At 58.6% G+C, this 115343-nt stretch carries 104 protein-coding genes, 1 tRNA gene and 2 pseudogenes (1 of these 107 cut by a window edge); 59 read left to right on the top strand and 48 right to left on the bottom strand.

Annotation, left to right across the window (positions count from 1 at the left end):
• Positions 1-107: 107 nt before the first annotated feature.
• Both pdxH and norR read right to left on the bottom strand, forming a co-directional pair.
• Positions 108-755, bottom strand: a complete 648-nt coding sequence (gene pdxH / locus LOY36_RS11915) for a pyridoxamine 5'-phosphate oxidase (RefSeq protein WP_258673697.1) — start codon at positions 753-755, stop codon at positions 108-110.
• A 99-nt stretch (positions 756-854) separates the two neighbouring features.
• A complete protein-coding gene (gene norR / locus LOY36_RS11910) occupies positions 855-2384 on the bottom strand; it encodes a nitric oxide reductase transcriptional regulator NorR (RefSeq protein WP_258674173.1) in 1530 nt (509 codons plus the stop codon).
• Between the two features lie 154 nt (positions 2385-2538).
• On the opposite strand from norR, the gene ytfE reads away from it, so the two are divergent.
• Complete coding sequence (gene ytfE / locus LOY36_RS11905; protein ID WP_258673694.1) at positions 2539-3213, top strand: iron-sulfur cluster repair protein YtfE; 675 nt, start codon at positions 2539-2541, stop codon at positions 3211-3213.
• Positions 3214-3288: 75 nt separating this feature from the next.
• On the opposite strand, the gene LOY36_RS11900 is transcribed toward ytfE, so the two are convergent.
• Positions 3289-3726, bottom strand: a complete 438-nt coding sequence (locus LOY36_RS11900) for a membrane protein (RefSeq protein WP_019649076.1) — start codon at positions 3724-3726, stop codon at positions 3289-3291.
• Between the two features lie 28 nt (positions 3727-3754).
• Positions 3755-4945 (bottom strand): NnrS family protein, encoded by a 1191-nt coding sequence (locus tag LOY36_RS11895; RefSeq protein WP_258673692.1) that lies wholly within the window; start codon positions 4943-4945, stop codon positions 3755-3757.
• A 584-nt stretch (positions 4946-5529) separates the two neighbouring features.
• On the opposite strand from LOY36_RS11895, the gene LOY36_RS11890 reads away from it, so the two are divergent.
• A complete protein-coding gene (locus tag LOY36_RS11890) occupies positions 5530-6213 on the top strand; it encodes a Crp/Fnr family transcriptional regulator (protein WP_258673691.1) in 684 nt (227 codons plus the stop codon).
• A gap of 5 nt (positions 6214-6218) precedes the next feature.
• Positions 6219-6410: a protein DnrP gene (locus LOY36_RS11885; RefSeq protein WP_408981122.1), complete on the top strand. Its 192-nt coding sequence runs from the start codon at positions 6219-6221 to the stop codon at positions 6408-6410.
• A gap of 193 nt (positions 6411-6603) precedes the next feature.
• Here the strand turns inward: LOY36_RS11885 and LOY36_RS11880 are convergent, their stop codons facing one another.
• The 6 genes from LOY36_RS11880 to LOY36_RS11855 all read right to left on the bottom strand — a co-directional run bounded on the left by LOY36_RS11880 (position 6604) and on the right by LOY36_RS11855 (position 12295).
• The gene (locus LOY36_RS11880) at positions 6604-8445 is read right to left on the bottom strand and encodes a nitric oxide reductase activation protein NorD (protein WP_258673687.1); all 1842 of its coding nucleotides are present in this window, start codon (positions 8443-8445) and stop codon (positions 6604-6606) included.
• 79 nt (positions 8446-8524) lie between these two features.
• Complete coding sequence (locus tag LOY36_RS11875; protein ID WP_258673686.1) at positions 8525-9952, bottom strand: cbb3-type cytochrome c oxidase subunit I; 1428 nt, start codon at positions 9950-9952, stop codon at positions 8525-8527.
• 3 nt (positions 9953-9955) lie between these two features.
• Complete coding sequence (locus tag LOY36_RS11870) at positions 9956-10396, bottom strand: cytochrome c (RefSeq protein WP_258674172.1); 441 nt, start codon at positions 10394-10396, stop codon at positions 9956-9958.
• 276 nt (positions 10397-10672) lie between these two features.
• Positions 10673-10930 carry a cytochrome C oxidase subunit IV family protein gene (locus LOY36_RS11865; RefSeq protein WP_258673685.1) on the bottom strand — a complete coding sequence of 86 codons (258 nt, stop codon included), beginning with the start codon at positions 10928-10930 and terminating at the stop codon, positions 10673-10675.
• 11 nt (positions 10931-10941) lie between these two features.
• Positions 10942-11529: a cytochrome c oxidase subunit 3 gene (locus LOY36_RS11860; RefSeq protein ID WP_258673683.1), complete on the bottom strand. Its 588-nt coding sequence runs from the start codon at positions 11527-11529 to the stop codon at positions 10942-10944.
• Positions 11513-12295, bottom strand: a complete 783-nt coding sequence (locus LOY36_RS11855) for a CbbQ/NirQ/NorQ/GpvN family protein (RefSeq protein WP_408981121.1) — start codon at positions 12293-12295, stop codon at positions 11513-11515. Before LOY36_RS11855 ends, LOY36_RS11860 begins: the two co-directional genes overlap by 17 nt.
• A 208-nt stretch (positions 12296-12503) precedes the next feature.
• Here LOY36_RS11855 and LOY36_RS11850 point away from each other — a divergent pair, with 208 nt between their 5' ends.
• The 11 genes from LOY36_RS11850 to LOY36_RS11800 all read left to right on the top strand — a co-directional run bounded on the left by LOY36_RS11850 (position 12504) and on the right by LOY36_RS11800 (position 21539).
• Positions 12504-14195, top strand: coding sequence for a cytochrome D1 domain-containing protein (locus LOY36_RS11850; protein WP_408981110.1), 1692 nt, complete (start codon positions 12504-12506; stop codon positions 14193-14195).
• A 24-nt stretch (positions 14196-14219) separates the two neighbouring features.
• A complete protein-coding gene (locus LOY36_RS11845) occupies positions 14220-14534 on the top strand; it encodes a c-type cytochrome (protein ID WP_258673679.1) in 315 nt (104 codons plus the stop codon).
• Positions 14535-14549: 15 nt separating this feature from the next.
• A complete protein-coding gene (locus LOY36_RS11840) occupies positions 14550-14876 on the top strand; it encodes a cytochrome c (RefSeq protein ID WP_258673675.1) in 327 nt (108 codons plus the stop codon).
• Entirely contained in the window at positions 14873-16051 is a 1179-nt protein-coding gene (locus LOY36_RS11835; protein WP_258673673.1) for a cytochrome D1 domain-containing protein, read from the top strand. The genes LOY36_RS11840 and LOY36_RS11835 overlap by 4 nt, the downstream gene beginning before the upstream one ends.
• Before the next feature lies 1 nt (position 16052).
• Positions 16053-16511: an Lrp/AsnC family transcriptional regulator gene (locus tag LOY36_RS11830; protein WP_111454567.1), complete on the top strand. Its 459-nt coding sequence runs from the start codon at positions 16053-16055 to the stop codon at positions 16509-16511.
• A complete protein-coding gene (locus tag LOY36_RS11825; RefSeq protein ID WP_258673671.1) occupies positions 16508-17023 on the top strand; it encodes an AsnC family protein in 516 nt (171 codons plus the stop codon). The genes LOY36_RS11830 and LOY36_RS11825 overlap by 4 nt, the downstream gene beginning before the upstream one ends.
• Complete coding sequence (locus LOY36_RS11820) at positions 17016-17459, top strand: Lrp/AsnC family transcriptional regulator (protein WP_258673670.1); 444 nt, start codon at positions 17016-17018, stop codon at positions 17457-17459. Before LOY36_RS11825 ends, LOY36_RS11820 begins: the two co-directional genes overlap by 8 nt.
• Entirely contained in the window at positions 17434-17937 is a 504-nt protein-coding gene (locus tag LOY36_RS11815; protein WP_204125110.1) for a nitrite reductase, read from the top strand. The genes LOY36_RS11820 and LOY36_RS11815 overlap by 26 nt, the downstream gene beginning before the upstream one ends.
• Before the next feature lie 26 nt (positions 17938-17963).
• Positions 17964-19142: a heme d1 biosynthesis radical SAM protein NirJ gene (gene nirJ / locus LOY36_RS11810; protein ID WP_258673668.1), complete on the top strand. Its 1179-nt coding sequence runs from the start codon at positions 17964-17966 to the stop codon at positions 19140-19142.
• A 70-nt stretch (positions 19143-19212) separates the two neighbouring features.
• Complete coding sequence (cobA, locus tag LOY36_RS11805; RefSeq protein WP_258673665.1) at positions 19213-20049, top strand: uroporphyrinogen-III C-methyltransferase; 837 nt, start codon at positions 19213-19215, stop codon at positions 20047-20049.
• Positions 20046-21539 (top strand): nitrite reductase, encoded by a 1494-nt coding sequence (locus tag LOY36_RS11800; protein WP_258673662.1) that lies wholly within the window; start codon positions 20046-20048, stop codon positions 21537-21539. Before cobA ends, LOY36_RS11800 begins: the two co-directional genes overlap by 4 nt.
• 208 nt (positions 21540-21747) lie before the next feature.
• Here LOY36_RS11800 and LOY36_RS11795 read toward each other — a convergent pair whose 3' ends face one another.
• From LOY36_RS11795 to LOY36_RS11755, 9 genes are all read right to left on the bottom strand, one after another.
• A complete protein-coding gene (locus tag LOY36_RS11795; protein ID WP_258673660.1) occupies positions 21748-22491 on the bottom strand; it encodes an SDR family NAD(P)-dependent oxidoreductase in 744 nt (247 codons plus the stop codon).
• Between the two features lie 39 nt (positions 22492-22530).
• Positions 22531-23919, bottom strand: a complete 1389-nt coding sequence (gene hemN / locus LOY36_RS11790) for an oxygen-independent coproporphyrinogen III oxidase (protein ID WP_258673658.1) — start codon at positions 23917-23919, stop codon at positions 22531-22533.
• Positions 23903-25288, bottom strand: a complete 1386-nt coding sequence (locus LOY36_RS11785; protein WP_258673657.1) for a coproporphyrinogen III oxidase — start codon at positions 25286-25288, stop codon at positions 23903-23905. Before LOY36_RS11785 ends, hemN begins: the two co-directional genes overlap by 17 nt.
• A gap of 119 nt (positions 25289-25407) precedes the next feature.
• The gene (locus tag LOY36_RS11780; RefSeq protein ID WP_258673656.1) at positions 25408-25851 is read right to left on the bottom strand and encodes a CopD family copper resistance protein; all 444 of its coding nucleotides are present in this window, start codon (positions 25849-25851) and stop codon (positions 25408-25410) included.
• 54 nt (positions 25852-25905) lie between these two features.
• On the bottom strand, positions 25906-26352 hold the full coding sequence (moaE, locus tag LOY36_RS11775; RefSeq protein ID WP_019649099.1) for a molybdopterin synthase catalytic subunit MoaE: 447 nt from the start codon (positions 26350-26352) through the stop codon (positions 25906-25908).
• 4 nt (positions 26353-26356) lie between these two features.
• Positions 26357-26602 carry a MoaD/ThiS family protein gene (locus LOY36_RS11770; RefSeq protein WP_258673653.1) on the bottom strand — a complete coding sequence of 82 codons (246 nt, stop codon included), beginning with the start codon at positions 26600-26602 and terminating at the stop codon, positions 26357-26359.
• Positions 26599-27072: a cyclic pyranopterin monophosphate synthase MoaC gene (moaC, locus tag LOY36_RS11765; RefSeq protein WP_258674170.1), complete on the bottom strand. Its 474-nt coding sequence runs from the start codon at positions 27070-27072 to the stop codon at positions 26599-26601. The genes LOY36_RS11770 and moaC overlap by 4 nt, the downstream gene beginning before the upstream one ends.
• 273 nt (positions 27073-27345) lie before the next feature.
• A complete protein-coding gene (locus tag LOY36_RS11760; protein ID WP_258673649.1) occupies positions 27346-30366 on the bottom strand; it encodes an EAL domain-containing protein in 3021 nt (1006 codons plus the stop codon).
• Positions 30354-31373: a substrate-binding domain-containing protein gene (locus LOY36_RS11755; protein WP_192351311.1), complete on the bottom strand. Its 1020-nt coding sequence runs from the start codon at positions 31371-31373 to the stop codon at positions 30354-30356. The genes LOY36_RS11760 and LOY36_RS11755 overlap by 13 nt, the downstream gene beginning before the upstream one ends.
• Before the next feature lie 645 nt (positions 31374-32018).
• Between LOY36_RS11755 and LOY36_RS11750 the strand changes: the two genes are divergently transcribed.
• Genes LOY36_RS11750 through LOY36_RS11720 form a run of 7 tightly spaced genes read left to right on the top strand, consistent with a single transcriptional unit; the run spans position 32019 to position 40113 of the window.
• Positions 32019-34220: a type VI secretion system Vgr family protein gene (locus tag LOY36_RS11750; protein WP_258673648.1), complete on the top strand. Its 2202-nt coding sequence runs from the start codon at positions 32019-32021 to the stop codon at positions 34218-34220.
• An 11-nt stretch (positions 34221-34231) separates the two neighbouring features.
• The gene (locus LOY36_RS11745; RefSeq protein WP_258673647.1) at positions 34232-34678 is read left to right on the top strand and encodes a DUF6484 domain-containing protein; all 447 of its coding nucleotides are present in this window, start codon (positions 34232-34234) and stop codon (positions 34676-34678) included.
• A 15-nt stretch (positions 34679-34693) separates the two neighbouring features.
• On the top strand, positions 34694-35806 hold the full coding sequence (locus tag LOY36_RS11740; protein WP_086945742.1) for a DUF2169 domain-containing protein: 1113 nt from the start codon (positions 34694-34696) through the stop codon (positions 35804-35806).
• The gene (locus LOY36_RS11735) at positions 35803-36843 is read left to right on the top strand and encodes a hypothetical protein (RefSeq protein WP_258674169.1); all 1041 of its coding nucleotides are present in this window, start codon (positions 35803-35805) and stop codon (positions 36841-36843) included. Before LOY36_RS11740 ends, LOY36_RS11735 begins: the two co-directional genes overlap by 4 nt.
• The gene (locus LOY36_RS11730; protein WP_258673646.1) at positions 36843-37928 is read left to right on the top strand and encodes a PAAR-like domain-containing protein; all 1086 of its coding nucleotides are present in this window, start codon (positions 36843-36845) and stop codon (positions 37926-37928) included. Before LOY36_RS11735 ends, LOY36_RS11730 begins: the two co-directional genes overlap by 1 nt.
• Before the next feature lie 21 nt (positions 37929-37949).
• The gene (locus tag LOY36_RS11725; protein WP_019649129.1) at positions 37950-38828 is read left to right on the top strand and encodes a hypothetical protein; all 879 of its coding nucleotides are present in this window, start codon (positions 37950-37952) and stop codon (positions 38826-38828) included.
• Positions 38829-38847: 19 nt separating this feature from the next.
• A complete protein-coding gene (locus LOY36_RS11720; protein ID WP_258673643.1) occupies positions 38848-40113 on the top strand; it encodes a TIGR02270 family protein in 1266 nt (421 codons plus the stop codon).
• A 139-nt stretch (positions 40114-40252) separates the two neighbouring features.
• Here LOY36_RS11720 and LOY36_RS11715 read toward each other — a convergent pair whose 3' ends face one another.
• Positions 40253-41185, bottom strand: a complete 933-nt coding sequence (locus tag LOY36_RS11715) for an AraC family transcriptional regulator (protein WP_204125122.1) — start codon at positions 41183-41185, stop codon at positions 40253-40255.
• A 584-nt stretch (positions 41186-41769) separates the two neighbouring features.
• Here LOY36_RS11715 and LOY36_RS11710 point away from each other — a divergent pair.
• The 4 genes from LOY36_RS11710 (at position 41770) to LOY36_RS11695 (ending at position 45703) form a co-directional block, all read left to right on the top strand.
• Complete coding sequence (locus LOY36_RS11710; protein ID WP_258673641.1) at positions 41770-43119, top strand: MFS transporter; 1350 nt, start codon at positions 41770-41772, stop codon at positions 43117-43119.
• Between the two features lie 98 nt (positions 43120-43217).
• Positions 43218-43910 carry a fumarylacetoacetate hydrolase family protein gene (locus LOY36_RS11705; protein ID WP_258673640.1) on the top strand — a complete coding sequence of 231 codons (693 nt, stop codon included), beginning with the start codon at positions 43218-43220 and terminating at the stop codon, positions 43908-43910.
• A gap of 43 nt (positions 43911-43953) precedes the next feature.
• Positions 43954-44712, top strand: coding sequence for an SDR family oxidoreductase (locus tag LOY36_RS11700; protein WP_019578530.1), 759 nt, complete (start codon positions 43954-43956; stop codon positions 44710-44712).
• A gap of 34 nt (positions 44713-44746) precedes the next feature.
• Entirely contained in the window at positions 44747-45703 is a 957-nt protein-coding gene (locus LOY36_RS11695) for a 2-hydroxyacid dehydrogenase (RefSeq protein WP_086945748.1), read from the top strand.
• A 98-nt stretch (positions 45704-45801) separates the two neighbouring features.
• On the opposite strand, the gene LOY36_RS11690 is transcribed toward LOY36_RS11695, so the two are convergent.
• Together LOY36_RS11690 and LOY36_RS11685 are read right to left on the bottom strand one after the other, a co-directional pair.
• Positions 45802-48951: an efflux RND transporter permease subunit gene (locus tag LOY36_RS11690; RefSeq protein ID WP_258673639.1), complete on the bottom strand. Its 3150-nt coding sequence runs from the start codon at positions 48949-48951 to the stop codon at positions 45802-45804.
• Positions 48948-50057, bottom strand: coding sequence for an efflux RND transporter periplasmic adaptor subunit (locus tag LOY36_RS11685; RefSeq protein ID WP_258673638.1), 1110 nt, complete (start codon positions 50055-50057; stop codon positions 48948-48950). The genes LOY36_RS11690 and LOY36_RS11685 overlap by 4 nt, the downstream gene beginning before the upstream one ends.
• A gap of 220 nt (positions 50058-50277) precedes the next feature.
• On the opposite strand from LOY36_RS11685, the gene LOY36_RS11680 reads away from it, so the two are divergent.
• Together LOY36_RS11680 and LOY36_RS11675 are read left to right on the top strand one after the other, a co-directional pair.
• Positions 50278-51738: an efflux transporter outer membrane subunit gene (locus LOY36_RS11680; RefSeq protein ID WP_258673636.1), complete on the top strand. Its 1461-nt coding sequence runs from the start codon at positions 50278-50280 to the stop codon at positions 51736-51738.
• A 138-nt stretch (positions 51739-51876) separates the two neighbouring features.
• Complete coding sequence (locus LOY36_RS11675) at positions 51877-52662, top strand: SDR family oxidoreductase (RefSeq protein WP_138867303.1); 786 nt, start codon at positions 51877-51879, stop codon at positions 52660-52662.
• Positions 52663-52773: 111 nt separating this feature from the next.
• Here the strand turns inward: LOY36_RS11675 and LOY36_RS11670 are convergent, their stop codons facing one another.
• Both LOY36_RS11670 and LOY36_RS11665 read right to left on the bottom strand, forming a co-directional pair.
• Positions 52774-54045: an OmpP1/FadL family transporter gene (locus LOY36_RS11670; RefSeq protein WP_258673629.1), complete on the bottom strand. Its 1272-nt coding sequence runs from the start codon at positions 54043-54045 to the stop codon at positions 52774-52776.
• Between the two features lie 198 nt (positions 54046-54243).
• Positions 54244-54870, bottom strand: a complete 627-nt coding sequence (locus LOY36_RS11665) for a TetR/AcrR family transcriptional regulator (RefSeq protein WP_258673628.1) — start codon at positions 54868-54870, stop codon at positions 54244-54246.
• A 274-nt stretch (positions 54871-55144) separates the two neighbouring features.
• Here LOY36_RS11665 and LOY36_RS11660 point away from each other — a divergent pair, with 274 nt between their 5' ends.
• A complete protein-coding gene (locus LOY36_RS11660; RefSeq protein ID WP_258673627.1) occupies positions 55145-56320 on the top strand; it encodes a PAS domain-containing sensor histidine kinase in 1176 nt (391 codons plus the stop codon).
• A 481-nt stretch (positions 56321-56801) separates the two neighbouring features.
• On the opposite strand, the gene LOY36_RS11655 is transcribed toward LOY36_RS11660, so the two are convergent.
• The gene (locus tag LOY36_RS11655; protein ID WP_258673626.1) at positions 56802-57728 is read right to left on the bottom strand and encodes an AraC family transcriptional regulator; all 927 of its coding nucleotides are present in this window, start codon (positions 57726-57728) and stop codon (positions 56802-56804) included.
• A gap of 165 nt (positions 57729-57893) precedes the next feature.
• On the opposite strand from LOY36_RS11655, the gene LOY36_RS11650 reads away from it, so the two are divergent.
• The 3 genes from LOY36_RS11650 (at position 57894) to LOY36_RS11640 (ending at position 61308) form a co-directional block, all read left to right on the top strand.
• Complete coding sequence (locus tag LOY36_RS11650) at positions 57894-58943, top strand: NAD(P)-dependent alcohol dehydrogenase (RefSeq protein ID WP_258673623.1); 1050 nt, start codon at positions 57894-57896, stop codon at positions 58941-58943.
• 44 nt (positions 58944-58987) lie between these two features.
• Positions 58988-60010: an alpha/beta hydrolase gene (locus LOY36_RS11645; RefSeq protein WP_018927734.1), complete on the top strand. Its 1023-nt coding sequence runs from the start codon at positions 58988-58990 to the stop codon at positions 60008-60010.
• 89 nt (positions 60011-60099) lie between these two features.
• Positions 60100-61308, top strand: coding sequence for an MFS transporter (locus tag LOY36_RS11640; protein WP_258673621.1), 1209 nt, complete (start codon positions 60100-60102; stop codon positions 61306-61308).
• Positions 61309-61563: 255 nt separating this feature from the next.
• Here the strand turns inward: LOY36_RS11640 and LOY36_RS11635 are convergent, their stop codons facing one another.
• Positions 61564-61995, bottom strand: coding sequence for an Lrp/AsnC family transcriptional regulator (locus LOY36_RS11635; RefSeq protein ID WP_019578517.1), 432 nt, complete (start codon positions 61993-61995; stop codon positions 61564-61566).
• A 200-nt stretch (positions 61996-62195) separates the two neighbouring features.
• On the opposite strand from LOY36_RS11635, the gene LOY36_RS11630 reads away from it, so the two are divergent.
• The 4 genes from LOY36_RS11630 (at position 62196) to LOY36_RS11615 (ending at position 66960) form a co-directional block, all read left to right on the top strand.
• Positions 62196-62915 (top strand): YitT family protein, encoded by a 720-nt coding sequence (locus LOY36_RS11630; RefSeq protein ID WP_258673618.1) that lies wholly within the window; start codon positions 62196-62198, stop codon positions 62913-62915.
• A 100-nt stretch (positions 62916-63015) separates the two neighbouring features.
• Entirely contained in the window at positions 63016-64500 is a 1485-nt protein-coding gene (gene amrS / locus LOY36_RS11625; RefSeq protein ID WP_258673617.1) for an AmmeMemoRadiSam system radical SAM enzyme, read from the top strand.
• Entirely contained in the window at positions 64497-65642 is a 1146-nt protein-coding gene (locus LOY36_RS11620) for a PLP-dependent aspartate aminotransferase family protein (RefSeq protein ID WP_018927728.1), read from the top strand. The genes amrS and LOY36_RS11620 overlap by 4 nt, the downstream gene beginning before the upstream one ends.
• 61 nt (positions 65643-65703) lie before the next feature.
• Complete coding sequence (locus tag LOY36_RS11615; protein WP_258673616.1) at positions 65704-66960, top strand: PLP-dependent aminotransferase family protein; 1257 nt, start codon at positions 65704-65706, stop codon at positions 66958-66960.
• A gap of 84 nt (positions 66961-67044) precedes the next feature.
• Here the strand turns inward: LOY36_RS11615 and LOY36_RS11610 are convergent.
• Positions 67045-67676, bottom strand: a pseudogene (locus tag LOY36_RS11610) (LysE family translocator).
• A gap of 336 nt (positions 67677-68012) precedes the next feature.
• On the opposite strand from LOY36_RS11610, the gene LOY36_RS11605 reads away from it, so the two are divergent.
• From LOY36_RS11605 to LOY36_RS11575, 9 genes and pseudogenes are all read left to right on the top strand, one after another.
• Entirely contained in the window at positions 68013-68234 is a 222-nt protein-coding gene (locus LOY36_RS11605) for a hypothetical protein (protein WP_258673615.1), read from the top strand.
• Positions 68218-69618, top strand: coding sequence for an MATE family efflux transporter (locus tag LOY36_RS11600; protein ID WP_258673614.1), 1401 nt, complete (start codon positions 68218-68220; stop codon positions 69616-69618). The genes LOY36_RS11605 and LOY36_RS11600 overlap by 17 nt, the downstream gene beginning before the upstream one ends.
• Positions 69615-69836, top strand: coding sequence for a hypothetical protein (locus LOY36_RS11595; RefSeq protein ID WP_258673613.1), 222 nt, complete (start codon positions 69615-69617; stop codon positions 69834-69836). The genes LOY36_RS11600 and LOY36_RS11595 overlap by 4 nt, the downstream gene beginning before the upstream one ends.
• Before the next feature lie 695 nt (positions 69837-70531).
• Positions 70532-71047 (top strand): hypothetical protein, encoded by a 516-nt coding sequence (locus LOY36_RS11590; RefSeq protein ID WP_258673612.1) that lies wholly within the window; start codon positions 70532-70534, stop codon positions 71045-71047.
• A 198-nt stretch (positions 71048-71245) separates the two neighbouring features.
• Entirely contained in the window at positions 71246-71818 is a 573-nt protein-coding gene (locus LOY36_RS11585) for a hypothetical protein (RefSeq protein WP_258673611.1), read from the top strand.
• A 201-nt stretch (positions 71819-72019) separates the two neighbouring features.
• Positions 72020-72169 (top strand): annotated as a pseudogene (locus LOY36_RS29125) (RHS repeat-associated core domain-containing protein); the annotation flags it as partial.
• Positions 72170-72193: 24 nt separating this feature from the next.
• Positions 72194-72379, top strand: a complete 186-nt coding sequence (locus tag LOY36_RS29120) for an NlpC/P60 family protein (protein ID WP_408981109.1) — start codon at positions 72194-72196, stop codon at positions 72377-72379.
• Positions 72380-72482: 103 nt separating this feature from the next.
• Entirely contained in the window at positions 72483-72899 is a 417-nt protein-coding gene (locus tag LOY36_RS11580) for a hypothetical protein (protein ID WP_258673609.1), read from the top strand.
• 392 nt (positions 72900-73291) lie between these two features.
• On the top strand, positions 73292-73897 hold the full coding sequence (locus LOY36_RS11575; protein WP_258673607.1) for a hypothetical protein: 606 nt from the start codon (positions 73292-73294) through the stop codon (positions 73895-73897).
• A 443-nt stretch (positions 73898-74340) separates the two neighbouring features.
• On the opposite strand, the gene LOY36_RS11570 is transcribed toward LOY36_RS11575, so the two are convergent.
• The 6 genes from LOY36_RS11570 to LOY36_RS11545 all read right to left on the bottom strand — a co-directional run bounded on the left by LOY36_RS11570 (position 74341) and on the right by LOY36_RS11545 (position 78871).
• Positions 74341-74416, bottom strand: a tRNA-Gly gene (locus tag LOY36_RS11570).
• A 63-nt stretch (positions 74417-74479) separates the two neighbouring features.
• Complete coding sequence (gene pgsA / locus LOY36_RS11565; RefSeq protein WP_007933765.1) at positions 74480-75040, bottom strand: CDP-diacylglycerol--glycerol-3-phosphate 3-phosphatidyltransferase; 561 nt, start codon at positions 75038-75040, stop codon at positions 74480-74482.
• A gap of 33 nt (positions 75041-75073) precedes the next feature.
• A complete protein-coding gene (uvrC, locus tag LOY36_RS11560) occupies positions 75074-76897 on the bottom strand; it encodes an excinuclease ABC subunit UvrC (RefSeq protein WP_258673605.1) in 1824 nt (607 codons plus the stop codon).
• Between the two features lie 2 nt (positions 76898-76899).
• Positions 76900-77541 (bottom strand): UvrY/SirA/GacA family response regulator transcription factor, encoded by a 642-nt coding sequence (gene uvrY / locus LOY36_RS11555; RefSeq protein WP_008015884.1) that lies wholly within the window; start codon positions 77539-77541, stop codon positions 76900-76902.
• A gap of 127 nt (positions 77542-77668) precedes the next feature.
• Positions 77669-78112 carry a GNAT family N-acetyltransferase gene (locus LOY36_RS11550; protein WP_258673603.1) on the bottom strand — a complete coding sequence of 148 codons (444 nt, stop codon included), beginning with the start codon at positions 78110-78112 and terminating at the stop codon, positions 77669-77671.
• Positions 78113-78871, bottom strand: a complete 759-nt coding sequence (locus LOY36_RS11545; RefSeq protein ID WP_258673602.1) for a carbon-nitrogen hydrolase family protein — start codon at positions 78869-78871, stop codon at positions 78113-78115.
• Positions 78872-79516: 645 nt separating this feature from the next.
• Here LOY36_RS11545 and LOY36_RS11540 point away from each other — a divergent pair.
• From LOY36_RS11540 to LOY36_RS11490, 11 genes are all read left to right on the top strand, one after another.
• A complete protein-coding gene (locus LOY36_RS11540) occupies positions 79517-80605 on the top strand; it encodes a 3-deoxy-7-phosphoheptulonate synthase (protein WP_258673601.1) in 1089 nt (362 codons plus the stop codon).
• A 273-nt stretch (positions 80606-80878) separates the two neighbouring features.
• Complete coding sequence (locus LOY36_RS11535) at positions 80879-81760, top strand: triacylglycerol lipase (RefSeq protein ID WP_258673600.1); 882 nt, start codon at positions 80879-80881, stop codon at positions 81758-81760.
• 95 nt (positions 81761-81855) lie between these two features.
• Complete coding sequence (locus LOY36_RS11530) at positions 81856-82137, top strand: peptidylprolyl isomerase (RefSeq protein WP_007933754.1); 282 nt, start codon at positions 81856-81858, stop codon at positions 82135-82137.
• Between the two features lie 135 nt (positions 82138-82272).
• Positions 82273-84141, top strand: a complete 1869-nt coding sequence (locus tag LOY36_RS11525) for an extracellular solute-binding protein (protein WP_258673599.1) — start codon at positions 82273-82275, stop codon at positions 84139-84141.
• Complete coding sequence (locus tag LOY36_RS11520) at positions 84141-85202, top strand: microcin C ABC transporter permease YejB (RefSeq protein WP_019649162.1); 1062 nt, start codon at positions 84141-84143, stop codon at positions 85200-85202. Before LOY36_RS11525 ends, LOY36_RS11520 begins: the two co-directional genes overlap by 1 nt.
• Entirely contained in the window at positions 85202-86224 is a 1023-nt protein-coding gene (locus tag LOY36_RS11515) for an ABC transporter permease (RefSeq protein ID WP_258673598.1), read from the top strand. The genes LOY36_RS11520 and LOY36_RS11515 overlap by 1 nt, the downstream gene beginning before the upstream one ends.
• Before the next feature lie 14 nt (positions 86225-86238).
• The gene (locus tag LOY36_RS11510; protein ID WP_258673597.1) at positions 86239-87819 is read left to right on the top strand and encodes an ABC transporter ATP-binding protein; all 1581 of its coding nucleotides are present in this window, start codon (positions 86239-86241) and stop codon (positions 87817-87819) included.
• Positions 87820-87863: 44 nt separating this feature from the next.
• Positions 87864-89279, top strand: a complete 1416-nt coding sequence (locus tag LOY36_RS11505; RefSeq protein ID WP_258673595.1) for a sigma-54-dependent Fis family transcriptional regulator — start codon at positions 87864-87866, stop codon at positions 89277-89279.
• 282 nt (positions 89280-89561) lie between these two features.
• The gene (locus LOY36_RS11500; RefSeq protein WP_258673589.1) at positions 89562-90953 is read left to right on the top strand and encodes a GntP family permease; all 1392 of its coding nucleotides are present in this window, start codon (positions 89562-89564) and stop codon (positions 90951-90953) included.
• A 7-nt stretch (positions 90954-90960) separates the two neighbouring features.
• Positions 90961-91734 (top strand): 3-hydroxybutyrate dehydrogenase, encoded by a 774-nt coding sequence (hbdH, locus tag LOY36_RS11495; RefSeq protein WP_258673587.1) that lies wholly within the window; start codon positions 90961-90963, stop codon positions 91732-91734.
• Between the two features lie 209 nt (positions 91735-91943).
• Positions 91944-93899 carry an acetoacetate--CoA ligase gene (locus LOY36_RS11490; protein ID WP_258673586.1) on the top strand — a complete coding sequence of 652 codons (1956 nt, stop codon included), beginning with the start codon at positions 91944-91946 and terminating at the stop codon, positions 93897-93899.
• 126 nt (positions 93900-94025) lie between these two features.
• Here the strand turns inward: LOY36_RS11490 and LOY36_RS11485 are convergent, their stop codons facing one another.
• Positions 94026-95135, bottom strand: coding sequence for a PilT/PilU family type 4a pilus ATPase (locus LOY36_RS11485; protein ID WP_258673583.1), 1110 nt, complete (start codon positions 95133-95135; stop codon positions 94026-94028).
• 118 nt (positions 95136-95253) lie between these two features.
• On the opposite strand from LOY36_RS11485, the gene LOY36_RS11480 reads away from it, so the two are divergent.
• Positions 95254-97791, top strand: a complete 2538-nt coding sequence (locus LOY36_RS11480; protein ID WP_258673582.1) for a PAS domain S-box protein — start codon at positions 95254-95256, stop codon at positions 97789-97791.
• Positions 97792-97857: 66 nt separating this feature from the next.
• Complete coding sequence (locus LOY36_RS11475) at positions 97858-98133, top strand: peptidylprolyl isomerase (RefSeq protein ID WP_007933743.1); 276 nt, start codon at positions 97858-97860, stop codon at positions 98131-98133.
• A gap of 195 nt (positions 98134-98328) precedes the next feature.
• Here the strand turns inward: LOY36_RS11475 and LOY36_RS11470 are convergent, their stop codons facing one another.
• From LOY36_RS11470 to LOY36_RS11435, 8 genes are all read right to left on the bottom strand, one after another.
• A complete protein-coding gene (locus LOY36_RS11470; RefSeq protein ID WP_258673581.1) occupies positions 98329-99264 on the bottom strand; it encodes a sugar kinase in 936 nt (311 codons plus the stop codon).
• 13 nt (positions 99265-99277) lie between these two features.
• Entirely contained in the window at positions 99278-100495 is a 1218-nt protein-coding gene (locus LOY36_RS11465; RefSeq protein ID WP_018927660.1) for an amino acid deaminase, read from the bottom strand.
• A 37-nt stretch (positions 100496-100532) separates the two neighbouring features.
• Positions 100533-101297 (bottom strand): IclR family transcriptional regulator, encoded by a 765-nt coding sequence (locus LOY36_RS11460; RefSeq protein ID WP_192351064.1) that lies wholly within the window; start codon positions 101295-101297, stop codon positions 100533-100535.
• Positions 101298-101440: 143 nt separating this feature from the next.
• Positions 101441-101830 (bottom strand): RidA family protein, encoded by a 390-nt coding sequence (locus LOY36_RS11455; RefSeq protein WP_019649173.1) that lies wholly within the window; start codon positions 101828-101830, stop codon positions 101441-101443.
• A gap of 30 nt (positions 101831-101860) precedes the next feature.
• Positions 101861-102652: an amino acid ABC transporter ATP-binding protein gene (locus tag LOY36_RS11450; protein ID WP_019578494.1), complete on the bottom strand. Its 792-nt coding sequence runs from the start codon at positions 102650-102652 to the stop codon at positions 101861-101863.
• Complete coding sequence (locus LOY36_RS11445; RefSeq protein WP_018927656.1) at positions 102649-103311, bottom strand: amino acid ABC transporter permease; 663 nt, start codon at positions 103309-103311, stop codon at positions 102649-102651. The genes LOY36_RS11450 and LOY36_RS11445 overlap by 4 nt, the downstream gene beginning before the upstream one ends.
• A gap of 8 nt (positions 103312-103319) precedes the next feature.
• Positions 103320-103982, bottom strand: a complete 663-nt coding sequence (locus tag LOY36_RS11440; RefSeq protein ID WP_019649174.1) for an amino acid ABC transporter permease — start codon at positions 103980-103982, stop codon at positions 103320-103322.
• A 52-nt stretch (positions 103983-104034) separates the two neighbouring features.
• On the bottom strand, positions 104035-104883 hold the full coding sequence (locus tag LOY36_RS11435) for a transporter substrate-binding domain-containing protein (protein WP_258673576.1): 849 nt from the start codon (positions 104881-104883) through the stop codon (positions 104035-104037).
• 340 nt (positions 104884-105223) lie between these two features.
• Between LOY36_RS11435 and LOY36_RS11430 the strand changes: the two genes are divergently transcribed.
• Complete coding sequence (locus tag LOY36_RS11430; RefSeq protein ID WP_258673572.1) at positions 105224-105670, top strand: thioredoxin family protein; 447 nt, start codon at positions 105224-105226, stop codon at positions 105668-105670.
• Between the two features lie 132 nt (positions 105671-105802).
• Here LOY36_RS11430 and LOY36_RS11425 read toward each other — a convergent pair whose 3' ends face one another.
• A complete protein-coding gene (locus tag LOY36_RS11425; RefSeq protein ID WP_019649176.1) occupies positions 105803-106207 on the bottom strand; it encodes a MerR family transcriptional regulator in 405 nt (134 codons plus the stop codon).
• Between the two features lie 77 nt (positions 106208-106284).
• On the opposite strand from LOY36_RS11425, the gene LOY36_RS11420 reads away from it, so the two are divergent.
• The gene (locus tag LOY36_RS11420; RefSeq protein WP_258673568.1) at positions 106285-107508 is read left to right on the top strand and encodes an NADH:flavin oxidoreductase/NADH oxidase family protein; all 1224 of its coding nucleotides are present in this window, start codon (positions 106285-106287) and stop codon (positions 107506-107508) included.
• Between the two features lie 186 nt (positions 107509-107694).
• On the opposite strand, the gene LOY36_RS11415 is transcribed toward LOY36_RS11420, so the two are convergent.
• From LOY36_RS11415 to cobW, 5 genes are all read right to left on the bottom strand, one after another.
• On the bottom strand, positions 107695-109341 hold the full coding sequence (locus LOY36_RS11415) for a phospholipase D-like domain-containing protein (RefSeq protein WP_258673566.1): 1647 nt from the start codon (positions 109339-109341) through the stop codon (positions 107695-107697).
• 76 nt (positions 109342-109417) lie between these two features.
• Entirely contained in the window at positions 109418-109963 is a 546-nt protein-coding gene (locus LOY36_RS11410; protein ID WP_258673562.1) for a VWA domain-containing protein, read from the bottom strand.
• Between the two features lie 119 nt (positions 109964-110082).
• Positions 110083-111090: an ATP-binding protein gene (locus tag LOY36_RS11405; protein ID WP_258673559.1), complete on the bottom strand. Its 1008-nt coding sequence runs from the start codon at positions 111088-111090 to the stop codon at positions 110083-110085.
• A 203-nt stretch (positions 111091-111293) separates the two neighbouring features.
• Positions 111294-115202 (bottom strand): cobaltochelatase subunit CobN, encoded by a 3909-nt coding sequence (gene cobN / locus LOY36_RS11400; protein WP_258673557.1) that lies wholly within the window; start codon positions 115200-115202, stop codon positions 111294-111296.
• Positions 115203-115205: 3 nt separating this feature from the next.
• Positions 115206-115343, bottom strand: the 3' portion of a protein-coding gene (gene cobW / locus LOY36_RS11395; RefSeq protein WP_309475238.1) for a cobalamin biosynthesis protein CobW. 930 nt of this gene lie beyond the right edge of the window; only the last 138 of its 1068 coding nucleotides appear in the window; its start codon lies off the right edge, out of view; its stop codon occupies positions 115206-115208.

Here is a 115343-nt window from a genome sequence, read left to right as displayed (position 1 = left end):
ATCAGGCAGATCGCATTCACCGGTTTTACGACTGCTTCGCAGCCGAACGGGGCGATGCGGCGTTCCGACAAGCCCCCTCGCCACAGGTTCTGCGTTCGGCTCACTACTTAAGGCGCCAAGCGGCGCCGTTGCCATGCACCATCTCGCAACCGGTAATCGAGGCGGTCATGCAAGCGGTCGGCACGGCCCTGCCAGAACTCCAGACGTTCAGGGTGCAGGCAATAACCGCCCCAGTACTCAGGACGCGAAACGGTCTGGCCGACGAAGCCTTTAATGGTTTGCGCCAGCATCGACTCCAGCGCTGCGCGGCTGGCCAAGGGACGGCTTTGCGGTGAAGCCCAGGCGCCCAGGCGACTGGCCATCGAGCGGGAATCGAAGTATGCATCCGAGAGTTGCGGGTCGAGCCTGGACACCCGGCCTTCGATGCGCACTTGACGCTCCAGCCCCGGCCAGAAAAACGTCATGGCCGCATAAGGATTGGCGGCCAGTTGCCGACCCTTGTCGCTCTGATAATTACCGAAAAAAGTAAAACCTTCATCGCTCAAGCCTTTGAGCAACAGCACCCGGCAGTGCGGCCGCCCTTCATCATCGACCGTCGCCAGCACCATGCTATTGGCCTCGACAGGTGCGCACTCGGTGTCGCGGGCCTGTTGCAGCCATTGCCGGAACATCGCCAGTGGATCGTCCAGCGCAGCCTCATCTTGCAGGCCATTAAGGGTGTAGTTACGGCGCATTTGGGCCAGGGACAGGGGCATGACGGTGATCTCCGGAAGGTTTTGCGCAGTGTGCGAGGCACTGCGCGATACCACCTTGACCGCCATCAACACCGAGGGTCGAAGCGGCAGCGCCCTTACCTACTTCAGACGCAGGCGTCGCGCCAGTTTGTGCAAATTGCTGGGGTCGACTTCCAGCATCCGCGCGGCGCTGGCCCAGTTGTCCCCGGACAGGCTCAGGGCCTCGAGGATCTTCTTGCGCTGGTAATCGTCGACGGCTTCGCCCAAGGGCTGGAACGGCAGATCAGCCGTAATGTCCCGGGATGGCTCGACCTCTGCCCCCGGTGCTGCCATCGGGCTGTCGAGATCGAGAACCTCTGGTTCCAGCGTCATGATCGATGTGCGACTCGTCCCGCGACTGAGTTGCTTCAACGCGGCCCGACTGATGACGTGCTCCAGTTCGCGCACATTGCCCGGCCAAGTGTATGCCAGCAAGGCTCGCTCCGCCGCCGGCGACAAACGCAAACCTCGCAGGCCGAGCCGCGCCCGATTGAGCTCCAGAAAATGCCCGGCCAGCATCAACACATCGTGACCACGCTCGCGCAGGGCCGGAATCGGCACCGGGTACACCGAGAGCCGGTGATACAGATCGGCCCGAAACAAGCCGTCGCGGATGCTGTCCGGCAGGTGCCGGTTGGTGGCGGCGATGATGCGTACATCGACGTGCAACGGCTTGTCGGCGCCCAGGCGCTGGATCTCGCCGTTCTGCAGGGTGCGCAACAACTTCGCTTGCACACTTAACGGCAATTCACCCACTTCATCGAGAAACAGCGTGCCACCGTTGGCGGCATCGAACCGTCCGGCGCGGTCACTGGTGGCGCCGGAAAAGGCGCCTTTGACATGCCCGAACAACTCACTCTCTGCCAGCGACTCCGGCAGGGCTGCGCAGTTAACCTGTATCAGCGGTTTGTGGTGGCGCCTTGAAAGACGATGCAAGCGCCGTGCGAACAGCTCTTTGCCGACGCCGGTCTCGCCCAGCAGCAATACCGGCAGATCGGAATCGGCCAGTACATCCAGCTCATTGAGCAACTGATGCAACACCTCACTCTGCCCAAGGATCTCGCCCTCCCCGACGGGCATGCGCAAGTCCTGGGGATCGCTGCGGGACAGGCGCAAGCTGCGGTTTTCCTGCTCCAGGCGAGTGACCCGCACGGCGGCTTCGATCTGCAAAGTGCAACGCTTGAGTTCTTCCCGCGCCCGGTTGTCAAAGGTCCCGGCGTGCAGCGCATCGAGGGTGATCGCGCCCCAGATCCGCCCCTCGACATACAGACTCACGCCCATGCAGTCATGCACCGGCAGCGGTTCGCCGACATGGTTGTCGAGCAAGCCGTCGTAGGGGTCCGGCAGGCGGCTATCGGGCTCGAACCAGGTCGGCTCGCGCGACGCCATGATCGCCGCCAGCCGAGGATGCTGGGCGATGACGAACCGGCGCCCCAACGCTTCATGAACCAGCCCCACCGTCGCAACGGGCCTGAGGCTGTCGTCATCCAGACGCAGCAAGCCCACGGCGCCACTGTTGAAGTATTCGCGCAAGGTCTGGACCAGTCGTTGCAACCGTACGGCATTGGGCAACTCGACGATCAGGTCGGCCGCCAGGCTTTCTCGCAGCATGGTAGTCATCACCCTCTATGGTTGTATTTACCCTGAAGCATCAGGGTGAATATCACCACAACTAAAAATTAATCCATGTTTTTCAATACGTTAAAAATGGCATGCCGGGTGCAATGAGCCTGGGGAACCGTTGAAACCCAAACAAGGAACCCTGATGAGCCAGCCCCTATTGGAACAAAGCCTCGGCCAACTGGCCTGCGACATTCCCGGTGCCACCCGGATCTTTCACACCTTCAAACTGGACTTCTGTTGCGGCGGGCATAAAAGCCTGCGTGAAGCGGCCCTTGGCAAAAACCTCGATCCGGTCCTCATTGCCGACGCCCTGCAGATTCTGCAAGACGCCGGCGAAACCCAGCACGACTGGCGCAACGAACCGTCGGAACTGCTGATCGCCCACCTTCTGACCCGCTACCACGCCCGCCACCGAGAGCAACTGCCGGAGCTGATCCGTCTGGCCCGCCGCGTCGAGCAGGTCCATGGCGCGCGCAGCAGCTGCCCCAACGGCTTGGCCGATCTGCTGACAGACATGCAGCAGGAACTCGAAGGCCACATGCTCAAGGAAGAACAAGTGCTCTTCCCGATGCTGCAACAAGGCGTTGGTCCTCAGGCCGCACCGCCGATCCAGGTGCTGCGTTTCGAACATGATCAACACGGCGAAGCGCTGGAGAAGATGCTCGCCCTGACCCATCACATCACCCCGCCTGCCGATGCCTGCAACACTTGGCGCGCACTCTACCGCGGGTTGCTGGAGTTTAAAGATGACCTGATGCAACACATCCACCTGGAAAACAACGTGTTGTTCATGAATGCCCTGAACCCCCGCCATTGATCGATTGCCGGCCACACCCAACCCGCGCCATCCAACCGGATGACGCGGGTTTTGTTTATGAGGGGCGTATTGCAATCAGCCGTGCCAATAGAACATGGCCTTGGCCAGGATCACGATCAACACCATGTGCCCGAGGATGCTGCGACGAATCCAGCTTGCGCGGGTCGCGGTCAGGCGCGCGTGGGTCAGCCAATAGGCCAGCAGCAAGTAATGACCAATGATGCTCAGGGCCAACAGGATTTTCAGGCTCAGCAACGTACCAAAACTGCTGGCCAGCGGCTGACTCAATGCGCCCCGGTACTGCCACGCCAAACCGATGCCGGCGCCATACAACAGCAACACCACACCATGCAGAACCTTGCGCGAACGCAGGGCAATCGCCTGATCCGCCGTCACTTGCGCAATCTCCGTCAACGGCTGGCGGGCGCGATGCCAGATGACCACCTCGAAAAACAGCGTGCCAATGAAGGCGATTGCCGCCAGCAGGTGTGTGACCAGAAAAAACGGATACATCAGCGCCAGCCTCTGTCAGTGTGCGTGCTCATCCCGGATGACCGTCAACCCGGGCCCGCAGCAGCATCGGCCCGTAGCGCCAGGCATACAGCGCAAACGCCAGCGCCCAGCACAGACCGGCCAGCCACAATGCGGCCAACGGCAAGAACAGGATCAACACCACCCGGCTCAGACACGCCAGGTTGAGCAAAATGAACGCCAGGGTCATGCCCGATGGCGGTTCCAGGGGTCGACCGGTGTGGCCGAGGCTGACCCGCGCGATCATCGCCAGCACCAGGCCAGCCATGGCCCCTATGGTCAGGCAATGCACCGCCAGACTCGGGTTGATCGGCACACCGAAATGCCACAACGCCATCCCGAGACACGCCACCGCCAACCAGCCATAGGCCAGATGCAGCGACCACAGCAACGGCACGCGCCAGAGTGCCCGGTCATGCCAGCGCACCAGACGCACCAGATGCCCTGCCGCCAGTACCGCGAACAGCAGGCCCACCCAGACATTGGGGGCGAGTGCAGGTCCGGCGGCATACAACAACGCCACCAGCGGCGAGCCGACCAACAGCAGTCGATCCAGCCAGGGCCAGGCGGCAACGCCTTCAACCCGACCAAGGCCGCGCTGGGTGAAAAACGGAATTACCCGCCCGCCGATCAACCCCATCATCGCCGCTACCAGCCAGAGGCCGCTCAGCACGCCCTGGCGTTGCCAGCCTTCATGCCCCTCGACCAAGCCATACAGGGACAACCCGTCGGCCCCGGCCAACAACAGCAGAACCACCACAATCGGGTAGTTACGCTTCTGCCGCACCTTCCACAAAGTGAAACCCATGAGTACCGCCACCGCCAACGGGAACGCCAGTTCCAGCACTGCGAGCAACGGCCACGGCGCATTGGCCAGCCAGGCCACCCGCGCCAACAACCACAGCAACGCCAGCGCGGCCAACGGTTTGCTGCTGAGGCCGGGGCGACCGGTCCAGGTCTGCACCGCCGTCAACAGAAAGCCCGCGATAATCGCCAACCCGAACCCGAACAGCAATTCATGCCGATGCCAGCCGAGCCAACCACCCGCCGGCTGCCAGTTGGAAATCGAACCACTGAAGGCCGCCAGCCAGAGCGGAATGACCAGCACTGCCAAAAGGCAACCGGCGAGGAAAAATGGCCGAAAGGCCAGCCGAAACAGCGGCGTGATTGCCATCGCTTTACGGCGGTCAAGCACTTGCATAAAACCACTCCTCTACCTTGTTGCTGACCTGACACCAACCCGCAGGCGCCGAGGTAAATCCAGGGGCAATCATCGGGTATTGCCGATCCATTGCCGTTGTCGCAGATCAAGTGTGCAAGGGGCGTGCCCTGATGCTTTCTCGTATTCCTGTGGCGAGGGAGCTTGCTCCCGCTCGGGTGCGCAGCAGCCGTAAAACCGGCGAATGCGTTCTATCAGACATACCGCGTAGATCGATGTTGGGAGTGCTTCGCACTCCAGCGGGAGCAAGCTCCCTCGCCACAGGGCATTCCGGATCAGGGTACAAATGACCATTAAAGGGTTATTTTAACCCTAATCCTCAGGGTCTTTTTTACCCTCACGCCTGAGAACCCCGCTAAATAAAGGCCTCCAAGCCTGGCCCATGTCTTGCTCAAGCTTGTGGAAATCAAACAAACCGATCCCAGGAGTCGTCATGAAAAAAGTCATCCAGCCACTGGCCTGGTTCGTGGTGTTGACCTCAATCCTGGCCGTGGCCAGTGGCGTTTCCCTGGGCCTCGTCTGACTTGATCACCAGCCCCCCTTCTCAATCTTCAGGATGAATTCTCATGGTGCTTCACCGCGTCCATCACCAGATTCTGCGCAGTCATCACTTGTTCGAGCCGTTGAACGAAGAACAGCTGGACGAATTGATGAGTACCAGCCAATTGCTGAGCATCGACAAAGGCGAGCCGTTGTTTCGTCAGGGTGAGCCGGCCGATGCGTTCTATTTCATAATTTCCGGAGCGGTGAAGATCTATCGACTGACACCGGATGGGCAGGAGAAAGTGTTCGAGGTCATCAGCGATCGGCAAACCTTCGCCGAGGCAATGATGCTGATGGACACCCCAAACTATGTGGCCTCGGCCGAAGCGATCTGCCCCACCCAGCTCTATCGTTTATCCAACAGCACCTACATGCGCCTGCTGCAGAGCAATAGTCGGCTGACCTTCGCACTGCTGGGCAAGCTCTGCGTTCGCTTACATCAACGGGTCAACGAAATCGAAACCCTGTCGCTGAAAAACGCCACCCACCGGGTCGTGCGTTATCTGCTGACGCAACTGGTGCGCCAGCAAACCGTTGACTGCCAATTCGAACTGCCGATGGCCAAGCAACTGATTGCGGGGCATCTGTCGATCCAGCCAGAAACCTTTTCGCGAATCATCCGCCGCTTGATCGATGAAAACATCATCACCCAGGACGGCCGTCAGATCGCCATTCTTGATCGTCTGCGCCTGGAACAGTTCGAGTGAGTGCCATGCCCGCCTGCCTGTATTGCCAACATGCCAACCTTTCACAAGAAACCGAGTGCCACCAATGCGGCATGCCCCTGCCGGCACTGGCCGAACACGCCGGGGAACGTCGACAGCGCCGATTCATGTGGTTCTGCGTTGGCCTGACGGTCTTTTGCGTGGTGATGTTTTTTTGGCTGCCGCGCAGCATTTCCTGAAGACCACACCCACCTCTTGTAGCAGCTGGCGCAGCCTGCGTTCGGCTGCGCAGCAGTCGTAAATACTGAGCCCACGGTATTCCTGAATCACCGCGGTGAATGGTTTTACGACTGCTGCGTCCGAACGCGGCCCGAGCCGAACGCAGCCTCGCACGCTCGGCAGCTGCTACAGGGACGCAGGTGGTCAAGGACATCACGGTTGAGTCAGCTGGCGGTACAACTGCGGCAAGCGCAGGGGCAGTTGTTCGGGCTGGCGGATCAAGGTGTAGCCATTGGCGCCGAACATGTACGGCAGGTAATCCCCGGCCTCGCGATCAATTGTGATGCAGAACGGCGTCAACCCCTGGCGCCGTGCCTCCAGCACCGCTTCGCGGGTGTCCTCGACACCGTAGCGCCCCTCATACAGATCCAGATCATTCGGTTTGCCATCCGTCAGCAGCAACAACAGTTTGCTGCGCCGCTTGCTCGTGCCCAACAGTTGCGTGGCCTGGCGAATGGCGGCGCCCATGCGTGTGTAATACCCCGGTTTGAGACCTTGAATACGACCTCGGCTGGTGTCGTCATAACGCTGGATGAACGACTTGAGTTCCTGCATGCGCACTTGCTGACGACGCAATGAGGAAAACCCGTACAGGGCGAAATCATCACCCAGCACCGACAAGGTTTCGCCGAACAGCAGCAGGCTGTCGCGGATGACGTCGATAACACGATGCTCATCGTTCAGATGGGCGTCGGTGGACATCGATACGTCGGCCAGCAACAGGCACGCCAGGTCGCGGCGAGTCTGCCGCTGCTCCATGAACAAACCGCGTTCGGCGCACTGGCCATGCTCGCGATCAACGTGAAAATCCAGCCAGGCCTGCATGTCCAGCTCTGATCCCTGAGGTTGTTGGCGTAACCATTGACGATCATTGCGCAGGTGCTCGAACTGACGCCGCAAGCGGTGCGCCGAGGCCTTCAAGCGTAGCGGCAGCGGCTGCGCCTCACAGTTGCGGGGCACCAGCATTTGCAGGTTGACGAAGCTGTCCTGCATCTGTTGCTTGCGATAGTCCCACTCCGGCAACTTGATGCCCTCGCCGAGGGGAATATCGTCGACATCGGCCGGTGGTAAATCCAGATGCAGCTTGAGACCGCCACCCTTGCGCAGGCGTGTGCGCGACAGCGTCAACTCGTCCAGGTCGTCGGCGACTCGGGCAGCGTCCGGGTCTTCGCTGTCATCCGACCAACGATCCAGGTCCACGTGCTCGGTCCAACTGAACAGGTTCTCCAGACGCACCACCAGCAGCCCGCCTTCACGGGAGCTTTCATCGATCCGCGTCGCGCGTTTACGCCCGCCTTTCTGCTCGCCGGGTGGCGTGGTCAAAGACTCTTCGGACTCATCGCCCAGATCGGCAGCCTGCGGGCTGGCAAGGTTTTGCGGCGGGTACAACCACAGCGGCAGCGGCCACGCGGCCCGTTCGCTACGGGGAAAGTGCTCGACACTGCCGGGCTCGCGCAACGCCTGGCATAACGCCCGTTCCAGTGCCGCTTCGCTGGCGTTCAACGAGGCCGGATCGGGGCGCAATTGCAGATGGGCATCGACCAGTCGTTGGTACCGAACACGCAGCGCCGGATAGCGTCGCAGCAGCTGTTGCGTCCAGCGTTGATTGTCCCGACCCCAATGGCACATCTGCCCGGCCTGCGCCGCCAGCAACGCGAGCCACCGATAGAGTTCCTCATTCAGTGCCACGTCAGGAAACACCGCCAGGCTCGATGGCAGCCGTAAATTACGCTCGTCACACCACGCCAACGGTACTTGTTTGCAGGTGCCGGCGATTTGCTGCAACACATTGCGTCGCAGCAGCAGATCGCGGTCGCTGGCCGCTTCCACACCGACGCCATTGGCACCGCCCATGGCGCGGAACAACAGCGCCAGCGGGCGTTGCTGGCTGGCCAGTTCAACCCGTGCTTCGGGGAAATCAGGGCTGGCGCGCCGGGTGATGAAACGATGCCAGACACTGCCTACCCACTCTTCCAGTTCGACGGTAAACGCCATGATGCTTGCCCTTGCTGGAAACCAAAAAAACGGCCCGCTGTATCAGCCGGGCCGACCTTTTCCTAGCCATTGCACCCGATCATGAAGGTACAACCGCCGCCGGGGCGCGCAAGGCTGCGCGGCCACGTTGCTTGAAGCTGAGCAGATAACAGAGCAACCCGGCGAAGAAACCGAGACCGGCGCCCAGACGCGCCCAGAACAGCACTTGCAGATGTTCGACCGTGGCCATGAATGGCAATGCGATCCCATCGGCCTGCCAGCGTTGCAGGTAAACCTGTACGACACCGGCCGCGGTGAGGAACAGCGTGATCATCACCATCGACAGGGTCATCAACCAGAAGCCCCAGATTTCGAGGGTCTGTGAACGCTCGTCACCTGCTTCACCCAGCCCGCGCAGGCGTGGCATGGCGTAGCTGATCAAGGTCATCACGATCATCGCGTAAGCACCGTAGAAGGCCAGGTGACCGTGTGCTGCCGTCAATTGCGAACCATGGGTGTAGAAGTTGACCGGCGCCAAGGTATGCAGAAAGCCCCAGACACCCGCACCGAAGAACGCCGTGACCGTGGTGCCCTTGGCCCACAGCGTGGCGGCGCGGTTCGGGTGTTGCCGACGACGGTTCCTCACCATGCTGAAGGCAAAGATCACCATGGCCAGGAACGGCAGCGGCTCAAGTGCCGAGAAGATCGAGCCGACCCACAACCAGACCTCGGGCGCACCGATCCAGAAGAAGTGGTGACCGGTGCCGATGATCCCGGTAATCAGCGCCATGGCGATGATCACGTACAGCCATTTCTCCACGACTTCCCGGTCGACACCGGTGATCTTGATCAGCACGAAGGCGAGCATCGACCCCATGATCAGTTCCCACACGCCTTCCACCCAAAGATGCACCACCCACCACCAGTAGAACTTGTCGCGGGCCAGGTTGCCGGGGTTGTAGAAGGAGAACAGGAAGAACACCGCGAGCCCGATCAACCCGGTCATCATCACCATGCTGACCGTGGTCTTGCGACCTTTGAGCAGGGTCATGCCGATGTTGTAGAGAAAGCCCAGGCACACCACCACAATGCCCATCTTGGTGATGGTCGGCTGTTCCAGGAACTCCCGGCCCATGGTCGGCAGCAGCTCGTTATGCGTCAGTTTGGCCAGGCCCGCATAAGGCACCAGCAGATAGCCAAGAATCGTCAGCACACCAGCAGCGGCGAATACCCAAAACAGAATGATCGCCAGCTTCGGACTGTGCAGTTCGCGGTCGGCCTCTTCCGGAATCAGGTAATAGGCAGCGCCCATGAAGCCGAACAGCAGCCAGACGATCAGCAGATTGGTGTGCACCATCCGCGCCACGTTGAAGGGAATGATCGGGAACAGAAAGTCTCCGATCACGTATTGCACACCCATGATCAAACCGAACAGCACCTGACCGAGAAACAGCATCAGGGCAAACACGAAGTACGGTTTGGCCACGGCTTGCGAGGCGAATTTCAGATGCGGATTAGCGATGCTCATCTCTTAGCCCTCCTTGTTTGGCGGCCAGCCATTGGTGTTGATGTTCGAGCTCCATTTGAGGAACTCGGCGATGTCATCCACCTCTTGCTCGCTCAACTTGAACTGCGGCATCGCTCGTCGGCCCGGTACACCCAGCGGCTGCATTTTCATCCAGGCATGCATAAAAGGTTTAAAACCCTCCTCCCCGCCGCGCCGCTGGAATACGTTGCCCAGCTCAGGGGCGAAATAGGCCCCCTCGCCCAGCAGCGTGTGGCAGCCGACGCAGTTGTTTTGCTCCCAGACCGTCTTGCCGCGAATCACTGATTCGGTTAACTGCGCTTCGTTGCTGCGCACTGGAAAGGTCTGTTCCGTGTGATAGGTCAAGGCCAGGAAAATCAGGAAGAAGAAAATGCTTCCCCCGAAGTAGATATTCCTGGCCATGCCTTTGGTGAAGGTCTCTGACATGGTCGCTTCCTCTTTGCTTGGCGTGCCCATGATAGAAAGCGAGGGGGTAAAACCTGCTTGATGGCGATCAAGAAAGGCAGATGGTTTTGGTCGGGTATCGGCGCCATGAAGCCAGGCACCACCTGTGGCGAGGGAGCTTGTCGGATCGCCGCACCGTCCCGCTCGGTTGCGAAGCAGCCGTAAAACCTGTGCCTGCTTTCTATCTGAATATTCGCGGTGACTGGTTTTAGGGCCGCTGCGCGCCCCAACGGGAGCAAGCTCCCTCGCCACAAGTGGCTAGCGGACCGACACCAGCGTCAGCCCCACAACGGCCGCCAACACCAGCGCCCAGCTCACCATCAACCGGCGCCACAATCGCGGCGCGTGGCGCATCTCCATGAAGCCATCGGTGATCAGCCAGGCCTTGCCGACCGCCACCAGCAAAATGGCAATGGACAACAGCCACGTCGCGCCGACTTGTGACAACACAACGGTGCACACGCTTAATGTGGCCAACGCTGCCCAGCAGACGAGCAACAACCTGGAAGCCGACATCAGAACCTCCGTCAATTCAGCACGTACACCAGCGGAAACAGCACGACCCAGATCAGATCGACCATGTGCCAATACAGCACGCCCGATTCAAGCCCGCTACGGTTGGCCGCGTTGTACAGGCCTCGACGGCAGCGCTCGGCCAGCCAGCCGAGAATGACCATGCCGAGCAATACATGGAGAAAATGAAAACCGGTGAGGATCCAGTAGAGGGTGAAAAACGTGTTGTGCTCCATGCCCAGCCCCGAGGCCAGCAAGTGCCGGTATTCGGTAAGTTTCAACACCACGTAGACGCTGCCGGCAAGCAACGCGGCCAGCAGAAGCACGGCGCCGTGGCGGGACCGGGAACGCCTGACTTGCTCCTGAGCCAGCGCGGCGAACAGCCCAGCGGTGAGCAGGCTCAGGGTCATCGCCAGGCCGGTAGAGGTGTTGAGCAATTGACGGTTTTCACCGAACAACTGCGGCTTGAGTGCCTGGGTCACGGCGAACGCCAGAATCAGGATGGCGAACACCGACAACTCGGCCAAAATGAAAAACCACATCGCCAGATCGCCCGGCAGGTGGCCACGCGCAACGCCCCTGGACTCAGCCGAAGTGGACATCAACCACGCCCATCAGCGCCGCAACCGTCAGCGGATCATCGCTCAGCGGCTCGGCCAGGCAGGCCATGCACGCTTCACGCGGGCTCATGCCGGAGCGGATCATTCGCGCCGTAAAAATCAGCAGCCGCGTCGAGGCGACTTCCTCAAGATCATGTTGATCCAGCCTTCGCAGGGCCTGCCCCAGCCTGACCACTTGCGCCGCCAGCGCGGTGTCTACCTGCGCTTCCCGGCTGACAATACGCTCTTCATCGGCCACCGGTGGATAGCCGAAACGCATCGCCACGAAACGTTGTCGGGTGCTGGGCTTCATGCCTTTGAGCAGGTTCTGGTAGCCGGGGTTGTACGACACGACCAGCATGAATGAGGACGGCGCCTGCAGCACTTCACCGGTGCGTTCCAGGAACAACTCGCGACGATCATCGGCCAGTGGGTGCAGTACGACCACAGTGTCCTGCCGCGCCTCGACCACTTCGTCCAGATAACAAATGCCGCCTTCACGCACCGCGCGAGTCAGTGGCCCGTCCTGCCACCAGGTGCCTTGGGCACCGATCAAATGACGACCGATCAGGTCGGCGGCACTCAGGTCGTCATGGCAAGCCACGGTGTACAGCGGCAGCTTCAGCCGATGGGCCATGTGCTGGACGAAACGAGTCTTGCCGCACCCCGTCGGGCCTTTGATCAGTACGGGCATGCCGTGTCGCCAGGCTTGCTCGAACAGCGCCTCCTCATTATTGAGCGGTTGATAGAAGGGTTCGCAAGACTGGATTCGGTCCATGGGCTGTCTGTTCCAAAAGCGGATTCAAGCAACACGCTACGGACCCCTGCGACAACCTGGCAAGCGGCATGGCCGGCAAACTTGATCGCGGTCAAGCGAGCATTGGCCTGCTCGGGCATAGCCTTGCACGGCACTAAGAACCTGCGTTCTGCGCTGCCGTTTCAGCACATCGCAAAGGTCTTGCCTGAGGAGAAATGGAATGCTGATCAGCAATAGAAAAACGTTTGCTCTGACTGTCGCCACCCTGTGTTCGACGCTGGCCCTCGCGGTGACTCACGCAGCCAGAGCCGAGGAACCCGCCACTGCTGCGGCCAGCCCGCTGATGGTCAAAACCGCCGGAGCGCCCGACATGAGTCAGGCCGAGTTCGACGCGTCCAAGGAAATCTACTTCCAGCGCTGCGCCGGTTGCCACGGCGTGCTGCGCAAAGGCGCAACGGGTAAACCACTGACGCCGGACATCACCCAGTCTCGCGGCCAACCGTATCTGGAGGCGTTGATTACCTTCGGTTCACCGGCGGGCATGCCGAACTGGGGAACATCAAATGCGCTGACCAAGGATCAGATCACGGCCATGGCCAAGTTCATTCAGCACACTCCGCCCACGCCACCGGAATGGGGCATGGCCGAGACGCTGAAAACCTGGAAAGTGCTGGTCAAGCCCGAGGACCGTCCGAAGAAGCAACTGAGCAAACTCAATCTGCCGAACCTGTTTTCGGTTACGTTGCGCGATGACGGCAAGATTGCCCTGATCGACGGTGACAGCAAGAAAATCGTCAAGCTGATCGAGACCGGTTACGCGGTGCACATCTCGCGCATTTCTGCCTCCGGTCGCTACCTGCTGGTGATTGGTCGAGACGCCCGGATCGACATGATCGACCTGTGGCCGGTGGAGCCGACCAAGGTCGCCGAAGTCAAAGTGGGCATCGAGGCGCGCTCGGTGGAGACCTCCAAGTTCAAGGGCTACGAGGACAAATACACCGTCGCCGGCTCCTATTGGCCACCGCAATTCACCATCATGGATGGCGAAACCCTGGAGCCCAAACAGATCGTCTCGACCCGCGGCATGACTGTCGATAAGCAGGAATATCACCCGGAACCCCGGGTCGCGGCGATCATCGCCTCCCACGAATGGCCGGAGTTCATCGTCAACGTCAAGGAAACCGGCAAGGTCATGCTGGTCAATTACCAGGACATCAAAAACCTCACCATCACCTACATCGATGCCGCGCCGTTCCTGCATGACGGCGGTTGGGACAGCACGCACCGCTACTTCATGACCGCCGCCAACAACTCCAACAAAGTCGCAGTGATCGACTCCAAGGATCGCAAGTTGGCGGCCCTGGTGGACGTCGGCAAAACCCCTCACCCGGGTCGTGGCGCCAACTTTGATCATCCTGTCTACGGGCCGGTCTGGGCCACCAGCCACCTGGGAGACGACGGTATCTCGCTGATCGGTACCGACCCGGTCAAACACCCGCAATACGCCTGGAAACAGGTCGCCTCGCTCAAGGGTCAGGGCGGTGGATCGCTGTTCATCAAAACCCACCCCAACTCGCGCCACCTGTATGTCGACACCACCCTCAACCCGGACGCCAAGTTGAGCCAGTCAGTGGCGGTGTTCAACCTCGACAAACTCGACGCCGGCTACACCGTGCTGCCCATCGCCGAGTACGCCGGCATCAAGCAAGGCGCCATGCGGGTCGTGCAGCCGGAATACAACAAGGCCGGCGATGAGGTCTGGTTCTCCGTGTGGAGCGGTCAATCAGAGGAGTCGGCACTGGTGGTGATCGACGACAAAACGCTGAAGCTCAAATCGGTGATCAAGGACAAGCGACTGATCACCCCCACCGGGAAATTCAATGTCTACAACACCCAACATGACATTTATTGAGCTCCATCAATGCAAGGAACGACCATGAAAAATACTCTGCTTTCACTGTTCGCCCTGACCGCTGCGCTGAGCGTGCAGCCGGTTATGGCCCAAGATGCGCAGGAACTGTTCAAGAGCAAACCCTGCGCCGCCTGCCATTCCATCGACACCAAGCTTGTTGGCCCGGCGCTCAAGGATGTCGCGGCCAAGAACGCTGGCGTACCCGAGGCCGTCGACACTCTGGCCAACCACATCAAGAACGGTACGCAAGGCAACTGGGGCCCGATACCAATGCCGGCCAACCCGGTGACGGATGATGAAGCGAAGACACTTGCAACTTGGGTTCTGAGTCTCAAATAGCCAACGGAGGGCGCCATGATGGTTCATCGACACACAGTGGTTCTGGCGGCCCTCCTCCTTTTTTGCGCGACCTCGGTTGCGGCGCCGGACGCCAAGCGTCAGGCCCAACTCGAGCACCTGCTGGCCCAGGATTGCGGCGCCTGCCATGGACTGCACATGACCGGCGGGCTGGGTCCGGACCTGACGCGCGCAACGCTGGCAGGCAAGTCCCGCGACAGCCTGATTGCCACCGTCACCCAAGGTCGCCCCGGCACCGCGATGCCCGGTTGGGCCCCGTTGCTCAGCCCGGACGACATCCGTTGGCTGGTCGATCTTCTTCTCCAGGGATATCCCGCACCATGATCCGTTCAATCCTGCTGTCAGTGGCGACCGGACTGTTGTTATCCGCCTGCGCTCAGTCACCCTTGCGTGGTACCGGCGATCTGGGCGTGGTGGTGGAGCGCGCCACCGGCAGCGTGCAAATCATCGAAAGCGACACCCGCACGGCACTGGCCCGACTCGAAGGCTTCGGCGATCTGTCCCATGCCTCGGTAGTGTTTTCCCGCGACCAGCGTTATGCCTATGTGTTCGGCCGCGACGGCGGGTTGAGCAAAATCGACCTGCTGACCCAACGCATCGACCATCGCGTCATCCAGGGCGGCAACAGCATCGGCGGCGCCATCAGTCAGGACGGCAAGTTGATCGCGGTCTCCAACTACGTGCCTGGCGGCGTGAAGGTGTTCGATGCCATCACTCTGCAACAGGTGGCCGATATTCCCGCGACACCGCTCGCCGATGGCAGCAAACGTTCGCGGGTGGTCGGCCTGGTCGACGCGCCCGGTCAGCGCTTTGTGTTCAGCCTGTTCGATACCGGCGAGATCTGGACCGCCGATTTCAGTCAGGGCAACACGCCGCAGATCAGCCGCTTCACCGGCATCGGCCAGCAACCTTACGACGCGCTGATTACCCCCGATGGTCGCTATTACATGGCTGGGCTGTTCGGCGAAGACGGCATGGCGCAACTCGACCTCTGGCACCCCGAGCGCGGGGTGCAGCGAGTGCTCGGTGATTACGGACGCGGCCAGGCGAAATTGCCCGTCTACAAGATGCCGCACCTGGAGGGTTGGGCCGTTGCCGACAACCAGGCCTTCGTGCCCGCCGTCGGCCGTCATCAGGTGCTGGTGATGGATTCGCGCTCGTGGCAACAGACCGCTGCCATCCCGGTGGCCGGCCAACCGGTGTTCGTCACCTCACGGCCGGACGGTCGGCAACTGTGGGTCAATTTCGCCTACCCGGACAACGATCGGGTCCAGGTCATCGACACCGAGACCCACGCCGTGGTCGCCGATCTACGGCCGGGGCCGGCGGTGCTGCACATGGAATTCACCGCGCGCGGCGACCAGTTGTGGCTGTCATTACGCGATGGCGATCAGGTTCAGGTCTGGGATCCGTACAGCCTGAAGCAGCTGAGCACCCTTCCCGCCACCGCGCCGAGCGGCATCTTCTTCAGCAGTCGCGCGCAGAAAATGGGCTATTGAAATGAACCTCGACCTGCTCAGCCGCCAACTGATCGACCGCTTCCAGCACGGCATGCCGTTGTGCCCGGAACCTTACAAGGAGATGGCCCGGATTCTCGGTTGCCGCGAGGCCCAGGTGATGGATTGTCTGGAAAAAATGGCTCAGGCCGGCCCCCTCTCACGGATCGGCCCGGTGTTCGAACACAGCCGCGCCGGGGCCAGCACCCTCGCCGCCTTCGCCGTGCCCGCCGAACGTCTGCAACAGGTCGCCGAGCGCGTCAGCCAGTATCCCGAGGTCAATCACAACTACGCACGGGAGCATTTCTACAACCTGTGGTTTGTGCTGACCGGGCCTGATCGCCCACACATCGAACGTGTTCTCGAACAACTTGAGAACGAAACCGGCCTCGTTCCGCTGGATCTGCCGATGTTGACCGCTTACCGCATCGACCTCGGTTTTGCCCTGGGAGAAGGCCCATGAAGCCGGGATTGAGCCCCAAACAGGCACTGGCGCTGCGTCAGCATCTGGAAGGCGGACTGCCGCGGGTATCACGCCCTTATCAGGCCCTCGCGGAACGGATAGACGCCGACGAAAACCAGGTGCTCGCGCAGATGCACCAGTGGCACGAACAAGGGCTGTTTCGGCGGGTCGGCCTGGTGCTCAACCATCGCGCGCTGGGTTTTACCGCCAACGCCATGCTGGTGCTGGATGTTCCAGACGCGCTGATCGACGAAGTCGGCCAGCGCCTGGGGCGAGCGTCCGGTATCACCCTCTGCTATCAACGGCCACGGCGCCTGCCGCAGTGGCGCTACAACCTGTTCTGCATGGTTCACGGACGCCAACGCGCGCAGGTCGAGGCGCAGATCCAGGCGTTGCTGGAAGAACACTTGCTGAGTGACCTGCCCCATCAACTGCTGTTCAGCACCCATGCCTTCAAACAATGCGGCGGACGCTTTGCCGCCTCCTCAACGGGAACCAAGCCCCATGGATGATCTTGACCGTCGGTTGATCAACCGCTTGCAATTGGGCCTGCCACTGGTGCGTAACCCCTGGCAGGCGCTGGCCAGCGAACTGGACAGCAGCAGCCCTGAATTGCTCCACCGCCTCCACGAACTGCTCTGTGAAGGAATACTCACGCGCTTCGGTCCGATGTTCGACATCGAACGCCTCGGTGGCGCCTTCACCCTCGCGGCGCTGGCAGTGCCGGAAGAACGGTTCGAAGAGGTCGCCGAGCAACTGCACGCCCTGCCTGAAGTGGCGCACAACTATCGACGCGAACACGCCTGGAACATGTGGTTCGTGCTCGCCTGCGCGACCGAACAAGACGTCACCGAAACCTTGCAATACATCGAAACCCTGACCGGTTTGCCGCTGCTCAACGTGCCTAAAGAGGAGACTTACCATGTCGGTCTGTACTTCCCGGTCTGAAGACACCCTGGCACACCGCCTGATTGAACTGACCCAGGCCGGCCTGCCGCTGCTGGATGACCCGTGGGCCTGGCTCGCCGAACAGCTGGACCTGAGCATCGAATCCACCCTGGATCTGCTCAAGCGCTTGCAGGCCGAGGGCGCGATCCGGCGCATCGCCGCCGTCCCCAACCACTATCGCCTGGGCTATCGCTACAACGGCATGACCGTTTGGGATGTGCGCGACACCGACATGCCGCGCCTCGGCGCGCTGATCGGCGCACAGCCTTTTGTCAGCCACTGTTATCGACGCCCGCGACGAACCGCGTGGCGCTACAACCTGTTCGCCATGGTGCACGGTCGCAGCCGCGAGGAAATCGACAGCTACCGCGAACACCTGCGCTACTTGCTGGGCGACGCCTGTGTCGCCGACGAGATGCTGGTGAGCAGTCGCATCCTGAAAAAAACCGGATTACGGCTACCGCCAGTGCCACGCTGAACACGCGCTGGTTCAAGGAGAGTTGCATGTTGAGGATCAGCCAATACCTGCGTGCCCTGACCGGCCAGGTGCCCGCCCCCAGAACCAGCCCACCGGGCAGCAACCGGCCGCCGGTGGTGATCTGGAACCTGCTCAGGCGCTGCAACCTGACCTGCAAACACTGCTACGCCACGTCCGCCGACAGCGTCTTTCGCGACGAACTGGATACGCCCGCCGCGCTGACGGTGATCGACGATCTGCACGATGCCGGCGTGAAGGTATTGATTCTTTCCGGCGGTGAACCCCTGCTGCGTGACGATCTGTTTGTGCTCAGCGCCTATGCCCGCACAAAGGGTTTCTTTGTGGCGTTGTCCACCAACGGCACGTTGATCGATGAGCAGAACATCGCGCAGATCGGCGCAGCGAATTTCGACTATGTAGGGATCAGCATCGATGGCCTGGAAGCCACCCATGACGCCTTCCGCCAATTGAAGGGCAGCTTCGCCAGTTCCATGCGGGCGATCCGGCTCTGTCGCGAACAGGGCATTCGGGTCGGCCTGCGCACCACCCTGACCCAGGAAAATCATGCGCAGCTGCCGCAATTACTGGCGCTGATGCGCGAATACGACGTGCAGAAATTTTATCTGTCGCACCTCAACTACAGCGGCCGCGGCAAACGCAGCCGCCAGCTCGACGCCCGGCAGCAGATGAGCCGCGAGGCGATGACGCTGATCTTCGAACGGGCCTGGGAAGACATCCAGCACGGTCGCGACAGCGATTTTGTCAGCGGCAACAACGATGCCGACGCGGTTCTCTTGCTGCAATGGGTGGGCCTGCATCTACCCGAACATTACCGGCGCCTGGAACATATGCTCCGCGCCTGGGGCGGCAACGCCTCGGGCAGCGGCATCGCCAACATCGACAACACTGGCGAAGTGCACCCCGACACCTATTGGTGGCAGCACTCGGTGGGCAATGTCCGGCGCACGCCGTTTCGCACGCTGTGGCTGGACCGCCCGGACGCCTTGTTGCAGCAGCTGCGCGAGCATCCTCGGGCCGTCGGTGGCCGCTGTGCTCAATGCCGCTGGCTAAGCATCTGCAACGGCAATACCCGCACCCGCGCCTGGGCCGAAGGTGATCTCTGGGGCCAGGACCCCGGTTGCCACCTCAGCGATGAAGAAATCGGCATACCGCCATTAACGACCATCCCTTGCGTCATGCACTGAAGCACCCGCCTGGCGAGCCATCTGACAAAGGATGGGGCCGGCCCACCTGATGAAGTACCAAGGACGTCCCATGCATCCATCGATTATTTTACCGGCTGCACTTGAGTCCCCGTTCAGACCGGGCGAAGTCGCCCTGGTCGGCGCTGGCCCCGGCGATCCACGCTTGCTGACCCTGCGCGCCTGGAGCCTGTTGATGCAAGCCGACGCCGTGGTTTACGACCGCCTGATCAGCCCCGAGCTGCTGGCATTGATCCCCCTCACCTGCGCCCGGCATTACGTCGGCAAGGCCAGCGGCTGCCACAGCCTGCCGCAGGATCAGATCAACGAACTACTCGCCGACCTCGCCGATCAGGGGCAGCGCGTGGTCCGGCTCAAGGGTGGCGACCCGTTCATTTTCGGCCGTGGCGCCGAGGAGCTGGAGTATCTGCTGCAACGCAATATTGACTGCCAGGTCGTCCCCGGTATTACTGCCGCCTCCGGGTGTAGCGCTTACGCAGGCATTCCGCTGACCCATCGGGATCTGGTCAACTCTTGTCGATTCATCACCGGGCACCTGCAACACGATGGTGAGTTGCAATTACCCTGGAGCAGCCTCGTCGACAGCAGCCAGACCCTGGTGTTTTACATGGGGTTATCAAATCTCGGGATTATCGCCCAGCGCTTGATCGAAGCCGGAATGCCCGCCGAGACACCGGCGGCGTTGATCAGTAATGGCACGCGTCCCGACCAGCATGTCGCACGAGGCAGGCTGCATCAATTGCCGACCCTGGCGCGGGAATGCCCACCTGGCATTCCGACGCTTGCGGTGATCGGCAAAGTGGTCGATCTGTTCGCTGCCCAACAACAGGAATTCCCGGCGCGCTTTTACCCCGCAGCGCTGCAACGCCAGCGCAAGGTGGCGATATGAGGCGCATGGAGCTTGGCCCATTGTTATGGATCGGTGCGGCTCACGCAGGTGCAGCGATTCCGCCCTCCGACGCGGCCGCCAACCTCTACCAACAGCATTGCCAGATATGCCATGGCGCCAACCGCTTCGGCGGTGCGGGGCCGGCCTTGCTGCCGGAAAGCCTGAGCCGGATCAAACCCGACGAAATCCGCAGCGTGATCCAGGACGGTCGCCCCGCGAGTCAGATGAGCGGGTATGCCAACGTGTTCAACGCCACGCAGATCGACGCGCTGGTGGACTACCTCCAGCAACCGCCCGCCACCCCACCCACCTGGAGTAACGATGACATTCGCGGCAGTCATTCGATTCTCGCCGATATCAACAAACTGCCCGACACGCCCCAGCATCGCGCCGATCCACTGAACCTGTTTGTGGTGGTGGAAGCCGGTGATCATCACATCGACATCCTCGACGGCGACCGCTTTGAAGTGCTGGCTCGGTTCTCTTCGCACTTTGCAGTGCATGGCGGGCCGAAGTTTTCGCCGGACGGACGCTTCGTCTACGTGGCCTCTCGCGATGGCTGGATCAGCCTGTATGACTTGCATAACCTGAAACTGATCGCCGAGGTCCGCGCCGGGCTCAACACCCGCAACCTCGCGGTGAGCAAGGACGGCCGATGGGTGCTGGTGGGCAACTACCTGCCTGGCAACCTGGTGGTGCTCGATGCCCGTGATCTGTCATTGGTCAAAACCATTCCGGCGATCGGCCAGGACGGCACCGCGTCACGGGTCAGCGCGGTCTACACCGCGCCGCCACGGGACAGCTTCATCGTGGCACTCAAGGACGTGAAGGAAGTCTGGGAGCTGCCCTGCGCCGGCACACCGGATTTCGAACCGCGACGGATCCACGCCGAGGATGTGCTGGACGACTTTTCCTTTTCACCGGACTACAAGCAACTGCTGGCCACATCGCGCAAGGCCAAGGGCGGTCAGGTGATCGACCTCGACAGTGGCAAGGTGGTCACCGACATTCCACTGCCGGGCATGCCGCACCTGGGATCCGGAACCTACTGGAAACGCAACGGTGAGTGGGTGTTTGCCACGCCGAACATCAGCAAGGGTCTGATCTCGGTCATCGACTTCAAGACCTGGAAACTGCTCAAGGAGATACCGACCCTGGGGCCGGGTTTCTTCATGCGCAGCCACGTCAACTCGCGGTATGCCTGGACCGACGTGTTCTTCGGTCCCGACAACGATGCGATCCACCTGATCGACAAACAGACCCTGGAAATCGCCCACACCCTGCGCCCGATGCCCGGCAAGACCGCCGCCCACGTCGAATTCACCCGCGACGGTCGCTACCTGCTGCTGAGTATCTGGGCCACCGACGGTGCGCTGATCGTCTACGACAGCAACACCCTCAAAGAGATCAAGCGCCTGCCGATGAACAAGCCGTCGGGCAAGTACAACGTGGGCAACAAGATCGAGTTTGTGGAGGGCACTTCGCATTAGGCTTTGTGCCCCTAATGCGGGGACAACTCAACCCTGTGGCGAGGGGGCTTGCCCCCGTTCGACTGCGAAGCAGTCGCAAAACAGCAGACGGCGGTGTAACTGAAACATTGTGGTGGAGAGTTAAAAGAGGGGCTGCTTCGCAGCCCAACGGGGGCAAGCCCCCTCGCCGCAGGTAAGCTCCCTCGCCACAGGGTTTGTGTTCACCTCTTCAGCTCAGGGTATAACCGTTATCGACTTTCCAGTCCTGACCATAAACACCCCGCGCGCCTTGAGACAGCTGAAAGACAATCACGTTGGCCACCGCTGACGCATCGAGGAAATGACCGGGCAGCAGACGTTTGCCGAGGGTGTCGGCAACGTCGTCGAGTTCCCCGTCGCTCAACCCCAGGTTGTCCCACATCGAGGTCGCGGTCGGCCCCGGGGAGACCAGATTGATGCGCACGTCATAACGCGCGAATTCCACCGCCAATGTGCGCGCCTGCGCCGCCAGCGCGGCCTTGCTGGCAATGCAGGCGGCCAGACCGGGAAAGCTCGAGCCGGTCAGGAAGCTGCCGACAAACACCACCGAAGCAGGATTCGCCAGTTCCCCGCGCAACGCCGCCAGGGTATTCAACGCCCCGGCGCCGTTGACCGCCCACTGACGCTGGAAGGCCGGCATGTCGAGGCTATCGGCCATTTCGGCGATACCCGCGTTGGGCACCAGATAATCAACCGGGCCCAGTGCCGACGCACGTTGGGCCAACGCCTGCAGGTCATCCTGACAAGTCACGTCACCGGCACACCACTGCAGGCGCTCGCCATAGATCTGCTGCAAGGCCGGCAACTCACCGATTTTCCGTGACATCGCCAGCACCTTGACCCCGCGCGGCAACAGCGCCGCACACAGGGCCAGGCCTATCCCGGAACTGGCGCCCGTGACCACCGCCAAACGATCCTGAAACTCGGTTCTCATCATTTCCTCCTGGCATCGCGGACGCCAGCACTGGGGACTTCAAACGGTACGTGAAAACCGGCCTTTTTGATCAGTGCCCAAATAGGCATCAAACGCCATCGCCGCGCTGCGCATCATCAAATGCCCGTGGGGCAACAACACCAACGCGTCTTTGTGAATCTGCAGCAAGCCATCGCGAACATGCTCCTCCAGTTGCATCAGCGCATCGGCAAAGTAATCGGTAAAGCAGATGTCATGACGCGCTTCAAACTTGCCGAAGTCGATCCGGCCGTGGCACATCAGATCGCTGATCACTTCACGGCGCAGCCGATCATCGGCGCTCAACCGGTAACCCCGATGCACAGGCAACAAGCCTTGATCAATGCGGGCGTAGTACTGCGATAGCTCCTTGACGCTCTGGCTGTAGCTGTCGCCGACCTTGCCGATGGAAGACACCCCGAGGCCGATCAAATCGCAGTCGGCATGGGTGGAATAACCCTGGAAATTGCGTTGCAACGTGCCATTGGCCCGGGCCAGCGCCAACTCATCGTCCGGCAAGGCAAAATGGTCCATGCCGATATAGATATAACCGGCCTCAGTCAGACGACGGACAGTCAGTTCAAGCAATTCCAGTTTGCGCTCCGGTGGCGGCATGTCAGCCAAACGAATCAGCCGTTGTGCGCGCACCAGTTCCGGCAGATGGGCGTAGCTGTAGGCGGCAATCCGGTCCGGACGCAGCGCGATGATTTTGCCGAGAGTGACATCGAAGCTCTGCACGGTTTGCAATGGCAGGCCGTAAATCAGATCGACACTGATCGATTTGAATCGCGCCTGGCGTGCCGCAGCGACCAGCGCATAAATTTGCTCTTCACTTTGCTGCCGATTGACCGCAGCCTGCACATCGGGATCGAAGTCCTGCACGCCAAAGCTCAAACGATTGAACCCCAACTGACGCAACAACTGGATCTGTTGCGTACTGATGGTGCGAGGGTCGACCTCGATGGAAAACTCATGGTCATCGCTGTCGTCCATGTCGAATGCCTGGTGCAGGCAGTCCATAAGGTCAGCCAGTTGTTCGCCGGTCAAATAGGTCGGCGTGCCACCTCCCAGGTGCAGTTGCGTGAGTTTGCGGGTGCGGTCGAACAAGGCAGCTTGCATCATGATCTCGCGCTTGAGGTACGTCAGGTACTCGACGGCGCGGTGGGTTTTCTGGGTAATGATTTTGTTGCAGGCGCAGTAGTAACAAAGGCTCTTGCAGAACGGGATGTGGATGTACACCGACAGCGATTTTGGCGTTGTCGCCTGGTTGCTGTCCGAGGCCGCACGCTGATAGTCATCGACGGCGAACGCCTGATGAAACTGCGGCGCGGTCGGGTAAGAGGTATAGCGCGGCCCCGGGAGGTCATACTTTTCGACCAGGGCGCGATTGAAATCAAATGAAGTTGTCATGATCAATCCATTCGTAATGGGGTTCATGCCCCGCACCGTCCGAATCCTTTTCAAACAGGTTGCAGATGGCATCCACGTGCGGCCGACCGGCCGGAAAAATACTAATGAAACGGTCAGACAGCTCAATCAACCCGTCACGGCTCAATTGCTCCAGCAAAGGCCAGGCGGTGAAAAAGTACTGGCGAAAAATGACTCCATGACGCGTCTCGATTGCCTGGATATCCAGCTCCAGATCACACGCCAGGCGCTCCATGACCATGTGCCTGACCTGATTCCCTTCCTCACAGCGCCAGCCACGACTCGTCGGCAATTGGTCCATGTCCAGTTGCTGCCGGTAGCGTTCGAGTTCGTCGGTGTTTTGCGCATACAAACCGTCGATCTGACTGATAGCGCCCAAACCGAACCCGATATGGTCGCAATGCCCGTGACGGGTAAACCCCTCACAATTGCGACGTAATCGACCGCGCTCCTGAGCAATCGCCAAATCGTCATCGGGCCGGACAAACTGCCCCAGGCCAATGTAGTGATAACCGGCGCCGATCAACTGTTCAAAACAGATCCGGCGCATGGCGCCTTTATCTTCCTCGCTGCAAAACGCCCCGACTGTGTCTGCAGTCTTGGGCCGATAGCGTTGGGGTGGCCGGGCATAGTCAAACACCAGCAGCCGGTCCGGCTCCAGTTCGATGATGGTTGTCAGTTTCAGCGCAAAACTTTCTGGCGTCTGCCAGGTATGGCCATAACCCAGATCGACATTGATGGATCGATAGCCGAAGGTACGAGCGGCATCGATAAGCGAATGGATCGGTGCCGGATTCTGGTAGCAGGCCACCGACATCGCACGGTCGGCACCGATGTCCGGAACGCCGATGCTGACATGGTTGAACCCCAGGTCACGCAGCATGCCCATGGTCGACCAATCCGTATGGTGAAGGTCCACTTCTATGCTGTAGTCACCGCACTCATGTCCAAGAAAGTTGAATCGGCCACGCAGGTGATTCATCAGCCGTCTCAGGTGGGCGATGGCGGGTGTTCCGCCCCCCAGATGGAACTGCTCGACCCTCTGCCCGGCTCCCAGATGACAACCGACGAGGTCGATCTCATGTTGCAGACGCTGAAGATAGTGTTCGACACCACTGTGCTCGCATGAAATTTCGCGAGGAGAGCACAAGGCAGGCTTAAGGTTAGAAGGCAGTTGCACGTTCAGCGACAGCGGACGGCACTTCTGACGGCTGCCGCGCAATGCACGAAGCAAATCCAGTGAGCCAATGCCGCCATGAAATTTTTCTGTGTCGACATGGCAGTTGGGGTCGAGTACGCCTTGATCGCGCCGGACGTTCAGCTCACCGGGGCTGTGAAATGAATTGAGCATAACGGGTCTCCGAGACTGGCTGCGGACCGCCAGTGTCGGAGTCTGGCGACCCATGCTCCTTGATTTGCATCAAGCGCGAGCAAAGTGCTTGTCGCGCAACGGACACCAGGCAAGCCCAGTCACCACGTCAGGTAAAACATCCACTTGGCCAACAGCACGATGACAACCATGTGGCAGAACAGGCTGCCATGGATGAAATGCAGGTATCGAGCACTCATCCGGCCACTTTTGAACAAAAACATGGCGACCAGGAAATGCAGCAGTACGCTGACGGCCGCCACGATTTTTAACATCAGCAACGTGCCAAACGATGAGGCCATTGGTGTGGCAAGGACCGGTAAATAGCGCAGCCAGACCATCCCCAACCCGGCACCGAACAACACCAGCAAGACCCATGGAATCAAGGTGCGTGCACGTCGACCGATACCCTGCTCAAGCAGCAACATGACCTTGACGGGCAGCTGTTTGCGGATACTTTCAAGGAACAGGACTTCGAAGAACACCGTGCCGATAAAAATCAGCGCGGCGAACAGATGCAACGTCAGAAACAGCGGATAGAGCATGGGATTCTCGCTCTCAATACAGCTGAACACGCTCCACTCACCGCGAGGGAAACGTCACTCCCATCGTTGCGCCGCCTCGCGATCACTGTTGCGAGCCTCGACCCAATGGGAACTCTCGGCCACCTGTTCTTTCTTCCAGAATGGCGCGCGGGTTTTCAGGTAATCCATTACAAACGCACAGGCATCAAAAGCCGCTTGACGATGACTGCTGCTGATGCCGACAAAGACAATGGGGTCTCCCGGTTGCAGCGCGCCGATTCGATGGATCAGCACCAGTCCGAGCAACGGCCAGCGCTGTCGGGCTTCGTCGGCGATCTTGCCCAGGACCTTTTCGGTCATACCGGGGTAATGCTCAAGAAACATCCCGGCGACTTCTTGTCCGACGTTGGTGTCACGTACATACCCGACAAAACTCACCACGGCACCGACATTCAGGCTCAAAGCCTGCAGGGCATTGATTTCGGTGCCGGGGTCGAAGCGCTCTGTCTGCACTCGAATCATCGAATCACCCTCCCGTTACGGTGGGGAAAAAACCCACTTCATCACCGTCTATCAACGGCTCATCGAGCCCGCACATGTCCTGATTGCGGGCACACATGAGGTTCTGTTCGGCCAGCATCTGCCAGACGCCAGAACGACGTATCAGGTGCTGACGCAACTGATCGACAGAAGTGAAATCACCTTCAATCGTTTCATCGTCGAGACCAAGCGTTTCGCGGTACCGCGAGAAATACAAAACATTCAGCTTCATTGTTGCTGCGCCTGATACCAACCACTTTTACCACCCTGCTTCTCCAACAGCCGCACCGACTCGATGCTCATGCCCCGGTCCACGGCCTTGCACATGTCATACAGGGTCAAGGCCGCCACACTGGCGGCGGTCAGTGCCTCCATCTCGACGCCGGTCTGTCCGGACAACTTGCACCGAGAAACAATGCGTACGCGTTGGTCACCTTCAAAACTCAACTCAACGTTAACACTGCTCAGAAGCAGCGGATGACAGAGCGGAATCAACTCACTCGTGCGTTTGGCCGCCTGAATGCCGGCGATCCGCGCTACCGCAAATACATCACCTTTAGGGTGAGCACCACTGGCAATCAGTTGTCGGGTCTCGGCAAGCATATGAACCCATGCCTCAGCCACGGCTTCTCGGGACGTCACGCTTTTATCCGTAACATCGACCATTCGCACGCGTCCCAGCGAGTCGAGGTGAGTCAGCATCAATTCAGTCATGAGCAATAAGCCTTGCGCTACCAACAGTCGGTTTCAGCGCAGAATACAGCGCAGGCCGACACAGGCGGTTGACGTCAATCAAGTAATGCAGACAAGGCCATTGCTCAACCGATTTCCATGGTTCGAAAGCGCAACTCCGAAGCTGCAATCACCCCGTCTACTTGTGCCGGAGGGCGAGCTCCGATAATGACGCCCGTCACTGCCAGTTTGCGAAGTACCCAGGCGATCGGCTTCTGACACAACAGCGTTTTCACTAAGTCATTAATGCCCGGACATTGGACTGCGTGGACGTTTTACATCGCGTTTTCGCCTTACCGTGTCAGGGCTGGTAATGCGGCTAGGTTGAGGCAATCGGGACGTACGCAGTAACAGACTGATTTCCTCTGCGCTGACCGCTCTGCTGAAAAAGTGGCCCTGAATTTCATCGCAGCCGTTTTCACGCAGGAAGGTTTGCTGCTCTTCGGTCTCGACACCTTCGGCTATGACCTTGAGGTTCAGTTGGTGCCCCAACGAAATCACTGCGGTAGCGATGGCTTTGTCGTTCTCGTTGTCGGGCAGATCGTGCACGAAAGACTGGTCGATCTTGAGCCTTGCGATGGGGAAGCTTTTCAATGCCGCGAGGCTGGAGTAGCCGGTGCCGAAGTCGTCGATCGACAGACTGATCCCCATTGATTGCAGTTCCTTCATTTTGCTGATGGCTTGCTGAAGGTCTTGCATGATCAGACTTTCGGTCAGCTCCAGCTCAAGGTACATCGGGTCCAGTCCGGTCTCTTGCAAGGCATGCCTCACCCGGTCGATCAGGTCCCTTTCGATGAACTGGCGTGCTGAAATATTCACCGACATGGTGATCGGCGGCCAACCCGCATCCTGCCAGTCCTTGTTCTGTCTGCACGCGGTATGAATCACCCAATCGCCTATGGGCACGATCAACCCGGTCTCTTCGGCCTGCGGAATGAATTTGATTGGAGACACCATGCCGAGTTCGGGATGCTGCCAGCGGATCAGTGCTTCTACGCCGATAATCTGACCTGACTGCAAATCCACCTGTGGCTGGTACAGCAGCAGGAACTCGTCATGGTTGAGTGCGTTTCGTAGCCCGTCTTGCATGGCGAGCTTGCCCTGATCCTTGTTATTCATCTCGCTCGTATAGAACTGGTAACTGTTGCGACCCAGTTCCTTGGCCCGGTACATGGCGGCGTCCGCATTGCTGAGCAACGTGTCGGTATCGCTGCCGTCAGCTGGGTAGGTGGCCAACCCCATGCTGCAGGTGACGTGGAGTGTATGCCCGCTGAGCTGAATCGGCCGCAGGATGGCTTCCTGGATCTTGTGCAGGGCTGGAGTAACGCCGTCGAGGTCTGAGGGCTGGTCGAACAGGATGATCACAAACTCGTCGCCACCCAGTCGCACGACGGTGTCGGTGCGGCGCACACACTCCTGCATGCGCTGGGCGACGGTTTTCAGCAGTACGTCTCCAGCGCTGTGCCCAAGGCTGTCATTCACCAGTTTGAATTTGTCCAGATCGAGAAACACCACCGTCACCAGCCGGCTGTAGCGCTGGGCATAAAGTATTGCCTGCTTGAGACGGTCCTCGAGCAGGGTGCGATTCGGCAGCCCGGTCAGTGCGTCATGGTCGCCCATATAGCGAATGCGCTTTTCGGTCAGTTGGCGTTCTATCGCAATACCGGCAAGAGGTGTCGCCATGTCGATCAGTCGCGTCTCGGTCGAGCTAGGGCTGCGTACGGTGTTGGAATACAAGGCAAACGTACCCAATACCTTTCGTTCATGGGACAGAATCGGCGTCGACCAGCAGGCACGAAATCCATAGGGCGCAGCGGATGATCGGTACTCCTCCCACAGCGGGTCCAGCTCGATATCCGTGACGATGACCGGTTCTCGTCGATACACCGCGGTGCCGCAAGAGCCGACGTTTGGACCAATCGCAATCCCGTCGATGAGCTGGTTATAGGCTTTCGGCAAACTGGGGGCAGCCCCGTGCAGCAGGTGTTTGCCATCCTCATCCAGCACCAGGATGGACACCATCATCCCCTCCAGTTGGGACTCGACCAGGTGAGCCAGACTATCTAGGACTTCTGCAAGCTCGGTGCTCCTGGCGATCAGCTCCAGGACATGACCTTGTCCGGCACGGATGATGGCTTCTTGCTCCAATCGGTTGTTTTGCAGGGCGAGCCGCTCTGTGGCGATACTCAATTGGACCGTTTTTTTTTCAAGCTGAAGACGGTCTTTGAGGAATTGATTCACCGCGCGAGCCATGTTGCCGATCTCGTCTTTCCCATGTTCCACCATCATCAAATGCGTTTTGTCAGTGCGTTCCTGACGCAATTGCCGGCTTATTTCATTCAGGCGCACGAGCACATGACGGCCCATGAAGACCCGGGTCACGAACCAGGCGAATATCAGGCTGGCGCCCAACATGATCAGCACCCATCGCTGGCTACGATTTGAGGCCTCGACCAGACGTTGCACGGCTTCGCGATAGTCTTCGGTGTAAGCACTGGATTGCGCACGGGCCACCGCGACCAGAACCCCGGCCTCATTCTTCAACTCCTCATTGAAGCGCTGGATGACGTTGTGCTGATTGATGAGCCTCAGGCGCTGGGAGAAGAGATCGGGCGTTTCCACATCAGCGTCGGGTAACTTGCCAGCGGCGCGTGACAGGCGCTCATATCGGATCCGCAGCCGTTGCACGGCATCGCTGTCATTAGCCTGCGGCAGACCGAAAAGTAACACCGCCAGTTCCAGGCTGGCCCGGGTCTTGGTCGCGGTTAACCGGGCAGCGTGATCCTCCAGGGCTTGCTCGAAGCTGACCTCGGTTTGCAGCAGGCTTTCTCGCAGCTGCGCAACGATGTTGGCGGTATTGCGGAACATCTGACTCGACTGATGCATGTCGAGTATCGCCTCGCCACTGTTCGCGGCAGTCAGCTCCTGCACCAGTTGATCAAGGGCTTCAAGCTGTTCGACGGTTGCCGCATAGCTTGAACGCAGGGCGTCGGGGGAACGGGTTGTCAGAAGCTGATCGGTCTGGCGTTCGATCAGCAAGGTCCGCTGCACCATGTCTTGCCCATTTTGCATGCGCACCAGTCGTTCATCCGTCAGCTGGCGGGTGGCGCTGTTTGACGTGCGCAACGCGTAGACCGCTGTGGCACCACCCGCCAGGATCAGCAGCGCCAGCGTCAGGAACGCCAGTGTGAACTGTGCGCGCAACGACTGCGGCAATAGCCGGCGTCCTAGCCGGGAAATAACGTCCAATTTCATGGATTCCATAGGTGGCGATAGATGTCTCGATAGCCATTGTCAGGGTCGTACTGGAATTTCTTCCCGCCGTCGAAGGCGATATTGTCGGCATTGACCAGGTGAATCGGCGCTACGAAGCCGCTCACCGGCTGACCTGCAAACAGCCGGTTCAATTCGTCCATCACTTGCCAGCCATGCAGGTTGAGCGGCTCGGCCACGGTAACGGTCTGGTAGGTTTTTGCCTGTATGCGCAAGAAAGCCGAAGCGCTGCCATCACCGGCAGACAACAGACTGATGCCGTCACTGGGCATTGCGGCGTTGGTCAATGAGGCAATCGAGTAGTCGAAATAGATATCGTTGATGGCCAGCGTGTGGGTCCAGCGCTTGCCATAGCGCTGAAGCAGCTCCTTGGTGAGCGCCGGCATCTTCTCACCACTTTCGGAGATCGCCACATCGCGCACTTCCAGCAAGGTACATTCCCGACAGGCCCGAATGACGTTTTCCATGGCCTTGGCTTTCGCCATGGCGATGCTGTACTTGGAGTCGGTCAGGATGACCACGCCGGCGTGTCCGTTTGACTGTGCCACTGCCGCCATGGCCGTGAGGCGAGCCACTTCGAGCGGGTCGGTCGTGACGTTCATGGCCACCGGTGTGCCATCAATCGGCCCCGGGCGTGCCCCGGCGTGCCAGCCAACCACCGGCACATCCCTGTTGGCGAAGAGGATCAGCGCCGCATTGTTCTCAAGGGCATCGGAACCGCACAGAATGAGGCCGTCGGGTTTCTCTGCCAGCGCATCGGAGAAGGCCTTTGCGCGCCCGGCCGATGATCCAGCGCCATCGAATATCTTCAGCGTCCAGCCCATCGCCTTGGCTGCCTCGCGAGCGCCCTGCGCGACACCGACGATGCCTCCGTTACGCAAATCCTCTGCGACAAGGGCGATGCTCTTGCCCCGCTGGGCTTTCGGGCCGGACTCAGGGCCGCTCCAGCGAACGGCTTCAAGGGTGGCCCTGGAAACGATTTCCTGCGCTTGAATCACCGTTACCGTGGCGTTTTCGACACCTGCCGCGGTTGGCAGGTTCTGGCCGTATCCGGGCGTTGCCGTGAAAAGACAGAAAACCGTAATTGAAGCCATCCGGAGTAGCCAGGGCCTGAGTAACCAGGGCCCGATCAGACAGGTTCGATCACCGCATGGAATGCCGGGTGTGGAGCCGATGGCGCGATCATAGTCTGGCATGGCGTCCCTTTTTGCCAAGAGTGCAGCGTTAACTATCCGAAAGGATAGTCGGTTCTGTTGTCATCAGGTCTTCGGTGGTTAAAAGTGCGCGAACTTTAGTTTTACAGTACTCATCCTTTACGCAACTTTGAAAGATGCTCTTCATAAGCACGACTGAATTCGCGCCTGAATAAATTGCGCGGGTACTCACTTTTTAGAATAAAGCCTATAACCAAAGAAACTAAATAATGACCTCCGATCACCGATCTTGAAACGCCTCAGTGTTCACCCCACTGGTCGGAGAGTTTCTTGACAAGAATTGAACAGCGCTAACACTTCCTTGAATTGTAAGGGTTAGAGATGACGCCAAAGAGGCGCTGGGCAGAAGGTTAATCCGCAAGTCGTACGTTGCGTTATGTATTCGAGACGGCCGACTGACGCCCAAACACGAGGCAGAGGAAGCCGTGTATGGCAATCACGCAAAACAACCGTTTGGTGCAGGTCAACTGCCCCCTCGGCGGCGATGTCCTGCTGCTGCGGAGCATGGAAGGCAACGAAGAATTGGGGCGGTTGTTCCACTATGAATTGAACCTCACCTCCGAAGACCGGGCGATCACGTTCGACCATTTGCTGGGCAAGCCGATGGGCCTGACCCTGGAGCTGCACGACGGCGGCAAACGCTACTTCCACGGCATTGCCTGCAGCTGTCGACAACTGACCGGCCATGGCCAGTTCGCCGGCTACCACGTCAGCCTGCGGCCCTGGCTCTGGCTGCTCACGCGCACCTCGGATTGCCGGATTTTCCAGAACAATACGGTGCCGGACATCATCAAGCAGGTGTTCCGCGACCTCGGTTTTTCCGATTTCGAAGACAGCCTGAGCGGCAGCTACCGCCAGTGGGAATATTGCGTGCAGTACCGCGAAACCAGCTTCGATTTCGTCAGCCGCTTGATGGAACAGGAAGGGATCTATTACTACTTCCGCCATGAGCAAGCACGTCATGTATTGGTGTTGGCCGACGCCTATGGCGCCCACTCCACGGTGGCAGATTACGACTCAGTGCCGTTCTACCCGCCCGATCGGCAAATGCGCGAGCGCGATCATTTCTACGATTGGCAACTGGCGCGGGAAGTCCAACCCGGTTCGCTGGAGCTCAACGATTACGACTTCCAGCGCCCCCGTGCCAACCTTGGGGTGCGCTCCAGTGTGTCGCGCAGCCACAGCAACGGCGACTACCCGCTCTACGACTACCCCGGTGAATACGTACAGAGCAACGACGGCGAGCACTATGCGCGTACCCGCATCGAAGCCATCCACAGCCAGTTCGAGCGCGTACAACTGCGCGGCCGTGCCCGCGGGCTGGGCTCCGGCCACCTGTTCACGCTGACCGGCTACGAGCGCGACGACCAGAACCGCGAATACCTGGTGGTCAGCGCGCGCTACCACATCCACCAGGAGCCCTATGAAAGTGGCACCCAGGATCTCTCCGAGCAGTTTGTGGGCGAACTCGCTTGCATGGATGCCAGCCAGGTTTTCCACCCCCTCCCCCTGACCCCCATGCCGATTGTCCGAGGGCCGCAGACCGCGGTGGTGGTCGGCCCCGAGGGCGAGGAGATTTGGACCGACCAGTATGGCCGGGTCAAAGTGCACTTCTATTGGGATCGCCACGACCAATCCAACGAGAACAGCTCCTGCTGGATGCGCGTATCCCAGGCCTGGGCCGGCAAGAACTGGGGGGCGATGCAGATCCCGCGAATCGGTCAGGAAGTGATTGTCAGTTTTCTCGAAGGCGACCCGGATCGGCCGATCATCACCGGTCGCGTCTACAACGCCGAACAGACCGTGCCCTACACGCTGCCGGCCAATGCCACCCAGAGCGGCGTGAAGAGCCGTTCAAGCAAGGGCGGCTCACCGGCCAACTTCAATGAAATCCGCATGGAAGACAAGAAAGGCGCGGAGCAACTGTTTATCCACGCCGAGAAGAACCAGGACATCGAGGTCGAGAACGACGAGACCCACTGGGTCGGCCACGACCGCAGCAAGAGCATCGACAACGACGAAACCGTGCACGTCAAACACGACCGCACCGAAACCGTCGATAACAACGAGACCATCAACATTGGCGTCAACCGTACGGAACGCGTCGGCAGCAACGAGACCATCAACATTGGCAGCAACCGCACGATCAGCGTCGGCGCCAACGAAACCGCGACCGTGACCCTGCAGCGCACCCATACGGTAGGTATCAACGAGACGATCGCCATCGGCGCAGCGCAGGAAGTTGTCATCGGTGCCTTTCAAACGGTGAATGTCGGGGCCTACCAAAACGTCAATGTGGGCCTCTACCAGTCGACCAATGTGGGCGCCAACCGCTCGGTGGACGTGGGTGCCAATCTTTCAACCACGGTAAAGGCAAACGAATCGCGCAAGGTCGGTGCAGGACGCACGACCGATATCGACAACGACGATGCGCTGACGGTGGGCAAGGACCTTGTCATCGATGCCGGTGACTCGGTGACCATCACCACCGGCAAAGCCAGCATCGTCATGAAGAAGGACGGCACCATCAGCATCCGCGGCAAGGACATCACCATAGACGGCTCTGGCGCGATCAACATCAAGGCCAACAAGAACGTGGTGATCAAGGGACGCAAGATCCTGCAAAACTAGGAGTCACGCGTATGACGGTTCAATACCCACTACCCACCCAGGCCCGCATCGATGGCGTGGTCATCGGCGTCCTGCTCGACCTGCCGCAGGCCAGTGCGCCCCTGGTGACCTACCCCGGTTGCCCCGAGGAACAGAGCATCGCCGCCCGCAGCACCACCCTGCTCGCCCCTGAGGACATCGGCACCCAGGTGGCGCTGATGTTCGAAGATGGCGACCCTTTCCGCCCGCTAGTGATCGGCCGCCTGCTTGGCCAGGCCGAGGCGCCCGCACCGGTTGCCTGCGTGCAACTGGACGACCAGCGCCTGGAATTGAGTGCCGAACGCGAGATCGTGCTGCGTTGCGGCAAGGCCAGTATCACCCTGACCCGCGCGGGCAAAGTGATTATCCAGGGCGCCTACCTGTCCAGCCGCTCCAGCGGGGTCAACCGCATCAAGGGTGGTTCGGTGCAGATCAACTAGACAGGTATTCGGCCCATGGAACTGCTCAACGCCAGCAAACTGCTTGCTGCCTATACCCAGGGCATGGAGCCCGATGGCCGAGAATCCCTGGTGGTGGTGGCCAAAGGCACTTTCAATCTGCCGCTGGACGGCCGCGCGGCGACCCTCGCCGACAGCCAGCAACCGCTGCTGATGGCCGATACCTTCCTCGGCGAGCCTGGTCTCAGCGCCCCGCTGCAGGAAATGGACTTCGCCCCGATCAAGCCATTCTGCGATGTGCTGGTGCGCGGCAAGGCCTATGCCCCAGGCGGGCGGCCCGTGAGGCAACTGGCTGCGGGCATTCGCGTCGGTCAGATGAGCAAAGCCTTTTCCGTCCTCGGCCCCCGGCAGTGGCAACCGGGGCTATTGGGCGTTTCTCCCGGCTTGCCGCAGCCCTTCACCGAGCAGCACATCTCTTATGCCCAGGCCTTTGGCGGCAGTCATCCGATGGCCAAGGACTCCGAAATGCGTCACTGCTACCTGGACAATCCGACCGGTTGTGGCTGGTTCCCACGCCATATGGGTAGTGCTGATATCGGTGGCATGCCGATGCCGAACACCGAGGAATTGGGCAAGGCGATCGACAGTCCCTCTGGCGACTACCGCCCGATGGCCCTCGGCCCCATCGGCCGCAGCTGGCCACAACGCGCCCGCTTCGCCGGTACTTACGACGAGGCCTGGTTGGCCGACTGCTTTCCGTTTCTGCCGGGTGATTTCGACCGCCGCTACTTTCAGGCGGCCCCTGACGATCAGCAGATCCAGTATCTGCGAGGCGGCGAGGACGTGCTATTGCTCAACCTCACGCCCCAGGAGCGCGCGGGCTTTCGCATACCCGAAATCGACGTGCCGGTGACTTTCTTCCTGAAAAAAGGCGGTCATGAGACTGTGCAGGCGGTAATCGATACCCTGCTGATCGACACCGATGCGCTCCAGGTGCAACTGACCTGGCGTGTCGCCCGTCCGCTACGGCGCAACATGTTCGAGATCGCTCAGGTGCTGGTCGGCACGATGTCCACGGGCTGGTGGCGCGCCCGTGAACTGGGCAAGGATTACTACCCGTCGCTCTCCTCCCTGGTAAAAGACAAGCACGCCCCCGAGGAGACGGACTGATGACCGCGCTTTGCATCATCGGCTCCGGCATGGTCAGTGCTGTCGGCCTCAGCGCACCCGCGAGCTGCGCGGCGATCCGCTGCGCCATCGATAATTTCCAGGAAACCCGCTTTATCGACCAAGGCGGCGAATGGCTGATTGCCGCCAGCGTGCCTTTGGAACAGCCCTGGCGCGGCCGCACCAAGCTGATCAAGATGGCCGCCCGCGCCATCGCCGAGGCGCTGCAAAGCACCCCCAACGTCGACCCGGAAAAGACCCCGCTGCTGCTGGGGGTGGCGGAAGTCGAGCGCCCCGGCCGCCTCGATGGTCTCGATAAGGGGCTGCTGCACGCCATCGAAGCCGAACTGGGCCTGCGCTTTCATCCCGGTTCCAACGTCATTGCCCGTGGTCGGGTCAGCGCTGCCGTGGCCCTGCTGAATGCACGCACGCTGATCTACCAGGGCGGCCATCGCCATGTGCTGATTGTCGGCGTCGACTCCTTCCTCAGCGGGCCGACCCTGGCCGCTTTCGAAGCACGCGAACGCCTGCTCACCAGCCAGAACTCCAACGGATTTATCCCCGGCGAAGGCGCCGCCGCCGTGGTGCTGGCCGCCCCCGTTGCCAGCAAAGAGCCGCAATTGGCCTGCATCGGCCTGGGGTTCGGTATGGAGAAGGCCACGGTGGAGGCCGAAGACATTCCCTTGCGCGCCGATGGCCTGACTCAAGCCGTACGCGCCGCCCTGAGCGAAGTCGGCTGTGGGTTGGAGCAAATGGATTATCGGCTCACCGACATCTCCGGCGAGCAGTACTACTTCAAGGAAGCGTCCCTGGCCCTGAGCCGCACCCTGCGCGTGCGCAAGGAGTTCTTCCACCTATGGCACCCCGCCGACTGCATCGGCGAAGTCGGCGCCGCCATCGGCCCGGCGATGCTCGCCGTGGCCCTGGCCGCCAGCCGCAAGGGCTATGGCGAAGGCCCGAATATCTTCTGCCACTTGGGCAACGACGCTGGCGAACGCGCCGCCGCGATGCTCAGTTACCAGACTGTGAGGGCTGCGTGATGGCGAATGAGGTCTACGCCAACGATATGGAGGTTTCTTGCAAGGCGGCGGCTGGCAAGTCGATCGCCTGCTTTCCGGATGTCTGCTTCACCCCGCCTCAGGCGCCGCCCACGCCAACGGGAGTGCCCATCCCCTATCCGAATACCGGCATGGCCAAGGACACGACCAGGGGTACACGAACTGTCAGGATCACCGGCAAAGAGGTGATGCTCAAGGACAAGAGTCATTTCAAGACTAGTACGGGAGATGAAGCCGGAAACGCGCCGAAGAAAGGAGTGATTACGAGCAAGATCAAGGGGAAGGTGTACTTCATTGCGTGGTCGATGGATGTGAAGTTCGAAGGGGAAAATGTGGTCAGGCATTTAGACATGATGACTCATAACCACGCGTCAAAACCCGGAAATACGCCTCCTTGGGCTTATACCGACGCGATAGCGACGGCGCCCATTGAGCGTTGCAAGAAAGAAATTGCCGGGAAAAACAAGGCTTGTGAGGGACTGAATACCAAAGCGGCACAGTGTGACGACAAGGGCTGTACGTCCGCCAAAAAGTGTTTGCTGGTGTCTAAGAAGCAGGCGGATTCCAAGGCGCAGAACAGTCAAGTGGCCTGTTGTCCTGGCGAAACCGGCCACCACCTCGTTGAAGCCCATAGTTTTACAGTGCCGGGAACTGATCGCCAAACGCCTCTTCCTCAATTCCCCAATTACGACGAAAAAGATGCACCGTGCATTTGCGTGCAATGCCCTCAAGGCGGAAACGGACGCTATGAAGGTGATCATGGCTTCATGCATGCAGCCCAGGGCAAACTGGAACAGGCAGCCATAGAGAGAGCGTCGCCCAGTCAAAAGGATTACGCCTGGAACTACGGCCAGTCCCGTTCAGCGGGCGTGCGGGCGCTTCAGCAGACCTTTCCAAAGTCGAAATGCTCAAAGAAATGTCTGGAAGCGCAGTTAGACGCCTATCACAAGGATACGTTAGGTGTCAGTGACAAAACCCCAGTGCGGACCCACACACCCAACCTTCAAGACAATCAGAAAGCGCTGGCTCACGAAATGATCCCAGAGGTCACTATCAGTGCCTGGTAGATCAATTGGAGCAGAAACGACATGACTCAAACATTGGATTGGACGCTGAGCCGAGTAGCTGTTTTCGATAAGAACCGCGTTTACGTGCTCGCCTACTCCAAACGCGAGCCCGGTACTCGAGTTTTTCGCTGGACCGGAGAATGGGACAACTATTACGTTCAAGCGATTTGCGCCGGTATATGCGCAGTTCGCGGCGCGCCTCCCGAAATTCTGACGCTATGCGCCAATGGTAGCGTCCATCGCGCTGCGCCTGACGGGCAAGCCTACGAGGATATAGTCGAAGAAAAACCCAGTAAGCACGGCCTGCTGCGCGACATACGCCCTATCGGTGGGAGTGTCTATGCCACAGGCTTCGGCCGCCAAGTCTATATTCGAAAGGACAGAGTCTGGCAGCGCTGCGATCAAGGCGTGGTCGAAGATCCTACCGCTGATAGCCTCAGTGGCTTCGAATCCATCGACGGCTTTGGTGAAGATGAAATCTATGCCACCGGCAATCGGGGCGAGATCTGGTACCGCCGGCATGGCGTCTGGCAGCAAAGCGAAAGTCCGACCAACATCATTCTGGAAAACGTTCTCTGCGCACCCGATGGAGTGGTTTACATCTCAGGCCAGTTGGGCATCGTCATACGAGGTCGTCTCGACCGCTGGGAGCTCATTGAGCATGAGCTCACCGAAGACACATTCTGGGACATGGCCTGGTTCAATGATCAACTCTGGCTTTCAACCACCACAGCACTCTACACGCTACAAGGTGACAAGCTGGAGAGGGTCGAGACAGGACTTCCCGGCGATCAGACCTTCAGATACTTAGACGCTAATGAGCAGTGTCTATGGTCATCCGGTGAACGACACCTTGCAGCTTTTGACGGAACGAATTGGACACGCATACCCAGTCCTTAAGACGAACGTAGAGAAGTACATGGAAAGTTTGTCACCGATTCTGGACCAACACACCGAAGAGGCCAGTTTTCTCGCTGCCCTGCGCGACTATGCCATGCGTGCACCACATTACGATCTGGAGCACATAGACACACTCGACAGCCGCATCGACGCCCACCTCGACGGCCTTCGAATCGCCGGCACCACTGGCCTGGAAACCCTCCTGACCCAACTCGGCCCGCACGCCATCGGCGAGATGTTCGCCAGTGCGGTACTGGCCTTCGAGGCGGGTAACGTGCAGGTATTGTCACGGCTCAGCGAGCACTTGCGCAGTGCCGTGGAAACGGAGCGCGGTTATCTGATGGCCTTGGGTTGGCTCGACTGGGAGTGGATATCGCCCTGGATCGACCGCATGCTCGCCGCCCCTGAACCCCTGTTCCACCGCCTCGGCCTGGCTGCCTGCGGCATGCACCGCCACGACCCTGGCCCTGCCCTGCTTACCGGACTTTCCCACGCCGACCCAAGCGTGCTGGCACGTGCCGCCCGCACTGCCGGCGAGCTGCGTCGTCGTGACCTGATGCCGGCAATTCGTGCCCACCGTCTACACGCGGATCCAGCCACGCGCTTCTGGGCCAACTGGACCACCGCACAGATGGGCGATGAGCACGCCCTGGAACCGCTGCGCCAGTTCGCCGAGCAACCAGGCGAGTTCCAGTACCGAGCGCTCTGCGTATTGCTGGCCTGGCAAAAGCGTGAAAACAGCATCGCCTGGATACGCCAATTGATAGAGCACCCTGAGCAGCAGCGCATCGGCATCCAGGCCACCGGGCTGCTGGGCGACCCGTTCAGCGTGCCCTGGTTGATCCAGCAGATGAGCGACCTGTCTCATGCCCGCGTCGCCGGCGAAGCCTTCAGTCTGATCACTGGCGCTGACCTGGCGCTGCTCGACCTGGAATTGCAGGACCTGCCGGATTTCGATGCCGGCCCGAACGACGATCCTGAGGACGCTAATGTCGCCATGGACCCCGATGAAAACCTGCCCTGGCCCGACCCGCAGTTGATCGCAGCCTGGTGGCAGGCCCATGGAGGCGATTTCCAGGCGGGCATGGGCTATGTGCTGGGGCTACAGCAGAGCGAGAACAGTTACCGGCGCGCCCTTGTCCAGGGCCAGCAACGCCAGCGTATTGCGGCCGCCTTCGGCGTTGCTCGCTGGCGACCGAACGAAGTGCTGTTCCCCACCAGCGCGCCCGCCTGGCGGCAAAAGATGTTGTTGGGGGAGCCAGCGTCGCTCGTTCGGCGCCTCTGAGGTTTTGCCAAAACAGAATGCAGCCCCTAAGCCAGGCAGTATGGCTTGATCAGCACGGAGCCAGCGTTTGGCATGCAGGGTTCTTCATGACTACGGAGACTGGCTGCGCCCCCTGCGCTGCAATGTGAACGATGAACAATCACGTGTTGGACGGTGATTGCGGCGTATCAGGATTGAGTTGCTGACGCCTGAATTGCCCTGGAGGCTGGCCGTGGATCTGGCGGAAGCGTCGCGAAAAATAAGCCTCGTCAGCGAAACCGCACAACCTTGCCACCTCCCCCACCGGTCGTGTCCCATTGAGCAAATAATTGCGTGCCGCGTGCATCCTGCGCTCGAGCACCAGCTCAGTGAAGGTCTTGCCGATTTCCTTGCGCAACCAGTGCGTCAGGTACGTCGGTGACAGGTAAGTCGCAGCAGCCACCTTGATCAGGTTGAGGTCGGGGTCGGCAATGTTCTTGCGCAAGTATTCGGACATCCTGCTCAGCGCATCGCGTCGGCTGACTTCGGCGGCATTCTCTTCGGCCAACCGTTTGAGCGGCTCGGCATACAAGGCACAAACGCTCCCCACCAGTTGCAGCAACAACCCCTTGAGCATCTCGCGAGTGCCGAACTGACGGTTTTCATCGAGCACGCGCATCTGTTCGATCAGGGCACAGACTTTGCTGAAATCTTCATCGGCCAGAATGAAATCCAGATGCTCCTGAAAGCGGAACGGCGACAACTCGGGTGCCAGCAGAATCGAGACTTCCTCCAGGTCCATCGGGTCGCACTGCAAATGCGGCAACAGGAAGGTCTGGGAAAAGTTGATCACCATGAAATTGCTGTCGGCCGGATGCGGAATCACGTGCACGCGATGCGGCAGGATGAAGGCCAGCGTGTTGCGCGGAAACGGCCGCTCGACGTTGCCGATGTGCTGCACGGTATCGCCACCGAGGTTGACCTGGATCTGGAAATACTCATGGCGATGCGGGCTGGTTTCGGCGCGCCGGCCCTTTTTGTCGCGGATGTAAAAGTCCGTCAATTCGCTGCGTTGCTGCATGACGTAAGTGGGTACTCGACTCGGTGACGACATCGCCTGAGGATCCTCGACAGGTACATGGACAGGTTGTCGTCGCGCCGCGACGCAGGCGGCGACCGCAGTGATTGTGAAGGCAGACACCGCTGGCTTCAACATGTCATAGGATGACAACGAAACACAGAGAATTAATTGTATCCGTGTGTGATGTGTCGCCTGTCCAAAAAACTACGAGCACACAAAAATATTTAATCTTTTAAAAACATATATTTACGAAGCGAATAACGCATAACGAAGGAAATGAGCCGATTTGATTTCTCTTGGACACCTGCATTAATCGCCTTTTACAGGAGAAAAAACGATCTAACGCCTCCGTTGATTTTGAGAGGTTGTACGACCACTGTAACAACCAATGCAGCCCGACCCTTCCAAAAACAATCAAAAGGTGCGCTCGTGATGAACCTGCTTTTTTCCCTCGCCAACCCTCCCCCGACCGAGCCAGTCCGAAGGCGTATCTGAGCGCCTGACAGTAGCTGTCCGCGCCCTCATTCAAGTAGCGATTGCCCTGCCCCGGCACTGGGGGCATCGGCTTCGGCTGCGCGCGAACATCTCGATTCTCCTAACAATAAAAAGGTCTACTCATGTCGAATTCGCAAACCTCCCCGTCCACCGCGCCGTCGGTGAGCGCCGGCGCCCGGGACGCCCTGTTGCCTCAGCGACTACCGACGCGGCGGCGCTGGTTCATGCTGTCATTGCTGCTGATTGCGACCATCATCAACTACATCGACCGCGTAAATATCTCGATTGCCGCACCGTTCATGGCCAAGGACCTGGGCCTGGACAAGATCGAAATGGGCCTGATTTTTTCCGCGTTTGCCTGGACCTACGCACTCGCTCTGGTCCCCGCCGGGTTCATCGCCGATCGCTTCGGTTCCCGGTTCACCTACGGGGTGTCGCTGATCAGTTGGTCGACGGTCACCGTGTGCCAAGGCTTTGCCACTGGGTTCGCTTCGCTGTTCGGGCTGCGCCTGGCTGTCGGCGCCATGGAAGCTCCAGCGTTTCCGGCCAACAGCCGAGCGGTCACGGTGTGGTTCCCGGCCCGCGAACGGGGCCTGGCCAGCAGCATTTACGTGTGCGGCCAGTATCTGGGCACGGCATTGTTTACCGGCATGCTGTTATGGCTGGCCACGACCTATGACTGGCGCCATGTTTTCTACAGCACCGGGATACTCGGCATTGTGTTTGGTGTGATCTGGCTCTACGTGTACCGCGATCCGCTGAGCTGCAAGAACGTCAGCCAGGAAGAACTGAAGTACATCGAAGCCGGCGGTGGACTGGTCAAGAGCAGTCAGGAGCGCACCCGGTTCAACTGGCGGCAGATCGCCGAGCTGTTCAGCTATCGGCAGATCTGGGCGATTTGCATCGGCAAGTTCGCCAGCACCTCGGCGTTGTACTTCTTCCTGACCTGGTTCCCGACGTATCTGATCGAAGAACGCAAGCTGACCATGATCAAGGCCGGGGTCTTCGCCGTGCTGCCGTTCGTAGGTGCAACGGTCGGCATTCTGCTGGCCGGCATCGTCTCCGACTTGCTGATCCGTCGTGGTTACTCAATGTCCTTCGCTCGCAAGTTGCCATTGGTGGTCGGCTCGATGCTGGGTATGTCGATCGTGCTGGTGAATTTCACCGACTCGAACGTGATCTGCATTGCCGTGCTGACCATTGCTTTCTTCGCCCAGGGTATCGCCTCCTCGTCGTGGGCGGCGGTGTCGGAAGTCGCGCCGAAGGAGTTGATCGGATTGACCGGCGGGGTCACCAGCCTGGCTGCCAACATCGGCGGGATCGTCACCCCGATTGTGATTGGCGGAATCGTCCACGCAACAGGCTCGTTTGCCTACGCCTTCTGGTTCATTGGCGGCGTGGCGCTGATGGGGACCTTGTCCTATTCGTTGCTGCTCGGTCGCTTGTATCGCATCGAACTCAAGGCGCGCTGAGCCAAGAAACCGTTTTTCTCCAACACGAGGCGGCTTTCGTCCAACTTTGCAAAAGATTGCCGCCGTACGCTGACGCTTCAAACAGGACGACTACAAAAATGACGATGACCGAGTACGTGTTTACCCCGGACCTGCCCGTGACCTTGCCAGTCGTGGGCAGCCAGCAACGCTTTCCCGTTGGCCGGGTATTTTGCGTCGGCCGCAACTACCCTTGGCCAGACACCCAAGGCCAGTCCCGCCAGCCGCCGGTGTTCTTCATGAAACCGGCGAGCAACGTGGTGGATGCGGCGGGTGAAGTGACTTTCCCGCCGTTGACCGAAGAGTTTGTCCACGAAATCGAATTGGTCGTGGCCATCGGCGAAGGCGGCGCCAATATTCCGGAGAGTCAGGCGCTGGCCTATGTCTGGGGCTATGCCGTCGGCCTTGACCTGACCCGCCGTGATGTCCAGCGTGCGGCCAAAAGCGATGGTTTGCCGTGGGAAGGCGCCAAGGTGTTCGACGGCGCCGCGCCGATGACCGCCATCGTGCCGGTGACTCGCGCCGGACACCCGGACGGTGATTTGTGGCTGAACGTCAACGGCGAAGAGCGCCAACGCGACAGCCTCGACAGCCAGATCTGGTCGGTCAGTGAAGTCATCAGCCGCATCTCGCAATCGGTAGCGCTCCGGGCCGGTGACTTGATCATGACCGGCAGCCCGGCGGGCGTAGATGTGCTGCAACCGGGCGACATCATCAATGCCGGGATCGACGGCATCGGCCAACTGGAAATGCGCGTCGGTCAGCGACCTTGAACCCGACGTACGCTCTCGTGAATTGAAAAAAGGAGATAACAATATGTCCAGTCCTTTGAAAGTGGCCCTGGTCACCGGCGCCGGCAGCGGAATCGGCCGCGCCGTGGCGCTGGCTCTGATGGCAGACGGATTCACCCTGGTGTTGGCCGGTCGCCGAGCGGAGCCTTTGCAGGCCTTGGTCGAATTGGCGCTCAGCGAAGGACACGAAGCGTTGGCGGTGCCCACTGATGTGCGCGACCCGATCAGTGTCGATGCGCTGTTTGCCACCATCACCGAGGTATACGGACGCCTCGACGTGGTGTTCAACAACGCCGGGGTCAACGCCCCTGCAGTGCCGCTCGATGAGCTGACGTTCGAGCAGTGGCGAAACGTGATCGACACCAACCTCAACGGCGTTTTCCTCTGCGCCCGTGGTGCCTTCGCACTGATGCGCCGGCAACAGCCACAGGGCGGACGCATCATCAATAACGGCTCGATCTCGGCGCATACCCCACGCCCCTTCAGCAGCGCCTACACCGCCAGCAAACATGCGGTGCTGGGGCTGACCAAATCCCTGGCCCTGGACGGGCGCGAATTCAACATCGCCTGCAGCCAGATCGACATCGGCAACGCCTTGACCGAAATGTCGGTGCGCATGACCAAAGGCGTGCGCCAGGCCAACGGCACCATCGCCGTGGAGCCGATGGTGGACGTCAAACATGTGGCCGATGCCGTGCGTTACATCGCCGGTCTGCCGCTGGAAGCGAACGTCCTGAACATGACCGTCATGGCCAGTGCCATGCCGTTTGCCGGTCGCGGTTAAACCGGCCTTCTTAATTCCGCTACACGAGGTTTACATGAAGTCAGAAGTCTTGCAGCTCAGCCCGATCCTGATCCCTGAAATCAACGCGCGGCTTGATGAGCTGTTTACCGTCAGACGTTACTTCCAGCAGGCCGACAAGCAGGCTTATTTGCAGGAACACGGTGCGAACATTCGCGGGGTGATCACCGGCGGGCATACCGGGATCAGCCAGGCGCTGATGGCGCAACTACCGAAACTGGAAGTGGTGGCGGTCAACGGCGTGGGTACCGATGCGGTGGATCTGGCTTACGCCCGGGATCGCGGAATCCGCGTAACGGCAACCATCGGAGCGCTGACCGAAGACGTCGCCGACCTGGCCATCGGATTGTTGATTGCCGTGTGCCGGGGTCTGTGCACCAGTGATCGTTATGTGCGTTCGGGCCAATGGCCCCATAGCCCGACGCCGTTGGCTCCGTTGCCGTTGGCACGTCAGGTGTCGGGCATGCGCATCGGCATCGTCGGCATGGGCCGGGTCGGCCGTGCCGTGGCGACCCGGGCCGCGGCGTTCGGCTGCCCGATCAGTTACACCGATCTGCAGCCGATGAGCGATGTGAACCACACGTTCATCGCCGATCTGAAGCAGCTGGCCAGCAACAGTGATGCACTGATTCTCGCGGCCGCTGCCGACAAGGCTGAAGCCATCATCAATGCCGAGGTGCTGCACGCACTGGGCAAGGACGGGTATCTGATCAACGTGGCGCGCGGCAAGCTGGTCAACGAGGTCGATCTGGTGACGGCACTGGCCGCTGGAGAGATCGCAGGTGCGGCACTGGATGTGTTTGTCGATGAACCGAACGTCCCCGAGACACTGTTTGCCAACGAGAACGTGGTGCTGCAGCCCCATCGCGCGAGTGCGACGCTGCAGACTCGCACGCGAATGGGAGAGATGGTGGTGGCAAGCCTGGTGGACAGTTTCGCCGGGAGAATACCGCAAGGGTCTGTGACTGACTGAACGTTGGCCGCCGAGGAGACGTTGCGTCCCCTCGGCGGTTCGGTGTCAGGTAAACAGCCACGTCGACGCCCACTAAAGCAGCACGCTATGGCCTACGGCTAAAGCTCTGTGGTTTGGTGAACGTCGAGAGGACGAGGTGGCGTCCTATCCACCAGGCTTGCTTGCTTATCGGCTGGTTCAGTTTTCCCCGTATGGTCAGGACGGATCTTGAACCAGATGGAGTACATCGCTGGCAGGAACACCAGCGTCATGATGGTTCCGACGAACGTGCCTCCGATCAGCGTGTAGGCCAGCGTCCCCCAGAAGACGGAGTGTGTCAGGGGAATGAATGCCAGGATCGCCGCCAGCGCTGTCAGCAGTACCGGGCGGGCACGTTGGACCGTGGCTTCGACCACCGCGTGAAACGGATCCAGCCCTTCTTGGGCGTTGTGATGGATTTGCCCAATCAGAATCAGCGTATTGCGCATCAAAATGCCTGAAAGGGCGATTAGACCTACCAGAGCGTTGATACCAAACGGCTGCTGGAAGATAAGCAGTGTCGGCACCACACCAATCAACCCCAGTGGCGAGGTGAGGAACACCATGACCATCGCCGAGATCGAACGTACCTGCAGAATAATGATCAGCAGCGTCATGGCAATCATGATCGGGAACAGCGGCAACATCGCTTTACCGGCTTTACCCGACTCCTCGATTGCACCCGCCTGCTCGATCCGGTACCCGTCAGGCAGCTGGTCGATGACCGGCTGCAGCTCTTTCATGATCACGCTCGAGACGTCCGGTGGCTGCAAGCCTTCGGCAATGTCACCGCGCACGGTAATGGTCGGCGTGCGGTCACGACGTCGGAGGATCGGATCCTCCATACGAACATCGACCTCTCCCACCTGAGACAGCGGAATCCGCTGACCCGCCGTGCCCACCAGCGTAAAACCTTCTATCTTGGCGGGATCGAGCCGGATATCACCCGCTGCGCGACCGACCACCTGCACCGAGCGAATGTCCTCACGAACTGCGGTGATCGGTACTCCGGTCAACAGGAATTGCAGTTGCTGCGCGACTGAGTTTGACGTCAACCCCACCGCCTCCAAGCGATCCTGATCCAGGGCGAAATGCAGCGTCGGCGTCAGTGGCCCCCAGTCAGTGTTGACGGTTCTCATCATCGGGCTCGACTGCATCACGTCCAGCACCTGGCCCGCGATCTCGCGCAATTTTGACGGATCAGGCCCCATCACCCGATAGGCAACAGGGAACGGCGAATATGGACCAAACACAAGCTGAGTCACCCTGACACGCGCTTCTGGGGCAAGTCCCTCAGCAGCGGCTTCGCGGAGACGGAACTTGAGGGCCTCGCGCTCCTCCTGGCTGTCCGTCAGCACCACAATCTTCGCAAACGATGGATCAGGGAGTTCCGGCGCCATCGCCAGATAGAAACGCGGCGCGCCTTGCCCGATATAGGCCGTGACGATTTTTGCCTCACCCTGCTTTTGCAGCCAGGCCTCTATCTTGGCGGTGGTGGCGCTGGTCTGCTCAATGGAGGTTCCATAAGGCATTTGCACTTCAATCAATACCTCTGGACGGTCCGAGGTAGGGAAGAACTGTTTCTTGACCAGGCTCATGCCGAGAATCGCCACGCCAAACATTGCGATAACAGTACCGGCTACCAGCCATTTGCGAGCGATGACACGCGTCAACACCTGGCGGAAGCGGTTGTAATTTCGGGTGTTGTAGATGGCCGCATGACCACCCTCCACCTTCTTGATGTTCGGCAACATCTTCACACCCAGGTACGGGGTAAAAGCTACCGCAACCACCCAGGAGGCAATCAGGGCAATGCCCACGATCCAGAACATGTTGCTGGTGTACTCGCCGGCTGTCGACTGCGCGAAACCGTTGGGCATAAAGCCGATAGCCGTCACCAGCGTACCGGAAAGCATCGGTGCGGCCGTATGACTCCAGGCATACGCGGAAGCTTTGATGCGGTCGTAGCCCTCCTCCATTTTCACCACCATCATTTCGATAGCAATGATGGCGTCGTCCACCAACAGTCCGAGCGCCAGAATCAACGAGCCAAGGGTGATACGGTCAAAGTTCTTTCCAGTGGCCGCCATCACCACAAACACCACCGCCAACGTCAACGGCACAGCCGCAGCGACCACAACGCCTACACGCCAGCCCATGCTGAGAAAGCAGACAAGCATCACCACAAGCAGCGCGACGAAAAACTTGACCATGAACTCGCCGACGGCCGAACTGATATTTACAGATTGATCGGTGACCTTGGAGAGCGTCATGCCCAACGGCATGCCTTCATTGATCTTGACCGTCTCCGCGTCCAACGCCTTGCCCAGGTCAAGACCGTTCCAACCCTCACGCATCACGATCCCCAGCAACAAGGCCTCTTCACCGTTATTACGCACGAGAAAGGTTGCCGGATCTTCATAACCACGTTCGATCGTCGCCACGTCCGAGAGCTTCAGCGTCCGCCCCTGAACCGCAATGGGTGTGTCACGAATCTTCTGCACCTTGTCGAAGGCGCCATCCAGCCGAAGAAAAACCTGCGGCCCGTCGCTTTCGATCGAGCCGGCAGGCGTGAGCACGTTCTGATTATTCAGCGCGGCAAAGATGTCCTGAGGCGATACGCCCAAGGTGGCCAGCCGATCATGGGAAAAGGAAACAAAGATGCGCTCGGGTTGCTCCCCAATAATGTTGACCTTCTTCACGCCCGGAACATGCAACAGTTGTTGACGCAACGACTCTGCATCACGCACCAACAGTCGCTGCGGTTCGCCTTTGGCTTTCAGGGCGAACAGTGCAAATGTCACGTCCGAAAACTCGTCGTTGACCATTGGCCCGATGACACCCGCCGGCAGCTTCCTGGCCTCATCGTCGAGCTTTTTACGCGCCTGATAGAACTCCTCCTGCACTTGCGAGGGCGGCGTGCTATCGCGCAGTGACACCATGGTGAAGGCGAGGCCAGGACGGGTGTAGGTTTCCGTGCGGTCGTACCATTTCAGTTCTTGCAGGCGTTTTTCAAGTGGCTCTGCTACCTGATCCTGCATCTCCTGCGCCGTGGCGCCCGGCCACGCGGTAATGACCGTCAACTGCTTGACCGTAAACGGAGGATCTTCCGCACGCCCCAGCTGGAAGAACGACAGGATGCCCGCAACGGCGATCAGGAAGATCAGAAACACCGTGATGGAGCGCTCGCGAACAGCGATCGCGGAGAGATTGAAGCGCCCCTCGCTCATGGATGACTCCCTGCGACCTTGACGCCATCCGGTTGAGCCAGCCTCACCTCCTCACCATCGCGCAGCAGATGCGCGCCTAACGCTACAATCTGCTCGCCGACCTTGAGATCGCCTGCGACTCGCGCTGCGTCGTCGCTCAAGCCCAGGACTTGAACAGGTCGCCAGGCCACCTTCGCCGGTGTACCGGCGATGACCCACACACCAGTGCCTTGGCCCGGGTCATAAACGGCAGCGATCGGTACTTGCAGCCCCTGCCCTTGCGTGGTGCCTTCAGCGATCCGAAGCGTGACGGTCGAACCTAGCGGTGCATTGGCCAGCGCCCCCTCAAGCACATACCGCGCCTCGAAGGTGCGTGTCATTCGGTCGGCCGAGTCAGAAAGCAGCCTCAGCTTCGCTGTAACAGCACCCGTGGTATTGCCATAAAGCGTCGCCTGCGCGGTGGATCCTGCTGCGGGGCGTAGCGTCTCGGGCAGATGCACGATGGCTTCACGTTGCCCTGCCCGCGCCAGTCGAACCACGGGCTGTCCCGGGCTGACGACTTGTCCGGGCTCGGCGAGCGTCTCCACCACTACGCCGTCGGAATCCGCAAACAGCACCGCATAACCAGAAGCATTGCGGGCTACATCAGCCTGCGCTTCAGCGGCGCTGAGCTGCGCCTTTGCGGTATCCGCTGCGGCTTTGATCTGGTCGTAAGCCGATGCGGAAATAGCGCCTGCGGCGACCAGGTCGCGATATCGCGCCTCGTCATCTGCAGTCTGCTTGGCTCGGGCCCGAGCGGCGATGACCGACTCTTGCTGTGCTCGCGCCTGCAACCCCAGGTCGATTGGGTCGAGACGCATGAGTGGCTGACCGCGCTTAACGGTCTGACCGGTGTCAACCAGACGCTCAAGCACCTTGCCTGATACCCGGAAGCCCAGGTCGCCCTGGACGCGGGCAGCCACGACGCCCGTGAAAGAACGTGAGACGTCGGACGAACCCTGAACCGCAGAGGACCTCACCAGAGGGGCATGCGTACGTGGATCTTCAACGGTGGATGAGTCGCCACACGCCGTCAGGACGAGAGGCAACAAGCAAGCGGCAATGGGGACAGGTCGAAGCCGGCGCATAGGTTCCCTTACTTAAACAAATAGGACTGGCGCTTCATTCTCAGTCTAGTGACCATACCTGTCAATGGTCACGAATCATGAAGTACCGAACCCCATGATCTCAGCACTAGTATTGCCGAATACTGCTGGCCAACCTCGAGCTCAGCCCAAAGAGCGTCGATTGACAGATAGTGACCATAACGTAATATAGTCACAAACATCCTCGATTGAAGGTACCTCAATGCCTCCCCTCCGCCCCATTGCTCTCTTGGTGAGTGCCAGCTTGATGACAGGTTGCGCGGTCGGTCCGGACTATCACCGTCCGGACGCCCCGCTGTCGGACCATTACTTGGGGCAGTCTTCTGTCGAACAGAGGCCTGGGGCGACGCCGGCCAGTCTTGTCGCCTGGTGGGAAGGCTTTGGTGATCCGCTGTTAGCCGACTTCGTCTCCAAGGCACTTGAGCAGAACCTGGATCTGGCGCAGGCGTCGGCGCGAGTCACGCAGGCGCGGGCCGGACTGGGCGCCGCAAATGCCGCTTTACTGCCCTCGGGGAACATCAGCGGACAGGCCGCGCGCTCCTACCAGTCAATCGAGACGCCGCTCGGCCAGGTGTTGAACTCAACGCCTGGCTATGACCGGTACGGAAGTTCCTACGAGGCCAACCTCGATGCCAGCTGGGAGGTAGATGTCTTTGGCGGATTGCGCCGCGGACGCGAGGCTGCTCTGGCCGAGTACCAGGCTTCCCAGGCGGGCGTCGCTGCCACACGATTGGCCGTCGCTGCACAGACCGCCGATATCTACATCACTATCCGCGGACTGCAGACCCGGCTGGACATTGCGAACCGACAAGTCAAAACACAGCAGGAGCTACTAGAGAAAGTCCAATTGCTCTACAGCAAGGGGCTCGCCGCCAACTATCAGGTTCGCCAGGCCGAAGGGGCGCTATCGCAGGTCCAGGCGACAGTGCCGGTCCTGCAGACCGGTCTGGATGCTGCCATGAATGCGCTGGATGTCATGCTCGGCGCGCCGCCAGGCACTCACCGCACACAACTGGCAAGTGCGGGGAGCATTCCTGTAGCGCCGCAATTAAAGGCGATGGGAACGCCGGCCGATTTGCTGCGCCGCAGGCCAGACCTCATTGTGGCTGAGCGCCGTCTTGCGGCCTCAAACGCACGCATCGGGGAGGCGATTGCTGAGTACTACCCGAAATTCTCCCTCAGCGCATTGCTGGGTAGTGCTACGGCTGTATCCGCAGGCAATCTTTTCACCAGCGGCGCCAGCCAGTCAGCGGGCGTACTGGGCCTGCACTGGAGACTCTTCGACTTCGGTCGCATAAACGCCCAAATCGACCAAGCCAAGGGACAGGAAGCCGAAACCCTGGCCGCTTACCGTCAGTCCGTGCTGCGCGCCACCGAGGATGTGGAGAACGCGCTCTCCTCACTGGTGAATCGGGAAGCTCAAGCAACCACCCTCACCGGGGGAGAGGCGTCTCTGACACAGGCTCGCCAATCGTCGTTCATTGCCTATGAGAAAGGCACGGCCAGCCTGATCGACGTCCTGCACGCCGACGAGACGATGCTGCAGGCTTCCGATGCCCGGGCACAAGCACGAACGGAATCAGCACGGGCGGCGGTCGCGGCATTCAAGGCGCTCGGTGGTGGCTGGCAGCCTCCTGAAGCCCAGCCTGTTGCGACACGATGATTTAACCAGGTGATGTAGCACTTGATGCACGCACCTCCCCCCTCTTTCAGCTACTACCCAATCCGAGAGTGGGTTCGCTCACCGACTGACGCGGTCAGCAGCCAATTGCTCAATAGAAACCAACCGGAGTAAAGCGAAATGAAGTCGAACGAAAATTCCTGGGTGCTCATCACCGGCGCATCAAGCGGATTTGGCGAGGAGTTTGCCCGGCAATATGCAGCGCAGGGAAAATCGCTCGTTCTGGTAGCAAGAAGGCTGAGTAAGCTCGAAGCGCTATCGGCGCAGTTGCGCGAACGCTTCGGCGTTGATGTGATCGTCGAACAAGTAGACCTGTCCTCGATCCCGGCGATCATCGGACTGCATGAGCGACTCAGCGAACGCAATATAGTGATCGATGTGCTCATCAACAATGCGGGTCATGGATTGCAGGGGCCTTTCCTGGATCAACCTCTGGATGAGTCCCTGACCATGATTGATTTGGATATCGCCAGCCTGACAGCCCTGACACGCCTTTTCGCGGCCGACATGCGAGCCCGCAAACGTGGGCACATCCTGATGGTCGCCAGCTTGCTGTCCTTCCAGGGCGTGAAGAATTTCGCCGTTTACTCTGCCGCGAAAGCCTATGTTCTTCGCTTCTCTGATGCGCTTCATCGCGAACTGAAAAATGACGGCGTCGTCGTTACCGCACTGTGCCCAGGAATGTCGGATACCGGATTTGCAGAAAGCGCCAAGCAAAAGATCACGCCGGTCTTGAAAAGGGTGATGATGCAGCCCCAACCCGTCGTGCGTGCAGGAATCCGTGCACTGCAAGCCGGACGCATGAGTGTGGTGCCGGGTTTTGGCAACAAGGCCATTACTGTCTTGACTTGGGCCACGCCTCGTCGGTTTCATCAGGGCCTTATGGCGCAGGTGATGGGAGTCTGAGGGGGCGACAAAGAGGCCTTTTACCTCAGGGGAAAGGCCCGAGATGTGTTCCTAAAGGTCGGGAGGCAACGCGTGCTCCCGACAGGACATTCATCGTGTAACAGCACTCAATTAGAAGCGGTAACTCACAGACGTACCGAGCCCGTTTGCACTGTTCTTAAATTTGGCACTGTATGCACCTCTATTCGCAGAGGCGTCGTTGATCCGCACGCTCTCCTCCCATAGGTAGGAATAAGCAACATCGATCGTGACATTGTCCGCCGGAGTCCAGCCAGCACCGAAGCTGATAACCTTCCGGTCACCCGTAGGAATACGTGGTCCACGGTTGGTGTTGTTGGTGGGAGACTGGTCGACCGAGAAGCCTGCGCGAAGTACCCATTGGCTGTTCAATTTGTACGCCGTGCCGATAGCGTGAGCCCACGTATCATGCCAGTTCTGTTCTTCGGTAATCGTGCCCAGCGAGCCGCTCAACAAAGGGGGTAAACCCGTGTTCTCGATGGTTAATTCTTTAAAGCGACTCCAACGTGTCCAGGTACTCCCCAAATATAGAGTCCAGTCATTATTGAGCTGATGAGTCACCGAGAAATCCACTGACTCTGGGGTATCCACATCCAGTGAAGCGTCATAACTCCGACCGCTGACCCCCAACACGCTAAAGATGCCGTCGGTGACCTTGGTCTTGGCGTCCAAGTGGTAACTGACCTTGGAATGGTAAGTCATGCCCAAGCGAGTTTGGTCTGTAGCCTGCACCAGGATACCGGCGTTGAAACCGAGGGCCGTGTCATCGCCCGTGCTTTTGAGTTTTCCGTCATTGCGACCTGGGCTAAGTGGATTGGGCACCATCCCGGACAGCTCACCGGTGATGCGGTTGATAGTCGGACCGAACCCGATCGAAACTTTGTCGTTAAAGGCATAGCTGATGGTGGGCTGGAACGTAAGGGTCGTGACCTCACTTTTGTTGGCGTAGTAACGCCCGGCAAAATCGCTGCCGTAGTCAGTCATCAGACCGAAAGGTACATAAAAACCTACACCGAACACCCAATGCTCATCGATGGGTTTGACGTAGTAACCCATAGGCACTGTGGTGGTTGGCACCATGTCGCCGTCTTCCTGGCCTCCGAATGTACTGCGGGTTTGGCTTATGTCGGTCTTCGCGAATAGAGTCGCCGCGCCCACGCTGACCTGCTCTCTTTTCAATCGAGACATACCCGCCGGATTACCGAAGACCGTGCTCGCATCTTCAGCGGATGAGGAGCGCCCGGCAAACCCGGACCCCATCCCACTGACGCTTTGTTCATTGAGAGCGAAACCGCTTGCAAACACATTTGAAGATGCGAGCACGACAGCGAGGCCAAATGGGCTCTTGAGCAACATTTTTTTCATTGTTTGAACTCTATGGGATCACTGAGATGAAGCAGTAGAAGTAACGGCTCACCATATTTATTCATGTGACCAATTCAGTCAACAGTCACAATGCGAATAAATGAAATGCCCTTCGACGACTGGAAGAAGGGCAAAGTGAAAAGCCGTTTTGGTGATGTGTCGCTTACACAGGCATGACGTAAAACCGTTAGCCGAAGGTCAAGGCATGAGGCTACGCAAAATGAGGTTGGCGGTGAGCGTGGGCGCCTCCTCGACATAATCGAGGTTGTACTGCAGGAGTAAAGGATTGACGAAAGGCCGCAAAGCCAGATGTATCGCTTCTACTGTTTCGTCCAGGGGAGTCTTGCGTTCAAATTCGCTGATCTCTCGCCCTTCCCGCACGATTTGCAACACGAAGCGTTTGATCTGTGCGTCATAAGCCTGCGTACTGGGCCAGCTTTCCGACGCCGCAAATGCTGCAATGTCATAGAGTTTTCGGTCGTTAAAGAACAGATTCACGCCTGTGGCGACCACAGTTTTGACCAATCGTCGAAAGCGTTCCGTCGGCGACAGGTCTTCTACATTGATCGCCTGCTCCACAGCCGCGACGATTTCTGCCAGACAATTTGCACAGATGGCTTCACCGATCGCCTGCTTGGAATCAAAAAATTTGTAGATGTAGGCCTTGGAAAACCCAATGGCCCTAGCCAGGTCGGAAACCGTGGTTTTGCCGTAGCCGTACTGACTGAAGTGTTCGTTGGCCGCCGCAACAATCTGATCTCGAATGTCGTGATCGGCTGGGCCACGGGGGCTGGGCGAAGCTGAAGATATTGATGGCTGATTCATGGGAACAGCTTACTCACCCAATCGCCGACTGACAACTTGTGACCGATAAGATATCTAGTCACGAATCGGCCATTTTGAACGACTTTTCCGAGCGCCCACAAACTTCATCACTTGAGCCGGTCGACAGTGGCTGCCTCGAAGAGTTGATGCAACAGATTGGCTAACCCTCCGTATGTCGAGACCAAGCACTGCAAAAGGAGTAAATTTTGAGAGTCCTTGCCCAAGTGGTGTCTATAATTTTTCAGATATCGGCCCCATTGGTCAGTGAATACAAATGCCCGCAGATGACGACTCGCTGCCCGGTTCTGAAATTCTCTTCGATGAAGCTGATTGTGGCTTACTGCCTACCGCAGAAAATGGCCAGATCGCACAGGTCAACCTCACCTTCTGCCGCTGGATTGGCTACCGCAGGAGTGAGCTGGTCGGTCGTCACATCCAAGACCTGATGAGCCCTGAAGGGAGGACGTTTCACAGGACGTACTGGGCGCCCCTTATGCAAATCCAGGGCGTGATCGCTGATGTCAAATTCGATCTCGTTCACTACAACGGACATTCAATTCCGATGATGCTCAGCGCCGTCCGTTGTGAGAGTTCTGCTGGCATATTTCATGAAATGACGCTGTTCAAAGCCGAAGATCGGCAAAGATACGAGCGTGAGCTGCTCCATGCCCGAATGCTCGCAGAAAGACATTTGGCAAAACACCTCAAGGATCAACGGGTGATGGATATCACCCAAGACAAGCTGCGCATCACTTACGCCGCGGCGGAAGACCGGGCCCTGTTCGCCGAGCAGCTTATCGGGATTGTCAGTCACGACCTGCGCAACCCATTGTCGGCGATAAAAATGGCAACAGAACTGCTGGGCCGCAGGGAGATGGATGCTAAGCAGGCACAAATCCTTGGCCACATCACCCACTCCGCAGAGCGCGCGCAGCGCCTGGTGGCCGATCTGCTGGATTTCACCTTGACGCAGGTCGGGCGAGGTATCGCAGTTCTGCCCAAACCCGTCGATCTACACGAACTGGTGGCCGACTGTCTGGACGAGTTGAGTCTGGCGTTCCCCGGGCATGAATTGACCCACCTGCGTTATGGGCAAGGTGACTTTACTGCCGACAGTGATCGACTCTATCAGCTCATCGGCAACCTGGTCGCCAATGCAGTGGCCTACGGTGCTGCCGATAGCGGAGTCACCGTTTCTTCGCGCATCGAAGATCCAGCGGTCATTATTACAGTCCACAACCTTGGCACACCCATACCACCTGAGTTGCTCAAGGACCTGTTCGAACCGATGATCCGCGGCAGTCATGACAATGCTGAACTTAGAAGTGTCGGGCTGGGTTTGTTCATTGTTCGTGAGATCGCCAGGGCGCACCACGGCGACGTGGCTGTAACGTCTTCTCTAACGAGCGGAACAACATTCACTGCAACCTTTCCTCGCACCATAAATTAGCTTGGGTTGACCTTCGCTCAACCCCGTCGCCCTCCTTTGCTAGCCGTCGATAGCGTGGTGTGTTGCTTGCCAATCTGGTCCGCGAAGACTGGTGCCCTTCAACGACAAAACGCCTACCAGTTTACTGTTTGCCCGCAAATTGCCCAATCGCTCAGGCTGGGAAAACACTGGAGTAAGCCGAACGGGATGGTGTCCTGCAGCCACGGCGCGCTCCTTGAGCACATGCAAATTAGCCAAGGTTACTGCGAGGTGCCGTCGTCGAGACTGGTTCGGGGAACGTAACTGCGAACGAAGGTGTCATCTGTATAGGCACCGTGGTGTCGCAATCCTGTTGGGATAGAGAGGTGGCTTTCATGAACAATATTATCTACATCGTCGGGGCAGTTGTGATTGTCCTGGTTATTCTGTCGTTTGTCGGCCTTGTATAGCCTTAGCTGCCAGCTGAGAACCGTCCTGATGGCGCCTGCCTGACAGGGTGTATTTATGTTGCTACCCCCTGCCCTCGCAACATCGCAATATCCCGCTTGGGGGGTACGCCAAACAGACGGCTGTATTCGCGGCTGAACTGCGACGGGCTTTCATAGCCGACCTGGTAGGCTGCGCTTGATACTTCCTGATGCTCGTTGAGCATCAATCGCCTCGCCTCGTTCAATCGCAACCACTTCTGGTACTGCAACGGGCTCATCGAGGTGAGCTGGCGGAAGTGGTGATGAAAGGTGGGCGTGCTCATCTGCACTCGCGCCGCAAGTTCTTCGACGCGAAGCGCCGAGGCGTAATTCAACTTCAGCCAGTCGATGGCTTTTGCGATGCGATAACCCTGGCCATCGACCGAGGTAATCTGCCGCAACCTGGCAGCCTGATCACTCTTCAAGAGACGATAGTGAATCTCGCGCTGAATCAAGGGCGCAAGCACAGGGATGGCTTCGGGTTCATCGAGTAGCGCCAGCAAGCGCTCGAACGACGCCAACATGGCAGGCGTTACTGAACCAATCCCGACACCTTTCACCACTGATCGATCACGGGTTGGCGGCAAGTCACCCTGCACTATCAGCTCAGCCAACATGCGCAGATCGAGCTTCAAAGTCAGCCCCAGGCATGGCTGCTCCGGGCTTGCCACCAGCACCTCAGAATTGGCGGGCAAGTCCAATGAGGTGATCAGAAATCGCGACGTGTCATACGGGTAGCCCTCGCCACCTACCCACAACTGTTTCTCACCTTGGGCGACGAGGATGATGCTTGGCTCGACCATGCAGACGACGGGCGGCGACGGATGTTCGCGCCTGAAAAAGCCCAGGCCCGCAATGGGCGTTCCGTAGTCACCTGGTTTCGGGATCTGCTCGCCAATGATCCGCACGAGCGTTTCTTGTGGCGACAGGTGTTGAGCAGTAGTCTCGTGTTTGATCGTCATGTTCGCCTTGTACCTCTTCGCTGAACTCTAACTCGCCCGCTTACGACCGTCCTGCAAAAAAACAGAGACTCATAGAATCAGGCAAGTAATCCAGCGCAATGCACTACAGGGAGTCTGGGCAGAGCCGGAAAATGTTCATCCGACAAAGCCATTGAGGACTCTCCCATGCTTGTACAAGCCTACGGTGCTCATGCGGGCGACAAGCCCCTTGAACCGTTGCAAATCATTCGCCGCACACCCGCCACCCATGACGTTCAGATCGATATTGCCTTTTGCGGCATCTGCCATTCGGACTTGCACCAAGTGCGCGCCGAGTGGGCGGGCACGCAATTTCCATGCGTACCGGGGCACGAAATTGTGGGTCGTGTATCGGCGGTCGGCGCGCATGTTGTGGATTTCAAAGTCGGCGATCTGGTCGGTGTCGGTTGCATCGTCGACAGCTGCAAACACTGTGAAGACTGTGCCACGGGGCTGGAAAACTATTGCGACGGCATGGTCGGCACCTACAACTTCCCGACCCCGGACGCACCTGGCTGGACGCTCGGCGGCTACTCACAAAACATCGTGGTGCATGAACGTTATGTTCTGCGTATTCGCCATCCCGAAGAACAACTGGCCGCCGTCGCACCACTGCTGTGTGCGGGCATCACCACCTACTCCCCACTCCGTCACTGGAACGCCGGGCCGGGCAAGAAAATCGGCGTGGTCGGCATTGGTGGCCTGGGCCACATGGGCATCAAGCTGGCCCACGCGATGGGCGCCCACGTTGTGGCGTTCACTACATCCGAATCCAAGCGCGAAGCGGCGAAGGAATTGGGCGCGGACGAAGTGGTGGTATCGCGCAACGCTGAGGAGATGGCCGCGCATGCCAAGAGCTTCGACTTCATCCTCAACACCGTCGCAGCCCCCCACGATCTCGATGCCTTCCAGGTTCTACTCAAGCGCGATGGTGCGCTGACCCTGGTCGGTGCGCCCGCCTCGCCGCATCCATCGCCCAATGTGTTCAACCTGATCATGAAACGACGAACGATTGCCGGCTCGATGATCGGCGGTATCCCCGAGACGCAGGAGATGCTGGATTTCTGCGCCGAGCACGGCATCGTCGCCGACATCGAGTTGGTCCAGGTCGATCAGATCAACGAATCCTATGAGCGGATGCTCAAGGGCGACGTCAAGTATCGCTTCGTGATCGACAACGCCACATTGGCTGGCTAAGCGAAAGGCGCCAGCGAATTACCACTCATCAAAAGGACTATTCAGTGAAAGGCATTTTGCTTGCCCTAGGGCTGCTTGTTACCTCTTTTTCTTCAACGGGAGCCGATCTGTCGAACGGCGCGGACAACTTCTACAAAAGCGAAAAAGTGACGGTAGAAAAGGTCACCTTCAAGAATCAATACGGCATGAAGGTGGTGGGCAATCTGTTCATCCTGAAGAACCTCAATCCTCAATCGAAGAATGCCGCGATCATTGTCGGTCATCCAATGGGGGCAGTGAAGGAGCAGAGTGCAAACCTCTACGCCACAAAAATGGCCGAGCAGGGATTTGTCACACTGTCGCTGGACTTGTCCTTCTGGGGTGAAAGTGAAGGCACGCCTCGCCAGGCCGTTTCGCCTGATATCTACGCCGAAGACTTCAGTGCCGCCGTGGACTTTCTCGGCTCTCGCCCATTGGTCGACCGTGAACGTATCGGCGTCATCGGTATTTGCGGCAGTGGCAGCTTCGCCATCAGTGCGGCCAAGATCGATCCGCGCCTGAAGGCCATCGCCACCGTCAGCATGTACGACATGGGCGCCGCCAATCGTAATGGCCTCAAGCACAGTGTAACGATCGAACAACGCCAGCAAATCATTCGCGAAGCGGCGCAGCAGCGCAACGCCGAATTCTGGGGTGGCGAAGTCCGCTATACCAGCGGCTCACCACTGAAGCTGACCGGCAACGCCGTGGGTGACGAGTTCTACGATTTCTATCGCACACCGCGTGGCGAGGTCACCCCTGCCGGCGCATCGGCACAGACAACCACCATGCCGACGCTGACCAGCAACGTGAAATTCATGAACTTCTATCCGTTCAACGACATCGAGACGATCTCCCCTCGCCCACTGCTGTTCATTGCTGGCGCCCGGGCACACTCACTCGAGTTCAGCGAGGATGCCTACAAACGCGCGGCAGAACCTAAAGAACTGCTCATCATTCCAGATGCCGGCCATGTGGATCTTTACGACCGGGTCGACCTCATTCCATTCGCCAAGTTGACCACATTCTTCAAAAGCAACCTGAAGTAGCACTGAACAGTGCCCTGGCCGGGCATCCGTTCTCACGCGCGGCCTCGTTCCCGGGGCCGCGACGCTTCGCGCATTACGGGATTCAATCAATGATCCAACCCACGCTCTCAGCCCCGCGAAAACCTGAACAATCATGGGGTGCCGTATTCGCCATGTCGCTCGCCGCCTTCGTCCTGGTGGCATCGGAGTTCATGCCCGTCAGCCTGCTGACACCGATTGCCGCCGATCTGCATATCACCGAAGGGCAAGCGGGCCAGGGCATTTCAGTCTCTGGGCTGTTTGCGCTATTCGCTAGCCTCCTGACCGCTTCGGTGGCGGCGCGGGTCGACCGCAAGCCACTGCTGTTGTCCCTGACGCTGCTGATGATCGTTTCGGGAACCGTGGTCGCGTTCGCGCCGAACTACTGGGTGTTCATGGCCGGCCGCGCGCTGATCGGCGTAGCAATTGGTGGTTTCTGGTCATTGTCGGCGGCAACTGCCATACGCCTGGTGCCTGACGACCAGATCGCTCGCGCCATGGCAGTCGTCAATGGCGGCAACGCTCTGGCGACAGTGATTGCAGCACCTCTGGGCAGTTTTCTCGGAGCCTTCATCGGATGGCGCGGCGCATTTTTGTGCGTCATCCCGGTCGCGGTAATCGCCAGTCTCTGGCTTTGGGCGAGCCTTCCTGCGATGAAGTCGCAAAGCGGTTCAGGCACTGGAAATGTTTTCAGGCTGATGAAAAGCACACCGGTCGCGTTAGGCATGGCGGCGGTCAGTGTCTTTTTCATGGGCCAGTTCATGCTATTTACCTACCTGCGCCCGTTCCTTGAAACGGTCACGCACGTCAGTATTTCCATGCTGTCACTGATGTTGCTCGTCCTCGGCCTGGCAGGCCTCGCGGGAACCTTCCTGATTGAAGCATTCTTGAAAAATGGCCTGCATCGCACCCTCATCGTCATCCCGATATTGATGGCGGCGATCGCACTGGCACTCGTTTCGTTCGGCAGCTCTGCGACTACCACCACCGTCTTGTTGGGCCTCTGGGGGCTGGTTGCGACCGCGGCGCCGGTGGGATGGTGGACATGGCTGGCCAGAACATTGCCAGAGGATGCTGAAGCCGGAGGCGGCTTAATGGTGGCGATCATCCAACTGGCCATTGCATCCGGCGCAACCGTTGGCGGGCTGGTATTTGACTCGAACGGCTATCGAGCGACTTTCGAGTTGAGCGCCACGCTGCTGGGCGTGGCGGCAGTTCTTGCCTTCCTGGCGGCACGCGCTGCCTCGCGAGAACCTGTTGCATCGGAGAGCATCGCTTGAAAAAACACAAGACATGCCAAGGCGAGTCTTGTGTTCCCTGTGGGGCAATCGCGGCCAAGTACGTTAGTGGGCGCAGGCACATCGGCCGCAGTACCCCAAGTGTCTGCGACCGGCATGACATTGTTCACCGTTCCTCAAAGAGCCGTGGACGTTAATTACCGATTCAGGGACAGATGAATCGCTGGTGGCGCCGTTCCGGGCAAACAAAATGATCACCCTTGAAATAGCTGACAGCTGACTGTTCTATGTACGGGCTCAAGGGACAAGCTTTCTTCTCTCGATGGGGACAGACAAGACAATGCTTGTACGTGTCTCACCGTACGCGTTGATCTTCGCAATGATATTTTCGATATCGGCCATTGACCTGGCATAGATCCTGATCAGGTAGGAGTCGTTACCCGTGACGTGCAGGCACTCAACGACTTCGGGTATGTCGTTGAGCGTCGCTATCAATTTGGATTTCGCAGGCTTGAGGGTGGTCATGCCGACGACAGCAGATATGCCGAACCCTAGTTTGGTTGGATCTAACTGAGCGCTATATCCCTTGATGACCCCAGAATCTTCGAGCTTTCGCAACCGATCAGTGGTGGCGGGAATAGAAAGACCTGCGTGCTTGGACAGCTCCGTGATGGAAATGCGACCAAAGTCCTGCACCTTCCCCAAGATTTTGATGTCTATACGGTCCATGTAAGCTCCCACAGCAAAAAGTATAAATTTTAATGAAAAGCACCCGGTTTTCATTAAAAAATAATGCACCAAAATAAAGCAGAGTGCTAGTCTATTTGCAGCCCGGTAAAGCCTAACAAGAACCCGGGTAATCAATAGCTCTGAATCCTTAGCGTTACGCACTGCATAATAAAATATTCTCCTCCAGGGATGGTGTTCGTATGGAAGATGAAAAAATAAAGTGTGAAAAAAAATCCTATCCATCATTCGCGAATTATATTGGAACGCAAGTCCTAAGTTTTCGTGATTTCAAGACGGATCAGATTTTTATGTATCTGGCTGGCGTCGCCCTTTTCTCGGTGGGGGCCAAGTTTTTCATAGTCAGTCAACTGGGGACTGACCCCTTAGATGTCCTGATCATCTCGATAAATAAAATACTCATGCTCGGAATGGGCGTTTGTTCGGGTATCGTTTCTCTATTCTTTCTGCTGTGGTGGATGCTCTGGAACAAGAAATATCCTCCGATAAGCCCATTTGTTACAACCACACTTACAGGTCTGTTGATTGACCTCTGGTCCGTGCTGGGGCTTGGAGAGTATTTGATTGTCAGAGTGAATGAGTACACGATATTGGCGATGGGTCTGGTGCTGTGTGCTTATTCGTCTGCACTGATTATCATGAGCGGTATTGGTATCAGAATCATGGACCTTGTGGTGCTTACCATGGTGTCCAAATGGGCGTGGTCATTCACCAAAGCCAAAATGATAATTGAAATTGGCATCTTTTCAACCGGATGGCTTCTAGGCGGGCCCTTCGGTATGGGAACCATTGCATTCTTGTTGGTCATAGGCCCTCTTATACAGCCATTCATGAATATAAACGCCAGGCGTTTTTCACTTAAGAATTATGGATTGACCAGCGTTTCTTCCGCCTATCAATAACTACTAGGGGATTGCTGCCACTGTGGCGGCGGGATTGTTTCGCCTCGACTATTTAAACCGATGATATTGACAGCAACTTCCGTAAAATGAGGAGTGAGAGATGGACACTACAAAAAATAAAAACTGGACCTTGGAAAGCACGCCTGCAAAGTTGGAAGAAATACTCCCGAACGGCGTTGTAAAGTGTCATCTTTCTCCCCGAAACTGTGTCATTCAGGAGGGTAAAGTAGGTTTTTGCAAGGTGCGCGGAAACAGAGGCGGCCGGTTAGTTACATTAAATTATGGCAAAGGCGTTCACAGCACCGAAGAGACCATCGAAACCGAGGCGGTATTCCACTTTGCTCCCGGAGAGCGAATCCTTTCCCTAGGCAATATCGGCTGCATGCTTAACTGCGGCTACTGCCACAATTGGAAGACCTCTCAGGCCAAGTATGTGACAGACAAAGATGTTTACTACTATACGCCTGAACAGGTTGTAGAAACCGCCTTGAAGCATGGTATACGCGTTATCTCCTGGACGTATAACGACCCTGTTGTCTGGCATGAATTCATCCTCGATACGGCAAAGCTGGCAAAGGAAGCGGGCTTAATCAATTTATATAAATCAGCTTTTTTTATCAGTGAAGAAGCCATTGATGAACTATTGCCCGTCATCGACATATTCTCGATTTCGCTAAAATCCATCTCCCCCGAATACTATCGAAAAGTCACAACAGGCTGGGTAGAGCCCGTTCTGGCTGGCATCAAGAAAGTATACGATGCTGGTAAATATGTTGAAGTCAGCACCTTGATGGTTACCGATATCAGTGACGATGAGGATACCGCCAGGAAAATCAGCCAGTGGGTACTGGATGAACTGGGCCCGAATGTACCGCTCCACTTTGTAAGGTTTCACCCTGATTATAAAATGAGTAATAGCATCAGGACGCCCGTGGATAGACTCCTGAAGGCCCGGGACATTGCCCGGAGCATGGGGGTTGAGCATGTTTATCTGGGCAACGTAAATGATGTCGAGGGCACCAATACCAACTGCAATAATTGTAACGCTCTACTCGTTACCCGCTACGGTTTGAATGCTGAACTGATCGGATTGGATAGCAACGGTTGCTGCACCCGGTGTGGGCACGACGCACACTTCAAGTTACTGGGCGAACACAAAGCGAACACGCCTGTTGAACTGCGAGAGGCTGCATTGACCTCTTACGAGAAGCGAAAGTTCGAGTGGCATGGGGATATCGTATCGCTGCACGCCCAAGTGCTGAATACTGAAGACTTTGAACAGACCGTCTACCTGCGGCGCAACTATACCGACGGGCTCAACAGTGATTGGAAATCACTGACATTGCGGCCGTATGAAAGCTATCGATTTATTATTGCCAAGGCACGAATTGATGAATCAGGCCCTGAAGTCTGGCTTCCCAAGGGGGTGAACTCAAATCTTCATGAAGTATTCGACAGGGCTCACTTCCCAACCGAGTCGATTGAAGAGATTGGTATTTCGCAAAACGACATCACGCCGACCATTGGGTATGAAGGCAAGCAGAACATGTATGAGCAGGTTATCAAACTGGTGAGCAAATCATGAGCGTGTCTACTGAAATACTCCACATCAGGGTCGATGACCGAGAGGCCCACCCATCCGTGACGCCTATTTATCAGTGCAGCGCTTTTAGCGCCGACTCGGCGTTCTTCTACTCGAGAAAAGCCAATCCCAATGTGACTGAGCTGGAGCAGGTTGTCGCTGCACTGGAAGGAAGCGAATACGCCTTGGCCTACAGCACCGGAATGAGTGCCATCTACATGGTGCTGGAGCTGCTGAAACCCGGTGGGTCGCTGGTGATCAACAAATATATCTATGGCTGTTCTTATAAGCTGTTTCAGCGATATGCGGCACGTATCGGTGCGAAACTGACGATTCTGGATCTCACCACGGAAAGTGGATTGAAAGAGTTGCCGTCGGACGTGGACATGGTCATTTTCGAAACACCGACCAATCCCTTTCTGAAAGACATTGATATTCATGCGGTCAGCAAGGCGGTTAAGCAAAACAACCCACACGCTCTGGTGGTCGTTGACAACACGTGGGCCACTCCGATATTTCAAAAGCCTCTGAACTTCGGCGCGGATATTTCTCTGTACAGCGCAACGAAGTATTTCTCCGGGCATAGCGATGTCATGGGCGGCCTGGTACTCGTCAACAATGAAATGATTTATACGCGCCTCCTCGAAGGCCGCTTTTACTCAGGCTCAATATTAGCGCCTAATAGCGCATGGCTGCTCCGCAGAAGCATGCAGACATTTAACCTGCGCATGGAGAAACACAGCAACACAACCTCCAGCATGCTCAACTATCTACGGGAACTGCCCTTTATTGAGCATGTATATTATCCACGAGTCGATGGTAAACAATTGACCGGCTACGGTGGCATTGTGTTTGTTGATATTCGGCCCGATCTGGTCCCCTTTTACAAAACCTTCACCAGCTCCCTCAAATGGTTTGGAACGGGTACGGGCATGGCCTGTGTCACGTCAATGGTTGCGCAACCCTTTAGTGGAAGCCATGCCTCGATGACTGAGCAGGAAAAAGCGGATATGGGGATTGAAAAGGGGTTGGTACGATTGTGTTTTGGTTTAGAGGCCCTTGAGGATCTTAAAGAGGATCTACTTCAGGCATTTGTGGCCATGGAAAATATGGCCAATCAAAAAAGTGCACTTAAACCTGCGTAACAGATGTTAATCATGAGCAACGAGCCTTCAACGGCTCGTTGCTTTTTATGGAGAAGCGAGATTGCCCAGCGTACTCGAAAAAACGATATTCGAAGACCCTACTCTGAACGTTATCCATCTTCTAAATTCCATTTCCAGTGAAAATCCAGAGGCAATCTCTCTGGCTTCCGGTCGACCTGACGACGAGCAATGCGACCTGTCCCTCATCGATAAAGGGCTGGCCAGCTATGCACGATACGCCGTCGATACGGAACACTCGCTTGCGACACTACTTTGCCAATATGGAAAAACCACCGGAATTATCAACGGCATAATAGCCGAACACTTGCAGGTGGATGAAGGCATAAAAATTTTCAACCCTGAAAGTATTGTCGTGTGTATGGGGTTTCAGGAAGCTGCGACCTTGACACTGCTATCAATTTTTGAAGGAGGTGGTGTTTTATTAGTGCCTGACCCTGTGTTTTCCGGAATAACGGGGATTGCGAAATTATTAAGAATAAAAATTGTACCCGTTCCTGAGGACACCTTCCTCGATCCATCCGCCCTGCGCAAGGTAGCTGAAGATCTTGAGTCCAGAGGGGAAAAGGTAAAAGCGCTGTACGCGATTTCAGATTTTAGTAACCCTACTGCTAACAGCCTTTCCTATGAAGACAGAAAGGCCATGCTCTCCTTGGCCAATGAAATGAATTTTTTTATCCTGGAGGATAATGCCTACAGCTACTTCAGGTACGAGGGAGATAAAATCCCCTTGATGAAGTCAATCGACAGTAGTCGAGTATTCCTTCTTGGCTCTTTTGCAAAGTCAATTTTTCCGGGATTGCGTATGGGCTACGTAGTCGCCCCGGAGAGCGCTGGGGTGATTTCCTTTAGCGCCAGGTTATGTAAAGCCAAAAGCTTGATCACCGTCAATACACCTGCCCTGTGCCAGGCAATTGTCGGAGGTTTGCTGATAGAGAACAATTACTCTTTAAAACAGCTTAATCAACCAAGAGTGTTGTCTTACAGGCAAAAAAGAAACCATATGATTGAATGCCTTGAACGTGAATTCCCGATCAAGACTTGCTCTCGAAGAAGCGTCACCTGGAACCATCCAGAGGGAGGTTTTTTCATCAATGTACAGTTGCCCTTCACCTTTGAATATTTTGAAATGTGCGAGTGCGCCAGGAACTTCAAGGTTATTGTATTTCCCACTTCCTTGTTTTCGCTGACGAATCAGGCTGTCACTCAGGTCAGATTGTCGTTTAGCAATGCGACAGAATCAGAAATCAAACAAGCGATAGGCAGCCTCAGGGCGTACATTGAATCCAGAACGCAGTAAAGCATCCTCCCGTCAAACCGTAGGGGATTGATGCCAAGGCTTACTCATCAGTCAATAAGAAATAAGCCTTGCCTCATTTCCCTATTAAGCTGCTGTGGCGAGCATAACGCCAGTGGCTACTTGGTAGGCACCCAGAATGGTGATGGTTGACCCGGAAAAATAGTTGATCAACCTGAGCTTTGATTGGGAGATTCTGGTCTTGAATATGGAGGAGAATCCGCTCAATCCCAGCCACCAGACAGCCGAGCCTAGAAATATACCTGTCACCATAGGCAGCACTGAGTGCTGACCGCTTTGATCATTAGCCATGCCATCGCTCATGGCAGCAAATATCGCAATAAACGACAGGATGGTCATTGGGTTCGACAGTGTCAAAAACAGTGTACTCAAGTAGGCTTTTAACAGGTTGGCTCGTTCACCCGCCAGGGCTGTTGAGCTCGCTTTCGATTTTATTGTTTGATAACCAATGTACGCGAGGAACATCCCCCCAAAATACACAACCATGGCTTAAAGCTAATGAGTGTCGCTATGATGACTGTGATTCCCAGCGCACCGACAAATCCATAGATCGAATCGGCTGTGGCCGCCCCTAACCCTGTCGCGAAACCTGCTCTCCATCCAAGCGCAAGGCTCCTCTGTATGCACAACAGCCCAATGGGTCCCACAGGGGCTGCGATACAAAGCCCAATGATCATCGACTTAATGAAAATCAACATAAATGCACCTCCGCAATTGATGCTTAAAGGTTAGGAGAAGTACATTTTTTTATGAATTAATTATTAATTCCCATAGAGGTTTTTTGATAATTTTGTAAGAAGTATTCTTATCTTTCCTTCATTATTAAGGTGCACTCTGTGATGAGCCTTACTAAACACGATCGGGATGCCATTCGCCTTCGACGATGACACCGGCCAGGACGTTGCAGGCATTCCTGGACGACTCGGGTTTTGAAGGGCTTTGGATAAGAGGTTCGTTAGCGCATGGCGATCCGCTTGTGAGGCTAAAAATGGTGTCCACTGGGTCCATCCATATGACAGGATAGTTCGCGCAACTTGCACCGGGATCTGTTTACCAACGCATTCAAGATCGGCCCGCAAGCCCCAGAACCGCTCATGCATTCAGCCTGCGTCGCCTTCGGCATGGAGCGTCTGCTGTTGTTGCTGCTGGCGCAGATTGGAAATCCCGACACACTGCTGGCTCTTTTACGCGAGGTGTTGGGCGACCATCGCGGCAGCCGCGAGACAAAGGAATGTGAATATGCGGCACTGGTTTGACGCAGGGGTGGCGAAAAGAATCGCTATCGTCTCGTTTCCGTTGATGGGGACGATGGTCGGCAATTTATTGATGATGCTTGTCGACAGGCTATGCCTGGCAAACTACTCACAAGATACGCTGGCCGCCTCCGGTCCAGCAGTATTCACGAGCATGGCGATCATCGCTTTCTTCTGTAGCACCGTAGGCGTGTCACGTTCCTTTATTGCACAGGCGAATGGTCGATCGGGGCTCAGCGAGGCTTGGAATGAAGCCGCACTGGGGCTGCTCCTTGGTATTGCCTGCGGTGCCCTGCTGTTTGTCGCCGCTCCGTTGATCGCGATGATCCCACAGCTCAGCTCCCGCCCACCGCAGATTGTCAGCCTCGAATCGCAGTACATGCTCTGGGCGGCGATCTTCGGTGGCGTAATGACGATCGACACAGCGCTGTCCTCGTTCTTCAACGGTGTGGGTCGAACCCGCGAAACGCTCATGATCGGCATCGTTGGTCAAGTAGTCGACTCAATCTTCACCGTCGGCCTGGTCTTCGGAAAGTTCGGGCTGCCCGAAATGGGAATGGCCGGAGCCGCTATCGGTACGTTGATCGGCACTCTGTCCATGCTGACGTGCTACGCAGTAATGCTGCCTCGAGAAATCTGGCTTGAGTTGATGAACATCTTCATTGCCCGTAGCGAGCGCCTACTGCCTCGGCTGTTTTTCCGGCTGCGTAGAGGTGTTCCCAGTGGCTTATCCGCCGGGGTGGATCAGCTCGGCAACACTGCGTTCATCTGGATAGTCGCGGTACTGGGCTCTAGCGCGCTAGCGGCAAACAACGTCAATCTGACGATCAATTACCTGGGCATCATCCCGATCATCGGTTTGGGTATTGGTTGCAGCATTCTGTGCGCCACTGCAGTGGGCAAGGAGCAATACACTGAGTTGGCAACGATCCTACGGGTGACCGTGACCATCGAGCTGTTCTACGTACTGCTGGTTTCCACCGTTCAAATCACTTTGCCACAGGTCTTGCTCAAGGCTTTCGGCGACCTGGGGCACAACCCGGAGATCGTCGCCCTGGCCATCGATACACAACGCGTACTGTGGACATTCTCCGCCGCCTTTGTCTTCTCTATGACGGGTGCAGCCGTCTTGGAGAGTATTGGCATGGCCAGATTTTCGCTGGTAGTGCGCCTGATTCTGATGTGGTTTATAAGCATTCCGTTGATCTATTACGTCGCAATGAGCAATCGCGATGTGCCGTCGTCGCTGATGACATGCTGGGTCATCGGTTCGGTGTTCGAATTTTCGATTGGCGCAATTTATTTCTGGCGAATCGCCAAAGCCATTCGAGGGGCCGAAAACCGTCTTCACGCCGATCCTCATCCGGCGAGCGAGAGCGCCCTATGAACCTGAATGAAGTCATTCGTTTCGCACCTTTAGCGATCAACTGCTTTACAGGAAGTCTGGCACAACTATCCAGACGAGGCGGTGTCCTCATCAATGAAGCACAACTGCTTGAGGCCAGCGACGGCTACCTCTGTACCGCGCAGGCCTCGATGAATGGGGCATGCCCGAATACACCTTCGCGGTTGAGAACGTCGGGCTTCGTGCTTGCAAGGCATTAGGCGGCAGAGTTGACCCACACGACTACGCCGGCGTGCTCGATCAGTAGCGTCTTGAGTTGCGTGACCCAATCTGTACCGATCGCCAATCGCGCCAGTAGCTAAATAGAGGAGCTGCTTGCATACCCAGCAAGGAATCAGGCTTCCTTCAACAACCCTCGCACCATCGACCTCAATTGCAGAAGAACCATTCCTGCTGGTCGATTTCCGGGCTCCCGTTGGCAAGTTCTCAAACCCTGTACTACTGTCATCTCGTGCTGGATGCTCGGGATCGTGGACGTTCGATCTCCCCCAAGGTCATGGAATGAAGACCCCATCGTGAACACACACGTGTTCCAACCGCTGTGCATACGACGTGTACGACGAGCCTAATGTGGCTCCGGTTCACAGGGAGGTGCTTATGGTGGCTTCAGGTCTAAAGCCTCGGCAGCAAATGCTGAGTATTCGCCAATGCATTGATACAAAGCACTCTGCTTTTCTCCCCTACCTCCCCTGGCATCCCCGCTCCAGATTTCAGCCCGCTAAGTACCAGTAACTGAGCATGCGCAGCGTGCACTACCTGAGCATGTGCCTGGTTTATAGGAATGATTGGTAGTGCAATGGATCCAGTGGCTATGAATGGATTTCGCTCTGCGAGATCAATGCACTGCCAAGGCAAACAAGCAGTGGTCATTATATACATTAGGAGTGATCGCATAGTGAGTAACATAACTGTATTCAAGTTTCGGGGACAGTATTTCATTGCTCTATGGATGTGCGTCACCAGCGGTTTATGCATTTTTTTAGGAGGGATATGGATTAAGCGTGACGGTGCATTAGGAGGCGGGATATTTTTATTAATATCCTTATCTTTAACCATATTAGTCGGAGGATTGATCTTAGCTGGACGCTCAGTTTTATCCATTGATGATCAGTGCTTATCCAGACAAATTTTTGGTAAAACCTGGCAAAAAATAAAATGGGGAAATGTCAGCTTAATTACTGCCTTCCCTGTATCTAGCATGCGCGGACTTAATGCCAGAGGATTTAATATATATCCTACAACAAAACCAATATTCCGGATTACTCCATCAGGGAAGATCACATTCACCGACCAGCTTGAAAACATTTCAGAGCTCATCGCTCTTATAAACGACTACGCCAGCCAGAAAAAAATACCAATTACAATCAGAAAAACATTGTTCGACGAGCTAAAACCCTCAGACAAATTATGAAAAAATCCAATATAACAAGCCGGCTGACAAACAATGGGTTTACGCCTATTCCTTCAGAAAATTACACTCCTCAAGCAGGTGATACCGTAGTATTTCAACCACATCCTGGCGGAAATCCGCCTGGATGTATTGCAATATTCATTAGTGATCAATGGGTGTCGAACTTCAACAAAAATCACTTCTCACCAGGTATCGGACATGAAAACTCGACATATCAAATATATCGAGCACCAAATCAATAATATAAAATCTATAACATTAGTCTATTTGCGAAACCTGGTATTCCTGCATGTCGCTGGAGTGCCGCTTCTATTTGCACAACCTGCCTACCCACAAGATGTCGAATCGACAGATATTGTATATCAACTATATAAGAATTATGGTTGGGAGGCGCTATTCTCATCTCCAGATGATGCCAAGAAGAGCATTGGAGACCCTCTTCTAATGCAATCGAAGGAAGAACTCGAGAAGTATTTTGATGACAAACTTGTGCACCTCATTTTAAAGGAGGCAGACTGTATTGCAAAAAATCCCGGCGAGACTTGCAAGTTAGAGTTTAATCCAATATTTGCCTCACAAGATGCTTCCGCATCAGAATTAAGCATAAAGAGCATCAATCCAAGGCGCGTTGACGTGCAATTTGTTTACCCATCAAATCATGAAAAAATCAAGCTTTCGTATGTAATGATTGATTCTCCGAAAGGATGGAGAATTGCAGATATCAAATATATTGACAGTCATGCATCACTGAAGAATCTTCTGGAAAGATAAGGTAATGTAACCCCCACGGTACAGGCCAAATCTCCTCACGGGCGGCTTGGATGAAGTATTCAACCGCACCGAGGCCAGTGGCAGCACCTACAGCCACTTGGTTGATGCGCTGGGTTCAACCCCAAGCACTTGCCGACAGCACCCTTATGGCCAGACCAGTAGCAGCGGCTCCGCCAGTGTTAACAGCAGCAGTACACCGATCGAAAAAATGATGGTACGGGTCTCTATTACTATCGGGCACGGTATTACCAACTAGGTTTTGGGCGTTTTATCTCGGGAGATCCGATTGGTCTTGCGGGAGGGATAAATATATTTGTCTATGTATCGGGAAACCCGACGAATTTCATTGATCCATTTGGTTTAACACTTACCCCAGTGCAGCAGGCAGCTGTGGAGCTAGCAGCCCAAGACTGGTCAAGCTCCAACGTCCCATATGTCTGGGGCGGCGCTACGAAGACTGGGGCAGATTGTTCAGGATCCATTTCATCGATCTACAAACAAGCAGATATTGATATTGGACGAATGACAAGTGGCCAATTCTCTAGTAGCTTCCTCAAATAGAGATGTATGGAGCGCCTCACACACAGGAGGGCCAGTTTTTGCTCCCGCCAAAAGCTTCTGGTACGGCGCGCCGACTTTGTATCGTTACAAAGGAAATTAACCGATGAGCATTCCAAACATTAAGATCTTCATGATTGCAATTTCGTGCCTATTGCCGCCATTGACTGCATGGGCCAAATCACCCTGTGATGGTATTGACCGACGTTTAAACTTATCTGAAATACCGAAACTACGCATAGAGGTGGGACATCAATTAAATGTCGACAACGTAGAGATTTTACAATCTTTTAAAAGCCTTAGCTGGACGATTTTGTATGCAGCCTCAGATGAGACTGACCCTGCATTTTTATTTTATTCAGACAACCCAATCGACCATCACTTTATAACTCTATGGAGTGGCGGAGCGAAGCCTGATGAGGAGCAAGCTATTAGTTCATGGCTTCAGGAAAACGCCAAAGGCATTCCTACCAATCTAGCGAAATGTTTTGTATGGCATGTGACGAAAGATCGAGACATGTAAACAAATCTCCGCTCGAAAAGCTAAAGCATCTTTCCCCATGCTGGGGGAAGATCGATAATTTAGGCCACATCAAACAAGGTCAAGCCCGACTCCCCACATTGCTTACGGTGAGGGCGGCAGTTGTCAAATATACGCCCCCAAGCGACAATCAGTTGCACTGGCAGCTAATGCACCCGATTAGCCCCGGAACTCCGCATTCCACCGATCGCCTTGGTGACACAATAAACACCATGAATAGAACCAACAACATTATCAGCCCTGATGGAACTGAAAGAATTACAGCATCTGTTAGTCCATCGAATGACTTGTTTGACGACGAATGAGAACACCCTGCGTACGGGGGTAATTCTCCAGGAAAGATACTTCATTGATCTATTGAAAGGTGGTGCGCCATGATCATAAAAAAGTCGACACTTGAATTTTTGTTTACGCTACTCACACTTACAAGCTTAGGCATGCCAGCTTCGGCGAGTGATAGTTCACCCCATTGCCGAGAGGCAGTCATGATGTTTTTAACCACTCCAGAAAAGCGTACTCTTATTGCATTATCAGAAGCTAGCGAAACTGAATGCTGGTCGATTATCGAGCAGTCGAACAGCAACCTCAACCAATTGATGCATTTGGTTGAACAAGGAAATGATTGGAGCGCTCAGTATTTAGTTGAGCACTTAAGAGTGCTAGATGGCGGAGATTTAGAAGACTCACTTATAGCGCTGGGGTTATTTTCTGACCACCATATGGAACGCTTATTGATTTTCGCGAAGAAAGGACAGCTCTCAAAGCAGGAACTCAGTGACACCTTAACCATGCTTCCACTTTCATTGAGTGATAATCCAGCGGGCCAATTGGATTATCTAAAAGCAAGAAGAAATCGAGTGATGCGTGTAACGAGAAAAAATCTATCTGAGCAAAAGACTCTAGCACTAAGCGCTATCGATAATTTTGAGTCCGAGATCAGGTCAAAAAACCCGCAACTCATTGAAAATCCTCAGCATTAGATTAGTGTTTTCATCACCCCCAAGCTCTACATCAAACTGGGCCGAGCCTCAATGTAACCACCTTGAAGGTTCGCCAGACCAGAAAGACTGCTGTAAGAGAATTCTCGCCAGCAGCCAAGGCAGTGAGACGATCCTCTCTTCGAGCGGTTCGAGGATTAATCCCCTTTCGCATTTTCAGTCAAAGGCATATGTACATCTCCTCGTCTCGATCGATTGAGGAGAGATGTACGGGTTCCAGCAATGCGTCATCTATCTGAAAACCGGCATGCCCTGGGACCGGATTTCGACGTACGTTTTAATGTACAAAAAAGCGTGGCTGGGGGTGGTTCTCAGTAGAAATCACTGGAACGAAAAAAAGAGGCAAAAGCCTCTTTTTTCAATGCTGACAACAAAATAACGCGCAAAAAAAAAACGCCACTCAATGAGTGGCGTTTTTCTGTATTTGGAGCGGGAAACGAGACTCGAACTCGCGACCCCGACCTTGGCAAGGTCGTGCTCTACCAACTGAGCTATTCCCGCGTCTTGGTGAGGCGCATTCTATAGAATCCAGATGCCCCGTCAACCCCTTGATTCAAAAAAGTTTTATTTCTTTTCCACATCCGTCTTCAGATGCGGCCAGGCGGCCCGCAAGTACTGGACCATGGACCACAAGGTCAGGCCAGCGGACACCATCAGCAAAGCGTAGCCCATCAGGACCCAGAAGCTGAAGTCCGACGGATTGGCCAGCAGGATCACCAGCGCCAGCATTTGCGCGGCGGTTTTCCATTTGCCCAGGTTCGACACCGCCACATGGGCACGGGCGCCGAGTTCGGCCATCCACTCGCGCAGTGCCGAGACGACGATTTCGCGACCGATGATGACGGCGGCCGGCAGCGTGAGCCACAGGTTGCCGTGTTCTTGCACCAGCAGCACCAGCGCAACGGCGACCATCAATTTGTCTGCAACAGGATCGAGGAAGGCCCCGAACGGAGTGCTTTGTTCCAGACGTCGGGCCAGATACCCGTCCAGCCAGTCGGTCGCGGCGGCAAAGGCAAAAACCGAAGCCGACGCCAGATAGCTCCAGTGGTAAGGCAAGTAAAACAGCAAAATGAAGATCGGGATGAGCAGGACGCGTAGAACGGTAATCAGATTAGGGATATTCATCGGCACAACTGGCTACGAGGTGAGTTGGGCATTCTACTCGCTGTGCAGATTTGCATAAATCAACTCTGCGAGCTTTTTACTGATCCCGGGTGCTTTGGCGATCTCTTCGATGCTGGCACGAGACAGCTCCTGCAATCCACCAAAATGTTTCAACAAATCGCGTCGACGTGTCGGTCCGACACCGGCAACCCCCTCAAGCGTCGAGGTACGGCGAGTTTTACCACGCCGTGCCCGGTGCCCGGTGATGGCAAAACGGTGAGCTTCGTCGCGGATCTGCTGGATCAAATGCAGCGCGGGGGAATCACCGCGCAAGGTGAATTCATGGGCCGCGTCATTGAGGTACAGGGTTTCGAAACCGGCCTTGCGCGTCGCACCCTTGGCCACGCCCAGTAGAATCAGGTCGGGCACGGCCAGCTCATTGAGCACGTCACGGGCCATCGACAGCTGACCTTTACCGCCGTCGACCAGCAGAATATCCGGCAATTTGCCCTCCCCGTCCTTCAACTTGCTGAAGCGTCGGGTCAGGGCCTGGTGCATCGCGGCATAGTCGTCGCCTGGCGTGACGCCTTCGATGTTGTAGCGGCGGTAGTCGGACTTGATCGGGCCTTCCGGGCCGAACACCACGCACGACGCCACGGTGGCCTCGCCACTGGAATGACTGATGTCGTAGCACTCGAGACGTTGCGGCGGCTCGTTCAGGCTCAGCACTTCGGCCAGGGCATCGAAACGTGCCGCGACGTGTTGTCGGTTCGCCAGACGTGCACCCAGCGCCTGCTCGGCATTGGTGACCGCCAATTGTTGCCAGCGTGCTCGGGTGCCCCGTACACGATGACTGATGGTCAGTTCACGACCGCGCAGCTCTTCAATGGCCGCAATCAGGGTCGGAAAGTCTTCGTGAACCACGTTGACGATCAGCTCGCTCGGCAAGTCGCGCTCAGGACTGCTGATGAAGTACTGGCCGAGAAACGCAGCCATGACTTCGGAAACGTCTTCTTCAATACCTACCTGCGGGAAGAAGTTCTTGCTCCCCAACACCCGGCCGCCGCGTACGCTGATCAAGTGCACACAGGCGCCACCCGGATTGACGAACGCTGCGATCACATCGACATCGCCCGTCCCGCCTTCCATGCTCTGCTGGTCCTGGACCCGGCGCAGCAATGAGATCTGGTCGCGCAATTCGGCGGCCCGTTCGAACTCCAGATTGACCGCCGCCTCCTCCATGGCCGCGGACAACTCGTCCGCCAACGCATTGCTGCGCCCCTCAAGAAACATCACCGAGTGGCGAACATCTTCGGCATACACCTCAGGCTCCACCAGGCCGACACACGGCGCCTTGCAGCGCTTGATCTGGTATTGCAGACAAGGTCGCGTGCGGTTCTTGTAATAGCTGTCTTCACACTGACGAACAAAAAAAGCCTTTTGCAGCAGGCTCAGGCTTTCGCGGATCGCTCCCGCGCTGGGGTAAGGGCCAAAATATTTGCCCTTGGCCTTTTTCGCTCCGCGATGGATGCTCAAGCGCGGGAACTGGCCATCCGAGAGAAAGACATAAGGGTAGGATTTGTCGTCGCGCAGCAGGATGTTGTACGGCGGGCGCCATTCCTTGATCAGCGTCTGTTCGAGCAGCAAGGCCTCGGTTTCGTTGGCCGTGATGGTGGTTTCGACCTGGGCGATACGCCCTACCAGCGCAGCGGTCTTGGGAGCCAAACCGGTTTTGCGGAAGTAGCTCGCCAAACGCTTCTTGAGATTCTTGGCTTTGCCGACATAAAGCAGACGGGCATCGCTGTCGAACATGCGATAGACACCCGGCCGCCCACTGACCGTCGACAGAAAAGCACTTGGATCGAAGGTTTCAGTCATTTTCAGAGGCTGGCATCAACCATGCCGTGACGAACCGCCAACAGCGTCAACTCGACATCGCTGCTGATCGAAAGCTTTTCGAAAATACGGTAACGGTAGGTATTCACTGTTTTTGGCGACAGGCACAGTTTGTCGGAGATGATCTGCACCTTCTGACAGCCGACAATCATCAACGCAATCTGGATTTCCCGTTCAGACAACGCGTCGAACGGCGAATCGTTGGTTGGCTGGAACGATTTGATCGCCAGTTGCTGGGCAATTTGCGGGCTGATATAGCGCTGTCCGGCAAACACCAGGCGAATGGCCTGGACCATTTCCGGCAATCCGGCGCCCTTGGTCAGGTAACCCGCGGCACCTGCCTGTAACAGGCGGGTAGGAAACGGATCTTCTTCGCACACGGTGACCGCGACGACTTTGATGTCGGGATGACTGCGCAATAATTTGCGCGTGGCTTCAAGACCGCCGATCCCGGGCATCTTGACGTCCATCAGCACCACATCGGGTTTCAACTCACGCGCTTTGAGCAGGGATTCCTCTCCCGACTCGGCCTGACCGACTACTTGCAGGCCATCGATGTCAGCCAGCATTCGTGTAATGCCTGTACGAACGAGATCATGGTCATCGACTACTAGCACCCTAATCAAGCAGACACCTCGCGATTTGGTCTTATTGGGTTGCCGGACACCTTAGCAAAAAGCGACTGGCAGACCTAGCGGAAAGCAGCATATAAAAAGTGTCAATTCTTCTGGCGAGGCTTGCTGGCAGTGTGTTTCAGCGATGCAGTCCATTGATATCACGCTGCATTCTCAGGAAACACTGGTCCTTGCCGACCACCTTCAGTCCTTTTCTCTCGTAAAGTATTTTTGCCGGATTATTTTCAAATACGGTCAGACGCAATGCCGGGCGCCGTTCCTTGCAGGCCATGGCGAATACTTGATCGATCACCCAGGAGCCGGCGCCCTGCCCCCGGTACGCTTCAAGTAAATGCAATTCGCGGATATACAAGGCGCTGGCGTCACGGCTCAGGCTGACATACCCCATCAGTGTGTCATCACGCACAATCAGCCAGTTTTCGCGCCCTTCCCAAGCAACATCGAAAGCTTCGTCCAGCCACAACAGTTCATGTTGAATGTAGTAGCGCAGCATATTTCGACAAGTCAGGTCACGAGCAAAGTCCAGGTCCCGAGACGTTGCCGGAGACAATTCGAAACCCATTCAAGCCTCCGCTACAGCCACGATTTGCCCCTTCCAGCCGTCAGCATTGCGACGAGCAACCACCATGAGATTCCCCGTCCCCGGTGCCGCCGCAACCAACGAGCCGTCCGCCGCCCAGATTGCACTACGCCCTGCCGACTCCCAGCCACCCGTTGCGCCACCATGGTTGGCCATCAGTACCGCCATCGAGTGGGTGCAGGCATAACCTTGCAACAGTGCGGTATCTGGAGCGTAGCCGCTTTCTGTAATCAACACGCCCGCGGCATAAAGATCAGCGCCCTGTAGTGCCGCGGCGGCTGCGTGACTGGCGTGAGAAAAATCGGCGCATACCGCCAACGCGACGGTGTCGGTGCCGATCTTCAATGTCGAACCGCCTGTTCCCGGGGTAAATGCCACCTCCTCCCCTGGGTGCAGGTGCTGCTTGCTGTAAACCCCGAGCGAACCATCGGCCCCCAACACCAGGGCACCGATCAACACCGGCGAATCGTCCGACAGACGAATCGGCATCCCGACGACACTGGTCACACCGACCTCCCGCGCGAAATCGCGCAGTGGTTGCAGCACTCTGGCGTCTGGCACGATGGCCAGCTCCGCTGCCAGACCACGCTCGTACCCGGTCAGCGACAGTTCTGGAAACACCAGCAATTGCACGCCCTGCTCCACGGCAACCTGCATGAAACGCAGGTGCCGGGCAATATTGGCGGCAAGATCACCGGCGACGGAGATCGATTGAGCGGCGGCGATGGTCAGTGTTGTCATGGTTCGTCCTTGTGACGTTGATGGTTTGGGCGCCGGTTACACGCCGCCCGTTGCGTAAAGTGTGTCACAACCCGCGACGTACTCAACCGATAGAAACGCCCCGTGATGCTCGATAGCATTTTCTGATTGAATCCGCGTACCGGCCTCTAGTAAGCTCGGTTCATTCATCGGAGACAGACCATGTTCAACACCCTCTCACCGCTTCGTACCGCCAGCGCCCCGCGCTCGGTTGCGGCTGCCCGGGTGAATGACGTTTGTGCTTCGGTCAGCTTTTATTTTGGGTATTGGTTTAGCCACTGGCGCGCCTGATACCCACACGGCGCCCACTTTAAACGGGTCGCCACCAGAGAATTCTCAACCCCCGGTCGGCTTCCCGACCGGGGGTTTTGTTTTTTCAGCCCTGAACATTTTTAGCGTCACACCAGACAACTTGAGGATTTACGACATGAATTACGCCACTTATTACCGTTACGACACTTTTACTGCCTGGCGATTTACCAGCTTCCGCTCGGGACAGCCTGCCGCCTCCGATCGGTCACCCACAGGTGGCAAGCACACACACGCAGCCAATCCGGCCAATTGTCGAACACCCCAATAGGGCCGAGCGCGCGGGACGAACCCGCCGCCAGCCCAGGAAGCCCGAATATGAACTCGTCCGTCTCTGCTCTGCCGCTGTCCACCTTGAGCCCTGCCAATGAAGCGCTGACCTTGCGTCTGCCCAGTTCATTGCAACTCAAACAGCAACTGCCTCTCAGCAATGCCCTGACCCAACAAGTCGCCGCCCATCGCCAGGCTGTCCGCGCGATCCTCAACGGTGAAGACTCCCGTCTGCTGGTGATCGTCGGTCCCTGCTCGATTCACGATCCACGTTCAGCCCTCGAATACGCCGCCAACCTGGCCCGTCTGTCTGCACAAGTCAGCGATGAGATGCTGTTGGTGATGCGCGCCTATGTCGAAAAACCCCGCACCACGGTCGGCTGGAAAGGCCTGGCCTACGACCCGCACCTGGATGGCAGCGATAACATGGCGGGCGGTTTGACCCTGTCCCGCGAATTGATGCGCGAAATGCTCCAACTGGGCCTGCCCGTTGCCACCGAGCTGCTGCAACCGATGGCCGCCGGTTACTTTGACGACCTGCTGAGCTGGGTCGCGATTGGCGCCCGTACCACCGAGTCGCAGATCCATCGGGAAATGGCCAGCGGCCTGAGCATGCCGGTAGGGTTCAAGAACGGCACCGATGGCGGTGTGGCTGTCGCCAGCGACGCCATGCGCTCGGCCGCTCATCCGCACCGCCATTTCGGTGTCGACAGCCAGGGCCATCCTGCGATTATCCAGACACCGGGCAACCCCGACACTCACCTGGTATTGCGTGGTGGCCATCGCGGGCCGAACTACGACCGCGACAGCATCGCCAAGGTGCACAGCGACTTGACCAGACTCAAGATTCCGGCGCGGATCATGGTCGACTGCAGCCACGCCAACAGCGGTAAAGATCCGTTGCGTCAGCCCGCCGTGTTCAACGACGTGCTTGAACAACGCCTGCAAGGTGATCGCTCGCTGGTCGGCATGATGATTGAGAGTCATCTGTTCGAAGGCTGCCAACCGTTGAGCCCGTCGTTGCGGTACGGGGTGTCGGTAACGGACGGCTGCCTTGGCTGGGCCGGGACGGAACAGTTGTTGTTGCAGGGAGCCGAGAGACTTCGTGCACAACGAAGCACTCAACAGCCAAAGTAGGCTGTGCCGAGATCCGCGATGCAAAGCGATCGGGTCGGTTTACACGGAAAAATGACCTACCAGAGGTAGGTCATTGAAAGAAATATCTCGGCCATCGTTAAAAAGATGTCCGGATATTCCGACCAAGACCTCACGCTCATTCGAGTTTTCGTACCATTTCTATTCCGTTTTCATCAGGTTACAGCGGCTTTTTCATACATCGCCGAGCGGTGGGTGTGCTTTAGAGTGCCCCCTTGAGCACACACCTGACCTACTCCGAAAAAGGAAATGTACATGCTACGGAATGCAACCACGGACTATCCAATCCTGCTGGTCCACGGGCTCTTCGGCTTCGATCGCATCGGCAAACTGGAACTGTTCCATGACGTCAAACAGGCACTGAGAAGCGCCGGCGCAAGGGTTTTCATCCCGCACCTGTCGGCGACCCACAGCAATGAAACCCGTGGCGAACAGCTGCTGGTGCAGATCGACCGGGTACTGCAAGGAACCGGTGCAAGCAAAGTCAACCTGATTGGTCACAGCCAGGGCGCATTGGCTGCACGATATGCGGGGGCGCTGGCGCCACAGGTGGTCGCTTCGGTGACATCGGTCAGCGGGCCGAACCACGGCTCGGAACTGGCCGATTTCCTGCGCAAGGCACTGACGCCCGGGCGCCTGCCGGAACAGGTCGCCGGGGCGGTGGCCACCCTGTTCGCCGACTTCCTGTCGTTGCTCAGCGGCAACCGGCACCTGCCGCAGAACGCCATCGCCGCACTCAACGCGCTGACCACCGAAGGCGTTGGTGCCTTCAACGACAAGTACCCCCAAGGGTTGCCGAAAACCTGGGGCGGCAAGGGTCGCGAACTGGTGAACGGCGTGCGCTACTATTCCTGGAGCGGCACCCTGCAGGGAAACATCCTCGACGAAGGACTCTATGCGCTCAACCCGCTGCACGGGTTCCTGCGGGCGTTCTCTCACTACTTCACCACCGAAGCCGAGCAGAATGACGGCATGGTCGGCCGGTTCAGCTCCCATCTGGGTAAAGTGATCCGTTCCGACTATCCGCTGGATCATCTGGACAGCCTTAGCCAGACCACCGGTCAGGTCCGCAAGGGCATCGACCCCATTGACCTGTATGTGCAGCATGCCGAACGCTTGAGAAATGCCGGCCTTTAGGCAATGCCTTAAGCTGGACGGCATTTTGAGAAGAAATAGCCCACTGAATCCGGTAGGCTCCGCATTTTACTGAACATTGAATGGAGTATTTTCACATGGCTAAAGCCACTGCCCGCCACATCCTGGTTTCCAGCGAAGCCAAGTGCAACGAACTCAAGGCCCAGATCGAAGCCGGCGCCGATTTCGCCGAAGTCGCCAAAGCCAACTCCAGCTGCCCATCGAGCCGCCAGGGCGGTGACCTGGGTTCGTTCGGTCCAGGCCAGATGGTCAAGGAATTCGACACCGTGGTTTTCAGCGCGCCAATCAACGTGGTGCAAGGCCCGGTCAAGACCCAGTTCGGTTACCACCTGCTGGAAGTGACCAGCCGTCAGGACTGATCAACCCTTGGGTTTCCTGCACAACGGCCCGCCTTTTGGTGGGCCGTTGTGTTTTCGTTACGTGATACGGCTGGCGAGGGACGCGCCGCTAGCGTACAAATTGTGCTTATCGATCACCCGGCTCTAAGGCTGACAATGCGACTGGCTTTCCCCACTCTACTGTTCACTGCCGTGGCCCTGTTGTTGGGCGCCGCCGGTGTGAACGCTGCACCGCAACAGGCGTTGACCGTATACGGTGAACCGGCGAAGTATCCCGCCGGTTTCAGTCATTTCGACTACACCAACCCGCAAGCGCCCAAGGGCGGCACGATGCGTCGCTCGGCACTGGAGATCGGTCATTTCGACCACGTCCTGCCGTACATCGATAAAGGTATTGGCGTCACACAAGTCGATGGCTTGATCTACTCGCCCCTGGCCGTGCGTTCGCTGGACGAACCCTACACCGTGTACGGCCTGGTGGCGCAGCAGATGGAGCGTTCCGATGATGGACTGTCCCTGCGTTTCTACCTGAACCCGAAGGCCCGTTTCGCCGACGGCAAGCCGATCACCGCCGAAGACGTGCGCTACACCTTCGACCTGCTGATGACCCAGGGCAGCCTGCGCTATCGCACGCAATTCGCCGACGTCAAAGGCGTCGAAGTGGAATCACCGCTAACCATTCGGTTCGACTTCAAGAGCAACGAAAACCGCACCCTGCCCCTCGACATCGCCACTTTGCCGGTGTTTCCCGAACACTGGTGGAAGACCCGCGACTTCGCCAACGGCGGCGGTTACGAGCCACCGCTGGGCAGCGGGCCATACCGCGTGAGCAAGGTCGACTCCGGGCGCAGCATCACCTTCGAGCGTAACGCCGACTGGTGGGCCAGGGATTTACCGGTCAGCCGCGGCCTCTACAACTTCGATCATTTCAGCATCGAGTACTTCGGCGACACCGACGTCGCCCGTCAGGTCCTGCGCGGCGGTGCCTACGACTACAACCGCGAATTCTCCGCCACCGCCTACTCCATCGGCTACGAGAGTCCGGCCCTGAGCGACGGTCGCCTGCAAAAAGCACACTTGGCAACGCAGGCACCACAACCGTCCCAAGGCTTTGTGTTCAACCTGCAAAACCCGATGTTCCAGGACCGCCGCGTGCGCCAGGCGCTGGCCATGCTCTGGGACTTCGAGTGGAGCAACCGGCAGATGATGCGCGACCTGTACATCCGCCAGCAGAGCTTCTTTTCCAACACCGACCTCGCTGCCCGACAACTGCCCGACGCGGGTGAGCGGGCGATTCTCGAACCGCTGCGCGGGCAGATCCCCGACGAAGTCTTCACTCAGGTCTTCGAAGCACCGAAAACCGATGGCAGCGGCGTGATTCGCGACAAACAGTTGCAAGCCCTGGACCTGCTCGAACAGGCTGGCTGGAAACCCGATGGCGATCAACTGGTCAACGCCGAAGGTCAACCGCTGAGCTTCACCTTCCTGATCAGCCAGAACGGCATGGACCGATTGCTGCTGCCTTACAAGCGCACCCTGAAACAAATCGGCATCGACCTGAACATTCGCCGCATCGACGCCTCCCAGTACGTCAACCGCCTGATGTCCCGGGACTACGACATGATCGTCACCGGCTACCCGGTCACCAACTCGCCGGGTAACGAGCTGTACAACTACTTTGGCTCGGCGGCGGCCAGCGATCCGGGCTCCAACAACTACATGGTGCTGAAGAACCCGGCGGTCGATACGTTGATCAACGGCCTGGTCCGCGCCAACACCCAGGCCGACATGCTGCGCTACGCCCATGCCCTGGACCGTGTCCTGCAATGGAACTTCTATTGGATTCCCAACTATTACCCGCCCGGCAGTTCGACCGTGTGGTGGAACCGCTTCGGCATTCCCTCTGTACAAGCAAGCAATGACGAAGCCATCGAGAGTTGGTGGGAAGTCAGCTCCACCCCCCTGACCAACGAACAGATGACCGCCGAACTCATCAAGCGTGGCAAATCCGGAGGGTCGCACTGATGTGGGCTTACGTACTGCGGCGCTTGCTGCTGATCATCCCGACTTTAGTGATCATTCTTCTGGTCAACTTCGCCATCGTCCAGGCCGCGCCCGGTGGGCCGGTGGAACAGGCCATCGCACACCTGCAAGGCATCGGTGGCACAAGTGTCGGCGGCGGTTCCAGCGAGACCATGCACGGCAGCTCACGGGCCAGCCGTGGGCTCGATCCGCAGCTGATCAAGGAGATCGAAAAGCAATACGGCTTTGACAAGCCAGCGCCGGAACGCTTGTGGCTGATGCTCAAGAGCTATGCCCACCTCGACTTCGGCAAGAGCTTTTTTCGCGGTGCCACGGTCACCGACCTGATCCTGGATAAAATGCCGGTGACCATTTCCCTCGGGCTCTGGGCGACGTTGATCACTTATCTGGTGTCGATTCCGCTGGGCATTCGCAAGGCCGTACACCATGGAAGCCATTTCGATATCTGGAGCAGCACCGCGATCATCATCGGTTACGCAATGCCAGCGTTCCTGTTCGCGATGTTCCTGATCGTGGTCTTCGCCGGGGGCACCTCGTTGAACTGGTTCCCGGTGCGCGGCCTGGTCTCGGACAACTTCGAGTCGCTATCGACCGTGGGCAAAATCGCCGATTACTTCTGGCACCTGGTGCTGCCGGTAACGGCGCTGGTGGTCGGCGGCTTTGCGACCCTGACCATCCTCACCAAAAACTCCTTCCTCAATGAAATCACCCGTCAGTACGTGGTCACCGCCCGGGCCAAGGGCCTGAGTGAACGCCGGGTGCTTTACGGCCATGTGTTTCGCAACGCGATGCTGCTGGTGGTGTCGGGGATTCCACAGGCCTTTATCAGCGTTTTCTTCGCCGGTTCGCTGTTGATCGAAGTGATTTTCTCCCTCGATGGCCTGGGTCGCATGAGTTACGAAGCCGCGGTATCGCGGGACTATCCGGTGGTATTCGGTTCGTTGTTCATCTTCACCTTGTTCGGCCTGCTGATAAAAATCGTCGGTGACCTCTGCTACACCCTGGTCGACCCGCGTATCGACTTCGCCGCGAGGAACGCCTGATGCTCAAGTTCTCGCCGCTGGGACGTCGCCGTTTCGAACGTTTCAAGAAAAACCGCCGAGGCTGGTGGTCGCTATGGTTGTTCGTCGGTTTGTTCCTGCTGACTCTCGGTGGCGAGTTGATCGCCAACGACAAACCGCTGGTGGTCAGTTATCAGGGCTCGCTGTACTTCCCGGCTCTCAAACGCCACACCGAACAAGAGTTCGGCGGCCAGTTGCCATTTCAGGCCGACTACCGCAGCGATTACGTGCAGAAACTGATCAAGAAGGACGGCGGCTGGTTGCTGTTTCCGCCGATCCCGTTCAGCGACGACACCCCCAACTACGACCTCAACAAACCGGCGCCGAGCCCGCCCACGAGTGTCAATTGGCTGGGTACGGACGATCAGGCTCGCGACGTGTTGGCCCGAGTGATTTTCGGCGCGCGGGTGTCGATTCTGTTTGCGCTGACGCTGACCTTTGTCAGCGCGCTGATCGGCATCGCCGCCGGCGCGCTGCAAGGCTACTACGGCGGCTGGGTCGACCTGATCGGTCAGCGTCTGCAAGAAGTCTGGTCGGGGCTGCCGGTGCTGTACCTGCTGATCATCCTGTCGGGCTTCGTCGAGCCGAATTTCTGGTGGCTGCTGGGGATCATGGCGCTGTTTTCCTGGCTGGCCCTGGTGGACGTGGTGCGCGCCGAGTTCCTGCGCGGGCGTAACCTGGAGTACGTCAAAGCCGCCCGTGCGCTAGGCCTGACCGACCGCAAGGTGATCGTGCGACACATTCTGCCCAACGCAATGAACGCCACCCTGAGTTATCTGCCGTTCATCCTGACTGGGGCGATTTCCACCCTCACGGCGCTGGATTTCCTCGGCTTCGGCATGCCGGCCGGCAGCGCGTCCCTGGGCGAACTGATCGGTCAAGGCAAGCAGAACCTGCAAGCGCCGTGGCTGGGGCTGACGGCGTTTTTCACTCTGGCGCTGATTCTTTCTTTGCTGGTGTTCATTGGCGAGGCGTTGCGTGATGCCTTTGATCCACGATCATGACGCGGACTGTTGATATGAGTGACAACCTGATCGAAATCCGTGACCTCAACGTGGCCTTCAGTGGCCAGACCGTGGTGCGCAACCTGTGCCTGGACATCCGCCCCGGCGAATGCCTGGCGCTGGTCGGCGAGTCCGGATCCGGCAAGTCGGTGACCGCCCACTCGATCCTGCAACTGCTGCCCGACAGCGGCACTGAAACCACCGGCAGCATTCGCTACCGCGGCCAGGAATTGATCGGTGCCGACACCAGCACCTTGCGCGAGCTGCGCGGCAACCGGATCGCGATGATCTTTCAGGAGCCGATGACCTCCCTCAATCCGCTGCACAGCATCGAAAAGCAGATCGGCGAAACCCTGCTGCTGCACAGAGGGCTGAGCGGCAAGGCGGCGCAAGCGCGGATACTCGAATTGCTGCAACTGGTGGGCATCCAGAAGCCCGAAGAGCGGCTAAAGGCCTACCCCCATCAACTGTCCGGCGGCCAGCGGCAACGGGTGATGATTGCCATGGCCCTGGCCTGCGAACCGGAATTGCTGATCGCCGACGAACCGACCACCGCGCTGGATGTGACGGTGCAGCGCAAGATCCTGCTGCTGCTCAAATCCTTGCAGCAGCGACTCGGCATGTCGCTGCTGCTGATCAGCCACGACCTCAATCTGGTGCGCAGCATCGCCCAGCGTGTGTGCGTGATGCACGCCGGGGAAATCGTCGAGCAGGCGCCTTGCGAAACGCTGTTCACCGAGCCGAAACATCCTTACAGCTGCGTGCTGCTGAACGCCGAACCGGAAGGTGAAGCGCTGCCCCGGGACGAGCGTGAAAACGTGCTGGAAGTGAATAATTTGCACGTACAGTTCGCCATCGGGGGCGGCCTGTTCCAGCGTAAAACTTACTTGCGTGCAGTCGATGGCATCAGCCTCAACGTTCAGCGCGGCAAGACCCTGGGCATCGTCGGTGAGTCCGGGTCGGGCAAGTCCACCCTCGGTCAGGCGATCCTGCGCTTGCTCGATTCCGAAGGCAGCATTCGCTTTCAGGGTGAGGCGCTGGATAGCCTGACGCAAAAGCAGCTGCGACCGTGGCGCAAGAAGATGCAGGTGGTGTTTCAGGACCCCTTCGGCAGCCTCAGCCCACGGATGTCCGTGGCGCAGATCATCAGTGAAGGCCTTGAGGTTCACAGCCAGTCCACCCCTGCGCAATGCGAGGCCCAGGTCATCCGGGTGCTGGAAGAAGTCGGCCTCGATCCGCAAAGCCGTCATCGCTACCCGCACGAATTTTCCGGCGGGCAGCGCCAGCGCATCGCCATTGCCCGCGCGCTGGTGCTGAAACCGGCACTGATCCTGCTCGACGAGCCGACCTCGGCCCTTGATCGCACGGTGCAAAAACAAGTGGTCGCCCTGCTCCGCCAGCTTCAGGAAAAACATGGCCTGACCTACCTGTTCATCAGCCACGACCTGGCGGTGGTGCGTGCCCTGGCCCACGACATGATCGTGATCAAGGACGGCAAAGTGGTGGAAAGCGGCGCCAGCCACACGGTGTTCGAATCACCGCAGCACCCGTACACCAAAGAGCTGTTGGCGGCGGCGCATCCGGGGTTGGCATAATCCCTGCGATCTTTTGATCTTGATTTCCAAAAATGGACACCCCGATGAACACCACCGAAAGCCTCAAGGACTACCAGCGCGTTCGCACCCTGGCGATCCGCTCGCTGTTCGAGATCATCGAGCAATCGAGCGAAGGCACGGTGATTGTCGACCGCGACGCGAACATCGTCTGGATGAACGAGCGCTATGCCCGGCGGTTTGGCCTGGAGTCGGCCGCAGGTGCCATCGGCAGGGCCTGTGAAAGCGTGATCCCCGGCAGCCTGTTACGCGAGGTGGTGCGCACCGGACGGCCGATCCTGCTGGACATGCAAGACACCCCCAAGGAACCGCTGGTGGTGATGCGCCTGCCGATTCACGACGATGCCGGCGCGGTGATCGGCGCCATCGGTTTTGCCCTGTTCGACGAATTGCGCAGCCTGTCGCCAATGCTCAAGCGCTACCTGAGCATGCAGGAAGAACTGGCGTCCACCCGCTCGCTGCTGCGAGCACGGCAGACCAAGTACAACTTCGCGCACTTCATCGGCACCAGCGCCGCCAGCCTCGAAGTCAAACGCCGCGCCCGACGCAGCGCCAGTGCAGAGTCGCCGGTGTTGTTGCTCGGTGAAACCGGCACCGGCAAGGAACTGCTGGCCCAGGCGATCCACGGCGCATCGCCCCGGGCGCATAAAGCCTTCGTCAGCATCAACAGCGCAGCGATTCCCGAGTCGCTGCTGGAAGCCGAGTTCTTCGGCACCGCGCCCGGCGCGTTCACCGGCGCCGATCGCAAGGGCCGCGCCGGCAAGTTGCAAATCGCCCAGGGCGGCACGCTGTTTCTCGACGAAATCGGCGACATGCCGCTGCCGTTGCAAAGCAAACTGCTGCGGGTGTTGCAGGAAAAGGAATTCGAACCGGTGGGTTCCAACGAAGTGATTCAGAGTGATGTGCGGGTGATCGCCGCCACCTCCACCGATCTGGTGGCGGCAATCAAACGCGGCGAGTTTCGCGCCGATCTGTATTACCGCCTCAACGTGCTGCCGATCCAGGTCCCGCCCCTGCGTGATCGCCTCGACGACCTGCCGGCCCTCAGTGAAGCGATCCTTGAGGAACTGCGCAGCCAGCACGAATTGAATCGCGAAGCCCTGGAATTGTTGGGGCAACACGCCTGGCCAGGGAACATTCGTGAACTGCGCAACGTGCTGGAACGGGCGGCGTTGCTCAGTGATGACTTGATGCTGAACGCGGCGGACATCCGCGCGGCGATTGGCAGTTTTACCCCGGTTGAGCGTGCGGCGCCTCTGCCCCTTGAACCGATTGCCCATGAAACCTTCAGTGAGGCTCGCGAACGGTTTGATCGGCAGTTGATTGAATCGACCCTCGCGCAATGCGGTGGGAAGGTGATCGAAGCGGCGGCGCGGTTGGGGCTGGGGCGGTCGACGTTGTACAAGAAGATGGCGGCGTTGGGGATTGCAGAGTCTCTATAAAGAGACATGCATCTCTATTTGTAGATGTATTTTCAAGATCAAAAGATCGCAGCCTTCGGCAGCTCCTACAGTGATTTCCGCGTTCCCCTGTAGGAGCTGCCGAAGGCTGCGATCTTTTAAGGCGCCAAATCGTCTCCGAATAGAGACAAAAATCCTCCACAATATTCATAAAAAACATAAATCATTTACATTTCAATAACTTAGATATCTGGCACGAAACCCGCTATAGCCCTCCCCACCTAGCTTCACCCTACAAAAATAACAATCCTGGAGAGACACACCATGAGTGTGATCATTGCCTTGGCAGCCCTCGCGCTGCTGATGGTGGCTGCTTACCGTGGCTACAGCGTTATCCTCTTTGCCCCGATCGCCGCCCTCGGCGCCGTCCTGTTCACCGACCCTTCCGCCGTTGCCCCCGTCTTCACCGGGGTGTTCATGGAAAAGATGGTCGGTTTCGTCAAACTGTATTTCCCGGTGTTCCTGCTCGGTGCGGTGTTCGGCAAGCTGATCGAGTTGTCGGGTTTCTCCCGTTCCATCGTCGCAGCAGCGATTCGCTTGCTCGGCACTCGCCAGGCGATGCTGGTGATCGTGCTGGTCTGCGCCCTGCTCACGTACGGCGGTGTGTCGCTGTTTGTGGTGGTGTTTGCGGTCTACCCGTTTGCCGCCGAGATGTTCCGCCAGAGCAATATTCCCAAGCGCTTGATCCCGGCGACCATTGCCCTCGGCGCGTTCTCGTTCACCATGGACGCCCTGCCCGGCACGCCGCAGATCCAGAACATCATCCCCAGCACCTTCTTCAACACCACCGCCTGGGCGGCGCCGTGGCTGGGTGTGGTCGGCGCGATTTTCGTGTTCTGCGCCGGCATGCTGTTTCTGCAGCGCCAGCGCAACAAGGCCCAGCGCAGTGGTGAAGGCTATGGTTCAGAACTGCGCAACGAGCCGGAAACCGCGCCGGACATCCAACTGCCCAACCCGTGGATCGCGCTGTCGCCGCTGTTGCTGGTGGGCCTGATGAACCTGCTGTTCACCCGCTGGATTCCTGTGTGGTACGGCAAGACCCACAGCCTTTCGCTGCCGGGCATGGCCGCTCCCGTGACCACCGACATCGCCAAGCTGACCGCAATCTGGGCGGTCCAGGCCGCCCTGCTGGTGGGCATCATCATGGTGCTGGTGTTCGGCTTTCAGGCGATTCGTGGCCGGTTGGCCGAAGGCAGTAAAAGTGCGGTCAGTGGCGCACTACTGGCGGCGATGAATACCGCGTCGGAATACGGTTTCGGGGCGGTGATCGCCTCGTTGCCAGGTTTTCTGGTGCTGTCGGACTGGCTCAAGAGCATTCCCAACCCGTTGGTCAATGAAGCGATCACCGTGACCTTGCTGGCCGGCATCACCGGCTCGGCGTCAGGCGGGATGAGCATCGCTTTGGCGGCGATGTCCGAGAGTTTCATCAGCGCTGCCCACGCCGCCAATATTCCGCTGGAAGTGCTGCACCGGGTCGCTGCGATGGCCAGTGGCGGCATGGACACTCTGCCGCACAACGGTGCGGTAATTACCTTGCTGGCGGTCACCGGGTTGACCCACCGCGAGGCCTACAAAGACATTTTCTGTATTACGCTGATCAAGACACTCGCTGTTTTTGTGGTGATCGGTACTTTCTACGCCACTGGCATTGTGTGAGGTATTCATGACGACTCTTTCGGGCAAGACCGCACTGGTCACCGGTTCCACCAGCGGCATCGGTCTGGGGATCGCCCTGAGCCTGGCCAAGGCTGGCGCCAACCTGATCCTCAACGGTTTCGGCGATGCGTCCAAAGTGATTGCCGAAGTAGAACAATTCGGCAGCAAGGTCGGCCATCACCCCGCCGACGTAAGCGACCCGGCACAGATCGCTGACATGATCGAGTACGCCGAACGTGAGTTCGGTGGCGTGGATATCCTGGTCAACAACGCCGGCATCCAGCACGTGGCGGCGGTGGAAGATTTTCCGGTGGAGCGCTGGGACTCGATCATTGCGATCAACCTGTCGTCGGTGTTTCACAGCACCCGTTTGAGCCTGCCGGGCATGCGTGCCAAGGGCTGGGGACGCATCATCAACATCGCTTCGGTGCACGGCCAGGTCGGTTCGGTGGGCAAAGCGGCGTACGTCGCGGCCAAGCATGGCGTGATCGGCCTGACCAAAGTGGTCGGCCTGGAAACCGCCACCACCAACGTTACCTGCAACGCCATTTGCCCAGGCTGGGTGCTGACGCCGCTGGTGCAGAAGCAGATCGATGATCGCGCCGCGACCGGGATCGACCCGCAGCAGGCGCAACATGATTTGCTGGCCGAGAAGCAACCGTCCCTGGAATTCGTGACGCCGCCGCAGCTGGGTGAGTTGGTGCTGTTTTTATGCAGCGAAGCCGGTAGCCAGGTGCGTGGCGCTGCGTGGAATATTGATGGTGGATGGTTGGCGCAGTAGCCTGCCGCCAGACCCTGTGGCGAGGGAGTTCTGTGGCGAGGGGGCTTGCCCCCGTTCGGCTGCGCAGCAGTCGCAAAACCGGGCAACGTGGAGTGACTGGAGACAAACCGCGGGGCCGCTTCGCGACCCAACGGGGGCAAGCCCCCTCGCCACAAAAGCTCCCTCACCACAGTAGACTGTGTGTAGACATAAGAAAAAGAGGCCAAGCCATGTCCGACATCCTCTGGCAACCCGGCACCGAGCGCATCGGCAAGTCCCGCATGGAGGCCTTCCGGCGTTTCGTCAATCAGCGACACACCCTTGGGATCGCCGACTACCCTGCCCTGCACCAATGGAGCATCGACCAGCGGGAAGCCTTCTGGCAGGCCATTGTCGATTTCTTTGACATCCGTTTTCACGATCAGCCAGACGCGGTGCTGATCGAAGGCGCGCAAATGCCCAGCGCCCAGTGGTTCCCCGGCGCTACCTTGAACTTCGCCGAACACCTGCTGCGCCGTCGTGACGATGCCGTGGCAGTGGTCGCCATCGGTGAAAACGGCCAACGGGAACAGCTGACCTGGGCTGAACTGGCAAGCCACGTCGCCGGTTTTCAAAATAGCCTGAAAGCCGCCGGTGTCGGCCTCGGCGACCGCGTGGCAGCGTGCATGCCGAACACCTGGCAGACCCTGGTGGCCATGCTCGCCACCACCAGCCTGGGTGCAATCTGGTCCTGTTCTTCACCGGATTTCGGCACCCACGGGGTGATCGATCGCTTCGGCCAGATCGAACCGAAAGTGCTGATCACCTGCGCCGGTTACCGCTACGCCGGCAAAGTGATCGACCAGACCACCAAGATCAATGAAATCCTCGGACAACTGCCGTCCTTGCAGCAATTGATTGTTGTGCCTTATGCGCGTCCTCAAGCACGCATCGAGGATTTCCGCTGCCAGGCCAACGTGACGCTGTGGGACGATTTTTACGAAACGGGCGACGAGCCGCAATTCGTTCCCGTGCCCTTCGCCCATCCGCTGTACATCCTCTACTCCAGCGGCACCACCGGCGTACCGAAGTGCATTGTGCACGGCACCGGCGGCGTGTTGCTGCAACACGTCAAGGAACATGGCCTGCACACCGACCTCGGCGCCGGTGACCGTTTGTTCTACTACACCACCTGCGGATGGATGATGTGGAATTGGCTGGTCTCGGCGCTGGCCGTCGGCAGCGCCGTGGTGCTGTATGACGGCTCGCCGTTTCATCCAGGGCCGGAGCGCTTGATCGACCTGATCGACGACGAACGCCTCAATGTCTTCGGCACCAGCCCGAAATTCCTCACTGCGCTGGAAAGCAATGGCTTGAAGCCGTGCGAAAGTCATGACCTGAGCAGCCTGAGAACCATCCTGTCCACCGGCTCGGCGCTGTCGCCGCAAAGCTTCGATTACGTCTACCGCGCGTTCAAGTCCGACCTGTGCCTGTCTTCGATGTCCGGTGGTACCGATATCGTTTCGTGCTTTGTGATTGGCAACCCGGTGCTGCCGGTGCGCCGCGGCGAAATGCAGTGCAAGAGCCTGGGCATGGCGGTCGAAGTGTGGAACGACGATGGCAAGCCTGTGATCGGTGAAAAAGGCGAACTGGTGTGTACCCGGCATTTTCCGGCGATGCCCATCGGCTTGTGGAACGACCCGCAACAGGAAAAGCTGCGCGCTTCGTATTTCAGCCTGTTCCCCGGCGTCTGGGCCCAGGGCGATTACGCCGAGCAACTGCCCCATGGCGGCATGCTGATCCACGGCCGCTCCGACGCGGTGCTCAACCCCGGCGGTGTACGCATCGGCACGGCGGAAATCTACCGTCAGGTGGAGAAAGTCCCGCAGGTGCTGGACAGCGTCGCCATCGGTCAGCAATGGCAGGATGACGTGCGAGTGGTGCTGTTCGTGCGCTTGCGCGACGGCGTCGAACTGGACGAAGCGCTGCAACAACAGATCCGCCAGGTCATCCGCGCCAACACCACGCCACGGCATGTGCCGGCGAAGATTGTCGCGGTGACGGACATTCCGCGGACCATCAGCGGCAAGGTGGTCGAGTTGGCGGTGAGGAATGTGGTGCATGGCCAGAAGGTGAAAAACACCGATGCACTGGCCAACCCCGAAGCCCTGGAGCAATTTCGAAACCGCCCCGAACTGAACGACTGAAATGCGACCCTTGTAGGAGCTGCCGAAGGCTCGGGCCGCGTTCGGACGATCTTTTGACTTTGGCGTCAGATGAATCGCTAAAGATCAAAAGATCGCAGCCTTCGGCAGCTCCTACAGGGGGAGACGTCAGTCCATTAGCCCCCATTCACCCGGCGGCGTATGGGGGGCGGGTGTGGCCTCGGCGTGCATTTTCAGGCGCAAGCGCAAGTTGTTCACAGAATCCGCATGTTTCAACGCCTCTGCCTCATCGATCGCACCCTCGGCAAACAGCGCGAACAGCGCCCCGTCAAACGTCTGCATCCCTGCCTCTGAAGACTTCTCCATGATCCCCTTGAGTTCGCCAAACTCATTGCGCCGGATCAGGTCACCGATGGTTGGTGTGCCCAGCATCACCTCCACCGCCGCCCGGCGCTGCCCGTCGCGGGTACGCACCAGACGCTGGGACACAAACGCCTTGAGGTTGTTACCCAAGTCATTGAGCAGTTGTGCCCGGCGTTCTTCGGGAAAGAAATTGATCACCCGATCCAGCGCCTGATTGGCGTTGTGCGCATGCAACGTGGAAATCACCAGATGACCGGTATCGGCAAACGCCAGCGCGTGTTCCATAGTCTCGCGGTCGCGGATTTCGCCGATCAACACCACGTCCGGCGCCTGGCGCAACGTGTTTTTCAGCGCCGCATGGAAACTGCGGGTATCGACGCCAACCTCGCGCTGATTGACGATCGACTTCTTGTGCCGATGGATAAACTCGACCGGGTCTTCAATAGTGATGATATGACCGCTGCTATGGCGGTTGCGGTAATCGATCAGCGCCGCCAACGAGGTCGACTTGCCCGAGCCGGTCGAACCGACGAACAGCATCAGCCCTTGTTTGAGCATCACGGATTCGAGCAGCACCGCTGGCAAGTTGAGATCTTCGAAGCGTGGAATGTCGAGTTTGATGTTGCGTGCCACAATCGACACGTCATTGCGCTGTTTGAAGATATTGAGCCGGAAACGCCCGACCCCGGGCAGGGAAAGTGCCAGGTTCATTTCCAGGTCCCGATCGAACTCCAGGCGCTGTTCGGCGTCCATGATGGACGCGGCAATGGCCGCCACTTCTCCCGGCTTGAACGGTTGATCGGTCAAGTGTTTGAGCACACCATCAAATTTCGCGCTGGGTGGCGCGCCCGTGGACAGGTAAAGATCGGAGCCATTGCGGCTGGCCAGAGTCTGCAGCAGTGCATCGATTTCCATGGCAAAAAGCACCCGCGAAGCATTCAATAAAAAAATGACCCCATGCGGGTCATCCAGCGTCTACCGCCTTGCAAGGATAGTAGACGCCGCCACACTGACTCACGCGCAGGACATGTAGATGAACGCACCACCGACCGCCAGCGATGCCCAGGCCTTGATTGCCCGACTGGACTGGACAAACAACCCGCTGGGCGCCGCCGAAAACTGGCCGCAGAGCCTGCGCACCGCGGTGGACATCGTGATCCACTCGCCAATGCCGATGTTGTTGCTGTGGGGCCCGCAGCTCACCCAGATCTACAATGACGGCTTCGCCTTCCTCGCCGGCAGCAAACACCCTCACGCTTTCGGACAACCGACGCACCAGATCTGGCCGGAACTCAAAGACTTTACCGACCCGATTTACAGCGCCGTCCTACAGGGCCAGGTGCGGACCTACAGCGAACAGCGCTTTACCTTGCAACGCGACGGTCGGGATTCTGACTTCTGGCTGGATTTAACCTACAGCCCCATTCGCAATGAAAGCGCCGAGGTTGCCGGGATTCTGGTCACGGCCATCGAAACCAACGAACGCCGCCGCATCGCCCTCGAACTGGAACAACGCTCCGCCGCCAGCCTCAAGGCCCAGCAAGACACCGAGCAGCGCCTGCAACTGGCACTGGCCGCCACCGATGCCGTCGGCACCTGGGACTGGGACATTGGCGAAGACCGTTTCATCGCCGATGCGCACTTCGCGCAATTGCATGGCGTCGATCCGGCCATGGCCAGCCAGTTGCCGATCAGCGAATACCTCCACGGCGTGCACCCGGAAGACCGCGCCATGATCGCCCGCAGCATCAAGCACTGCATCACCCATGGCAGCGAGTACGCCGAGGAATATCGCTTGCTGCAAGCCGACGGCCAGTTGCGCTGGGTGTTTGCCCGTGGCCGTTGCTACAAGGACCACCATGGCCGGCCGATCCGTTTCCTCGGCGCCGCGCTGGACCTGACCGAACGCAAACACATCGAACAAGCCTTGCGCCAAAGCCAGACCGAGCTGCAACTGATCATCAACGCCATGCCGATCCTGATCAGTTATGTGGACCGCGAAGAGCGCTTTCGCCTGAACAATGCAGCCTATCTGGAATGGTATGGCCTGACGCCCCAGGAGCTTTACGGCCGCACCATTCGTGAAGTGCTCGGCGATGAAGCCTATGCCCTGCGCGCCGAATACATCGCCGAGGCGCTGAAAGGCAAGACCTGTTGTTTCAGCATCAGCGCCGATCACCGCGATGGCAGTACCCGCCAGGCCCTGATGAACTACCTGCCACGCCACGGCGCAGACGGCGCGGTGAATGGTTTCTACATCTTCGTGATCGACGAGACCGAGCGCAAACAGACTGAAGAGGCGCTGCGCAACCTCAACGAAACCCTGGAAGAGCGCGTGAGCGCCCGCACCCAACAACTGGCCGAAGCCAACCAGCGACTGCAGAACGAGATGTTCGAGCGTGAGCGCGCCGAAGACGCCTTGCGCCATGCGCAGAAAATGGAAGCGGTCGGCCAGCTCACCGGTGGCATCGCCCATGACTTCAACAACATGCTCACCGGGATCATCGGCAGCCTCGATTTGATGCAGCGCTACATCGCCGATGGGCGCGCGGCCGAGATCGGTCGCTTCACCGAAGCGGCGGTGTCCTCGGCACATCGTGCCGCCGCCCTGACCCATCGGTTGCTGGCATTCTCAAGGCGTCAGTCACTGGATCGCAGGCCACTGGACGCCAACCAGCTGGTGCATTCCCTGGAAGACTTGCTCAGCCGGACCAAGGGCGATCACATCGAGCTCAAACTGAAGCTGGCCGATGAGGTCTGGCCGGTCAGTACCGATGTCAGCCAACTGGAAAACGCCTTGCTCAACCTCGTGATCAACGCCCGGGATGCGATGCCCGATGGCGGCGAGTTGTTGATCGAAACCGCCAATGTTCACCTCGACGGCAGCGACGTCACTCCGCTGGAGCCAGTCAGGGCCGGGGATTACCTGATGATTGCCGTCAGCGACAACGGTGCCGGCATGACCCCATCAGTACTGGCCAAGGCCTTCGATCCGTTCTTCACCACCAAACCCATCGGCCAGGGCACCGGCCTTGGGTTGTCGATGATCTATGGTTTCGCCCAACAGTCGGGCGGGCACGTCAGCCTGCACAGCCGGCCGGGCCAGGGCACCAGCGTTCGCCTGTATTTGCCACGGTTGCACGTCGCCCTGCCGGAGCACGCTCAGCTGCCGGTCATCGGTGAGGCACCGCCAGCGGTTGCCGGTGAAACCGTGGTGTTGGTGGAAGACGATCCGGCGGTGCGCATGCTGGTGCTCGACCTGCTCAAAGAGTTGGGTTATCACGCCCATGAAGCCGAAGATGCGCAGAGCGCCCTGCCCTTGCTGGAGTCCGACCTGCGGGTCGATCTGCTGGTGACCGATGTCGGGCTGCCGGGCATGAATGGTCGGCAACTGGCGGAAATCGCTCGTCAGCACCGCCCGGAGCTCAAAGTACTGTTCATTACCGGTTATGCCGAGAAAGCCGCCGAACGCCAGGGCTTCCTGGAGGAAGGCATGGACATGGTGGCCAAACCCTTTTCCATGGACCTGTTGGCCAACAAGATTCGCACGATGATCGGCCAAGCCGGCTGAGTTAAGGCATAATCGCGCGCCCCACGCTGGCACCAACATAGCCACCACCGTTGCAAGGTACTGCCCATGAAAGCCCAAGCCCGCCATATTCTGGTGAAAACCTCGGAAGAAGCCGAGCAGCTCAAACAACGCATCGCCAAGGGCGAAGCCTTCGATGTGCTGGCCAAGAAATACTCCACCTGCCCGTCCGGCAAACGCGGTGGGGATCTTGGCGAAGTACGGCCCGGGCAGATGGTCGGGGCAATCGATGCGGTGATCTTCAAAAAACCACTGCGGGTGGTGCATGGGCCGATCAAGAGCAAGTTCGGGTATCACTTGGTGCAGGTGTTTTACCGGGACTGATCGGTTGGCTCGATATACAGGGTGAGGCTTGCCTGTGGCGAGGGGGCTTGCCCCCGTTCGGCTGCGAAGCAGTCGTAGATCCTGCGCACTCGGTGTGTCAGGTCGATCAAGGTCACAGGTTTTGGGGCCGCTTCGCGGCCCAACGGGGGCAAGCCCCCTCGCCACAAAAATCACAGCCACCACAGGCATTGCATTTCAATTCTTGGGGATCAGTGCCCCCGGCACTTGAATCACCCGACTTGCCAACCGATGCCCCGCTTCTGCGGCCTCGACCGGGTTACCACCTTTCAAACGGCAAGCCAGATACGCCGCACTGAACGAATCCCCCGCCGCCGTGGTGTCCACCACCCGTTCAACCACCTGCGCCGGCACTTCGAACGACTCGCCGTCACAGCGAATCAGACACGCCTCGGCACCGCGCTTGAACACCACTTCGGGCGTGCCCATCTGCTCGTAAGCGGCAAACACCGCCGCACAATCGGAAAAGTGGAACAACGCCTGCTCGTCATCAACCGTCAGCAGCGCCAGGTCGACATAGGGCAACACTTCGCGATAAGCCGCTCGTGCGTCCTCGACCGACGCCCACAGGCGTGGTCGATAATTGTTGTCGAACACGATCCGCGCATCCCGCTGTCGGGCTTCGATCAGGGTGTCCAGCAGTTTCTCCCGGCCCAGCTCACCGAGCACCGCCAGGGTGATGCCGCTGAAATACAGCACGTCGTAATCCGGCAGCGCTGCCAGGATCGGCGCGGCCGCCGGGGTGGTGAAGCAATCGCGCACGGCCGCTTCGTTGCGCCAGTAGAGAAAACGCCGCTCGCCGGCCGCGTCGGTCTGGATGCAATACAGACCTGGCAAGCGACCGGGCAAACGCTGGACCATGCCCAGGCCGATATGTTCGCTGGCCCAACTCTGGCACATCGCATCGCTGAAACTGTCGTCACCCAAGGCAGTGACGTAATCCACCGTGCCGCTATCGCCCAGTTCACGGGCCAGATAGACCGCAGTGTTCAGGGTATCGCCGCCGAAGCTTTGTTGCAGGGAGCCGTCGGCGCGCTGCTGCAGTTCGATCATGCACTCGCCGATCAGGGCGATGCGCGGGATATTGGGGCCCAGAGGGCTGATGTTGTTCATGTTGTGGGGGCTCTTAGAAACAGGTTTCCATGGTTTCGATGACATTCAGCTGCTCATCCACCAGACACCCGATACGCCACTTGTCGAACGTCAAACACGGGTGCGAAGTCCCGAACGAAATGATATCGCCCACCCGCAACTCAACTCCCGGCGCCACGGTCATGAACGCGTGCTGGTCCATCACCGCCGTCACCTTGCAGGCACTTACATCATCGCCGGTCGCCGGCACCACGCCGGCCTTGTAACGCAGCAACGGCACCGGCAAACCGGCGTCGTAGGCCACGTCGCGCTTGCCCAGGGCGATCACCGCAAAACCCGGTTCGGGCAACGACTGCACATGCGCCCAGACTTCCAGCGCCGGGCGCAAACCTTCGTGCAGGTCGCTGCGACGGTCGAGCACGCAGCATTGTGCTTCTTTGTAGATGCCATGGTCGTGGGCCACGTAACTGCCGGGGCGCAGCACGCTGAGGAAACGCCCGCCGGCATTCTGCGCTTCGAACGACTCGGCGATCAGGTCGTACCACGCCGACCCCGACGCAGTGATGATCGGCTTGGCAATCGCGAACGCGCCGCTGTCCTGCAGTTGTACCGCCAGACGCACCAGGGAGGCAGCGAACTCGCGGATGCCGCTCACCGCATGATCACCGTGAATCACCCCTTCGTAGCCCTCGATGCCGGTCAGCGCCAACGCCGGTTGAGCGTTGATAGCCTTGGCCAGCGCCAGCACTTCGGCTTCGGTGCGGCAACCGCAACGACCGCCGACCACGCCGTACTCGATCATCACGTTCAGGCGCACGCCGCGCGAGGCGAAAAACGCGCCGAGGTCGGCGACGTTATCCGGGTGATCGACCATGCAGTAGAAATCAAAAGTCGGGTCTGCCAGCAGGTCGGCGATCAGCGCCATGTTCGGCGTGCCGACCAGTTGATTGGCCATCAGCACCCGCCGTACACCATGGGCGTAAGCCGCGCGGGTTTGCGTGGCGCTGGCCAGGGTGATGCCCCAGGCACCGGCGTCCAGTTGGCGACGAAACAGCGCCGGGGTCATGCTGGTTTTACCGTGAGGCGCCAGTTCCGCGCCGCTGTGACTGACGAAGTCCTGCATCCAGCGAATATTGTGTTCCAACGCGTCACGGTGCAGCACCAGTGCCGGCAGACTGACGTCCCGCACCAGGTTGGCGCCGGTCTGGGCGGCGCCCTTTTCCACGGCGGCGGTATTGATGGCAGTAGACATGGTCGATCTCCTCATACACGGCCGCAGGCAGCCGCTGTTATTCGTTGATACGCCGGGCGAGGCTGTTGGCGCTGTCGATCAGCACCCGGCGATAGTCGTTGTAATTGTTCTTCGCATCGGCCCGTGGGGCGACGATGCACAGGGTCGCGATGGCCACGCCGTTCGGGTCTTTGACCGGGGCGGCGAAGCAATGGGTAAAGGTGTCGGCGACGCTGTCGAAGGAAAAGAATCCGTCGATGGCGGCCTGGCGGATCTCCTCGAGAAATTGCTCCAGCGGCAGGCGTTCACCGTCGGGCAGGATGAAGTCGTCGGGGTCGATCAAATCGACGATCTGCTGATCGCTCAGGTGCGCCAGCAGCAGGCGCCCGGAAGCGGTCCAGGGGATCGGCGCGTTTTCGCCGATGTCCGAGGAAATGCGGAAATGCCGCTCACCCTCCTTCATCAATGCCACGGTGTATTTGCGTCCGTTGAGCAGGCACATCTGCGCGGTTTCGCGGGTCTGGCTGACGATTTCCTGCAAGGCGTGATCGGCCTCGCGGGACAGGTCGAAATGACGCAAATGCGCTTGTCCGAGGAAGTACAGCTGACGACCGAGGTAAACGTGACCTTCCTTGCCCACGGGTTCGAGGATGCGCCGCTCCAATAAGGACGCAACCAGTTCGTAGACCGTGGATTTCGGGCTGCCGATGCCGCTGGCGATTTCGTTCGGGCGCAGGGGCTGGCCGATTTCCTTGAGGAAATCGAGGATGTCGAACGCCCGGTCCAGACCGCGAGCCCGGCGCTTGATGGTGTCTTCGGTCATGTCTTCAGGTTCCCATTCAAATTCGCCCGTAGGAGCTGCCGCAGGCTGCGATCTTTTGATCTTGCCCTTGTAACGCTCCCAAAACGCCAAAAGATCGCAGCCTTCGGCAGCTCCTACAAGGGCCAATCAGCCGCGCCCTCGGTTCAGGCCTTTTTCTTGTACGCAATGCAATCAATCTCGACCTTGCAATCGACCATCATGTTCGCCTGCACGCAGGCCCGGGCCGGGGCGTGTTCGCTTTTGAAGTACTCGGAAAACACCTTGTTGAAACTCCAGAAATCCCGCGGGTCTTCCAGCCACACGCCCGTGCGCACCACATCTTCGAGCCCGTAACCGGCCTCTTGCAGAATCGCGATCAGGTTTTTCATGGTCTGGTGAGTCTGCTCGACAATCCCGCCCACGATGATTTCACCATCCACCGCCGGCACTTGGCCGGACACGTGCAGCCAGCCATCGGCTTCGACGGCGCGGGCAAAAGGACGGGGCTGGCCGCCACCGGCGGTGCTACCGGTGCCGTAACGAGTAATGCTCATGGGTGTTTCTCCTGATTAAAAAATGAAGGCTTAAAAGCGGGTGCTCTTGAGAAACTCCGCCAGTCGCGGCGACTGCGGGCGCTCGAACAATTCCTTGGGCGGCCCCTGCTCTTCGATCCGCCCCTGATTCATGAATACGATCTTGTCCGAGACCTCGAAGGCAAAGCGCATTTCGTGGGTCACCAGCAGCATGGTCATGCCATCTTCGGCCAGGCCCTTGATCACGTTCAGCACTTCGCCCACCAGTTCCGGATCGAGGGCCGAGGTGACTTCATCGAACAGCATCAAACTCGGGTTCATCGCAATCGCCCGGGCAATCGCCACGCGCTGTTGCTGACCACCGGACAACTGACCGGGGTAATGATCGCGGCGTTCCAGCAGGCCAACCCGCTCCAGCCATTTTTCCGCCAGCGCCACCGCCTCATCCTTGTGCAGCTTTTTCACCTTGAGTAAACCGAGGGTAACGTTCTGCAATGCTGTCAGGTGCGGGAACAGATTGAATTGCTGGAAGGCCATGCCGGTCATGGCGCGATGGCGGGCGATGACTTTTTCCGGGTGACGCACGCGCTTGCCGTTGACCTCGTCATAGCCGATGGATTCACCGTCGAGCAGAATCTGCCCGCCCTGGAACTCCTCGAGCATGTTCACGCAGCGCAACAGCGTGGTCTTGCCCGAGCCGCTGGAGCCGATCAGCGTGACCACATTGCCGCGCTGCATGGTCAGGTCGACGCCCTTGAGCACTTCGAGCTGGCCGTATTGTTTGTGCAGGCCGCGGATGTCCAGCAGCGCTTGGTTCTGGGTCGAAACTTGAGCTTGTGTCATGGCAAGGCCACCCGCTTTTCAATGTGCCGGCCGAGTAATTCGATGGCGTAGTTGATGACGAAAAACAGCAATCCGGCGAACAGGTAAAACTCCAGGGTCATGAAGGTCCGGGCGATGATCTGTTGAGTGCTGAGCAGCAGCTCGGCGACGCCGATCACCGACAACAAGGTCGACGCCTTGACGATCTCGGTGGACGAGTTGACCCAGGTCGGCAAAATCTGCCGCAACGCCTGGGGTAACAACACATAGCCCAGCGCCTGGTAAAACGTCAGGCCGATGGCCTTGCTCGCTTCCATCTGGCCGCTGGGCAGCGCTTGCAACGCACCGCGCACGATCTCGGCGACATGGGAACCGCAAAACAGCGTCAGGCCCAAAGTGCCTGCCCCGAAGGCGCTGATCTGCCAGCCCAGTGCCGGCGCCATGTAGAAGCAGGCCAGTACCAATACAAACACCGGCGTGCCGCGAATGATGTCGACGTAGAACCGGAACGGCGCGCGCATCCAGAACGTGCCGTAGGTGAGTACCAGGCCGGCGACGATGCCGACCAGCGTGCCCAGCAAAATCGCCAGGCCCGAGCACTGCACACTGGTCAGGAAGCCCTGCCACAGGACATCCCGGGCCACCCATAACTCATGCAACCAACTGGGGGATTCGTACATGGGGCCTCCTAACGGCGAATCGCCAGACGCTGTTCGAGGTAACGCAGCATCATGGCAATGAGGTAACAGGCCGCAACATAGAGCGCTGTGGTCACCAGCCAGGTTTCAATCACCCGGTAGCTCTCGACATTGATCTTGCGCGCATAATAGGTCAGCTCCGGCACGGCAATCGCCGCCGCCAGCGAGGTGTCCTTGAACAGCGAAATGAAGTTGTTCGACAGCGCCGGCAACACATTGCGCAGCATCACCGGCACGGTGACGTACGCCTTGACCTGCCACTCGCCCAAGCCGATCGCCAACCCGGCTTCACGCAGCCCCTTGGGAATGCTCAACAGCCCCCCACGAAACACTTCGGTCAGGTACGCCCCGGCATACAGCGACAGGGTGATGATGAACGAGGGGATCTTGTCCAGACGAATCCCCAGGCTCGGCAGCGCGAAGTAGATCAACAGAATCAACACCAGAATCGGCGTATTACGGATCACCGTCACATACACCGACGCCAGCCCCCGCAATGCGCGGTGCTTCGACAGCAAAGCAAACGCCATCAGCAGGCCGATCACGCAGCCGATGGCGATCGACACCAGCGCCAGCTCAAGGCCCAGGCCGAGCCCCGCCAGCAAGGTGTCGAAGTCGCGCCACACGGCGGCAAAATTCAACTGATAGTTCATGGTCAGCAGTACCTTGAGCGGGGCGATTTATCACCGCCCCGCTCTCACGGGATCATTTGAATTCGACTGGGAAACCGATTGCAGGAGTCGGCAGGTCGACACCGAACCATTGTTTGAAGGAGGCTGCGTACGTCGGGAATTCAACGCCGGTCATGCCTTCATGCAGCACGGTGTTGACGAAGTTCAGCCAGTCCTGATCGCCGCGTTTGACCGCACAGGCGTAGGTTTGCGGGCTCCAGGCGTAGGTCGGGCTGCGATAACGGCCAGGGTTCTGCACCATCAGGTATTTCACCGACGACTGATCGGTGGCAGCCGCGTCGGCACGGCCGGAGTTCACCGCCTGATACATCAGATCCACGCTGTCGTACTGATCGACTTTGGCCTTGGGCAGCGCCTGATGCACCAGTTCTTCGGCGTACACGTTCTGCAGCACTGCCACGGTCACACCGTCTGCGGCGGCCTTGAGGTCTTCGATTTCCTTGTACTTGCTGTTGGCCGGCAGCAACAGGCCAACACCTTCGCGGTAGTACGGCAGCGTGAACGCGACCTGTTGGGCCCGGCTGGCGGTCACGGTGATGAACTGGCAACTCATATCGACCTTGTCGGTCAGCAGGTTCGGAATCCGCGCATCGGACGACTGCACGACGAACTCGACCTTGCTCGGATCGTTGAACAACCCCTTGGCCACCATCCGCGCGATATCGATATCAAAACCCTGCAACTTGCCGTCCGCTCCCTGGAAGTGCCACGGCGCATTGGTACTGCCCGTGCCCACGATCAATTTGCCACGGGCCAGTACGCTGTCGAGCTTGCTGTCTGCCGCTTGAGCGACACCCACGGCAGCGGCCGAAGCCGCGAGAACGAAAACACACGCTTTAAACAAGGAAAGTCGGCGATGCATGGCAAGCACTCCAGGGCTGTGTTTATTCCGCTATACCGGAACTTGGTATGTAACAACGGAATAGACAGCAGAAAGTGTGCCACAGGTTGTGGGCGGAATCTCGGGGGATTGAAAAGTGATTTGAATCAAATGGATGCACACAGGTGCGAAGAAGGTGTTACGAAATGAGCGACTGAATGAGCGCTACCGTTGGCTACAGGCTGTGTGTGGTTGAGCCACATTGCAGTGCATTGCAGGTCAAAAAGAAGCAGAGCGCACCTGTAATTTCTGACAGTAGACCCACCCGCTCGCCTCCTTTAACGTCAACAGGCCTTCGATAGCCTTTGAAAAGGAGATTTCAATGCGTTCGATTTCCACCCAGCTATTGGATCCGGCCTACCGCAAAGCGCTCAACACCTGGCGCCCGGTGATTCTGTATTTCGGCACCGACCACTGTCCCGCCTGCGAATGGGCCGAGCCGGTTTTCCGTGAAATTGCCGAGCGGTACAAAGATCACGCGTGCATCTATGTGCTGGATACGAGCAAGTCCCCTCGGCATCCAAAAGTCACCGGCACACCGACGGTGCTGTTCTACAAGGAGGGGAAGCTGTTGAAGAAGCTCAAGGGCATTGGAGCCCCGGAAACCCTGGAAGAAAACTTCAAAAAACACATCGGCAAGCTCAGGCCCAAGCAGGTTGCCCGCAAACCTCGCCGGGACTTGCAATGGTTGCAGAAGACCCTCAGCAGATTATGCACTGCGCCCCGGGCTCGGGAGCTGTTGAACTTGCGTTTGATGAGTGCTGTTTGAGCCGTCAGATCAAAAGATCGCAGCCTGCGGCAGCTCCTACTGGCGTACGCCGATCTCCCGTAGGAGCTGCCGCAGGCTGCGATCTTTTGGAATTCACCCGACTCCTGATTCGATCAACATACCGCGCCACCGCTACTGCTTGAGCGATGCCAATACCCGCTCGGCATTCGCACCGCACCCCATGCCCTCGGGTCGCGCCTGGATGCTCTCGATCACTTCCAGCAACCGCGCCTTGCTCTGGGCCAGGTGCAGTTGCATCTCTTCGATCTGCTCGACCTTGCGCTCAAGACCCGCCACCAGTTCGTCGTGCTTGAACTCCCCCGTCGCGGCATCCGGTAACAGCAGCTTCAGCTCTTCCAGGCTGAAACCGGCCTGTTGGGCGCATTGGATGATTTTCAGGGTTTGCAGTATTTGCGGCGGATAACGCCGATAACCGTTGGTCTGACGCTCGACCTGACGGATCAGCCCCTGGGCCTCGTAAAACCGAATGCGCGAAGCGTTTAACCCGCTCAGTTGCGCCAACTCACCAATCTTCATCACGGCCTCATTTGCACGCTTGACATTAAAGTTAACTTTAAGCTTAGCCTCTACTCATCACTGATGAGGAGTCAAGTATGTCGCCCTTCCAAACATTGAATTTGCCCAACGGCCAGACCATCGGTAATCGCATCGCCAAAGCCGCGATGGAAGAGAACCTCGCCGATACCGGGCAGGCACCTTCCGGCGAGTTGTTTCGGTTGTATCAAGCCTGGGCTGACGGTGAGGCCGGGCTGTTGCTGACCGGCAATGTGATGATCGACCGCCGTGCCATGACCGGCCCCGGTGGCGTGGTGCTGGAAGACGAGCGACACCTGGAACGCTTTCGTCAGTGGGCAACCATCGGCCGGGCCAGTGGCGCGCAGTTCTGGATGCAACTCAATCATCCCGGGCGCCAGACCATGGCCAACCTCGGCCAGCAGGCCTTGGCCCCCTCGGCGGTAGCGCTGGACCTGGGCGGGTTTTCGAAGATGTTTGCCGAGCCCAAACCGATGGGCGAGGACGACATTGCAGAAGTCATTCAACGCTTCGCCACCAGCGCCGCCCTGGCGGAAAAGGCCGGTTTCACCGGGGTGCAGATTCATGCCGCGCACGGTTATCTGCTCAGCCAGTTTCTGTCGCCGTTGACCAATCGCCGCACCGACCGCTGGGGGGGCTCTCTGGAAAACCGTGCGCGTTTGCTGCTGGAAGTGCTCGGCGCTGTTCGCAAGTCGGTGTCGCCGCAGTTTTGCGTGGCGGTGAAGCTCAATTCCGCGGACTTCCAGCGCGGCGGTTTCGACGCCGATGACGCCCGGCAAGTGATCCAGTGGCTCAACGAGCAACAGATCGATTTGCTCGAGCTCTCCGGCGGCAGCTACGAAGCACCGGCCATGCAAGGCGAGGCTCGCGACGGTCGGACCCTGGCGCGAGAAGCGTACTTTCTGGAAATGGCCAGCGAACTGGCCGGTGTGGCGCACATGCCAGTGATGGTGACAGGGGGAATTCGTCGGCTGGCAATCGTCGAACAGGTGCTCGACAGTGGCGTCGCCATGGCCGGTATCGGCACGGCACTGGCCATCGAACCGCAGCTGGTCAAACGCTGGCGTGAAGGCCAGAACAGCCACCCGCAGTTGCCACCGATTCGCTGGAAACGCAAAGCCCTGGCGTCGCTGGCGAACATGGCCGTGGTGAAGTTTCAGCTCCATCGATTAAGCCGCGGGCGCACGCCCAGGCCGCAGGTTTCGGCGGTATGGGCATTGATCCTCGACCGGTTGTACATCGCCCGGCGTACCCGCCAGTACCGCCAGGCAATGGGCAAATAACCGAAGAAACCTGTGGGGGCCATTGTGGCGAGGGGGCTTGCCCCCGTTCGATTGCGAAGCGATCGTAAACCCAGTCACCGTCTTCGGATTCAAGATCGTAGCGACTGGTTTTAGGGGCGCTTCGCACCCCAACGGGGGCAAGCCCCCTCGCCACAAAGAATCTCCCACAGGGAATCGCCAGCGTGTTTATCGTCCGGAAAAGCGCAGCCGCGATAACATCCGCAGGTCGCCCTCGCGGTAATAGTCATCGGTCCAGCTGTCATCCGCCGCCAACGGCCGGACCTGCTTGAGTTGCAGTTTCTTTGCAAAGTAGCGGAACCGGTAATGCTCGTAGAAGCGCAGTAGTTCCAGCCCGTAACGGTCGGCCAGGTCGGTGTCGCCACGGATGATCAGGTAGTTCTCGTCGTTGCCATTGCTGGCTGCGTCACTGAGGTTGTGGCTGCCGCTGATGATGGTCGGTGAGTCGCTGGTGAAGTCGACGACGATGGCTTTGGTGTGCACCAGCAGGTTGCCCTTCTGGCCTTTCATGTTTTCCTTGAGCCAGCCTTCAAGGCCGGTGTTGAGCAACGCGGTGGCGGCGAATTCAGCGGTGCGGTCGGCGTGGAAACCGGTGATGCTGCTGACCGTGTTTTGCAGGCCGTAACGCAATATGTCGTCGTGGGGTTGGCCGAGCAGCGCGTTGAGTATTTTGTCCGGCAAGGTGAATGCCGTGACAAACAGCAGGTCTTTTTTGGCGGCGTTGATGATCTTGATGAACTCACTCAAGTCGCCCTCGCCTGAGCGCGGTGAAAAGCCGGCGAACAGCGGCTGGTCAGGCTGCATCGGATTGTGTTCCGTGAGCCAGTCCCGCGTGGCGCCGACGTCCGCCGGCGTGGCCCAGACCTGCTCGAAGGTTTGCAGGTAAGTGGCGCCGATCCGAGCGTCGTCCAGCACATGCACGACATTGGCCTGACGGTAGACGCCGTTGGCAGTGAAGTTGGTACTGCCGCAGAGTACCGCTTCGGGCTGATGCTGCCCCGCCGCATCGAGCCGGCTCAGGACCATGAACTTATCGTGAAAGATATTGTGGGTGACTCGCCCGCGCTTGTTCGCCGCCGGGATTTTTTCCAGGCTGGCTTCGTTCAGCGCCGTGGTGTCTTCGCCAGGTTGGGCGTGGTACAGGACCCGAACCTTTACGCCACGCTCGAAGGCGGCGTTCACCGCATCGACGATCGCCTGCAGCTGGTATTCATAGATCGCGATGTCCAGCGCCCAGTGGCCATCCACGGCACGTTCGATAAACCCGAGCAGGCGTGCGAGCAGACCATTTTCCAGCCATTGCCGTGGCGCGTCGGGCCATTCTTCGATGGGCAGTGTCTTGTTGACGCTGAGCAGCGCATCGAGGTCGGCGAATTTGCGCTGGAACGCCTGACTGGCAGCCACTGCCCGGTTGAAAATCACGTTCTGCCCCTTGGGCAGGCCATTGTCCGTGGTGACCGTCACTTCCAGGCTTTCACCCAACTGTGGCGCATCGGCAGTGCCATAGGCCAGGTGAACCCGATAATGGATCGTCACACCCGGATTGACCGCGTAATCGGCCCAGCGAAATTTCTGCAAAGGCGCGGCATCGCTGGGGGTGGCGTGAAACTGGGGGAACGTATGATCCTTGCCGGGAAAGGTCAGGCTGTTGAACAGAAACAGCCAGGGTTTGTCGCCTTGCTGTTTTTCGATGGCAAACCCCAGCAGGCCTTTACGGCGGGGTTCGGCCAGGTCGATGGCCAGCAGCACACCGTTGGTGCCGGCGTAGGCTTTGACGCGGAAATCGTCCTGATCGTTGCGGGCTAGAACGCGCATGGGTCACTCCTGTGATGGGTTTGCTTACAGAGCATAGGGCAGCGATGCGATGGGGCCAGCACTGTCAGCACAAAACTCAACCTGAAATCAGCTCATCGATATGTCGATAATCAACCTGTAACTGCGCTGCCAACACCTTTGCCCGCCCGAGCCGAATCGGCCCGCGCTCGATGTCGATCAGCAACCCCGGGCAATCCAGCGTCGGCAATGTCGACCATTCCTTCAACCGTCCATCTGTCACTAGCAACAGCCGCTGCTGCTCGGCCGGAAAACGCTTTTGCCGTGCCGCCAGCCAGTGCCCTGCCTCGCCCAGCGCCGCCAGCATCGGCGTCCCGCCGCCGGCGCCCAATCCCTCGAGCCAATCGCGTAAGCCCGCAGAAGCTTTCAACCCCTGCACCTGCCACTTCGGCAAGTGACCGCTGGCGGTCAGCAAAGCCATACGTGCGCGCTGTCGATAGGCATCGTCGAACAGTTGTGCCAGCAAGCCCTTGGCATCGCTCAACGCCTGATGGCGCCGGGTCGAGGCCGAGGCATCGACGATCACCAGCCACAGTTCATGCGGGGTGCGGGTCCGCAGATGGAACAATAGATCATCGCGTTGATGCGGTCGGCCGTTGAGCAAGGTGCCGGGCCAGTTGACCGATCCGCTGGGGGCGGCGTGACGCTTGCCCTGTTTACCGTGATCCAGCCGGCCTGCGCGGGGTCTGGCATTCGCCCCCGCGTCTGATCGAGGGCGAATGCCTAGGGCTTTTTTGGCCAGCTCGGCACTTCACGTCGAGCACCGACCGGCAGCGCCTGGGCGGGCATTTCGCCCCACTGGCCCTGACCTTCGTTCGGGTTGGGGGTTTGCGCAGGGGATTGCTGTGGCGCTTGGGAATGTTGCGGCGCAGAGGTCGAATGCTCCCGACGACGATGACGCAAGGCAAATTCGGCGACCGCGTCGATATCTTCTTCGGCAATGGCGTTCGCGCCACGCCAGGCAGCATGTGCCCGCGCCGCGCGCAGCCAGACCAGATCGGCCCGCAAGCCGTCGACGCCGGCAGCAAAGCAGCGCTCGGTGATCTGCGCCAATGCGGCATCGTCGAGAGGGATACTCGCCAGGGCCGCACGCGCCTTCTGGCAACGCTCGCGCAGTGTATGTTGCTGACTTTCCCACTCGGCGCAGAACCCTTGCGGATCGCTGTCGAAATCCAGTCGACGACGGATGATCTGGCCGCGCTCGGTGGGTGCGGTATGGCCGCTGAGGGCGACGTTCAGACCAAAGCGGTCGAGCAGTTGCGGGCGCAGTTCGCCCTCTTCCGGGTTCATGGTGCCGATCAGCACAAACTTCGCCGAATGCCGATGGGAAATCCCGTCACGCTCGATCAGGTTGGTGCCGCTGGCGGCCACGTCGAGCAGCAGGTCCACGAGGTGATCGGGCAGCAAGTTCACTTCATCGACGTAGAGCACACCGCCGTCGGCCTTGGCCAATACACCCGGAGAAAACTGTGCGCGCCCTTCGCTCAAGGCCGCGTCGAGATCGAGGGTGCCGACCAGCCGTTCTTCGGTGGCGCCCAAGGGCAAGGTGACGAATTGACCACTGGCCAGCAGGTCCGCCAAGCCTCGGGCCAGGGTCGACTTGGCCATGCCGCGCGGGCCTTCGATCAGCACACCACCGATTTTCGGGTCGATGGCGGTCAGGTACAGGGCGAGCTTCAAGTCATCGGCGCCGACCACGGCGGAGAGCGGGAAATGGGGGGTGTCGGTCATGTCGGGTCTCGCTTGTGGTCAGAGATTACATTGTGGCGAGGGGGCTTGTCGGAACGCCGCATCGCCCCGTTCGGCTGCGAAGCAGTCGTAAAACCGGGCAACTCGGTGTAAACAGAGGCAAAAGCGGGGGCCGCTTCGCGACCCAACGGGGGCAAGCCCCCTCGCCACAGCCCCCTTCGCCACAAATTTCCTTTGCTCACCGGCTAACTGTCTTCTTCTATATCCAGCAACAAATTCTCCAGCGCCTCGCGGTATTCACCCGGTTCCTGCCACATCCCCCGTTGCTGCGCTTCGAGCAGGCGCTCGGTCATATCGCGCAAGGCGTGGGGATTGTGTTCGCGAACAAACTCCCGGGTCGCCGGATCAAGCAAATAGGCGTCCGCCAGCAACGCATACTGGTGATCGTCGATCAGCCGCGTGGTGGCGTCGAACGCAAACAGGTTATCGACCGTCGCCGCCAGTTCGAACGCGCCTTTATAGCCATGACGCTTGACCCCGTCGATCCATTTCGGATTGGCCGCCCGGGAACGGATCACCCGGTTCAGCTCTTCCTTCAATGTGCGGACCTTCGGCAAGTCCGGCTGACTGTGGTCACCGTGATAACTCGCCGCCGCTGCACCGCTAAGGCTTTCGACGGCCGCCAGCATGCCGCCCTGGAACTGGTAATAGTCGTTGGAATCGAGCAAGTCGTGCTCGCGGTTGTCCTGGTTTTGCAGCACGGCCTGCACCTGGCTCAGACGCTGGGCGAACTGTTCGCGGGCGGCGGTGCCTTCATCGGAGCCGCCGTAAGCGTAGCCGCCCCAGTTCAGGTAAACCTCGGCCAGGTCTTCGCGGCTTTGCCACAAACGACCGTCGATGGCGCCCTGCACGCCGGCACCGTAAGCACCCGGTTTGGCCCCGAAGATCCGCCAGCCGGCCTGCCGCCTGGCCGCCTCTTCATCCAGACCGGACGTCAACAACGCTTCGCGCTCGGCACGAACCTTGGCCGCCAACGGGTTGAGATCGTCCGGCTCATCCAGCGCGGCGACCGCTTGCACGGCGGCGTCGAACAGCCGGATCAGGTTGGCAAAGGCATCGCGGAAGAATCCGGAGACGCGCAAGGTCACGTCCACCCGCGGCCGGTCCAGCAGGCTCAACGGCAGAATCTCGAAGTCGTCGACCCGCTGACTGCCCGTCGCCCATACCGGCCGCACGCCCATCAAGGCCATGGCCTGGGCAATGTCGTCGCCGCCGGTGCGCATGGTCGCGGTGCCCCAGACCGACAGGCCGAGCTGACGCAAGTGATCGCCGTGATCCTGCAAGTGCCGTTCAAGAATCAGGTTCGCGGATTGAAAACCGATGCGCCACGCCGTGGTGGTCGGCAGGTTGCGCACGTCCACCGAATAGAAGTTGCGCCCGGTGGGCAACACGTCCAGCCGTCCGCGACTCGGTGCACCGCTCGGCCCGGCCGGGACGAATCGACCGCTTAGGGCGTCCAGCAGGCCACGCATTTCCGCCGGACCGCAGGCGTCCAGGCGTGGCGCAACCACCTCGCGCAAACTGTCGATGATCGCGCTCACTTCGGACCAATCTGCCTCCTGTGGGAGCGGGTCTAGGTGGTGAGGGGCCTTGTGGCGAGGGGGCTTGCCCCCGTTGGACTGCGCAGCAGTCCCGTTTTTTGGGGCCGCTTCGCGACCTAACGGGGGCAAGCCCCCTCGCCACAAAGGTTCGCTCCCACACGGGCCAGGCTCGGCATTCAACGTCTGCGAAATTAGTTGCGCGGCGAACAGTTCCAGACGCTCACGGGTGTCTCCCGCTGTGCGCCACAACTCATCGCTGACCGCTTGCAATGCATTCGGCCGAGGGCCGTTCCAGGGCTCGGCCAACACGCAATCCAGTGGATCGAAGCCCAACTCGAACGCTTTGGCCAGCGCCCGCAACAAACTCGATTGCGCGCCACGGCCGTCGCCGCGAGGAATGCGCAGCAAGGCCAATAAGGTGTCGATGCGCAATTGCCCGGTCGGCGACTCGCCAAACACGTGCAGGCCATCGCGGATCTGCGATTCCTTCAAGTCACACAGGTAAGTGTCCAGGCGCGGCAACCAGATCGCCGCGTCGGCATCGCTGTCGAGCTTCTCGTCCAGTTGCAGTTCGCGATCAATGTGCGTGTCGCGCACCAGTTGCAGAATGTCGCGTTGCAGTTCCCGGGCGCGGCGTGGATCGAGCAACTGCGCTTCGTAATACTCGTCAGCCAACAACTCAAGGTTGCGCAGTGGGCCGTAGGTTTCGGCGCGGGTCAGCGGTGGCATCAGGTGATCGATGATCACCGCTTGCGTGCGGCGCTTGGCCTGGGCGCCCTCGCCCGGGTCGTTGACGATGAACGGATAGATGTTCGGCAGCGGTCCGAGCAGCGCGTCGGGCCAGCAGTTTTCAGATAACCCGACGCCCTTGCCCGGCAGCCATTCGAGGTTGCCGTGCTTGCCGACGTGGATCACGCCGTGGGCGCCGTAGGTGTTGCGCAACCAGAAGTAGAACGCCAGATAACCGTGGGGCGGCACCAGGTCCGGGTCGTGATAGACCGCGCTCGGGTCAACCTGATAACCCCGGGCCGGTTGAATGCCGACGAAGGTCAGGCCGAAGCGCAACCCGGCAATCATCATTCGCCCGCCACGGAACATCGGATCGTTTTCAGGCGAGCCCCAACGTTGCAGCACCGCCTCGCGATTGGCTTCGGGCAGCGCGTTGAACATCAAAAAGTAATCGTCCAGCGCCAGGCTTTGCTGACACGGGCGCTGATCGATAGTGTCCAGGTCATTGCTGACGCCACCGAGCAGTTGCTGGATCAGCGCGGTGCCGCTGTCCGGCAACTCGGCCGGCAACGGATAACCTTCTTGATGCAGTGCACGCAGGATGTTCAGCGCCGCGGCGGGTGTGTCGAGACCGACGCCATTGCCGATGCGTCCATCGCGAGTCGGGTAGTTGGCGAGGATCAGGGCAATGCGTTTTTCACTGTTGGGCAGCCGCGCCAGATCAATCCAGCGCCGCGCCAGTTCAGCGACAAAATCCATGCGTTCAGGCTGCGGTCGATAGCAAACCACATCGGACTGACTGCGCTCGCTGCGCCACGCCAGATCCTTGAAGCTGATCGGCCGACTGATGATTCGCCCGTCCAGCTCCGGCAGTGCAATGTGCATCGCCAAGTCACGGGGACCGAGGCCTTGCTCGCTGGCAAGCCAGCCGGGCTCGTTGTCCTGGGCGCAGATCGCCTGAATCACCGGAATGTTGCGACGAAACGGCCGCAGGTGCGGCGCTTCAGGGCTGGACTGGGCGAAACCGGTGGTATTCAGAATCACCCCCGCCTCGACTTCGTCCAGCCAGTCCTCGACCACCGCCAGGCAGCCGGGCTCTTTCAGACTGGCCAGCGCAATCGGTAACGGGTTGAGCCCCGCCGCCTGCAAACGCTGGCAGAAAACATCGATGAAACCGGTGTTCGCCGCCTGCAAGTGCGAGCGGTAAAACAGCACCGCCGCCACTGGCTGATCGACCTGCCAATCGGCTTGCCAATCCTGAAGGTGCGCGGGGCTTTTTTGTGGGTGGTAGATCGCGGTGCGTGGCAGGGTTTGCGGCTCGGACCATGGATAGTCGCGGCCCAGCCAGCGACTGGCGAGGCAGCGAAACAGGTCGAGCGCATTGGCCATGCCGCCCTGACGCAGGAAGTGCCAGAGCCGGTCGCGGTCTTCGGGGATCACGGTGCTCAGATCGCTGAGTTCCGGGTCCGGGCGATCGTCGCCCGGCACCAGAATCAACTGCACACCGCGCTGGGACAATTCCACCAGACGCTCGATGCCGTAACGCCAATAGGCGATGCCGCCGTGCAGTGAGATCAGAATCACCTTGGCGTGGCGCAACACCTCATCAACGTAGAGATCCACCGAGGCGTGATTCTGCACCTGCATCGGGTTAGCCAGACGCAGGCTCGGGTAATCGTCGGGCAGCTGCTGCGCCGCCTCGGCGAGCAACGCCAGACTGGAATCGCCGCTGCACAGGATCACCAGCTCGGCGGGGGTTTGTCCAAGGTCGGCAATGTTGTCATCCGACACGAAACCGCCGGGCTGGGTCCTGAGCAGGTGCATGGGTTAAACGCTGAGCGCAGCGCGCAATTGCGCTTCGAGTTGAACGGCGTCCAGCGCCTGACCGATCAACACCAGACGGGTGGTGCGCGCTTCCTCGGCGCCCCACTGACGGTCGAAGTGCTTGTCGAAACGCGTGCCCAC

The organism is Pseudomonas sp. B21-019 (assembly GCF_024749225.1).
In the GTDB taxonomy this organism is placed as follows: Bacteria; Pseudomonadota; Gammaproteobacteria; order Pseudomonadales; family Pseudomonadaceae; genus Aquipseudomonas.
Note: the sequence above shows the minus strand (reverse complement) of the source record. Positions and strands in the feature narration are given on the sequence as shown.

Excerpts from the sequence above, each read along its gene's own strand:
- pdxH (WP_258673697.1), bottom strand. The coding sequence starts at position 755 with ATGCCCCTGTCCCTGGCCCAAATGCGCCGTAACTACACCCTTAATGGC.
- norR (WP_258674173.1), bottom strand. The coding sequence starts at position 2,384 with ATGCTGCGAGAAAGCCTGGCGGCCGACCTGATCGTCGAGTTGCCCAAT.
- ytfE (WP_258673694.1), top strand. The coding sequence starts at position 2,539 with ATGAGCCAGCCCCTATTGGAACAAAGCCTCGGCCAACTGGCCTGCGAC.
- LOY36_RS11900 (WP_019649076.1), bottom strand. The coding sequence starts at position 3,726 with ATGTATCCGTTTTTTCTGGTCACACACCTGCTGGCGGCAATCGCCTTC.
- LOY36_RS11895 (WP_258673692.1), bottom strand. The coding sequence starts at position 4,945 with ATGCAAGTGCTTGACCGCCGTAAAGCGATGGCAATCACGCCGCTGTTT.
- LOY36_RS11890 (WP_258673691.1), top strand. The coding sequence starts at position 5,530 with ATGGTGCTTCACCGCGTCCATCACCAGATTCTGCGCAGTCATCACTTG.
- LOY36_RS11885 (WP_408981122.1), top strand. The coding sequence starts at position 6,219 with ATGCCCGCCTGCCTGTATTGCCAACATGCCAACCTTTCACAAGAAACC.
- LOY36_RS11880 (WP_258673687.1), bottom strand. The coding sequence starts at position 8,445 with ATGGCGTTTACCGTCGAACTGGAAGAGTGGGTAGGCAGTGTCTGGCAT.
- LOY36_RS11875 (WP_258673686.1), bottom strand. The coding sequence starts at position 9,952 with ATGAGCATCGCTAATCCGCATCTGAAATTCGCCTCGCAAGCCGTGGCC.
- LOY36_RS11870 (WP_258674172.1), bottom strand. The coding sequence starts at position 10,396 with ATGTCAGAGACCTTCACCAAAGGCATGGCCAGGAATATCTACTTCGGG.
- LOY36_RS11865 (WP_258673685.1), bottom strand. The coding sequence starts at position 10,930 with ATGTCGGCTTCCAGGTTGTTGCTCGTCTGCTGGGCAGCGTTGGCCACA.
- LOY36_RS11860 (WP_258673683.1), bottom strand. The coding sequence starts at position 11,529 with ATGTCCACTTCGGCTGAGTCCAGGGGCGTTGCGCGTGGCCACCTGCCG.
- LOY36_RS11850 (WP_408981110.1), top strand. The coding sequence starts at position 12,504 with ATGCTGATCAGCAATAGAAAAACGTTTGCTCTGACTGTCGCCACCCTG.
- LOY36_RS11845 (WP_258673679.1), top strand. The coding sequence starts at position 14,220 with ATGAAAAATACTCTGCTTTCACTGTTCGCCCTGACCGCTGCGCTGAGC.
- LOY36_RS11840 (WP_258673675.1), top strand. The coding sequence starts at position 14,550 with ATGATGGTTCATCGACACACAGTGGTTCTGGCGGCCCTCCTCCTTTTT.
- LOY36_RS11835 (WP_258673673.1), top strand. The coding sequence starts at position 14,873 with ATGATCCGTTCAATCCTGCTGTCAGTGGCGACCGGACTGTTGTTATCC.
- LOY36_RS11830 (WP_111454567.1), top strand. The coding sequence starts at position 16,053 with ATGAACCTCGACCTGCTCAGCCGCCAACTGATCGACCGCTTCCAGCAC.
- LOY36_RS11825 (WP_258673671.1), top strand. The coding sequence starts at position 16,508 with ATGAAGCCGGGATTGAGCCCCAAACAGGCACTGGCGCTGCGTCAGCAT.
- LOY36_RS11820 (WP_258673670.1), top strand. The coding sequence starts at position 17,016 with ATGGATGATCTTGACCGTCGGTTGATCAACCGCTTGCAATTGGGCCTG.
- LOY36_RS11815 (WP_204125110.1), top strand. The coding sequence starts at position 17,434 with ATGTCGGTCTGTACTTCCCGGTCTGAAGACACCCTGGCACACCGCCTG.
- nirJ (WP_258673668.1), top strand. The coding sequence starts at position 17,964 with ATGTTGAGGATCAGCCAATACCTGCGTGCCCTGACCGGCCAGGTGCCC.
- cobA (WP_258673665.1), top strand. The coding sequence starts at position 19,213 with ATGCATCCATCGATTATTTTACCGGCTGCACTTGAGTCCCCGTTCAGA.
- LOY36_RS11800 (WP_258673662.1), top strand. The coding sequence starts at position 20,046 with ATGAGGCGCATGGAGCTTGGCCCATTGTTATGGATCGGTGCGGCTCAC.
- LOY36_RS11795 (WP_258673660.1), bottom strand. The coding sequence starts at position 22,491 with ATGAGAACCGAGTTTCAGGATCGTTTGGCGGTGGTCACGGGCGCCAGT.
- hemN (WP_258673658.1), bottom strand. The coding sequence starts at position 23,919 with ATGACAACTTCATTTGATTTCAATCGCGCCCTGGTCGAAAAGTATGAC.
- LOY36_RS11785 (WP_258673657.1), bottom strand. The coding sequence starts at position 25,288 with ATGCTCAATTCATTTCACAGCCCCGGTGAGCTGAACGTCCGGCGCGAT.
- LOY36_RS11780 (WP_258673656.1), bottom strand. The coding sequence starts at position 25,851 with ATGCTCTATCCGCTGTTTCTGACGTTGCATCTGTTCGCCGCGCTGATT.
- moaE (WP_019649099.1), bottom strand. The coding sequence starts at position 26,352 with ATGATTCGAGTGCAGACAGAGCGCTTCGACCCCGGCACCGAAATCAAT.
- LOY36_RS11770 (WP_258673653.1), bottom strand. The coding sequence starts at position 26,602 with ATGAAGCTGAATGTTTTGTATTTCTCGCGGTACCGCGAAACGCTTGGT.
- moaC (WP_258674170.1), bottom strand. The coding sequence starts at position 27,072 with ATGCTGACTCACCTCGACTCGCTGGGACGCGTGCGAATGGTCGATGTT.
- LOY36_RS11760 (WP_258673649.1), bottom strand. The coding sequence starts at position 30,366 with ATGGAATCCATGAAATTGGACGTTATTTCCCGGCTAGGACGCCGGCTA.
- LOY36_RS11750 (WP_258673648.1), top strand. The coding sequence starts at position 32,019 with ATGGCAATCACGCAAAACAACCGTTTGGTGCAGGTCAACTGCCCCCTC.
- LOY36_RS11745 (WP_258673647.1), top strand. The coding sequence starts at position 34,232 with ATGACGGTTCAATACCCACTACCCACCCAGGCCCGCATCGATGGCGTG.
- LOY36_RS11740 (WP_086945742.1), top strand. The coding sequence starts at position 34,694 with ATGGAACTGCTCAACGCCAGCAAACTGCTTGCTGCCTATACCCAGGGC.
- LOY36_RS11730 (WP_258673646.1), top strand. The coding sequence starts at position 36,843 with ATGGCGAATGAGGTCTACGCCAACGATATGGAGGTTTCTTGCAAGGCG.
- LOY36_RS11725 (WP_019649129.1), top strand. The coding sequence starts at position 37,950 with ATGACTCAAACATTGGATTGGACGCTGAGCCGAGTAGCTGTTTTCGAT.
- LOY36_RS11720 (WP_258673643.1), top strand. The coding sequence starts at position 38,848 with ATGGAAAGTTTGTCACCGATTCTGGACCAACACACCGAAGAGGCCAGT.
- LOY36_RS11715 (WP_204125122.1), bottom strand. The coding sequence starts at position 41,185 with ATGTCGTCACCGAGTCGAGTACCCACTTACGTCATGCAGCAACGCAGC.
- LOY36_RS11710 (WP_258673641.1), top strand. The coding sequence starts at position 41,770 with ATGTCGAATTCGCAAACCTCCCCGTCCACCGCGCCGTCGGTGAGCGCC.
- LOY36_RS11705 (WP_258673640.1), top strand. The coding sequence starts at position 43,218 with ATGACGATGACCGAGTACGTGTTTACCCCGGACCTGCCCGTGACCTTG.
- LOY36_RS11700 (WP_019578530.1), top strand. The coding sequence starts at position 43,954 with ATGTCCAGTCCTTTGAAAGTGGCCCTGGTCACCGGCGCCGGCAGCGGA.
- LOY36_RS11695 (WP_086945748.1), top strand. The coding sequence starts at position 44,747 with ATGAAGTCAGAAGTCTTGCAGCTCAGCCCGATCCTGATCCCTGAAATC.
- LOY36_RS11690 (WP_258673639.1), bottom strand. The coding sequence starts at position 48,951 with ATGAGCGAGGGGCGCTTCAATCTCTCCGCGATCGCTGTTCGCGAGCGC.
- LOY36_RS11685 (WP_258673638.1), bottom strand. The coding sequence starts at position 50,057 with ATGCGCCGGCTTCGACCTGTCCCCATTGCCGCTTGCTTGTTGCCTCTC.
- LOY36_RS11680 (WP_258673636.1), top strand. The coding sequence starts at position 50,278 with ATGCCTCCCCTCCGCCCCATTGCTCTCTTGGTGAGTGCCAGCTTGATG.
- LOY36_RS11675 (WP_138867303.1), top strand. The coding sequence starts at position 51,877 with ATGAAGTCGAACGAAAATTCCTGGGTGCTCATCACCGGCGCATCAAGC.
- LOY36_RS11670 (WP_258673629.1), bottom strand. The coding sequence starts at position 54,045 with ATGAAAAAAATGTTGCTCAAGAGCCCATTTGGCCTCGCTGTCGTGCTC.
- LOY36_RS11665 (WP_258673628.1), bottom strand. The coding sequence starts at position 54,870 with ATGAATCAGCCATCAATATCTTCAGCTTCGCCCAGCCCCCGTGGCCCA.
- LOY36_RS11660 (WP_258673627.1), top strand. The coding sequence starts at position 55,145 with ATGCCCGCAGATGACGACTCGCTGCCCGGTTCTGAAATTCTCTTCGAT.
- LOY36_RS11655 (WP_258673626.1), bottom strand. The coding sequence starts at position 57,728 with ATGACGATCAAACACGAGACTACTGCTCAACACCTGTCGCCACAAGAA.
- LOY36_RS11650 (WP_258673623.1), top strand. The coding sequence starts at position 57,894 with ATGCTTGTACAAGCCTACGGTGCTCATGCGGGCGACAAGCCCCTTGAA.
- LOY36_RS11640 (WP_258673621.1), top strand. The coding sequence starts at position 60,100 with ATGATCCAACCCACGCTCTCAGCCCCGCGAAAACCTGAACAATCATGG.
- LOY36_RS11635 (WP_019578517.1), bottom strand. The coding sequence starts at position 61,995 with ATGGACCGTATAGACATCAAAATCTTGGGGAAGGTGCAGGACTTTGGT.
- LOY36_RS11630 (WP_258673618.1), top strand. The coding sequence starts at position 62,196 with ATGGAAGATGAAAAAATAAAGTGTGAAAAAAAATCCTATCCATCATTC.
- amrS (WP_258673617.1), top strand. The coding sequence starts at position 63,016 with ATGGACACTACAAAAAATAAAAACTGGACCTTGGAAAGCACGCCTGCA.
- LOY36_RS11620 (WP_018927728.1), top strand. The coding sequence starts at position 64,497 with ATGAGCGTGTCTACTGAAATACTCCACATCAGGGTCGATGACCGAGAG.
- LOY36_RS11600 (WP_258673614.1), top strand. The coding sequence starts at position 68,218 with ATGCGGCACTGGTTTGACGCAGGGGTGGCGAAAAGAATCGCTATCGTC.
- LOY36_RS11595 (WP_258673613.1), top strand. The coding sequence starts at position 69,615 with ATGAACCTGAATGAAGTCATTCGTTTCGCACCTTTAGCGATCAACTGC.
- LOY36_RS11585 (WP_258673611.1), top strand. The coding sequence starts at position 71,246 with ATGAAAACTCGACATATCAAATATATCGAGCACCAAATCAATAATATA.
- LOY36_RS11580 (WP_258673609.1), top strand. The coding sequence starts at position 72,483 with ATGAGCATTCCAAACATTAAGATCTTCATGATTGCAATTTCGTGCCTA.
- LOY36_RS11575 (WP_258673607.1), top strand. The coding sequence starts at position 73,292 with ATGATCATAAAAAAGTCGACACTTGAATTTTTGTTTACGCTACTCACA.
- pgsA (WP_007933765.1), bottom strand. The coding sequence starts at position 75,040 with ATGAATATCCCTAATCTGATTACCGTTCTACGCGTCCTGCTCATCCCG.
- uvrC (WP_258673605.1), bottom strand. The coding sequence starts at position 76,897 with ATGACTGAAACCTTCGATCCAAGTGCTTTTCTGTCGACGGTCAGTGGG.
- LOY36_RS11550 (WP_258673603.1), bottom strand. The coding sequence starts at position 78,112 with ATGGGTTTCGAATTGTCTCCGGCAACGTCTCGGGACCTGGACTTTGCT.
- LOY36_RS11545 (WP_258673602.1), bottom strand. The coding sequence starts at position 78,871 with ATGACAACACTGACCATCGCCGCCGCTCAATCGATCTCCGTCGCCGGT.
- LOY36_RS11540 (WP_258673601.1), top strand. The coding sequence starts at position 79,517 with ATGAACTCGTCCGTCTCTGCTCTGCCGCTGTCCACCTTGAGCCCTGCC.
- LOY36_RS11535 (WP_258673600.1), top strand. The coding sequence starts at position 80,879 with ATGCTACGGAATGCAACCACGGACTATCCAATCCTGCTGGTCCACGGG.
- LOY36_RS11530 (WP_007933754.1), top strand. The coding sequence starts at position 81,856 with ATGGCTAAAGCCACTGCCCGCCACATCCTGGTTTCCAGCGAAGCCAAG.
- LOY36_RS11525 (WP_258673599.1), top strand. The coding sequence starts at position 82,273 with ATGCGACTGGCTTTCCCCACTCTACTGTTCACTGCCGTGGCCCTGTTG.
- LOY36_RS11520 (WP_019649162.1), top strand. The coding sequence starts at position 84,141 with ATGTGGGCTTACGTACTGCGGCGCTTGCTGCTGATCATCCCGACTTTA.
- LOY36_RS11515 (WP_258673598.1), top strand. The coding sequence starts at position 85,202 with ATGCTCAAGTTCTCGCCGCTGGGACGTCGCCGTTTCGAACGTTTCAAG.
- LOY36_RS11510 (WP_258673597.1), top strand. The coding sequence starts at position 86,239 with ATGAGTGACAACCTGATCGAAATCCGTGACCTCAACGTGGCCTTCAGT.
- LOY36_RS11505 (WP_258673595.1), top strand. The coding sequence starts at position 87,864 with ATGAACACCACCGAAAGCCTCAAGGACTACCAGCGCGTTCGCACCCTG.
- LOY36_RS11500 (WP_258673589.1), top strand. The coding sequence starts at position 89,562 with ATGAGTGTGATCATTGCCTTGGCAGCCCTCGCGCTGCTGATGGTGGCT.
- hbdH (WP_258673587.1), top strand. The coding sequence starts at position 90,961 with ATGACGACTCTTTCGGGCAAGACCGCACTGGTCACCGGTTCCACCAGC.
- LOY36_RS11490 (WP_258673586.1), top strand. The coding sequence starts at position 91,944 with ATGTCCGACATCCTCTGGCAACCCGGCACCGAGCGCATCGGCAAGTCC.
- LOY36_RS11485 (WP_258673583.1), bottom strand. The coding sequence starts at position 95,135 with ATGGAAATCGATGCACTGCTGCAGACTCTGGCCAGCCGCAATGGCTCC.
- LOY36_RS11480 (WP_258673582.1), top strand. The coding sequence starts at position 95,254 with ATGAACGCACCACCGACCGCCAGCGATGCCCAGGCCTTGATTGCCCGA.
- LOY36_RS11475 (WP_007933743.1), top strand. The coding sequence starts at position 97,858 with ATGAAAGCCCAAGCCCGCCATATTCTGGTGAAAACCTCGGAAGAAGCC.
- LOY36_RS11470 (WP_258673581.1), bottom strand. The coding sequence starts at position 99,264 with ATGAACAACATCAGCCCTCTGGGCCCCAATATCCCGCGCATCGCCCTG.
- LOY36_RS11465 (WP_018927660.1), bottom strand. The coding sequence starts at position 100,495 with ATGTCTACTGCCATCAATACCGCCGCCGTGGAAAAGGGCGCCGCCCAG.
- LOY36_RS11460 (WP_192351064.1), bottom strand. The coding sequence starts at position 101,297 with ATGACCGAAGACACCATCAAGCGCCGGGCTCGCGGTCTGGACCGGGCG.
- LOY36_RS11455 (WP_019649173.1), bottom strand. The coding sequence starts at position 101,830 with ATGAGCATTACTCGTTACGGCACCGGTAGCACCGCCGGTGGCGGCCAG.
- LOY36_RS11450 (WP_019578494.1), bottom strand. The coding sequence starts at position 102,652 with ATGACACAAGCTCAAGTTTCGACCCAGAACCAAGCGCTGCTGGACATC.
- LOY36_RS11445 (WP_018927656.1), bottom strand. The coding sequence starts at position 103,311 with ATGTACGAATCCCCCAGTTGGTTGCATGAGTTATGGGTGGCCCGGGAT.
- LOY36_RS11440 (WP_019649174.1), bottom strand. The coding sequence starts at position 103,982 with ATGAACTATCAGTTGAATTTTGCCGCCGTGTGGCGCGACTTCGACACC.
- LOY36_RS11435 (WP_258673576.1), bottom strand. The coding sequence starts at position 104,883 with ATGCATCGCCGACTTTCCTTGTTTAAAGCGTGTGTTTTCGTTCTCGCG.
- LOY36_RS11430 (WP_258673572.1), top strand. The coding sequence starts at position 105,224 with ATGCGTTCGATTTCCACCCAGCTATTGGATCCGGCCTACCGCAAAGCG.
- LOY36_RS11425 (WP_019649176.1), bottom strand. The coding sequence starts at position 106,207 with ATGAAGATTGGTGAGTTGGCGCAACTGAGCGGGTTAAACGCTTCGCGC.
- LOY36_RS11420 (WP_258673568.1), top strand. The coding sequence starts at position 106,285 with ATGTCGCCCTTCCAAACATTGAATTTGCCCAACGGCCAGACCATCGGT.
- LOY36_RS11415 (WP_258673566.1), bottom strand. The coding sequence starts at position 109,341 with ATGCGCGTTCTAGCCCGCAACGATCAGGACGATTTCCGCGTCAAAGCC.
- LOY36_RS11405 (WP_258673559.1), bottom strand. The coding sequence starts at position 111,090 with ATGACCGACACCCCCCATTTCCCGCTCTCCGCCGTGGTCGGCGCCGAT.
- cobN (WP_258673557.1), bottom strand. The coding sequence starts at position 115,202 with ATGCACCTGCTCAGGACCCAGCCCGGCGGTTTCGTGTCGGATGACAAC.